The organism is Streptomyces sp. NPDC017943 (assembly GCF_044328425.1).
Classification (GTDB): Bacteria; Actinomycetota; Actinomycetes; order Streptomycetales; family Streptomycetaceae; genus Streptomyces; species Streptomyces djakartensis_A.
In genome coordinates this window covers 889,342-1,003,234 of record NZ_JBIRHH010000001.1, presented here as the reverse complement: position 1 = coordinate 1,003,234, position 113,893 = coordinate 889,342, and the positions used below count along the sequence as shown (strand labels likewise).

Genomic DNA, 113,893 nt, shown 5'->3' with positions numbered 1-113,893 from the left:
CGGCGACACCAAGGGCGACGACAAGGGCGGCACCGGCACGGACGGAGAGCAGACCGGGCCCGCTTCCTCGGCACCCGCCTCCGGCGACTCGTCCGGTGACACCTCCGACGACTCCTCCGGCAAGGGCTCCGGCAAGGGCTCCGGTTCGGGCGGCTCCGCGGACAAGGGCAGCACGGCGGTCTCCGAGCACCAGGGCAACCAGGGGTACTCCATCGGCCTGCCGAAGGGCTGGAAGTACACCACGACGGGTGCCGCCGGAGACCGGTTCACCGGCCCCGACGGGCAGAAGCTGCTCATCGCCTGGACGTCCACGCCCAAGGGCGACCCGGTCGCGGACTGGCGCAACCAGGAGCGCTACATGCGGCGCGCCCAGTACGACAAGATCCGCATAGAGGAGGTGGACTACCGCGGCTGGAAGACGGCCGACTGGGAGTTCACCTACGCGGAGGGCGGTACGAAGTACCGGACGATCGACCGGGGTTTCGTCGTCGACGACCGGCAGGGGTACGCACTGATGTACACGGCGAAGGCGGCCGACTGGGACGGCAAGCTGCGCAAGGACACCTGGCGGACGCTGACCACGAGCTTCGAACCCAAGTCCTGAGCATGGGCCGCCCGCGGTTCGGGGAGGCGCGGTTCGGGGAGGCAGATCTGGCATCCCCACGCTGCGGGTTGCCCGTGGCACGTATCGTGAATGTTTGCGGACCGTGCGCAGCCGGAACGGACCGTGAGGCGAACGGATGTGACCGACCGGGCTGCCGGGGGAGGCAACGTGGACGACTACGCGGGCCGGGTGCTCGCCGACCGCTACCGCCTGCCACTGCCGCCCTCCGACGAGTACGAACTCACCGAGACCCGGGCCTTCGACACCTACAGCGGGCAGGAAGTCCTGGTCCGTCAGGTGCCGTTGCCGGAGGTCGTCGAGGCGGAGGTCCTCGACGCGGAAGGGCTGCCCGACGGCTTCACCGCGCGTGACGGCGGGGTGCGGCGGTCCGGGGCGCGGTCGGGCACCCGCGGCGGCCGGCGGCCCGCGGACCCGGTGGTGCGGCGCGCGGTCGAGGCGGCCCAGGCGGCGGCGGCCATCCCCGACCACCCCCGGCTCGACCAGGTTTTCGACGTGTTCGCCGAGGGCGGTTCCCTGTGGGTCGTCAGCGAGCTGGTGGAGGCGCGCCCGCTGGCCGCGCTGCTCGCCGAGAAGCCGCTGACGCCGTACCGCGCGGCCGAGGTGGCCTCCGACGTCCTCACGGCGCTGCGCGTGCTGCACGCGCACGGCTGGGTGCACCGGAACATCACCGCACGCACGGTCCTGGTCTGCGAGGACGGCCGGGTCATGCTGACCGGGCTGGCCGTGGGGGCGGCGGAGGAGGCGCTGTGCGGCTACGACCCGGTGCCGGAACCGGCCCTCGGGGAGCCCGGGCAGCGCAGCGGCGGCACGGAAGGGTTCGACGGCGGCCCGGGAACCGGCGGTTCGGGACGCGGCGGTTCGGGCCCGGCCGGGCCCGGCGGCGCGGGCGACCCCGAGGCCGCACGGCGGGCGGCCATCGAGGCCCGAGAGTCCCGCGGACTGCCCCCGGCCGGGAGCGAGGGACCGGGCGGCGGTGGCCCGGCCGTGCCCGCGCGCCGGGCGGAGCAGGACAGCGCCGACCCGAGGGCGGCACGCGCCGGGGCGATCGCGGCCTACCGGGCAGGTGCCCGGGCCGCGGCACGCGTCCAGGAGGCGCAGCAGGGTGAGCGGGCGGCGCTCCCCGGAGCCCGGCCGGCCACCGACGACGAGACCTACGGCGGCGGACCGGCGCACGCGCCGTACATCCCCGGGCAGGGCACCGCCCCCGGGGCGCCGCCGCCCGGACGGATCGCCGACCCCTACGGCGTGGGCGGCAACCCCCGGGCCGGCACCGCCTGGCACGGCGCGACCCCCCGCGACGCGACCGCACCGCACGGACGCGAGCAGGCCGCGCTGCCGCCCGCTGCCGGTGGCGCCGCCCCGGGCGGGCCGACCCGCTGGGACGACCTGGTCGCCGACACCCCGGCCCCCCGGCGCGGTCCCGCCACGGCACTGGCCGCCGAGCGGGCGCGGCAGGCCCGGATGGCGGTGGTCGGGCCGGTGACGGAACGCTGGGCGCCGGAGCAGGCCGGGCCCGTGCACGAGAACTGGCAGCTGGCACCGCCGATCGGCCCGGCGACCGACCTGTGGGCGCTCGGCGCGCTGCTGTTCCGGGCCGTGCAGGGCCACGCGCCCTACCCGGAGGAATCGACGGCCGAGCTGGTGCAGCTGGTGTGCGCGGAACCGCCCGCGTACGCCGAGGAGTGCGGGCCGCTGCGGCCCGTGGTGGAGTCGCTGCTGCGTCAGGACCCCACCGACCGGCTTGATTTCGAGGAGCTGCGGGGCTGGTTGCGCTCCCTGGTGCGTTCGGCGCCCGAGCCGGAGGCCGGGGTGCACGTCGTCCCGGCGCCGCCCGTCGACGCCGGCCGGCTGCCCGTCGTACGCCGCCGGGGCGAGCTGGTGCGCAGACGGCGGGCCGGACTGCCCGCGCACCACGGGCGGCACAAGCGGGCCCGCACGCAGACCCGCTCGCCGCACCGCCTCGGCCGCACCCTGCTCCTGCTGGTCCTGCTCGCGATGGCCGCGGCGATCGCCTACGCCATGCTCTTCATGCCCAAGTCGGACACCGGCCAGGGGCAGGGCACGGACCGCACCGGGGCCGCCGGTGAGGCCGGCCGGGCTCCGGAGCCGGACGCGAGCAGCGAGCCCCGGCCCGACCAGACCTCGCCCGGGGAGAGCCCGTCGACGTCGACCGGCTCCAGCGAGACGCAGACCACCGGCCCCGGCGCCGGTGACGGCTTCACCCTGCGCAAGGACTCGGCCGGTTTCCAGGTAGCCGTCGCCAAGGGCTGGGACCGCACACCGCGCAACGGCGACGGCCAGGTCCTGTACACCAAGGGCGATTTCCGGCTGCTCGTCGTGCCGGGCCGGGACAGCGCCGCGGAGTACGGCAGCGATCCGATGGCCTACCAGCGCGAGCGCGAGCGCGAGTTGCAGCCCTACCGCGACTCCAGCTGGGCCACCTCCACCGGCCTGAAGCGGATCGACGTGGGCGGACGGACCATGGCCGAGGGGCAGTTCACCTGGACCGGCGGCGACGGCGAGGAGCTGTACGTGCGCAACCTCGCCATGCTGGTCGACGGGCGGTACCACGTGGTCCAGGTGCGCGGGCCCGAGTCGGAGCGGGACGAGGTGACCCGCTTGTACGAGCGGGCGGCGGCGACGTACCGGGCGACGAAGTGACCCGTCGGCGGGCCCGTGGCACGGGCGCCGTCCGCCTCACCGGCCTCTGAGGTCACGGGAGTCCACAACCGTCACAGTGCGGTCACCGTGGCACCCCGCTTGTTCCCCGGGGAGGGGCCGGTCCTTACGCTGACCCTGTCAAGACCATTGCGGGGCAACGTGAATCAGATGCAGGGCCGGCTCGTCGCGGGCCGTTACCGGCTGGCCGAATCCATCGGCAGTGGCGGCATGGGCCGGGTGTGGCGGGCGCATGACGAGGTGCTGCACCGGTCGGTGGCCGTCAAGGAACTGACGGCCGCCCTCTACGTCTCCGAGAGCGAGCAGGCGATCCTGCTGGCGCGTACCCGCGCCGAGGCCAGGGCGGCGGCCCGGATCAGCCACACCGCGGTCGTCACCGTGCACGACGTCCTGGAGCACGACGGGCGCCCCTGGATCGTGATGGAGCTGGTCGAGGGCCGCTCCCTGGCCGACGCGGTCAAGGAGGACGGCCGCGTCGAAGCCCGCGAGGCGGCACGCGTCGGCCTGTGGGTGCTGCGGGCCCTGCGCGCCGCGCACACCGCGGGCGTCCTGCACCGCGACGTCAAACCGGGCAACGTCCTCCTCGGCCGCGACGGACGCGTCCTGCTCACCGACTTCGGCATCGCCCAGATCGACGGCGACACGACGATCACCCGCACCGGCGAGGTCGTCGGCTCGGTCGACTACCTGGCGCCGGAGCGCGTGCGCGGACAGGACCCGGGGCCCGCCTCGGACCTGTGGGGACTCGGCGCGACGCTCTACACGGCGGTCGAGGGCCGCTCCCCGTTCCGCCGGACGACCCCTCTGACAACGATGCAGGCCGTGGTCGAGGAGGAGGCCGCCGAACTCCGCCACGCCGGCCCGCTCGCGCCGGCCATCACCGCCCTGCTGCGCAAGGACCCGGCCACCCGTCCCGGACTGCCCGAGGCCGAGCAGATGCTGGCCGAGGCCGCGGAGGGGCGGCGGCCCAACGGGGCGCAGGCGTACGTGCCGGCGCGGTACGGCGGCGGGACGGGGGCGCCGTACGGGGAGGCGCACAGCGGCACGGGCGGCACGGGCGGTACGGGCGGTACGGGCGGTACGGGCGGTACGGGCGGCGCGGGCGGCAGGGGTGGTACGGGCCCGGTGGGCGCGGGCCGGGGCCGCTCCGGTCCGGCCGGTGCCGGGTCCGCTGGCACCGGCTCCGCCCCGCAGCCCGGGGCCCCGCTCCCCCCGCAGACCGGCACCGCGGCCGGCGGGTCGCCGACGACCGGGGCGCACACGGCGGGCACGCACATGGCGGGCACGCACACGGACGGTGCACACATGGGCGGTGCACACGTGGGTGGCGGCCACACGGGCGGTGCGCACACGGGTGGCGGCCACACGGGCGGTGCGCACACGGGTGGCGGCCACGCTGGCGGTGCGCACACGGGTGGTAGCCACACGGGCGGTGCGCCCATGGGCAGCGGCCACACGGGCGGTGCGCACACGGGTGGCGGCCACACGGGTGGTGCGCACACGGGTGGCGGCCACACGGGCGGTGCGCACATGGCGGGCCGTCCCACCGTGGGCAGCCACCCGGCCGGCAGCCGCACGGTGGGGATCGCGGGCACGGGCACCGGGCCGACGGCCGTCGGACCGACCGCGCAGGCCCCGCAGCCACCCGGGCCGCACGTCTCCGGCCGGCCGGTGCCCGGCGGCCGGCGGCGGCGCCGGCTGCGCACGCTCGCCCTGGTCGTCGCGCTCGCGGCCATCGTCGGCGGCGGCACCGCGGTCGTGCTCCAGCAGTGGGACCGGGGCCGCGGGACGAGCGACGCCTCCGGCTCGCCGGACACCGGTGGCACCGCGAAGCCCGGGGGATCCGTCCCGGACGGCTGGACGCGGCACGACGACCCCGCCGGATTCAGTCTGTACCTGCCCGAGGGCTGGAAGCGCAGGCCGTTCGGGGCGCAGGGCGAGATCAAGCAGATCGACTACACGCCCGACGACGGACGGCACTTCGTCCGGATCGCCGTCGACCCGTCCCCGGACTTCGCCGATCCCCACGCGCACCAGCTCGACCTGGAGCAGCAGTTGCAGCGGCTGGTCGACTACCGGCGGGTCCGGCTGGAGCGCAACGTCTACCGCGACCGCGAAGGCGCCCTCTGGGAGTACACCTGGACCGCGCTGGCCAAGGACATCAAGTTCCCCGGCCCCCGCCGCGCCATCGAGGAGACGTACGTGGCCCGCGACGGCACGGAGTACGTCCTCTACATGTCCGCACCGGCGGCGGACTGGGCAACCGCGCGCAAGCAGTTCACCTCGGTCCTGCAAGGCTGGCAGGAGAAGACCGCCTGACGACACGCCGGCGCCGGCCCGTCGGCCGTCTGTTTCGGCCACCCGCGTCCCGGCGCCCCGGAGCCGTCCCGTCCGGTGGGGCATGATGGCCGTATGGGGACCGAGGGGCACAACAGGCGTGTCATCGCGGGCCGTTACCGGCTCGAGGAGAAGCTCGGGCGCGGGGGCATGGGCGTGGTCTGGCGGGCGACCGACCAGTTGCTCGGCCGGGGCGTGGCGGTCAAGGAACTCCCCTACGACGACACCCTGTCCGCGGCGGAGGCCCGCCGCCAGCGGGACCGTACGCTGCGCGAGGCCCGGGCCGTCGCCCAGTTGAGCCACCCGCACATCATCGTCGTCCACGATGTCGTCGAGGACGCCGAACGGCCGTACATCGTGATGGAGCTGGTCGAGGGCGGCACGCTGGCGGACCGGCTCGCCGGGCGGGGCCCGGTCGACCCGGCCGAGGCCGCGCGCATCGGTGTGGACCTGCTCGGCGCGCTGCGCGCCGCGCACGCGTCGGGGGTGCTGCACCGGGATCTCAAACCGGACAACGTCCTGCTGGAGTCCGGTACCGACCGGGTCGTCCTGACCGACTTCGGCATCGCGCAGGTGCAGGGCGCCCCGACGCTCACCGAGAACGGCTCGTTCGTCGGCTCGCCCGAGTACACCGCGCCCGAGCGGATGTCGGGGGTCAGGACGGGGCCGGAGTCGGACCTGTGGTCGCTGGGCGCGCTGCTGTGCACGGCGTTGAGCGGGGAGTCGCCGTTCCACCGGGACTCCCTCGGCGGTGTCCTGCACGCGGTGGTCGTCGGCGACATCCGCCCGCCCGCCGAGGCCGGACCGCTCCTGCCCGTCGTGCACGGCCTGCTGGAACGCGACCCCGACCGGCGGCTGGACGCGGACCGGGCGGAGCGGATGCTGCGGGCCTTCCTGACGACGGGACGCACCCCGCCCGCGCCCCCGCCCGGGTACGCCCCGGTGCTGCGGGTCGTCCCCGGCGGCCGGCCGCCGGACCCGGCCGGACCGCCGCCCGCGCCGACGGCGGCCGTGCCGGGCGGCGGGCCGCGGGAGGAGCCGTTCCTGCGCCAGCCCGGGCGGCGGGTGCTCGTCGCCGCGGTGCTGGTCGCCGCGATGGCCGGGGCCGGAATCTCCGCCGCGGCACTGCTGCGCGGCGACGGCGACGGGGACGGCGGCCCCGTGCCGACGAGTTCGGCGCCCCGCACCCCCGCGACCGGGTCCGCCTCCCCGAGCAGCCACGCGCCCACCGCCACCCCCTGACGGCGGCCCGGCCGGCCCCGGCGGGAGCCGGAGACGCGGACCGGGAGCCGCGCCCCGACGTCACGGGTCTGTGACCGGCTGCCGCCCATGGTGGATACGGGAGCGCCCGGCGCGATATGGATGGACCCATGAGCAACAACGGGGGAGCCCGCTCCGGGTCCGACGAGCCGACGAGTTTCGTTCTGCAACCGCCGAACCCGCAGGCGCCGGTACCGGGCGATCCGTACGCGTCACCCGCCGCGCAGCCCGCCCGGCCCGGGCCGCCCCGGCAGCCCGCCGGCCCGGCGGAGGAACCCGGCACGGGACGGCTCATCGCCGGGCGCTACCGGCTGCTCGGCAAGCTGGGCCACGGCGGAATGGGCACGGTGTGGCGGGCGCAGGACGAGACGGTGGAGCGGGAGGTCGCCGTCAAGGAACCGCGCCTCCCGGAGCACCTTCCCGAGCGCGAACGCGCCAACGCCTTCGAGCGGATGCGCCGCGAGGCCCGGGCGGCGGCCCGGCTCGACCACCCGGCCGTCGTCGACGTCCACGACGTCGCGGTGGTGGACGGCAGACCGTGGATCGTCATGGAGCTGGTAAGGGGCCGCTCGCTGGGCGACGCCCTTCAGGAGGGCACCCTGTCCGCGCGCGAGGCCGCCCGGATCGGCCTGGAGGTGCTCGGCGCCCTGGAGGCCGCGCACGCCGCGGGCATCCTGCACCGTGACGTGAAGCCGGACAACGTCCTGCTCGGCCGCCACGACCGGGTCGTGCTCACGGACTTCGGCATCGCCCAGATCGAGGGCGAGACCAGCCTGACGGACACCGGCGGGTTCGTGGGCTCGCCCGAGTACATCGCCCCGGAGCGGGTGCTGGGCCAGCGCCCGGGGCCGGCCAGCGACCTGTGGTCGCTCGGCGTGGTGCTCTACGCGGCCACCGAGGGGGTCTCGCCGTTCCGCCGCAGCAACACCCCCGCCACCCTCCAGTCCGTCCTCAACGCAACGCCCGCGCCGCCCGCCTCGGCCACCGGCCCGCTCGCCGAGGCCATCGGCGGACTGCTGCAGAAGGACCCGGCCCGCCGCCCGGACGCGGCACGGGTGCGGGCCCTGCTGTCGGCGGCCGCCGAGCCGCCCGCACCGCAGCCCACTCAGGCCCTCCGGGTCACCGGACCGGCCGACGGGCGCCGGGGCGCGCGCCTCGGCCGCAAGGGCTGGGCCGGCCTCGGCGCGGCGGTCGTCGCGGCGGCGGTGGCGGCGTACCTGGTGGTCGCCGACCCGTTCGCCGGGCCCCTGCCCGACGGCTGGGAGGTCCGCCAGGAGAAGGCGCTGGGGGCGGCGATGGCCGTCCCCGAGGGCTACCAGCGGACCGTGCCCGACCGGGAGTCCGACGACGAGCACTGGGTGACGTACACCGACTGGAGCGGCAGCGTCTCGATCCACCTCGCCCTCTACCGGAAGGCGGAGGACACCAGCGGCACCATCGGGGCCTCCGCGGCCGCCGAGATGTACGAGGACGACAGCAAGTTCAAGAAGAGCGGCGACTACGACCTGGACATGCCGGCGGACCCGGAGCGGACGAACCCCGTCACGACGACCTACCGGGGCAAGAAGGCGGCCGAGAACACCGTCGCCTACGTCACCGACGACACCCAGGACCCCCGCCCCCGCGAAGTGCGCATCTTCTACTACCGCACCACCGGCGGCGACCTGTACAAGCTCACCGTCGGCTACCCGGGCAAGGGCGACTTCACCGACCGCGGCACAGAGGTGGCGAGCGAGGCGATCGAGAACCTGGACATCAACGGCACCTGACGGGGCGCCTGTTGGCCATCCCGTCGACCACCCCGCGTCGACAAGTCCCGGGGCCGCACGGTACTGATGGGGCATGAGCAACGACGGGGGCGGTACGGACGACGCCCGGGGCCGGCTGGTCGGCGGACGGTACCGGCTGATCGAGCGCATCGGCTCCGGCGCGACCGGCACCGTCTGGCGGGGCCACGACGAGCTCCTCCAGCGCGAAGTCGCCGTACGGCAGCCCTTGTTGCCCGGTGCCCCCGAGGACGCCGGCCACCGGCGTGCCGCCCACCGGCTGCACCGCGAGGCGCGGGCCGCCGCCCGTGTGGACCACCCCTCCGCCGTCACCATCCACGACGTGGTGGTCGAGCCGGAGCGGCGGGACGAACCCCCGGGCCCCAAGGGCCCCGACGAGCTCGACGCCACCGAGATGCTCGACGGACTGCCGTGGATCGTCATGGAGTCGGTGCGGGGGGAGTCCCTGCACGAGCGGCTCCGCCGCGGCCCGGTCGAGCCGGAGGAGGCGGCCCGGATCGGCCTCGCCGTCCTCGGCGCGCTGCACGCCGCGCACAGCGTCGGCATCGTGCACCGGGACGTGAAACCGGCCAACGTCCTGCTCGGTGAGGACGACCGGGTCGTGCTCACCGACTTCGGCATCGCCCAGCCGCACGCCGGGGAACACGCCTCCGGGGCGGGAGAGTCCGGCGCCCCAGCGGAGTTCGTCGCCCCCGAGCGGATGTCCGGGCGCGGCGCCGGTCCCGCCTCCGACCTGTGGTCCCTGGGCGCCGTGCTGTACACCGCCGTCGAGGGCTCGTCCCCGTTCCGCCGGGGCACCCCCGAGGCGACCCGCACCGCGGTCCTGGAGTCCCGGCCGCCCGCACCCGAGCGGGCCGGTCCCCTCGGGCCGCTCATGTCCCGGCTGCTGAGCGCCGACCCCGACCAGCGGCCGGACGCGGAGGAGGCGGCCGCCGCGCTGGCGCTCGTGGCAGGGCCGTCGGCCGTCACCGCGCCGAGGGCACCTGCGGACGGGCCGGACAGGCCGGACAGGCCGGACAGGACTGCTGGAGCGCCCGCGGACGCCGCACCACCGAAGGCGCCGGCGGCCGCAGCGGCCACCGAAGCACCGGTCGCGGCTTCGGCATCGAGCCCGCAGGAGCCGCCGAGACGTCCAGGTCTCCTCCGCCCCGCCCCCCTCGCCCTCCTGGGCGCGCTGCTGGCCGGCGGCATCGGGACGGCCACCCAGCTCACCGGCACCAGCAGTGCGGACACCGGCGCCAGCAGTGCGGACACCGGCAGCGCGGGCGCCGAGGTCGGCGCGAGCAGTGCGCAGGCCGCCGGGCGCGCCTCCCGTACCGCCCCCACCGCCGACTGGACCGCGCACCACGAGCCGGACCTGGCGGCGGTGCTCCACCTGCCGGGCCACTACCGCGCGCTGGCCCGCACCGGCAGCACGGCCGACCAGCCCCGCACGGCCCTGTACGGCGACGAGCGGGGCGGCACCGTCCGCGTCCGGCTCCTCCGCTGGGACCGGGCACCCGGCTCCCTCGAGGACGAGGCCCGCACGACCGAGGTCGGCGGGGACCGCCGGGCGCACACCGAGTACACCCCGACCACCGTCCAGGGCCACGACGCCGTGTTGGCCGACACCGCCTACACCCGGGACGGAACGCCCCGGCGCGTCCTGCGGCTCCTGGTGCGCGCCGCCGCCGACCGCCTGTACGAGCTGCGCGTCGACATGGCCCGGGGGACGGCGGAGGAGCCGGAGGGCACCGCGGTGTTCGAGGGGGCCCGGGACGGTCTCGGGTTCGTAAAGGACTGAGGAAGTTCCGCCGGTCACCGCCCATGCCCTGATCAGGGCGTTTGTTGCCAGCAGTCACTGGCAGCGTGTGTGCAGCCGGTGAAGCCGTATTACCGACGGGTACCCAAAGGCCCCGCAGCGGCATACCCTGCGCCTCATGACGGACGCGCAGGCCGCCGAGAAGACGGCAGAGACCGGCACGGCTCAGGCCGGTACGAACCCCCTCGCCCCCGCTCCGGAGGGCGCCCGCACCGCCGCCGACGTGGTCACCCCCGAGCTGGTCGCCCAGCTGACCAAGGGCGTGGCCGGTTCGGGCCGGACGGCCAACCACACGCCGTTCACCGGCGAGAAGCTGGCCGACCTGCCCGAGTCGACGCCCGAGGACGTGGAGCAGGCCTTCGCGGCGGCCCGCACCGCGCAGGCCGTGTGGGCGCGGACCCCGGTGCGGCAGCGCGCCGCCGTCCTGCTCCGCTTCCACGACCTGGTGCTGGAGCGCCAGGCCGAGGTGCTCGACCTGATCCAGCTGGAGACGGGCAAGGCGCGGCTGCACGCCCACGAGGAGGTCCAGGCCGTGGCGGTCGCCGCCCGGCACTACGGCCGCAAGGCCCCCGCCTACCTCGGGCCCAAGCGGCACACGGGTGCCGTGCCGACCCTGACCAAGGTCACCGAACTGCGCCACCCGCGCGGGGTGGTGGGCCAGATCGCCCCCTGGAACTACCCCTTGGAGCTGTCGGTCGGCGACGCGCTCCCGGCGTTCGCCGCGGGCAACGCGGTGGTCATGAAGCCGGACACCGAGACCTGCCTGACCGCCCTGTGGGCCCGTGACCTGCTGATCGAGGCCGGACTGCCCGCCGACGTGTTCCAGGTCGTCCTCGGCGACGGCCCGGTCGTCGGCCCCGAGGTCGTCCGGCACGCCGACTACGTCTCCTTCACCGGCTCCACCCGCACCGGCCGCGAGGTCGCCCAGGGCGCCGCCGCCCGGCTGGTCGGCGTCTCCCTCGAACTCGGCGGCAAGAACGCCATGCTGGTCCTGGCGGACGCCGACATCGACAAGGCCGCGGCCGGAGCCGTGCGCGCCTGCTTCTCCTCGGCCGGACAGCTCTGCATCTCCATCGAGCGGCTCTTCGTCCACGAGTCGGTCGCGGACGCCTTCCTGGAGCGCTTCGCCGCCCGCACCAGGGCCATGCGCCTGGGCACGTCGCTGGCGTACGGGGCCGACATGGGGTCCCTGGTGGGCGAACGCCAGCTCCAGACCGTCACTCGGCACGTGGAGGAGGCCGTCGCCAAGGGCGCGAAGGTCCTCGCCGGCGGGGTGGCCCGCCCGGACATCGGCCCCTACTTCTTCGAGCCGACGATCCTCGACGGCGTCGCCACGGACATGTCCGTCTGCGCCGAGGAGACCTTCGGGCCGGTCGTCTCGGTCTACCGCTTCACGGACGAGGACGAGGCGATCGAGCGGGCCAACTCCACCGCCTACGGCCTGAACTCCTCGGTCTGGACGAAGAACGGCCGCCGCGGCCGGGAGGTCGCCGCCCGCCTGCGCACCGGCACGGTCAACATCAACGAGGGCTACGCGCCCGCCTACGGCAGCGTCCAGTCGCCCATGGGCGGCATGAAGGACTCGGGGCTGGGCCGCCGCCACGGCTCCGAGGGCATCCTCAAGTACACCGAGGCCCAGACGGTCGCCCACCAGCGGGTGCTGCCCATGGCCCCCTCGCTGGGCATGGACGACGAGGCGTACGCCCGGTTCATGAGCAGGAGCCTGCGCCTGATGAAGGCGTTCCGGTTCCGGTAGACGACGTTCGCTTCAGCCACTCGAAGGGGAGACGGCACGTGTCTCAGGACGCTTACGACTACGACGTCATCGTCGTGGGTTCCGGCTTCGGCGGCTCGGTGACCGCCCTGCGCCTCACCGAGAAGGGATACAGGGTCGGCGTCCTGGAGGCCGGCCGCCGCTTCACCCGCGAGACCCTGCCGAAGAACTCCTGGGACCTCAAGAACTACCTGTGGGCCCCCAGGCTCGGCATGTACGGCATCCAGCGCATCCATCTGCTGGGCAACGTCATGGTGCTGGCGGGAGCGGGCGTCGGCGGCGGCTCCCTCAACTACGCCAACACGCTCTACGTCCCGCCGGCGCCGTTCTTCGAGGACCCCCAGTGGCGTGACATCACCGACTGGCAGGACGAGCTGGCGCCGTACTACGACCAGGCCCGCCGGATGCTGGGGGTCCGCCTCAACCCGACCATGACGCCGTCCGACGTGCACCTGAAGGCGGCCGCGGAGAAGATGGGCTGCGGCGACACCTTCCACCTCGCGCCGGTCGGCGTCTTCTTCGGCGACGGCGAGGACGCCGACGGCACGGTGAAGGCCGAGCCGGGCGAGGAGGTGCCCGACCCGTACTTCGGCGGGGCCGGGCCGGCCCGCAAGGCGTGCGCGGAGTGCGGCGAGTGCATGACCGGTTGCCGGCACGGCGCCAAGAACACCCTCAACGAGAACTACCTGCACCTCGCCGAGAAGGCCGGCGCGGTCGTCCACCCCCTGACGACGGTCGTGTCCGTGACCGACGACTCGCGGGGCGGCTACGCCGTCGCCACCCTGCCCACCGACGGCGGCCGCAAGGCGAAGGGCCGCACCTACACGGCCCGCAAGGTCGTCCTCGCCGCCGGCACCTACGGCACCCAGACCCTGCTGCACCGCATGAAGGCGGGCGGCCAGTTGCCCCGGCTCTCGGTCCGGCTCGGCGAGCTCACCCGCACCAACTCCGAGGCCCTGGTCGGCGCCCAGACCGACGACCGGCGCTACCGCAAGGCCCACGGCGCGCCCCGGGCCGACTTCACCCGCGGCGTCGCGATCACGTCCTCGATCCACCCGGACGCCAACACCCACATCGAACCGGTCCGGTACGGCAAGGGCTCCAACTCGATGGGCAGCCTGTCCATCCTCCAAGTGCCCTACGCCGGAAGGAACTCGGGCACCGCACGGGTGCTCGGCTTCGTCGCCCACGCGGCCCGGCACCCGCTGCTGACCCTGCGCTCGCTGTCCAACCGCCGCTGGTCGGAGCGGACCATCATCGGCCTGGTGATGCAGTCGCTGGACAACTCCCTGACGACGTACGTGAAGCCGTCGGGGATCGGCCGCGGGCTGCTCACCGCCCGCCAGGGCCACGGCTCGCCCAACCCCAAGCAGATCAAGGCCGCGACCGAGGGCGCCTCGGCCCTGGCCGCCGAGATCAACGGCTTCGCGGGCTCGAACGTCGGCGAACTGATGGGCACCCCGCTCACGGCCCACTTCCTGGGCGGCTGCCCCATCGGCGACTCCCCGGAGACGGGCGTGATCGACCCCTACCACCGCCTGTACGGGCACCCCGGCATCTCGGTCGTCGACGGCGCCGCCGTCTCCGCCAACCTGGGCGTGAACCCCTCCCTCACCATCACCGCGCAGGCGGAACGGGCGATGTCCTTCTGGCCCAACAAGGGCGACGCCGACCCGCGCCCCGAGCAGGGCACGGCGTACGCGCGGCTGCGGCCGGTCGAGCCCAAGTCGCCGGCGGTCCCGGCGGAGGCGTTCGGCGCGCTGCGGCTGCCGTTCCTCGGCATGCCGGCGGTGCCGCCCAGGAAGTAGCCGCCACCGGCGGGCCGAACGGCAACGGAAGAGGGACCTGCACCCCCCTCCGAGCGCAGGTCCCTCTTCCGTTCGCTGCGGCCTGACGGCCGCTGTGGCTTACGCCTCCGCGCCGGCCTTGCGGCGACGGACCACGAAGATCGCACCGGCACCGGCGACGACCGCGGCACCGCCGACCAGGCTGATCATCGGCAGGGCGGAGCTGGAGCCGGTCTCGGCGAGGCTGCCGGTGACCTCCGGCGTGTTCCCGCTCGGCTTCTCGTCGGTGACGGGCGCCTTGCCGCCTTCCTGCGGCTTGGTGCCACCGGTGTCCGTACCGGCCGAGACGATCTGGAAGCGGTACGACACGTCGCCGAAGCCGGTGCACTCGGCGTCGTCGTCACCGTAGATCGTCGCGCCGAGCGAGAAGCCGGCGCCGACCGGGGCGGACTTGCTGACGTTGAGGCGCAGCGGGATGTCGACCTCGTAGCCGGGCTTCAGCTCGTCGGTGTAGCCGACGTAGCCGACCGCGAAGCCGCCCTCGTTCAGGTCGGTCCAGACCTTGCTGTCCGGGTCCCAGGCCTGGAGCTGGACCTGCTTGCTGGTGAACAGCTCCTCGCCGTTCTTGTCGGGGGAGGCCCCGGCGAAGAAGTCGAGGTCGTTCAGGGTGGAGTCGGAGTCGTTCAGCACGCTGAGCGAGAACTTGTGCCAGCCGCTGCCCGCGGCGATCTTGCCGGGCAGGCCGGAGATGGCGACGTCGACCTTGGTGTCCTCGCACACGGAGGGCTCGGGGTCGGGGGACTCCGACTCCTCGGGCGCGGAGGTGCTCGGCGCCGGGGAGGAGGCGCTCGCGGACGTGCTCGGCGAGCTGGACGTCTGCGGAGCGGAGGCGCTCGTGGACGTGCTCGGAGCCGGGGCCGTCTCGGCGGGCTTGGACTCGGTGGCCGACGGCGAGGCGGACGTCTCGGGAGCGGACTCGCTCACCGACGCGCTCGGCGTGGGCGTGGTTTCGTCGGACGCGTACGCGGCCGGTGCCGCGAGCAGTGCCACCGGGGCTATGACCGCCGTTGCGGCCGCTGCTGCCATGGCGCGGCGAAGCTTCATGAAGACCTCGGAGAGTCCGGCGTACCGCGGGCTGCGGTACGAGCGTTGGGGGAGGCCTCCGCGTGTGGGGCGCGGGAGTGGCCCTTGGTTCGCCAGGTTTGATCCGTGGAACCTGTGAAAGGTTGTGCGGGTCCTCACGCAATTTTTATGTGGGCTGTGTCACAGGCAGGGTCTTCTTGTGGTGGCGTCCGCCACCCGATTAGATCTTGGGTTCGTGTCTGAGAAGCCGTCCGACGACCGGTCGTCGGACTCGGAGATCCCCGACGACGTCTGGGAGCAGTTCGCCCGCGACACCGAGCGGGACATCCGGTCCTCCGCCCCGAAGGAGCCGTCCGCACGGGCGCGCCACGTGACCGAGAGGCTGCGCCGGCAGGACGCCCGGGGCGAAGTGCCTCCCGGATGGCGCACCGACGCGGCCCGGCCGGCCGGGAACGGGCGGGCCGGCCGGCGCCGCACGCTGTGGGCGATCGTGGGTGTGCCCGTCGCCGCGGCCGTGGTGCTGGTGGCCCTCAAGCCGTCGCTGCTGCCCGGCGACCCCTTCGGCACCGGGGACCCGCCGGCCGCCGAGGCCGCGCCGCTGCCCGCGGAGACCGCGGCGCCGACCGCCGCCCCCGGCGCGGCCGGCACGGAACGGCCCACCCTGGACGAGCCGTTCGCCGGTTCCCCGGCACTGCGCTGGGCGGACGGCGAGGCGGGCATCGTGCTGCCCGAGGCGAAGGCCGTGGGCGCGGTCCCGAAGACTCGCGTGGAACAGGCGCTGAAGCTGACCAAGAAGCTGCTGGTCGGCACCAACCTCGACCCGAGGACGATCGGCGGGGCGCGCCCCGAGGCCGCGTTCGCCGTCCTCGACCCCAAGCAGCCGAAGCTGTTCGACGACCTGAACACCGCCCTGCGCTCCCCGAGCGCCGAGGACGACCCGGTGACGCTGTTCAGCCGCTTCGACCCGGACGAGGTGCGGCCGGTGGGCGATGTGATCAAGACGCGCGGCCGCATGACGACCGGCAAGGGCACGCACGGGGGAGTGGCCGTGCACGCCGACTACACCTTCGTCTACCCGCTCGTCCGGGCGGACGGGCGTACCGAGGTCGCCCGCACCATCGTGCGCCGCGTCCTCGACGTCGAACTCGCCGACCCGGCCCGCTACCGGGTCACCCCGGGCCGGCTGCTGCTCGTGAAGTACGACCAGGAGATAGGCAACTCCTCCTGTGACGTCCACGACGGCTTCCTGCACCCGGGCTTCCCGTCGGCCACCTCCGCCGACCCGGCCCCGAGCGGTCCCGAGGTCGACCCGTACGACCGGAGCCGGCCGCTGGACGACGGCAGCGCCTGCGGGACGGTGACCCGCACCTGAGTCCGCCCCGCCCCGGTGGCCGGGCCGGGCCGGGACAGGGCGAAGGGCCCCGCGGTGTGGAGCCGCGGGGCCCTTCCTCTCGTCAGCACCGGCGCAGGGCGGCGCCGGTGCCCGGAAGCGGCGCCGGGGGGTAGCGCCGCTGGTCTCGACCCGGGTGGTGGTGCAAGGTCCGTCGGCCGGCCCCGGGCGTCCCCGGAGCCGGCCGTTCTCTTGGGTGACCGGGCTGCTGTCCCCTGCCGTCCGGTCACTTCCCTGGGGCGAGGTCCCACGACGCACGGCACGATCCGTGCGTCTCATCGCCCCAGTGAGCCACGCGTGGTTCTTTCGGGCCCGCGGCTGGCTGGCGCGGACACCGGGACCAACGACGCCCGGTGGAACGCGGTCACGCGCCGTACGGGTGAGAGCGATGCGTACGTCTGTCCCCGGAACGTGGATTCAGATCCTGCCGCGGCACAGTTCCAGCAGCGTCATCGCGAGGGCCGTGCCCGGCTTGCCCAGTGCCTCGCGGTAGTGGCCGAGGACCTCCATCTCGCGCGAGAGGTTCACCCGGCGGCCGCCGGAGGAGATCCGCGCCTCCTGGATGACGGCGGAGACGGCCACCCGTTCCTGGATCAGGCCGATGATCCGGTCGTCGAGCGCGTCGATGCGCTCACGGGCTCCGGTGATCACGTCGGCGGCCTCGGTGGTGCGGGCGCCGGTCACGTCGGTGACGGTCATGGAAGGGCTCCTCGTCGTCGGGGGCCGCCCCGGGGCGACAGGGCCCGGACGACGACAGGCGCCCCGGGCCTTGTCGGCCCGGGGCGCCTGGGAAGTCGCTTGTCAGTTGCTCAAGCAGCACGACCATGGCAGCCGGTGGGCCGGATGCCATAGGTAAAGCGGAAGGTCGGGTGCGTGAGCATGCGGCCAGTATGCCCGCGGGCCCGGCGGTGGCCAAACGGGTTCGCATGGTGAGACGGCGGGCCGCGGACCGGGACGGGCCCGCGGGCGGGACACCGCGGGCGAGCACCTCGGTAGACTCGGGGGCACAAGACCCCCGCCCCACCGCCGGAAGGCACCTCGTGTCATCAGCGTCTCCCGCTGCCAGCGCCGCCGACACCGTCCTGGTCGTCGACTTCGGCGCGCAGTACGCCCAGCTCATCGCCCGTCGCGTCCGCGAGGCGCGGGTCTACAGCGAGATCGTGCCGAGCACCATGCCGGTCCAGGAGATCCTCGCCAAGAACCCTGCGGCGATCATCCTCTCGGGCGGTCCCTCGTCGGTCTACGAGGAGGGCGCTCCGCGACTCGACAGCGCGCTCTTCGAGGCCGGCGTCCCCGTCTTCGGCATGTGCTACGGCTTCCAGCTGATGGCGCAGACCCTCGGCGGCACCGTCGACAACACCGGCGCCCGCGAGTACGGCCGCACCGACCTGCACGTGGCCAAGGCGTCCTCCACCCTCTTCGAGGGCACCCCCGGCGAGCAGGCCGTGTGGATGTCGCACGGCGACGCCTGCTCCGCCGCCCCCGAGGGCTTCTCCGTCACGGCCTCCACGGACGTCGTGCCCGTGGCCGCCTTCGAGAACGACGAGAAGAAGCTCTACGGCGTCCAGTACCACCCCGAGGTGATGCACTCCACGCACGGGCAGCAGGTGCTGGAGCACTTCCTCTACCGGGGCGCCGGCCTGACCCCGTCCTGGACCACGGGCAACGTGATCGAGGAGCAGGTCGAAGCGATCCGCGAGCAGGTCGGCGACAAGCGCGCCATCTGCGGCCTGTCCGGCGGCGTGGACTCCGCGGTGGCCGCGGCCCTCGTGCAGAAGGCCATCGGCTCGCAGCTGACCTGCGTGTACGTCGACCACGGCCTGATGCGCAAGGGCGAGACCGAGCAGGTCGAGAAGGACTTCGTCGCCGCGACCGGCGTGCAGCTGAAGGTCGTGGACGCCGAGGAGCGGTTCCTCAAGGCGCTCGCCGGGGTGTCCGACCCCGAGGAGAAGCGGAAGATCATCGGCCGCGAGTTCATCCGGGTCTTCGAGCAGGCCCAGGCGGAGATCATCGCCGACGAGGGCCCGGCCGTGGAGTTCCTGGTCCAGGGCACCCTCTACCCGGACGTCGTCGAGTCCGGCGGCGGCAGCGGCACCGCGAACATCAAGTCCCACCACAACGTGGGCGGCCTGCCCGAGGACCTCGAGTTCAAGCTGATCGAGCCGCTGCGCAAGCTGTTCAAGGACGAGGTCCGCATGGTCGGCCAGGAGCTCGGCCTGCCGGAGGAGATCGTCCAGCGCCAGCCGTTCCCCGGCCCCGGTCTGGGCATCCGCATCGTCGGCGAGGTCACCAAGGAGCGCCTCGACCTGCTGCGCGAGGCCGACGCCATCGCCCGCGAGGAGCTCACGGCGGCCGGCCTCGACCGGGACATCTGGCAGTGCCCGGTGGTCCTGCTCGCGGACGTCCGCAGCGTCGGCGTCCAGGGCGACGGCCGCACCTACGGTCACCCGATCGTGCTGCGTCCCGTCTCCTCCGAGGACGCCATGACGGCCGACTGGTCGCGCCTGCCCTACGAGGTCCTCGCGAAGATCTCCACCCGCATCACCAACGAGGTGCGCGACGTCAACCGCGTCGTGCTCGACGTGACGTCGAAGCCGCCGGGCACCATCGAGTGGGAGTAGGCCCCGGGGGCGCCTGACCGGCGCTAGGTGCGCTTGATCAGGCGCAGGGGCTCGCCGGGCTTCCACGTCTGGACGACCAGGTGGTCGTCCTCGACGCGGGTGCGCACGACCTCGGTCAGCTCGGTGCGGAAGAGGTGGAACGGCTGCGGCGGTTCCACCTCTTCGACGTATCCGGCCTTCGCCTCCCCCTCGCCGACCTCGACCGCCCGGCCGCTGATCCGCACGTCGCCGCCGCCCATGCCCGTGCCCTCGCCCGGGTTGGCCTGGAGCGCGAAGCGCGGGTCGCGGCGCAGGTCGAGGGCCTTCAGCGAGCCCGGCATCATGCCGAGCCACAGCTCGCCGTGCAGGAAGCGGACCTCCAGCCCGCTGGTGCGCGGGGATCCGTCCTTGCGCAGGGTCGCGAGGACGTGGTGGGTGTGGGCGGTGAAGCGCTCCTCGACCGTGCGGGCGAGGCCCGGCTCGGCGCCGGCGAAGGCGGCCCAGTTCGTCGGGGGCGTGCGGATCGGCTGCGGGGCAGGGCTCATGAACCCGAGTGTGCCGCCGAAACCCGACATCTTCTGTCCGGTTACGCCGCGTGCGGCGCCGGGCGCACGAACCCTTCCCGCCCGGCCTCGTCCCGCACGGGTGTGCAGCCGGCCGCCGTCAGCCGCCCGGCCAGCTTCGCGCGCCGGGCCGTGTTGATCCGCAGTGCGCCGAGCAGGAACGCCGGGGTCAGCACGGCGAGCGGGAGGAGGACGGCGTACTTGCCGGTCAGCACGGCCAGCAGCCCGAACAGCGCCGGCCCCGCCCACGCCATGGCCAGCAGCTGCCTGCGGTTGGCGGCGGCGCCGGCCGCGTCGTACCGGATCAGCGTGGTGACCAGGTCGACGTCCGCCTGCGCCTCGGGGACCGGGGTGAGCGTGCCGAGGTACATGCCCGGCGCCGGGCGTCCGGGACCCGGGTCGGGGAAGGCCGCCCGGCAGACCGCCGCGCGCTGCTGCGCCTCGGGGCCGGTGTCCCGGACCAGCTCGATGTGCGCCATCTTCTGCTTGCCGGCCAGGCGCACGCCGGCGTACCGGAATCCGTAGCACTCCGCGATGTACGTGAGCGCGCCGAACGTCGGCCACTCGGCGAACGGGTGGACGAGTTCGAACCGGTCCTGGGTGGCGATCTGCCGCATGAGGGCCGCGATGTGGCGGTCGGCGAGGCTCAAGGTCACTCCTGGCTGAAAAGCATTGCTGCACTGCTGATTCCGCACACCAGACCCCTCAGGGGCCCCGAGGGTTGCCTTCGGTCTTTACGGAACAGAGCTGTCGCGCCGGACCGGCCGAGGGTAACTTCGCGCCCCGTGAACCAACGCAGTGCTGGAGGACACATGCACGGGACGCCCGGGTCCACCCCGCCCCGGCCGGTGCCCACGGACCGGCTCCGGTTCTCGATGCCGCCGATGCACGAATCGGTCGAGGACGAACGCCGGCACCGCAAGGAACGCCTCGCGGGCGCCCTGCGGCTCTTCGGGCGGCTGGGCTTCGAGGACGGTGTCTCCGGGCACATCACCGCACGCGACCCGGAGTACAGCGACTGCTTCTGGGTCAACCCGTTCGGCATGCCCTTCCGGCACGTCACCGTCGGCGACCTGGTGCTGGCCAACGCGGACGGCCAGGTCGTCCAGGGCCGCTACCACGTCAACCAGGCGGCGTTCACCGTGCACGCCCAGGTGCACGCGGCCCGCCCCGACGTGGTCGCCGTCGCCCACTGCCACTCCGTGCACGGCCGGGCGCTCGCGGCCCTCGGCGCACTGCTGGAGCCGATCACCCAGGAGAGCTGCGCCTTCTACGAGGACCACACCCTGTACGACTCCTACACGGGCGTCGCCGTCGACGCCGAGGAGGGCCGCCGGATCGCGGCCGCGCTCGGCTCCCGCAAGGCGCTCGTGCTGCGCAACCACGGGCTGCTGACCGTCGGCGACTCGGTGGACGCGGCGGCCTGGTGGTTCGTGTCGATGGAGCGCTCGTGCCAGGTGCAGCTGACGGCACAGGCGGCCGGGCGGGTGGTGCGCATCGACCACCGGATGGCGGTGGCCACCCGGGAGCAGCTCGGCGGCGACCTGGTCGCGTGGATCAACTACCAGCCGATGTGGCGCGAGATCAGCCGCAGCGAACCGGACCTGCTGGACGAGGGCGCACCGTGACAGCCGCACCGAGGCGATGCGGCCCCCGCGTCAACACGGCGCGCCGAAGTTCACCCGTGTGACCGGACGGAACCGCGCCGAGCGGGTGGTGTAGGGCACAATTCGCTCTCGTCGCAGGGCAGTTGCACAGCGGTGTTTCCGGGGTCCGGAAGGCCGGCGGTGGCGGGATCGCGGGAAGGCGGGCGTCGGGCGTGGCGGTGCAAGGGGCGAGGCAGGGCGGCCCGGACACGGGCGGGTACGCGGCTGCGTACGCCGGATCTCACGGAGCCGGGTCTCACGGAGCGGGTTCCCACGGGGCCGGGGCTCCCGACGGGGCCGGGACCGGCCACGCGGGCGGGTGCGCCTGCGGGGACTGCCCGCATGGCGCGCGCGAGGGGCACCGGCGGGCCGTCGCCGCGTTCCTCGCCGCACGGGACGAGTTCGCGGCCGGGCGCGGGCTGCCCGCCGCGGTCGCCCACTCGGCGTCGGCCACGCGGCAGTGGGTCTCCGAGGAACTCGCGCAGTCGGCCGAACTCGTGGCCGAGCGAGGCCGGGCCGAGGGACGGGCGTGGCTGACGGGCCTGTGGCGCCGGACGGCCGCCGTGGTGGGGGCCGCCGTCGTGGCGCTGCTGCTCGCGCAGACCCTCACGGCGCTCGGCGCGGGCTGGACGCCGGCCCGCACGGCCGGGCTCGCCGCCGCGCTGCTCGTGGCCGCGGCGCTGACGGCCGCGTCGTGGCTCCACCGCGCCAGGGGCGGTGTCCTCGCCCCCGTCATCGGCGAGGACAACCGGCTCTCCACGTCCCGTACCGTCGCCGCCGCCTGGGTGCTCTTCGTGGCCTATGCGGTGCTCGTGCTCGCCGGGCGCCTGGCCGCGGCCTCCCGGCACGCGGAGCGGGACGCGCTGATCGCCGGGCTGGATCTGGCCCGGGGCGCCGGGGTCGTGACCGTCCTCGCCGTGGTCTGCGGGGTCGCCGTGCTGGTGCGGCGCGTGGTCGGGCTGCGGGTCCTGGGGCAGCGGCTCCAGAAGGTGCGCGCCGACCGGCCGCGGGCCGCCGATCTGCTGACCGACGACGCCGGCCGGGGCGCCTTCACCGACCTCCAGTACGTGGTGATCAGCGCGGTCGCCCTCGCCTTCGCGGCGGTGCGGCTGGCCAGGCGGCCCGACCAGCTGCCCGACCTGCCGTGGGGCCTGGCGGTGGTGGTGCTGGTGTCGGCGGCGACGTATCTCGCCGGGAAGTACGCGGAGGGCGGCAGGCCGGTCGTCCTCTCCGTGGTCCGGGCCCGGGAGGCGGGCGACCTGGACGGCCCGATCCGCACGGGCGACGACATCGAGATCCGGGGCGCCGGATTCGTGCCGCCCGGGGCGCAGGGCGCCGACCGGCTGGCGCGGATGGTCGTGCGGGTGGGCGCCGTGCACGTCCACGTGCCCCTGGTGCCGGTGCCCGGCGGCTTCCGCAACCCGACCGACACCCGGCTGACCGTGCCGGTCCCGGCGGAGGTGGAACCGGGCCGGGTGGAGGTGCAGGTCGTCACGGCGGCGGGCGTGGAGACGAACCGGTACGCCATCGACGTGACGGAGTGACGGCCCCGGGGCGACGGCGTCACGGACCACGGGCCTGCGGGCCTGCCGGGCTGCGGAAAAGACCGCGCGGGGTTGAACCCGGGCGGGTCGACGTACGTATGGTCTGTCGAAGGGACTCGGCACCGGGCGGGGTGAGAGGCGGCCAGCAGCCATGACGCACGGCATGAGAACCGACACGCACCACGGCCCGCACTTCGGCGACGGAGGAGGCCGGCGGGACACCGCCGCCCGCTACGCCCTGCTGCCCCTGCGCGTCTTCCTCGGCGTCACCTTCGTCTACGCCGGCCTGGACAAACTCACGGACAGCGCCTTCCTGAAGGACTCGGGCCCCGGGTCGATCGGCGACATGATGCGTGCCGTGCGCGACTCCTCCGCCATCCCCGCCCTGGTCGACCTCTCCCTCAAGAGCCCGGCCGGCTTCGGCTACGCGATCGCCCTCGGGGAGCTGGCCGTCGGCATCGGCACCCTGCTGGGCCTGTTCGCCCGGCTCGCCGCACTCGGGGGCGCGCTGATCTCCCTCAGCCTGTGGCTCACCGTCAGCTGGTCCTCCGACCCGTACTACTACGGCAACGACCTGGTGTACCTCATGGCCTGGATCCCCCTGGTGCTGGCGGGTGCGCCGCTGCTGTCCCTGGACGCCGCCCTGCGGGCGAGGCGACGGCAGCGCGGCGGGGGATACCGCTAGGGGGCGCCCGCCCGTCCCGCCCCCTCCCGGACACCACCGTCCCGGCCTCCCCGGACACCACCGTCCCGGCCGGTCAGGCCTCCGCTCCCGCACCGCCCGCTTGGCGGCGTCGCCGCGCCCGGCCTGCCACGAACGCCACCGCGCCCGCGAGGAACAGTCCGCCCGCGACGAGGGGCAGGGCCAGGAACCAGGGGATCTCCCAGGCACCGCCCGCGTCACCGGCGTACAGGACGCCCGTCGCCGTGAGGACGGTGCCCGCGCACAGCCTGCCGGGCCGGATCTCATGCCGCAGCACGGGCCACCTCCGCCTGTCCCATGCCGACCCGGAGATCCAGGTCGACGGTGCCCGACCGCCGCACGCCCGCCGCGGGCGAGAGGGTGGCCTCCTGGTGCCGCCCCGGCTGGACGTCCACGTCCTTCGGATCGTCGCCCGGCAGCTGGAGGTCCCCGATCCCCACCTCGGCGTTCAGCCGCACCGTCACGTCGCGCGGCACGATCACCTTCACCCGGCCCACCCCGACCTCCGCCCGCACGGTCACGGTCTGCCTCCCGGTCAGGTCCAGCCGCGTGAGGTCCAGGGTGCCGACGCCGGTGCCCAGTTCGTAGTGCGGCCGTACGTCCGCCGCCGTGGCGGGCTGCCAGGTGGTGCGCGACCAGTGCGTGCCGATGTCCTCGGGCAGGGCCGCCGAGGCGGCGAGCAGGCCGGCCGTGACGACCGCGAGCAGGATCGAGCCCGCCCCGGTCCGGCCGAGGAAGGCGCTGACGGCGATGCCCAGTCCCAGGACCACCAGCGCGCACGACAGGCCCGTCTGGAGACTGGTGCCGAGCGGGTGGCCGTCCCACGTCAGGCTGGTGCCCAGGGCGCCGGCGAGCAGGGCCAGCAGGAAGGCCCAGCCGCCGATCGAGCGCGGACCGCGGGGCCGGGGCTGCCGGGGGCGGGGGGCAGGGGCCGTCTCACGGGTCCCGGGCCGCAGGGTGCCCGGGGCCACGTCCACCGCCGCGGCGATGTCCAGGTCGTGCGTGTCGCGCGGGCCCCACAGGTAGCCCGTGCCGCCGATGTGGGTGCCGTCCTTGACGATCGGGTCGCGCCACCACGAGGGCGAGGAGGCGAACGCCGGCGGGGCCTGGGGCTCCGGAGGGGCGTCCGCGACGGCCTGCGCGGCCAGCGGGTCGGGGTCGGGCGCACCGCGCTGGCGCGACCAGTAGCCGGCGCCCGCCAGCAGCAGGGCGAGGACGACGGCGAAGGTCAGCACCCCGCCGTTGTTCAGCATGGTCAGGAAGACGCCGCAGCCGACCAGCGCGAACAGCACCGCCGCCAGCGCCTGCCCGTCGACCCGGCCGGTGAGCAGCTTGCGCACCTCGTTCTCGTCCTCGTCGTAGGGGACGAAGAGCCAGGCGAAGCCGTAGAAGATCAGGCCGAGGCCGCCGGTGGCGGAGAGCACGGCGAGGGTGATCCGGAAGATCACCGGGTCCATGTCGTAGTGCCGTCCGAGCCCGGCGCAGACCCCGGCCAGGGTCTTGTGGCGGCGGTCCCGCCGGAACCGGTCGGCCGGGCCGCCCGGCGCGGCCCGGCCGGCGGGGCCGGGCGGCCCGGCGTCCGCGGCGGGCGCGGCACCCTGCGGCCCGTCGCCCGGGGCGGGGCGCGGGCCGGGGCCGGGTCCCGGACCCGTCGCGGCGTGCTCGTGATCGGTCATGGGTCCATGGTGACGGGCGCGGCGCCGCGGCGGCAGCCGGATCGACCCTGGTCCGACCCTGATATCGGCCCTGAGACGGGCACGGGCACGGGCACGGGCGGGTGCGAGGCGGAGGCGCCGGAGATCAGGGGAGTTTCCGGGGCCGACCCTGATGCTCCGGCCTGGCGCCCGTGTGACCATCAGTGGCATGTCGGAAGCCGCAGCAGCGCCCCTCGCCGAGCCGCGGCCGCCGCGCAAGCTCTACCGCAGCAGCGACGGACGCTGGCTCGGTGGTGTCGCGCGGGGGCTCGCCGGGCACCTCGGGCTGCCCGTGATCTGGGTCCGGCTCGTCTTCGTCGGGCTGTTCATGGCCGACGGGCTCGGCGCGCTGCTGTACGCCGCGTTCTGGTTCTTCGTCCCGCTCGGCGTCGGCGGTGTCGAGACGCAGAAGCCGCCGTCGTTCGCCACCGCGGAGACCTCGCCCGACGGGCGGCGCAGACTCGTCGCCCGGCGGCCCGACAAGGGCCAGATCGTGGCGCTGCTCCTGATGGTCGTGGTGGCCCTGGTCTTCGTGGGCAACGTGAACCTCGGCGGCGGGGCCCGGGTCTACCTGTGGCCGACGGTGCTCGTCGGCGCCGGTGTCGCCCTGGTGTGGCGGCAGGCGGACAACGCCCGCCGGGCCCGCTGGGCGGAGGTCGGCCGCCGCAGACGCACCGTCGCCCTGCTGCGCTCGGTGGGGGGCGTGCTGCTGGTGACGGCCGGTGTCTCCGGCATCGTCGTGCTCCAGGGCTCCGCCGCCCACCTCGGTTCCGTGCTCCAGGCGGCCCTCGCGGTCCTCGTCGGGATCACGCTGCTGGCCGGGCCCTACCTGGTGCGGATGACGCAGGACCTGTCCGAGGAGCGGCTGATGCGCATCCGTGCCCAGGAGCGCGCGGAGGTCGCCGCCCATGTGCACGACTCGGTGCTGCACACCCTCACGCTGATCCAGCGCAACGCGGAGAACCCGGGGGAGGTGCGACGGCTGGCCCGTGCCCAGGAGCGCGACCTGCGGACCTGGTTGTACAAGCCCGAGGGCACCGGCAAGGACGAGGCCGACGAGCCCACCACCCTCGCCGACGCCGTGCGGCGCAACGCGGCCGAGGTGGAGGACAAGCACGGCGTGCCCCTGGAGGTCGTGGTGGTCGGCGACTGCCCCCTCGACGAGCGGATCGCCGCACAGATGCAGGCCGCGCGCGAAGCGATGGTGAACGCCGCCAAGTACGGTGGCGAGGGCGGGGCCGTGCAGGTCTACGCCGAGGTCGAGGGGAAGACGGTCTTCGTGTCCGTCCGGGACCGCGGTCCCGGCTTCGACCTCGACTCGATACCCGCCGACCGGATGGGTGTCAGAGAATCGATCATCGGCCGCATGGAGCGCAACGGCGGGACGGCGCGGCTGCGCGCGGTGCCGGACGGCGGCACGGAGGTCGAGCTGGAGATGGAGAGGGCGGAGAAGACGTCATGAGCGACCCGACCGAGGCGGCGAACGGTACGGCCGGACCGGACCAGGCGGCCGGGGCCGCGGAGCCGGGCGGCGGCCCGGGGCGTCATGTGCGCGTGGTCCTCGTCGACGACCACCGCATGTTCCGCACCGGCGTCCAGGCGGAGATCGGGCAGACCGCGCAGACCGGCGTCGAGGTCGTCGGCGAGGCCGCGGACGTCGACCAGGCCGTCACGGTCATCACCGCCACCCGGCCGGAGGTCGTGCTCCTGGACGTGCACCTCCCGGGCGGCGGCGGGGTGGAAGTGCTGCGCCGCTGCGCGCCGTTGATGGCGGCCACCGAGCAGCCCGTGCGCTTCCTGGCGCTGTCCGTGTCGGACGCCGCCGAGGACGTGATCGGCGTGATCCGCGGCGGCGCCCGGGGCTACGTCACCAAGACCATCACGGGCACGGACCTGGTGGACTCGATCTTCCGCGTCCAGGAGGGCGATGCCGTGTTCTCCCCGCGGCTGGCCGGTTTCGTCCTGGACGCCTTCGCCTCCACCGACGCCCCGCCCGTCGACGAGGACCTGGACCGCCTCACCCAGCGCGAGCGGGAGGTGCTGCGGCTGATCGCGCGGGGCTACGCGTACAAGGAGATCGCCAAGCAGCTGTACATCTCGGTGAAGACGGTCGAGTCCCACGTCTCGGCGGTGCTGCGCAAGCTCCAGCTGTCCAACCGGCACGAGCTCACCCGCTGGGCGACGGCCCGCCGGCTGGTGTGAGCCCGCCGGCTGGTGTGAGCCCGCCGGTCGGTGCGAACCCGCCGATCGGTGTGAGCCCGCGGGCAGGTGCCGGCCCGCCCGCTCACGCCACCCGTGTCGCCCCCGCGAAGGGCATCTCGTCGAGCGGGGCGACGCGGACCGGGGCGGACGGGTTCGGGGCGTGGATCATCCGCCCGTTGCCGACGTAGATGCCGACGTGGCTGATCCCGGCGTAGAAGAAGACCAGGTCGCCGGGGAGGAGTTCGGTGCGGGAGACGCGGCGCCCGGCGGCGATCTGGGAGTACGTGGTGCGCGGCAGGGAGACGCCCGCCGAGCGGTAGGCGGCCTGGACGAGCCCGGAGCAGTCGAAGGCGTTCGGTCCGGTCGCGCCCCAGACGTAGGGGCTGCCGAGTTTGGCGTAGGCGTAGGAGACGGCGGCGGCCGCCCGCGGGCCCGGCGCCCGGGCCGTGGCGGAGCCGGGAGGGGCGAGGGTGTCCCGCGTGCCGGCCGAGCGGGTCGCGCGGTCGGATGATCCGCCCACCTGGGAACGTTCCTGCGGAGTCAGCCGGGACAGCAGCTGCCGTGCGGAGTCCAGCTTGCCGGTGACGGCCGTCCGGTGGCGCTTCAGCTCCGCCTGCCGTGCCTTGAGGGAGGCCAGCTCGACGCGGGCGGCCCCGCGCAGCTGCTCGATCTCGCGGAGCCGGCTGCGCACCCGCCGGACGGCGGCACTCTGCCGGTCGCCCGCCCGCTCGACGAACGCCGCGTTCTCCAGATAGCGGTCGGGGTCGTCGGACAGAGCCAGTTGCATCGCCGGGTCCAGGCCACCGGAGCGGTACTGCGCGGCGGCGACCGAGCCGAGCGCCTGCCGGGCCGCGTCGAGCCGTTCCTGCGAGCGGGCCGCCCGGTCCTGCAGCCCCCTCAGTCGCTGCCGGGCCCCGTCCGCCTGCTCCTTCGCGCCGTTGTACTTCTCGGTGGCGGCCTCCGCCTGCCGGTACAGCCTGGCCACTTCCGCCCTGACCTGGCCGGGGGTGCGCTGCGGCTCGGCGTGCCCGGTTCCGTCGAAGCCCGTCGCCGTCGCCGCGGAGGCGAGTGCGATCGTGGCGGCCGTACGGGCCGGGCCGCCGGCCATGGGGCGTTGTCGGGGCTTGCGGTGCGCTGCCACCTGGGAGCCACGTCCTTTCCTCGACCGCCGGTGGGGGTGTGCGGTCGCCGGGAGCGGACGGGCGGCCTGCGCGTCCGGCGGCGGCCCGCACAGGGGAGACGGGCCGCCGCCGGACTTTTCTCGGCGGTGGTGTCCGACTGCCGCCCCTGGCCCGGGCGGCGGTGGGGAGCCGGTCACCTGGTGAAGGACGGTAGAGGTGCGCGTGCGGCCCTCGTGGCGGGTGTGCGGAACTGTCCCCGGAGGACCGGTGGTGACCGTATGCGACCAAGATCCCGCCTCGGCCTCCCTCGCTTCACTCAGCGTGATGACCGATGCCCGGGATCATGGGCGAACGACCGTGATCGGGTGCTATAGGGCGCATATATGCACCACGGGCCGGTGTCTGGTGGCCGGGCCGGGCCGATGCCGGGCGGCCGGGCCGGAGCCGGATCGCCGGGCTCGGGAGGCCGGGCCGGTGTCGGGCGGCCGGATGGGCCCTGGCTAGGCTCCGGCCTCATGGACGTCCTCATCCACCTCTTCGTCGGCCTGCACATCATCGGCATCGCCTCGCTCCTGGGCGGCTTCCTCACCCAGATGAAGGCGATGGGCGAGGGTACGGCCCGCTTCACGCCCGCGATGCTGCACGGCGCACTGACCATGCTGATCACCGGCGTCGCCCTGGTCGGCCTCAATCAGGCCGACGACCAGTCCGTGAACAACATCAAGATCGGCGTGAAGCTGGCGCTCCTGGTCGTGATCCTCGGCCTGGTCTACGTGAAGCGCGACGAGGAGCGGGTGGACAAGGGCCTGTTCGGTCTGGTCGGACTGCTCACCACGGCCAACGTCTTCATCGCCGTGCTCTGGACCTGACCCGGGAGGCCCGGGCGCCGGCCCGGGCCGAGGCGGCCGCCCAGACGGTGCAGGCGAGCCACGCGGCCACGGCCGCCCACAGCAGCGCCTGGCCGGCGACGTCCAGCCAGGCGACGTCGAGCGCCGTGGCGACCTCCAGGGTGGCCGTCGCCGTCACGGCCCAGCAGAACACGGTCGCCCAGCGCCGCGCGTCGTAGTGGTGCCGCGGCCAGAACAGCTCGGCGACCAGCAGGGCGACGCAGGCGACCGCGGCGAGCACGAGCAGGGTGACGGCGGTGTTGCGCAGGGCGTCGCCGTCGTCCTCGTTCCACAGGTACAGGCGGGAGCTGTCGGCGGACAGCAGTTGCGCCCCGGCCAGCGCCGAGACCGCCAGCGCGCCTTCCGCGAACCAGTGGTCGCCGCGCCCCTCCTCCACCTGCCGTGGCTGGAAGCGGAACAGGGCGAAGCCGTACAGCGCGAGCCCCAGCCACAGCAGCACCAGGGCCGCGTGGGCCGGCCAGGCCAGCGACTCGGCCGCCGCCAGGGCCGCCGCCAGCACGGCGAGGCACTGAGTGGCCACACACCGCAGGAACACCGTTCCCCGCCGGCCCCCGACCTCCACGGCCAGCAGCACCGCCCAGACCAGCGCGGACAGGGCCAGCAGCGCCCAGCCCACGGACCGCAGACCCGCGGCGGTGAAGCCGGTGCCGAGGAGGGCGGCGGCCGCCGCGGTGGTGAACACCGCCGGCACCTCCGCCCGCCACGCGCCGCGCGCCCGCTGCAGCAGGCTCACGGCCGACACCAGCCACGCCCCGCAGGCCAGGGCCAGCACGACGCGGGAGAGGGCGGCGTGACCCGCGGAGTCGAGACCGACCGACACGGTGCCGGTCGCCAGCGCATACGTCGCCCACCAGGTGGCAAACGGGGAGGGACCGGACATAGCGCCGATGCTAGAGAGCAACGCGCGCCGGAGGTGAGGGGCACGCGCGCGTGCCCCTCAAAAACGTCCGTGTCCGCTCAGGCGGGCCGCACCACGCTGTGGATCGCCGACTCGCCGTCGTAGTAGACCGACTCCTCGCGCACGTACGTGCCCGGCTTCGGCGCGTGGATCATCATGCCGTTGCCGATGTACAGCCCGACGTGCGTGACGTCGTCGTAGAAGAAGACCAGGTCGCCCGGCCGGGCCTGGGACACCGGGACGGTGGTGCCGGCGTCGACCTGGTCGTAGGTCGTGCGCGGGAGGGTGACGCCGGCGGCCTTCCAGGCGGCCTGGGTGAGGCCGGAGCAGTCGTAGGAACCGGGACCGACGGCACCCCAGACGTACGGCTTGCCGATCTGGGCGCGCGCGAACGCCAGGGCCTTGTCCGCCTTGGTGGCGTACGAGGAGTCCACCAGGGCCGGCGTGGAGGGCGAGCCGGAGTCCTGCGACGGCGAGCCGCTCTCCTGCCGGGGGGCCTCCTCGCGCTGGGCCTGCTCCTGCGCGGCCTGCTGCCGGGCCAGCTCGGCGGCCCGGCGGGCGGCTTCCCGCTGCTTCTCCTGCTCGATGGCCGCGAGCCGCGCCTTCTCCTCGGCGGTCAGCCGCGACATCAGCGCGCGGGCGTCGGCCAGCTTGCGCTGCACGGTCGCCTTGGCCGCCTTCAGGTCGCCCTGGGCGTCGGTGAGCTTCTCCAGGCTCTCGGTGGCCTCCCGGCGCTTCGTCATCGTCTCGGACTGCTGGGTGACGAAGTCGTCGACCGCTTCCTTCTGGCGGCCGGTCATCCGGTCCATCAGCTGGGTCTGGTCGAAGTAGTCCTGCGGGGTGTCCGCGAGCAGGAACGTCGCCGTCTCCGGGGCGGCCGCCCCCGTGCGGTACTGGGCGGAGGCGTAGGAGCCGAGCTTCTCGCGCGCCTCGTTGAGCTTCCCGGCGCGCTGCGCCACGTCGTCGAGGAGGGTGTCGACGCGCTTGCGCTGCTTGGCGGTCTTCTCCTTGGCCCCGTTGTACTTCTCGGTCGCCGACTCGGCCTGGCGGTACAGGTCGTCGACCTTCTTCTCGACTTCTTCGAGGCTGGGCTTGTCGTCGGCCTCGGGGGCGGCGTTGGCCGACTGGGACAGCAGGGCCACGGAGGTGAGGGCCGCCGTTGCCAGGGCGGGGGTCCGTATGCCTGCCACGCGCGAACCGGTGGGACGCGACTTGCGGTGCGACGCCAAGGGAGGCGACTCCTTCCATCGTCCGCCTACCGGGTTAGCTGTCGGGTTCGGGCGGGTGGTTCGGAAGGGTTGCCCTACGGCCTTCTCCGGATCAGGAGGCGGGCCGATTCACCCCGGGGTTCTCGGTTGGGTCCCCGGCTCCGGCTGCCGCTGCGGCACACCGGACTCGGCGGAGGCCGCGCGGCCCGGCGACGTTCGCCGGAAACGGTCGTGCGGCCTGGTCGCACGGTAGCCAACTCGTGTGGTCCCTGTGAAGGTTGATGGGTGATATGCCCGATACATTTTCGTGACCTTTCCCGGGAGCGTTGCTCGGAGTGAACGATCCGGGTGGCTCGGTCCTGGTTTGCCCGGGATCGTTGCGGACATAGCGGAACGTGATCATGCGGCACTGGAGGGTGACATCGCGCCACGGATCCGGCCGCCCCGCCGGTGCCCGGGGCGATGTCTCCGGGGTGGCGGCGGACTGTCAGTGGGGCGCCCTAGACTCGGAGAGCGATGAGCAGCCTCTTTGACGACAACTTCCTGGCGAGCCTCCAGGCCCAGCGGGGCCCCGCGGACGAGCCCCCGCCGCCCCCCGAGGACGATCACGCTCCGGAGCCGCTTCCGGACGATCTGTTCGGCGGGAAGTTCGACGTGCCGCCGGACCGCGACACCCATTACCGGGACGGCGCCCCCCGCCCGGTGATCGACGCCGCCGCGCTGCTGGAAGGGCTCAACGACAACCAGCGGGCCGCCGTCGTCCACTCCGGCTCCCCGCTGCTCATCGTCGCCGGCGCCGGCTCCGGCAAGACCCGCGTGCTCACCCACCGCATCGCCCACCTGCTGGCCGAGCGGCACGTGCACCCGGGGCAGATCCTCGCGATCACCTTCACCAACAAGGCCGCCGGCGAGATGAAGGAGCGCGTCGAGCAGCTCGTCGGCCCGCGCGCCAACGCCATGTGGGTCATGACCTTCCACAGCGCGTGCGTGCGCATCCTGCGCCGGGAGAGCAAGAAGCTCGGCTTCACCTCCTCCTTCTCGATCTACGACGCCGCCGACTCCAAGCGCCTGATGGCCCTGGTCTGCCGCGACCTGGACCTCGACCCCAAGCGCTTCCCGCCCAAGTCCTTCAGCGCCAAGATCAGCAACCTGAAGAACGAGCTGATCGACGAGGAGGACTTCGCCGCCCAGGCCACCGACGGCTTCGAGAAGACCCTCGCCCAGGCCTACGCCATGTACCAGTCGCGGCTGCGCGAGGCGAACGCCCTCGACTTCGACGACCTGATCATGACGACGGTCAACCTGCTGCGCGCCTTCCCGGACGTCGCCGAGCACTACCGCCGCCGCTTCCGCCACGTCCTGGTCGACGAGTACCAGGACACCAACCACGCCCAGTACGCCCTCGTGCGCGAGCTGGTCGGCACCTCCGAGCACCCGGTCGACGTACCACCCGAGGCCGAGGTGCCGCCCGCCGAGCTGTGCGTGGTGGGCGACGCCGACCAGTCGATCTACGCCTTCCGCGGCGCGACGATCCGCAACATCCTCCAGTTCGAGGAGGACTACCCGGACGCGACGACGATCCTGCTCGAGCAGAACTACCGCTCCACGCAGACCATCCTGTCCGCGGCCAACGCCGTCATCGAGCGCAACGAGTCCCGCCGCCCCAAGAACCTGTGGACCAACGCGGGCACCGGTGCGCGGATCACCGGCTACGTCGCCGACACCGAGCACGACGAGGCGCAGTTCGTCGCCGACGAGATAGACCGCCTCACCGACGCCGGCGAGGCCAAGGCGGGCGACGTCGCGGTCTTCTACCGCACCAACGCCCAGTCCCGTGTCTTCGAAGAGGTCTTCATCCGCGTCGGCCTGCCCTACAAGGTCGTCGGCGGCGTGCGCTTCTACGAGCGCAAGGAGGTCCGGGACGTCCTGGCCTACCTGCGCGTGCTGTCCAACCCCGAGGACTCGGTGCCGCTGCGCCGGATCCTCAACGTCCCCAAGCGGGGCATCGGCGACCGCGCCGAGGCGATGATCGACGCCCTGTCCCAGCGCGAGAAGATCAGCTTCCCGCAGGCGCTCAAGCGCGTCGACGAGGCGTACGGCATGGCCGCGCGCTCCACCAACGCCGTCAAGCGGTTCAACACGCTGATGGAGGACCTCCGCACGATCGTCGAGTCCGGCGCCGGGCCGGCCACCGTCCTGGAGGCCGTGCTGGAGCGCACCGGCTACCTGGCCGAACTCCAGGCGTCCACCGACCCGCAGGACGAGACCCGGATCGAGAACCTCCAGGAACTCGCCGCCGTCGCCATGGAGTTCGAGCAGGAGCGCGGCGAGGACGCGGAGACCGGCGGCACGCTGTCCGACTTCCTCGAACAGGTCGCCCTGGTCGCCGACTCCGACCAGATCCCCGACGAGGAGGACGGCGACGGCGTCATCACGCTGATGACCCTGCACACCGCCAAGGGCCTGGAGTTCCCGGTCGTCTTCCTCACCGGCATGGAGGACGGCGTCTTCCCCCACATGCGCGCCCTGGGGGAGAACAAGGAACTGGAGGAGGAGCGCCGCCTGGCCTACGTCGGCATCACGCGCGCCCGGGAGCGGCTGTATCTGACACGGTCCACCCTGCGCAGCGCCTGGGGCCAGCCCTCGTACAACCCGCCCTCCCGGTTCCTGGAGGAGATCCCGCCGGCCCACGTCGAGTGGAAGCGCACGGGAGCGACCGTGCCCGCGTCCTCCGGGCCGGTCTCCGCGGTCGCGGCCTCCCTGTCCTCGTCCCGCTCGCGCTCCTCGGCGTCCGGCGCCTCCGGCTTCGCCACGCGCCGCACCGCCGAGAAGCCGGTGATGGCGCTGACCGTGGGGGACCGGGTCACCCACGACCAGTTCGGCCTCGGCACGGTCGTCGCGGTCAAGGGCACGGGAGCGAACGCCGAGGCGTCGATCGACTTCGGCGACACCAAGCCCAAGCGGCTGCTGCTGCGCTACGCGCCGGTGGAGAAGCTCTGACCCGCTGAGCGGAGGCTCCCGTTCGCGCGCCGCGGGCGGGAGCCGGGCGTCGGGAACCGCCGGGGCGCCCCCGGCCGCCGGACGGTCAGGCCGGGTTGATGCCGTGGCTGCGCAGCCACGGGAGCGGGTCGATCGCCGAGCCGCCGCCAGGACGCACCTCGAAGTGCAGGTGCGGACCGGTGGAGTTGCCCGAGTTGCCGGAGCGGGCGATCGGGTCGCCGGCCTTCACGGCCGTACCGGAGGGGACGGTGTAGGTGGAGAGGTGGCAGTACCACGTCTCCGTGCCGTCCTTCGCGGTCACGATCATCATGTTGCCGTAGGCGCTGTTCCACTGCGTGCGCACGGTGCCGTCGGTCGCGGCCATCACGGTCGTGCCGTACGCGACGGGGAAGTCGATGCCCGTGTGCAGGGACATCCAGTTGATGCCCGACTGGCCGTAGTAGGCGCTCAGCCCGTGCTGCGAGACCGGCAGGGCGAACTTGGGGCGCAGCCGCTCCTTGCGGGCCGCCTCCTCCGCCGCCCGCTTCTTCTCGGCGACCTGCTGGGCCTTCAGGTCGATGCGCTCCTGCGTCCGGCTGGCTCGGTCGGCGAAGTCGTCGGCGCCGGCGGCGAGGCTCTGCAACTGCGTGTCGAGCTTGTTGTTGGCGGCGGCCGGCTTCACCGGCTGCACGTCCGCGGCCGTCGTGTGCGCCTCGGCCGCGCTGTCGTCGGTGAAGCTGCCCACCGACGCGGCCGCGATCCCCGCGACACCCATCACGCACGCCGACGGCACCGCGACGGTCAGCAGCGCCGAACGCTTCGGCGGCGTACGGCGGCGGGAGCGGGACGCGGCCCGCGCGGCGGCCCGGGAACCGGGGGGCGCGACCTCTTCCTGGCCGTCCAGGAGCGGGCCGACGGTGGGCAGTTCACCGGTGGAGGCCGTCTCGCCGCCGTCGGCGGCGGGCCCGTGGCCGGCGGGGTCGTCGTAGCCGACGTGCTCGAACGTCGCGGTCTCGAGCTGGTCGAACGGCACCGGCTCGGACGGGTCGAACTGCGTCGGCTCGTGCGCCTCGAACGGCGTCGGCTCGTGCTGCTCGAAGGTTTCGGCAGGGTGCTCGTGGCCGTCGCCGGCCGGTGCCGAGCCGTCGGAGTTCCACTGCGTGGCGTCGTAGGCGCCGGTGTCGAAGGTCTGCGTGCCCCAGTCCCACTGCTGGGTGTGGCCGGCTGAGTTGCCCGACGGGTCCGGCTGGAGCCAGGCGCCGCTGTCCCACTGGCCGGTGGCGTCCGGGGCCGGGGACGGCGACGGGATGCCCGCCACCGGCTGCTGCCCGGTCGACCAGGAGGTCGTGTCGTAGACGCCGGTGTCATAGGCGGCGTGGTGCTGGGCCGCGTAGGCGTCATAGTTCGCGTGCTCGGGGGTACCCGTGGACCACTGACCGGAGTTGTAGGCACCCGTGTCGTGGCCGTTGCCCGGCATGTCGCCGAAGAGGGGGTCCGTGGCGAAGCTCGGAGCGGAGTGGGCGGAGGCGTCGAGCCCCGCGCCGTCGCCGGAGGGAAAACCGGTGGCGGGGTAGTCGCCGTACGTGGTGAAGTCGCCGTACGGGGCTTCCTGGGTGCCGTACGACGCGTAGTGCGCCGAGTCGGCGTCGGAAGCCGGAGCCGGGGGCATGGTCCCCGACGGGTGACGGTCGTTCACCAACTTCTCTTTCGCCTCGACAACAGGGGCTGCCAGAGCAGTGCGGCGACTGTACCCGGCGGTACGCGGGCACGACAATCTTCGGCAGGTTTCACGCGCGCAGGAAACGGGCATTCGGCCGTGTTTTGGCGGATGCGGGCCCGGGCTTGGCCTTGTGTTCGAGGTTTGTTCGAAGCTGATCGGGGCTGCGCGGTCCTGTGGCGGCTGTATGACGAGTTTCAGGCCACCGTCAGACCACCGGCGGCATCCCCCGCCGGGCCGTCGGCCCCGTCCGCGGAGGGTTCCCCCGGGTGCGCCGTGTCGGCCGTGTCGGCCGTGTCGGCCGTGTCGAGAGCCTCCCGGATCCCGGCGGCGACCGCGGGATGCACGGGCAGGGCGAGATGGCCGATGCCGGTGACCCGTACGGTGCGCACCGACAGATCGGGATGGTCGATGCGGGCCGCCTCCGGCGGGACCATCACATGATCCAGGTCGCTCCAGAAGGCGACGAAGTGCGTACGGCAGTCAGGGGCGGGCAGGGCGAGCTCCGCGAGCACCGGTGAGCCGGGGCGCATCTGGCGCACGATGGGGTGCGCGTCGGCCAGGCGCGCCGCACGGGTGCCCGCATGCGGTGTGCCGAGCGTGACGAGGGTCCGCACCCGCGTGTCACCACCGAGCCGTTGCACGTAGTACCGCGCGATCAAGCCCCCGAGGCTGTGCCCGACGATGTCGACCCGCTCGGCTCCGGTGCGCTCGCAGACCTCCTCGATGTGCCGGCCGAGGCGCTCCGCCGCGACCCGTATGTCGCACGTCAGCGGCGAGTAGTTGAGGGACTCGACCTGGTGCCTGCCGCGCCGGGCGAGGGTGCGGCGCAGCAGGACGAAGACCGAGCGGTTGTCGATGAGCCCATGCAGCAGGACCACGGGCGGCTTCGCCCGCGCGGGCAGCCGGGCGGCGCCGTCGCCGGCGGGTGCCGGGACCGGGGCGCGCCGTTCCCGAGTGATGCCGGAGGGGTAGAGGAGGAGGTGCCCGGCCAGGATCGCCAGCTCCAGGGCGGTCGCCTTGAGCAGGGCCGCGGACCATCCGCCCGGCAGGGCCGTCGCCGCGGGCGGCAGACTCCGGCCGGCCGGGAGGAACGGCAGGGAAGCACCGCTCATCCGGCCGACGGCTGCGATCACGCTGATCCCGGTGACCTTCACGGCCGACCTCCTGTCGGCACGTATGGGGCGGCTCCGCCCCCCGTGTGCCCTCGTGGAAAGCAGCCGTGAAGACGGCCGGCGACGATCGCCCGAGTGGTGTGAGCCCCGTGGGCTGCGGGAACAGTGCGCGGCCTGTGGCGTGGGTGACGCCGGTGGTGCGACGAGGTCCCCGATCGGTGGGGTGACGAGGCTTCTCGCCGATGCGCCGTGCGTGCTCTCGCGTGTCGTGCCGGCCCTGTGTGCCTTCGCCGAAGTGCCGTACCGCCGCCGGGTGGGGTGGGTGCGGCGGCGAACGGGGGACCTCCCGGCGGCTCCCCTTGCGCTTGTCCCACCATGTGATTTCCCCCTCGGTCTGCACCCCGAAACTGCCGGGTGCGGGATCCTGGAGATAACGTTCGTTCACTTGCCCGGACGGTTCGGGGCGGGGCGTCCGTGCCGTGGCGCCGCAGCAGCTGCGGTGGGCGGCGGCCCGAGCGGTGTGTTCGGCGTGTACTGCGCGGGGGATCTGTGCGGTACTTGTCGGTACGGATGGATGTAGTCGCTTCATGGAGGCAGTGATGGGTGTGGCAGCCGGTCCGATCCGCGTGGTGGTGGCCAAGCCGGGGCTCGACGGCCACGATCGCGGGGCCAAGGTGATCGCGCGTGCCCTGCGCGACGCCGGTATGGAGGTCATCTACACGGGCCTGCACCAGACCCCGGAGCAGATCGTCGACACGGCGATCCAGGAGGACGCCGACGCGATCGGGCTCTCCATCCTCTCCGGCGCGCACAACACGCTCTTCGCGGCGGTGATCGACCTGCTCAAGGAGCGGGACGCCGAGGACATCCTGGTCTTCGGCGGCGGGATCATCCCCGAGGCGGACATCGCCCCGCTGAAGGAGAAGGGCGTCGCGGAGATCTTCACTCCCGGCGCGACCACCCAGGCGATCGTCGACTGGGTCCGCGCGAACGTCCGCCAGCCGGCCGGGGCGTAGGCCTCCGGCGGTTGGGGGCGTTCGGGCCGTTCGGGCGGGTTGAGCGGATCCGGTGGTTCGAGCGGGTCGGGCGGGTCGGACAGGTCGGGCGAGTTGAGCGGATCCGGCGGTCCGAGCGGGTCGGGCGGGTCGGACAGGTCGGGCGAGTTGAGCGGATCCGGCGGTCCGAGCGGGTTGGCCGGATGGGGCAGTTCGAGCGGGTCGGGTGGTCCGAGCGGATCGGGCAGTTCGAGCGAGTCGGGTGATCCGAGCGGGTCGGGCGGATGGGGCAGTTCGGGCGCGGCTGGTGCGGTGAGTGCCGGTGCGGTCGGTGTCGCTGACGCGGCGGGTGCCGACCCGGTCGGGGCCGGGCGGACGGGCGGTGGTGCCCGCGGCCGGGCCCCCGGTTGTCACGGCGTCCGCAGTTCCTCCGTCATGGCCGCACGCAGGCGCAGGGTCGTGACCAGTCGCTGGAAGGCCTCCGCCCAGTAGCCGCCGGCCCCGGGCGAGGAGTTCTCCGCCTCGTCCGGCACGGCCAGCAGGGCGTCGAGACGTACCGCCTCCGACGGATCCAGGCAGCGCTCGGCCAGTCCCATCACTCCGCTGAAACTCCATGGGTAACTCCCCGCGTCCCGAGCGATGTTGAGCGCGTCCACCACCGCCCGGCCGAGCGGCGGAGCCCACGGCACCGCGCACACGCCGAGCAACTGGAACGCCTCGGACAGGCCGTGCGTGGCGATGAAGCCGGCCACCCACTCGGCCCGTTCGGCGCCGCCCAGCGTGCCGAGCAGCTTGGCGCGTTCGGCCAGCGACACCGCACCGGGGCCGCCCGCCTCCGGGGCCGTGGGCTCGCCGAGCAGTGCCCGTGACCACGCGGCGTCCCCCTGACGGGCCGCCGCCCGGCACCACGCCGCGTGCAGTTCGCCCTGCCAGCCGTCCGCCACGGGCAGGGCCACGATCTCCGCGGGTGTCCGGCCGCCCAGGCGACCCGACCAGATGCCCAGCGGCGCCGCCTCCACCACCTGCCCGAACCACCATGATCGTTCACCCCGTCCCGCGGGTGCCTTGGCCACCACACCGTCGCGCTCCATACCGGAGTCGCACTCGTGCGGCGCTTCGACGACGATCGCCGGTCCTGGCTCCCGGGACTCACGGGCCCCCGCGTCCGCATCTTGTCCGTCGGCGGAGGAGGACGCCGTCCGCGTGTGGTCGATGGCCACGCAGGCTGCCGCCCGGACCGCCATCCGGGCGGCCAGCGCCGAACCGGGCAGCGACGACAGCAGTTCCGCCGCGGTCGCCCGGACGTTGCGGCTGCGGTCGGCGAGGGCCTGCTCCAGGAACGGCTCGTCCTCCGGGCCCAGGCCCGCGCGCAGGGAGTCGAGGAACATCAGCCGGTCCTCGGCCCGTTCGGTCGTCCAGGTCGCCGCGAGCAGCTCGCGGGCGGCGGCCGGGTCGCCGGAGCGCAACGCGGACAGCAGCGCGACCCGTTCCGCGAACAGGCCCTCCTGCCACAGCTGCTCGATCCCCTCGGTGTCGTCGAGGCGCGGCAGGGCCGCCCCACCGCCGGGCGTCGACCGCAGGGCGAACCGCCAGTCCGGGTTCAGCCGGGCCAGCCACAGGGCACGCGGCCCGGCGAACTCCAGTGCCGCCGGGCGCAGATCCGTACGGCCCCGGGCCGCGTCCAGCAGCGCCGGGAGCACGTGCGCAGGCGGTGCGAAGCCACGGGCGTTGGCCGTCGCGAGCCACTGCGGCAGCAGTTCCATCAGGTCGGGGGCCGCACCCCGGCGGCCACCGCCCGACGGGCCCGGGCGGTCGGCCAGGAGCAGGGCGAGCCTGCGGGCCGCAGCGGCCGGCAGCGGCGGGCGCGTGTCCGGCGGGGCAGGGTGCGGACGCTCGGCAGCCCGTGCCGGACGCAGACCGGCCCGGCGGCGCACGGTCTCCACGGCCGCCGCGTCCAGCAGGGCCGCCGGCGCGTCCGGACCCGGAGCGATACCCGGCGGGGTGCGCCGGTCGGTGCCGAGCAGCGCGGTCGTGACGAGCCCTTCCCAGGCGCCCTCGGCGGGCGCGTCCACGGGTGTGGAGGTCCTGGTCATGAACTTCCCTTCTGCCGGACATCCGGGGGCGGTCGAGGACCGTCCTCTCCGGTTGTCCTGTGGTGCCGGACGATGCGTGGATCCGTGGGATGGGTGGCGGGTCGACGGGTGGATGCCCGACGGGCCGGTGGGGCGACGGGTTGGCGGGTCGATGGGGCGACGGGTGAGTGAGGTGAGTGCGGCGGTCGGCCCGTGGTGTGGGGGAATCCGAGCGGCGCGGCGGAGGCGTCGCTGAACGCCTCGCCCCGCCGTCAGCAGAGGCTGACCGGGTCGCCCGCGCCCTCGGGCCAGGCCGTCAGCGGGGTGAAGCCCCGGTGGCCGCACTCGCCGAAGACCTTGACCGGCGCGCCGCCCGACAGGGCGACCAGCCGCCACAGGCCCGGACGGGACCGCGCCGCGGGGGTGAGCGGCAGGGCCGCGTCCTCGTCGGCGTCCGCCAACTGCCAGGAGCCGCCGTGCGGGACGGGGACGACCCGGTCCAGCGTGACGGGAACGGACTCCAGCCACGGGTCCTCGCGCAGGGCGTCGCCGTAGCGCGCGGCCGCCCGGGTCGTCGTCAGGCCCGGCGGCCGGACCGCGGTCGGCGCGGGCGGGGCGAACTGCTCGCCCAGGGCGACCCGCAGCTGCCCGGCGCCGGGATACGCCGACACCTCGGCCTCCAGGGCCAGGCCCACCGGCAGCGACAACTCCGGGGCCCGGCCCGCGGCGCCGTAGGACAGGAGCAGGACCGTGCGCTGCGAGTCGGCGCCGTGCAGCCATGTCCGGCGGGTCGTCAGACGCGGGTCCGTCGTGTCGTACTGGGCGAGGACCAGCCAGCTGTCCTTGTGCGGCGGGCCGTCGGCGGAGGCCGGCAGGCCGATACGGGAGCGGACCGTGGCCGCGAGGCCGTCCGGAAGCCGCTCACGGCGCAGCCAGCCCTGGCCGAGAAGATGCAGCAGCGCACACTCCTCCAGCAGCCGCACCGGCCAGCCGGGACCGGTGGACGGGATGGCACCCAGCTCCCGGACCCGCGCGGCGAGACCCTGGGCCTGGGCGTCGACCATGCGGGCCGCCGTCTCCTCCCACAGTCCGTAACCCGCGTGCTCCGCCGAGGCCAGGCCCCCGCGGAGCAGGTCCGTCAGGCGCTGCTCCAGCTCGGTCGCGCCCGCCGTGACCCGCTCGGCCCGGCGCTCCGCCCGGCGGCGGGCGGCCTCCAGACCGGCGGAACCGGACGGCCCGGCGGTGCCGTCCCCGTCCTTCCCGTCCTCAGCCTTCTCCTCGGCACGGCGGCGCCGGCCGGAGATCCACTGCTCGGCCCAGCCCGGCGGCTCCCCGGCCGGCACGGCCCCGTCCTCGCCCGCCCAGAGCAGCAGCAGCCCCAACGCGTGCTTGCACGGGAACTTACGGCTCGGGCAACTGCACTTGTACGCGGGCCCGGACGCGTCCGCGAGGTCCACGACCGTCTGATACGGCTTGCTCCCGCTGCCCTTGCACAGCCCCCACACCGTCCCCTCGCCGGTACTCCCCGCCTCGGACCACGGCCCTGCCGCGCCGAGTTTGCTTCCCGCTTTGCGTGATGCCGCGTCAGGCGCAAGTGCCAGCACCTGGTCCGCGGTCCAGCGCACCCCCTGCTGAGTCATGGGACCGAAGGTAGATCCCGCCACTGACAATCGGCTCCGCAAGCATCGGCGGCCAGGCGTCCGCGACCGCGTTCACGCAGGTCGGAGCGCATTGTCAGTGGCGTGGTGTTACGTGGACCGCAGATCCGAACCGGGCGAGCTGGAGGGGGACTTTGCCATGACCGTGTCCGTGGAGCCGACGTCCGTCGAAGCGGGCGAGGCCCGACCGGCCGAGGCGTTGCGACCGCATGCCGAGGACGCCTTCGCGCAGGAACTGGCCGCGCTGGCCGCTCAGGACGACCGTCCGCGCCCGGTCCGCTGGAAGATGTCGCCGTGGGCCGTGGCCACGTACCTGCTCGGCGGCACCCTGCCCGACGGCACGGTGATCACGCCGAAGTACGTGGGACCGCGCCGCATCGTCGAGGTCGCCGTCACCACGCTCGCCACCGACCGCGCCCTGCTCCTGCTGGGCGTGCCCGGCACGGCGAAGACCTGGGTGTCCGAGCACCTGGCCGCGGCCGTCAGCGGCGACTCCACCCTGCTGGTGCAGGGCACCGCGGGCACCCCGGAGGAGGCCATCCGCTACGGGTGGAACTACGCACAACTGCTCGCCCACGGGCCGAGCCGTGACGCCCTCGTGCCCAGCCCGGTCATGCGGGCGATGGCGGAGGGCATGACGGCCCGGGTCGAGGAGCTCACCCGCATCCCGGCGGATGTCCAGGACACGCTCATCACGATCCTGTCGGAGAAGACGCTGCCGATACCGGAGCTCGGCCAGGAGGTGCAGGCGGTCCGCGGGTTCAACCTGATCGCCACGGCCAACGACCGCGACCGCGGGGTCAACGACCTGTCCAGCGCCCTGCGCCGCCGGTTCAACACGGTGGTGCTGCCGCTGCCGGAGAGCCCGGAAGCCGAGGTCGACATCGTCTCGCGCCGCGTCGACCAGATCGGCCGCTCCCTCGACCTGCCGGCCGCGCCCGACGGCCTCGACGAGATCCGCCGGGTCGTCACCGTCTTCCGGGAGCTGCGGGACGGCGTCACGACCGACGGCCGCACGAAGCTCAAGTCGCCCAGCGGCACCCTGTCCACGGCCGAGGCGATCTCCGTCGTCACCAACGGACTCGCGCTGGCGGCCCACTTCGGCGACGGCGTGCTGCGGCCCGGCGACGTGGCCGCGGGCATCCTCGGCGCGGTGGTCCGCGACCCCGCGGCGGACCGCGTCATTTGGCAGGAGTACCTGGAGACGGTCGTGCGCGAGCGCGACGGCTGGAAGGACTTCTACCGGGCCTGCCGCGAGGTCAGCGGGTGAGCCACGCGGTGCGGGGGCCGGCCGCGGACACGGGACGGGAGGGGAGAACGGGAGGGGAGAAGGTGACGGAGGTGGAAGGGGCCGCGGTCCGGCGGTCCGGGGCGGAGCCGCTGCTGCTCGGCGTGCGCCACCACGGACCGGGATCGGCGCGGGCCGTGCGGGCCGCGCTGGACCAGGCCCGGCCGGGTGCCGTGCTGGTCGAGGGACCGCCCGAGGCGGACGCGCTGATCCCGCTCGCGGCCGACGAGGAGATGCGGCCGCCGGTCGCGCTGCTCGCCCACGCGGTGGACGAGCCCGGCCGCTCGGCGTTCTGGCCGCTGGCCGAGTTCTCCCCCGAGTGGGTGGCCCTGCGCTGGGCGCTGGAGCACGGTGTCCCGGCCCGCTTCATCGACCTGCCGGCCACGCACACGCTGGCGTGGGACGACCAGGGGGACGCCGGAGGGGAGCGTCCTCCGGGTGAGCCCGGCGGCGACGGCGACCCGTCGGGCCCGGGCCCCGCCGAGGTGCGGATCGACCCGCTCGGCGTGCTCGCCGAGACCGCCGGGTACGACGACCCGGAGCGCTGGTGGGAGGACGTCGTCGAGCACCGGGGCACGGGCGGGGGCGACGCGCTCGCACCGTTCACGGCGCTCGAGGAGGCCATGGCGGCCCTGCGGGAGGCGTACGGCAGCGGCGGGCGCGACCGAGACCTGGTGCGCGAGGCGTACATGCGCCTCCACGTGCGCGCGGCGCAGAAGGAGTTCGCGGAAGGGGTCGCCGTCGTCTGCGGTGCCTGGCATGTTCCGGCCCTGCGGCGGAAGGCCACCGTCACCGCCGACAAGGCGCTGCTGAAGGGCCTGCCCAAGGTCAGGACGGACATGACGTGGGTGCCGTGGACCCACCGCAGGCTGTCCCGGTTCAGCGGGTACGGCGCGGGCATCGACTCCCCGGGCTGGTACGGGCACCTGTTCGGCGCCCCCGACCGGCCGGTCGAGCGGTGGATGACCAAGGTGGCCGGGCTGCTGCGCGAGGAGGACCGGATCGTCTCCTCCGCCCATGTCATCGAGGCGGTACGGCTGGCGGAGACACTCGCCGCGATGCGCGGCCGTCCGCTGCCCGGCCTGAGCGAGACGACCGACGCCGTGCGGGCGGTCATGTGCGAGGGCTCGGACGTGCCGCTGGCGCTGGTGCGGGACCGGCTGGTCGTGGGGGACGTGCTGGGGGAGGTGCCGCCGACGGCACCGGCCGTCCCGCTGCAACGCGATCTGGACCGGCTCCAGCGCCGGCTGCGGCTGAAGCCCGAGGCACTGGAGCGCGAGCTGGAGCTCGACCTGCGCAGGGACACCGACGCCTCCCGCAGCAGACTCCTGCACCGGCTGCGGCTGCTCGGCATCGCCTGGGGCGAGCCGGCCGCGTCCAGGAGCAGCACGGGTACGTTCCGCGAGACATGGCGGCTGCGCTGGGAGCCGGAGCTGTCCGTGCGGATCGCCGAGGCCGGCGTGTGGGGCACGACCGTCCTGTCGGCCGCGACCGCCAAGGCCGAGGCCGACGCCGTCGCCGCCCGGGGGCTCGCGGACGTCACAGCACTCGCCGAGCGCTGCCTGCTGGCCGAACTGCCCGGCGCCCTGCCCACGGTGATGCGGATCCTGGCCGACCGCGCCGCCCTCGACGCGGACGTCGGCCACCTCGCCCAGGCACTCCCGGCCCTGGTCCGTTCCCTGCGCTACGGAGACGTCCGCGGCACGGACACCGGGGCGCTGGGGGAGGTCGCCGCCGGTCTGGCCGAGCGCGTCTTCGTCGGCCTGCCGCCGGCCTGTGCCGCCCTGGACGCGGACGCCGCCGAGGAGATGCGGTCCCATGTGGACGCGGTGCACTCGGCCGTGGGTCTCCTCGGTGACGCACCCGCGGCGGGACACGGCCGGCTGAGGGACCGCTGGCAGGCCGTCCTCCGGGTGCTGTCCGCGCGGGACACCGTGCCCGGGGTGATCAGGGGCCGGGCCGTGCGGCTGCTGCTCGACGACGGCGCCCTGGAGCAGGACGAGGCGGCGCGCCTCATGGGGCTCGTCCTGTCCCCGGGCACCCCGCCCGCGGACGCGGCCGCCTGGATCGAGGGTTTCGTCGGAGGGGGTTCCGGCGGCGGCCTGCTCCTCGTGCACGACGAACGGCTGCTCGGGCTGGTCGACGCCTGGCTGACCGGCGTGCCGGCCGACGCGTTCACGGACGTGCTGCCCCTGCTGCGGCGCACGTTCTCGGCGTACGAATCCGGGGTGCGCCGCACCCTGGGCGAACTGGTCCGGCGCGGCCCGGGCACCACGGGGGGCGCGGCCGCCGCGGCGTCCGGCCCGCCCGGCTTCGCGCCCGAACTCGACCCGGCGCGTGCACAGGCCGTACTGCCGGTCGTCCGGCTGCTGCTCGGCCTGGACGAGGAACGCGGTGACGACGAACTGACGGGGGTGACGGGATGACGACCGACGCGACGGCCGCGACCAGGACGGTCGCCGACACGCACGGGACGGACGGCCGGCCGGGGACGACCGTGCCGGTGATGCCGCTGTGGGAACGACCGCGAGCGGGAGGGCAACGGTGACGGCCGAGGCGACGGACGCCGCGCGGGAGAGGCTGCGGCGGTGGCGGCTGGTGCTCGGGGGCGAGGCCGCCGACGGCACGGGATGCGTGCTGTCCGGGCAGGACGCGGCGATGGACGGAGCGCTCACCGCGCTCTACGGCAGGAAGGACGGCGGGAAGCAGGCCGGCCGGGACCGTTCCGCGGGCCTCGGCGCGTCGGCCCCCTCGGTGGCCCGCTGGCTCGGCGACATCCGCACCTACTTCCCGTCCTCCGTCGTGCAGGTCATGCAGCGCGACGCCATCGACCGGCTCGGCCTCGCCACGCTGCTGCTGGAGCCGGAGATGCTGGAGGCGGTCGAGGCCGACGTGCACCTGGTCGGCACGCTGCTGTCGCTCAACAAGGCCATGCCCGAGACGACGAAGGAGACGGCGCGGGCCGTGGTGCGCAAGGTCGTCGAGGACCTGGAGAAGCGCCTGGCCGGCCGCACCCGGGCCACCCTCACCGGCGCGCTCGACCGCAGCGCCCGCGTCAGCCGGCCCCGTCATCACGACATCGACTGGAACCGCACCATCGCGGCCAACCTCAAGCACTACCTGCCCGAGCACCGGACGATCGTGCCGGAGCGGCTCATCGGCTACGGGCGGGCGACCCGGTCCACGAAGAAGGAGGTCATCCTCTGTATCGACCAGTCGGGATCCATGGCGGCATCGGTCGTGTACGCATCGGTGTTCGGGGCGGTGCTCGCCTCGATGCGGACGATCTCCACGCGACTCGTCGTCTTCGACACGGCGGTGGCCGACCTGACCGATCAGCTCGACGACCCGGTGGACGTCCTGTTCGGCACGCAACTGGGCGGCGGCACGGACATCAACCGGGCGCTCGCCTACTGCCAGTCGCAGATCACCCGGCCCGCGGAGACCGTGGTCGTGCTGATCAGCGACCTCTACGAGGGCGGTATCCGCAACGAGATGCTCAAGCGGGTCGCGGCGATGAAGGCGTCGGGAGTGCAGTTCGTGACACTGCTGGCGCTCTCGGACGAGGGGGCCCCGGCCTACGACCGTGAGCACGCGGCGGCCCTGGCGGCCCTCGGGGCGCCGGCGTTCGCCTGTACGCCCGACCTGTTCCCGGAGGTGATGGCGGCGGCGATCGAGAAGCGGCCGCTGCCGATACCGGACGCGGCGTGAGGTGGGGCCGGGGGCCGGGCCCCCGGGGGTCGGGTCGGGGCGCCCCGCGGGCCTCACCGGGCCGGCCCCCGTCCGGTGAGGCGCCTCACTCCGGCGCGCACCCCGGCACGCGCCCGGCACCCGCCTCCGGCACGCCGTGCCAGGCAGCGCGGCATCATGTGACAGGTATCACCGCTCAGGTGTGACCCTCGATTTAGAGGCCCCCCGGAAGCAGCGATAACCTGCGAGACGGACATGCCGCGCGCTCGGACACCGTGTGCGCCTCCCTTGTGACAGACAGCGGACGTCACGTTGCCCTCGCGGCACGCCCACGCAGACAACGAACCGCGAGATCACTGATAGGGACGGAAGCGCGTGGACCTGTTCGAGTACCAGGCGAGGGACCTCTTCGCCAAGCACGATGTACCGGTGCTGGCCGGTGAAGTCATCGACACGCCTGAGGCGGCCCGCGCAGCCACCGAGCGCCTCGGTGGCAAGTCCGTCGTCAAGGCCCAGGTGAAGGTCGGCGGCCGCGGCAAGGCCGGTGGCGTGAAGCTCGCCGGCACCCCCGACGAGGCGGTCGAGCACGCGACCAACATCCTCGGCATGGACATCAAGGGCCACACGGTCCACAAGGTGATGATCGCCGAGACGGCCCCGGAGATCGTGGAGGAGTACTACGTCTCCTTCCTCCTGGACCGTGCCAACCGCACCTTCCTCTCCATCGCGTCCGTCGAGGGCGGCATGGAGATCGAGGAGGTGGCGGCCACCCGCCCCGAGGCCGTCGCCAAGACGCCGATCGACGCCAACGAGGGTGTCACCGAGGCCAAGGCCCGCGAGATCGTCGCGGCCGCCAAGTTCCCGGCCGAGGTCGCCGACAAGGTCGTGAACGTCCTGGTCAAGCTGTGGGACACCTTCATCAAGGAGGACGCCCTCCTGGTCGAGGTCAACCCGCTGGCCAAGGTCGCCTCCGGTGAGGTCATCGCCCTGGACGGCAAGGTCTCCCTGGACGAGAACGCCGAGTTCCGCCAGCCGGAGCACGAGGCCCTCCAGGACAAGGACGCGGCCAACCCGCTCGAGGCCGCCGCCAAGGAGAAGAACCTCAACTACGTCAAGCTCGACGGCGAGGTCGGCATCATCGGCAACGGCGCGGGTCTCGTCATGAGCACCCTGGACGTCGTCGCCTACGCCGGTGAGCAGCACGGCGGCGTCAAGCCCGCCAACTTCCTCGACATCGGTGGTGGCGCCTCCGCCGCCGTCATGGCGAACGGCCTGGAGATCATCCTCGGCGACCCGGACGTCAAGTCCGTGTTCGTCAACGTCTTCGGTGGCATCACCGCCTGCGACGAGGTCGCCAACGGCATCGTCCAGGCGCTGCAGCTGCTCAAGGACAAGGGCGAGGACGTCACCAAGCCCCTCGTCGTCCGCCTGGACGGCAACAACGCCGAGCTGGGTCGCAAGATCCTCTCCGACGCCAACCACCCGCTGGTCCAGCGCGTGGACACCATGGACGGCGCGGCCGACAAGGCCGCCGAGCTCGCGGCTGCTGCGAAGTAAGGGACGAGGGACTACACAGCCATGGCTATCTTCCTCAACAAGGACAGCAAGGTCATCGTCCAGGGCATGACCGGTGCCACGGGCATGAAGCACACCAAGCTCATGCTGGCCGACGGCACGAACATCGTCGGTGGCGTGAACCCGCGCAAGGCGGGCACGACCGTCGACGTCGACGGCACGGAGATCCCGGTCTTCGGCACGGTCGCCGAGGCGATCGAGAAGACGGGCGCGAACGTGTCCGTGCTCTTCGTCCCGCCGGCCTTCGCCAAGGCCGCCGTCGTCGAGGCCATCGACGCCGAGATCCCGCTCGCGGTCGTCATCACCGAGGGCATCGCCGTCCACGACTCGGCCGCGTTCTACGCCTACGCCGTGTCCAAGGGCAACAAGACCCGGATCATCGGCCCGAACTGCCCCGGTCTCATCACCCCGGGTCAGTCCAACGCCGGCATCATCCCGGGCGACATCACCAAGCCGGGCCGCATCGGCCTGGTCTCGAAGTCCGGCACGCTGACGTACCAGATGATGTACGAGCTGCGTGACATCGGCTTCTCCTCCGCCGTCGGCATCGGTGGCGACCCGGTCATCGGCACCACGCACATCGACGCGCTCGCCGCGTTCGAGGCCGACCCCGACACCGACCTGATCGTCATGATCGGCGAGATCGGCGGCGACGCCGAGGAGCGGGCCGCGGCGTACATCAAGGAGAACGTGAAGAAGCCGGTCGTCGGCTACGTCGCGGGCTTCACCGCGCCCGAGGGCAAGACCATGGGCCACGCCGGCGCCATCGTCTCCGGTTCCTCCGGCACGGCCGCCGCGAAGAAGGAGGCCCTCGAGGCCGCCGGCGTCAAGGTCGGCAAGACGCCGACCGAGACCGCCAAGCTCGCGCGCGAGATCCTCGCCGGCTGAGCCGAGCGCACGGCGTCCGCGTCAGCGCGGACGCACGCACGACGGTGGGCCCGCCCCTTCACCGGGGGCGGGCCCACCGTCGTCTGCGGAAGGCCCCCCGGGGAAGGCGGCGCGGACGCCGCGGACGCGTCACCGTGGTTGCGGCAGCAGCCGTTCCGGCCCCCTCTGCTGCTGCTCGCGCAGCTTCGAGCGCAGCTTCCGCTCCGACTCCGACAGCGGACCGGGCGCCACCGGGGGCGGCACGCCCTGGACCGTCTCCCCGGGCGGCACGGGCGGCTCGTAACGCGTCGGGGCGGTGTGGAGCGTGAGGGCCGTGGTGCCGATGAGGGCGACCGTGAAGGCGATGGCGGCCCGGGTCCAGAATCGGGCCCGGCGTTCCCCGCCGCGGCGCACGACGGGCGGTTTGGCCGCACGCAGCCGTTCGGCGGAGGCCAGTTCCACCAGCCGCCAGTGCAGCACCTCCGGGTCCGCCAGGTCCGGCAGCCGTTCCGCGACCGCCTCGCGTGCGTGCGCCAGGCGGTTCACCGTCGCGCGGGTGCTCGCCTCCGTCTCCGCCGCCGTCTCGGGCAGCTCCAGCCCGACCCCGTCGTACAGCACCAGGGCGCGGCGGTAGGGCGGCGGCAGCTCCAGCAGGGTGCTCATCAGCGCCCGGTCGAGGGCGTCGGAGGGCGGCGGCTCGGGATGGCGGTGGCGGGGCCGCAGCCGGTGCCAGGGGGAGAGGGCCCACTCGTACGCCGCCGCGCGCACCCAGCCCGCCGGGTCGGGGTCCCGGGCCACCTCGGGCCAGCGCTGCCAGGCGTTCTGGAACGCCCGCTCGACCGACTCCCGGGCGAGGTCGCGGCGGCCGGTCAGCAGGTAGGTCTGCCGGACCAGTGCGGGTGCGCAGAAGGCGTACAGCGCGTCGAAGGACTCGGCCGGGGTCAGCGCGTCGGCCGCGCCGTCCGGCCGGCGGGGTCCGGCGCTGCCGGTGTGGGCGGGCCCCCGTTCGAGAAGGGGCGGCCGGTCCCGGACGGCCACGGAGGCCGGGGACCGGTGCTGTCCGGGCCCGTGCCCGTGCCCGCGGCCGCGGCCGACGGGGTGCTTCCGGTCCGGCCCCGCATGACGCTCGCGGTCACGGTCCCGGGCGGGTACGGGTGCGGGAGCGTGGTCCGCGCCGGGCGGGTGGCCGGAGGGGTGTGTCCGGTCGTGCAGGGGGGCGTGCGGGCGTTCGGGAACCGGGCCGCGGGACCGGTCGGGGGCCGCCGGGCCCCGGCGCCGCCGGGTGAAGGGGAACCGGCCCCGGCCGCCCCCGGCCCGCTTCCGCTCCACGGTGGCCGTACGGGACCCCTCGGACGCGGCCGAAGCCGTGACCGCGCTCCCACCGGGCTGGGCGGCCGGCTCCGTGTCCGCGGCCGAACTCGTATCGGCCGTCTCGTCGGTGCGCGACGCCTCCGCCTCGCCGCCCGCCGTGCCTGACGCCGTGTCGGCCGTCTCGCCCTCCCGCGCACCGGCCGCGTCCTGCTCGTCCTGCACGTCCTGCATGTCCTGCACGTCCTGCTCGGCCTGAGAGGACGTCACCCCTGGTTCCACCACCGGCCCCACCGGTTCCACCACCGGTTCGACGTCCAGGGAGTTCAGCAGCCTCGCGTACGTCTCCGCCTTGCGGCCGCGCGGCGTGGAGCGGCCGGTCTCCCATCCGCGCACCGTGTCGCTGGTGACACCCACCTGTGAGGCCAGCTGAGCGCGCGTCAGCGAGGCGCTCTCCCGCAGGCGTCGGCGCTCCTTGGGCGGTGGAAGCGGGATGTCGGGGCGCCGGCTCACAGCACGCTCCTCCGGCCGAAAAAGTACATAAACGTATATTGAGCGACACAGCGGTGGTTCGCCTGTTACGACGGGAAAGCGCGTGTCGTTGGGAGCATGGCCGTCGTGATGGAGATGACCGCCCGCCGACGTCCCTCGCCGCCCCTGCTCACCCGGATGCGCGACCGCTCACCCGGACTGGGCGGCGGTCTCGTGGACGGCGCCGTCGCGGCCGGGCTGGGCCTCGCGTCGTTCGCCGTCCTGGTGATGCTGCTGTGGATCACCTCGCCCTACCCCGACAGCGGGCCGGGTGGGGCGCTGCACGTGGCGGCGGCCCTGTGGCTGCTGGCCCACGGTGCCGAGCTGGTGCGCACCGACACGCTCTCCGGTGTCGCGGCCCCCCTGGGCGTCACCCCGCTGCTGCTGCTCGTGCTGCCGGTGTGGCTGCTGCACCGCGCGGGGCGGGACGCGGCGTTCGGCGGAGCGGGCGACGGGCACGACGGCGGCGCCGGCCACACGGCCTACGCCCGCTACGCCGACGAGGACGAAGGGCCCCCGCTGGTGCCCGCCCGCACGGCGTGGACCGGTGCCGTCCTCGGCTACCTCGCCGTCGCCGCGCCCGCCGCCCTCTACGCCGCCGGCGGCCCCCTGCGTCCGTCCTGGACGGGGGCCGGGGCGTGCGTTCCGCTGATCGCCGTCCTCGCGTCCGGAGCGGGCGTCTGGTCGGCGTACGGCCGTCCCGGCGGGCCGCTGCGGCGGCTGCTGCGCGTGCTGCCGAGGTCCCTGCGGCCGCTGCTGCTCGGCCCGGACGGGCGCCCGGGCGCCGCCACCCGGGCCGCGGGCGCCGGACTGGCGGCGCTGCTCGGCGGCGGTGCCCTGCTGCTCGCGGTGTCGCTGGTCTGGCACGGGGCGAGCGCGCAGGGGGCGTTGCTGCGGCTGACCGAGGGCTGGTCGGGGCGGTGCGCGGTGCTGCTGCTGTGCGTGGCTCTGCTGCCCAACGCGGCGGTGTGGGGTGCGGCCTACGCGCTGGGCCCCGGTTTCGCGCTCGGCGCCGGTCACGCCGTCAGCCCTCTCGCCTCCGCGCCGGCTCCGCTCCTGCCTCCCTTCCCTCTGCTGGCGGCGGTGCCGGAGGCGGGGCCGGGGACGCTCGTGCACTGGCTGGCGGGGCTGGTGCCGGCCGTCGCCGGTGTGGTGGTCGGCTGGACGGCCGCCAAGGCCGCCACCCCCTCGGCCCGGCCCCAGCCCGGCACTGCCCCGCCACCGAAGGGCACGGCGGCCGGGTCCGTCCCGCAGCAGGACGGCACGGGACCGGGCGGCGAGGGCGCGCCCGCCGTCTGGCCCGCCGGACGCACGGCCCGGGCCGCAGCTCTCGGGGCGCTGCTCTGCGCGGCCCTGCTGACCGGGCTCGCCGGGCCGGCGGGCGGACCGCTCGGCGTGGACGTCCTGGCGGAGTTCGGGCCGGTCTGGTGGCAGGTGGGCGCCGCGGCCCTGGCGTGGCTGGTGCTGCCGGCCGTGCTCACGGCACTGGTGGTGCGCTCCTGGCGGAGCCGGAGCCGGACGCCCTCGGCGGAGCAGCCGGGCATCGGCAGGCAGCGGGAGGAGGCCGGGCCGGGGCGCCCGGAGAAGGGTCCGCTGCTCGGCCGCCGCTTCCCGCGCACCGGCGTCGCGGGGCCGGCCGGGGTCACCGGGAGTGCCGACCCGGCGAAGGCGGGGCCGTCGGCGTCGGCGTCGGCGCCCCCGGACACCGCAGCCGACGCGTTCCGGTCCTCCCTCGGGCACGACGCCCTGTACGGACTGGGCGACCAGGACGACGACCCCGGCTACGAGCCGTACGACTTCCTGCCGCAGGACCCGGCCTTCGGCTTCGACCCCCTGCCGGCGGACCGGACACCGCAGCCTTTCGACAAGGCCGCCGGCCGCACGGCACACCACACCGACACCGACATGGGCACCGAAGCCGACACCGACACCGACACCGACACCACCGACGGGTCACCGCCCCCGCCCGACCGGTTCGCTGGGCCCGGCCGGGGCTGACGCGGCGGCCGGGGCCGAAGGGGCGGCCGGGGCGTCAGCCGTCCGTGCCGAACAGCCCCCGCAGCTCCTCGGGCAGAAGCCGGGAGCACGACTGCTTCGCCTCGTTGGTCAGAGCGTCGTTCGTGCACGTGTAGTAGTCGCGGTAGACGAGCTGGGCCGCGAAGGACGCGGCGACCAGAGCGATCGCCAGCGACGCCGTGACCAGGCCGCTCACCGCCGCCGTCGTCTGCGGACGGCTCTGCTGCTCGGGGGCCACCGGGGCGTCCGGCTCGGCCGGGCGGGGCTTGGCGCGCAGCGCGCTGATGGCCCAGTACAGGGCGAGCGCGCCGAGCAGCAGGGCCAGGTACTGCCAGCCGAACAGCGCGAAGAAGAAGGCCCACATGCCCGACAGCAGGGAGTAGCGCGCCCGGCGCTGGGCGGGGTCGGTCGGGTCCCAGCGCATGGCCGGCCCGCCGCCCTGGGGGCCGCCGCCCTTGTCCTCGGGGCCGCGCGGGCGCTCGCCGAAGCCGTCGGGGGAGCGGCCGGGCTGCCGGTCGCTCCACCGGCTGCCCCACGGGGAACGGTTGCCCTCCTCGCCGTCCCGGGAGCCGTCACCGGACGGGCGCCGGGGCTGCCAGGGGCGGTCCGGGGTGCCCTCGGGCGGCGGGGCGAAGGGGTTGTCCTCTTCCCGGCCGCGGCCCCGGCCGTCCGGGCCCTCGCCACCGGACGGGGCGTCGGGCGGTGAGCTGGGGCGCTCCCGCAGCAGCACGGCGCCGCGCTCCCCTCCCTGTGCTGACAGCTGGGGGAACGTGGGGAGTCGCAGGCTGCGGTCCGGCATCAAGGTGAGCGTCTTCCCGTTGGTGAGGGGGCATCGGTGGACAGAACTGGGGGGTGGTGACGGAACCCGGCCCGTCACCTCCTGAACGCACCGCGTCCGGAAGGCGTTCCCGGACCGGCTCCGCCCAGACGCTACCTCCCGGCCGGGCCCCCGTCCCGTGGGGGCCGTCCGGAGTGCCGGTATCGTTGCTGACGGCTGGCCGGTTCGTAGGCTTCCCCGTATCCGGGGAGGCGCAGCATTCGTAGGATCGCACCAACGTGGCGCACGGACGCCGGAACGGCCGCCCGGACCGACGCTCCCCCGAGAAAGGCCCACCACCGTGGCCGCCAAGCCCGTGGCCCCGCGCGCCAAGCGCCTCGTCGTGCTGGTCTCCGGATCAGGCACCAACCTCCAGGCGCTGCTCGACGAGATCGCCGCCACCGGCGCGCAGGAGTACGGGGCCGAGATCGTCGCCGTCGGCGCCGACCGCGCGGGCATCGAGGGCCTGGCCCGCGCCGAGCGCGCCGGCCTGCCGACCTTCGTGTGCCGGGTGAAGGACCACGGCAGCCGCGAGGAGTGGGACGCAGCGCTCGCCGAGGCCGTCGCCGCCTTCGCACCCGACCTCGTCGTCTCCGCCGGGTTCATGAAGATCGTCGGCAAGGAGTTCCTCGCCCGGTTCGGCGGGCGGTTCGTCAACACCCACCCGGCCCTGCTGCCCAGTTTCCCGGGGGCCCACGGCGTACGGGACGCGCTCGCGTACGGCGCCAGGGTCACCGGCTGCACCGTCCACTTCGTCGACGACGGCGTCGACACCGGGCCGATCATCGCGCAGGGCGTGGTGGAGATCCGGGACGAGGACGACGAAGGCGCTCTGCACGAGCGCATCAAGGAAGTCGAGCGAAGGCTGCTCGTCGAGGTCGTGGGGCGGCTCGCCCGCAACGGCTATCGCATTGAGGGACGAAAGGTAGTTATCCAGTGACCGCCGAGAGCAACAAGCGGCCCCTTCGCCGGGCGCTCGTCAGCGTCTACGACAAGACCGGTCTCGAGGACCTCGCGCGCGGGCTCCACGAGGCCGGGGTCGAGCTCGTCTCCACGGGCTCCACGGCCGCGAAGATCGCCGCTGCCGGCGTCCCCGTCACCAAGGTCGAGGAGCTGACCGGCTTCCCCGAGTGCCTGGACGGCCGGGTGAAGACGCTGCACCCGCGCGTGCACGCCGGCATCCTCGCCGACCTGCGCCTGGACAGCCACCGCGAGCAGCTCGCCGAGCTGGGGGTGGAGCCGTTCGACCTCGTCGTGGTCAACCTCTACCCGTTCCGCGAGACCGTCGCCTCCGGCGCCTCCCCCGACGAGTGCGTCGAGCAGATCGACATCGGCGGCCCCTCGATGGTCCGCGCCGCCGCCAAGAACCACCCCTCGGTCGCGGTCGTGACCAGCCCCGCCCGCTACGCCGACGTCCTGTCCGCCGTGCAGAGCGGCGGCTTCGACCTCGCCACGCGCAAGCGGCTCGCCGCCGAGGCCTTCCAGCACACCGCCGCCTACGACGTGGCCGTGGCCTCCTGGTTCGCCTCGTCCTACGCGCCGGTCGACGAGTCGCAGTTCCCCGACTTCCTCGGCGCCACCTGGGAGCGCGAGCACACCCTGCGCTACGGCGAGAACCCGCACCAGCCGGCCGCGCTGTACGTCTCCGGCACGGGCGGCCTCGCCCAGGCCGAGCAGCTGCACGGCAAGGAGATGTCGTACAACAACTACACGGACACGGACGCCGCCCGCCGTGCCGCGTACGACCACGCCGAGCCCTGCGTCGCGATCATCAAGCACGCCAACCCCTGCGGCATCGCGATCGGCGCGGACGTCGCCGAGGCGCACCGCAAGGCCCACGCCTGCGACCCGCTGTCGGCGTTCGGCGGTGTGATCGCCGTCAACCGCCCGGTCAGCAAGGAGATGGCCGAGCAGGTCGCGGAGATCTTCACCGAGGTCATCGTCGCGCCGGACTACGAGGACGGCGCGCTGGAGGCCCTCACCAAGAAGAAGAACATCCGGGTGCTGCGCTGCCCCGAGGGCCCGGCCGCCCCGGTCGAGGTCAAGCCGATCGACGGCGGCGCGCTGCTGCAGGTCACCGACCGACTCCAGGCCGACGGCGACGACCCGGCCAACTGGACGCTGGCGACCGGCGAGGCGCTGGGCGAGGCCGAGCTGGCCGAGCTGGCCTTCGCCTGGAAGGCCTGCCGTGCGGTGAAGTCCAACGCCATCCTGCTCGCCCGGGACGGCGCCTCGGTGGGCGTCGGCATGGGTCAGGTCAACCGCGTCGACTCCGCGAAGCTGGCCGTCGAGCGGGCGGGCGCCGAGCGCGCGGCGGGTGCGTACGCCGCCTCCGACGCGTTCTTCCCCTTCCCGGACGGGCTGGAGATCCTCACCGAGGCGGGCGTGAAGGCCGTGGTGCAGCCCGGTGGCTCGGTCCGTGACGAGCTGGTCGTCGAGGCCGCGCGGAAGGCGGGCGTCACGATGTACTTCACGGGGACGCGGCACTTCTTCCACTGAGACCGGGGCGGTCCCACGGGAGCGAGGGCGGCGCTGCGCGGGAACGCGCGGCGCCGCCCGTTTTTCTGCGCCACCCGGACCCTTATCGGCGGGCCGGACCCCGAGTAACATACAGACTGATCTGTTTCAGGGGCTCCGTTCCGGTCCCCGCCTCGCACGCTCGGAGATCCGTCCCATGCCACGACAGGAACGCGCCCTGCGGACCCGGGCGCTGCTGCTCCGGTCCGCCGCCGAATGCATCAAGGAGCACGGCTACGACGGTGCCAGCACCACCGAAGTGCTCCGGCGGGCGGGTCTGACCCGGGGGGCCCTCTACTTCCACTTCGCCTCCAAGGAGGCGCTGGCCGACGCCATCGTCGAGTACCAGATCCCGTTGCTGCAGCCGGTGACCGCGGACTGCCCGCTGCAGGCGGCCATCGATCTGACGCTGTCCTACGCGCGGCGGCTGCAGACCGATGTGATCCTCCAGGCCGCGGTGCGGCTGGCGACCGAGGAGACCTCCTACGAGCCCGGCACCCGCCCCTACCTCTGGTCGCAGGAGACCGTGGGCGCTCTGCTGCAGCAGGCGAGCAGGCAGGGCGAACTCCTGCCGCACACCGACCCCGAGGAGCTCGCGATCCTGGTCGTCGGGGCGTTCACCGGCATCCAGCTGCTGTCCCAGCTGTCGACCGGCCGGGTGGACCTGCTGCACCGGATCTGCGTGCTGTGGCGGGCCATGCTGCCCGGTATCGCCGCACCGGGGCTGCTGCTGCGGCTGCGGGCCGACGAGAAGCGGGCCGAGGAGCTGGAGCAGTCCGCGGCCCACGCCAGCCGTGTGCTGCACGACGTCGGCTGAACCGGGCGCGTGGCGAGCGTCACGCCCCCGCGCGTGGCTGACGCGGATATGTCACAGCGCCGAAACGTACAAGCATGTATGTTTGTTATGAGGCCAGGCGGCACGGGGGAGCTGCTGGAGGCTGGACAACCCTCCCCCCTGCTCTGCCACAAACAGAAGGGGAACCGTAACCGTGGGAAACGCTGCTTCCGCCAGGCGCGTGGCATCTCCGCACCTCCTCGAACTCGGCCGGTTCCTGATGGCACGGCGGGCCGAGGTGTCACCGAACCAGGTCGGACTCCCGGACGCGGGCAAGCGCCGGACGCCGGGGCTGCGCCGGGAGGAGGTCGCCCTCCTCGCCGGGGTCGGGGTCTCCTGGTACACGTGGATCGAACAGGGCCGCGCCGAGAACGTCTCGGGGGAGGTGCTGGACTCCATCGCCCGGGTGCTGCGCCTGAGCGAGAACCAGCGGCTGTACCTGCGCCAGCTCGCGGGCGTACAGGCCGTGCCGCTGCTGCCGGCCAGCCCGCCGGAGGCGGAGGCCATGCGGCCGTTCGTCGAGAACTGGTGGCCCAACCCGGCCTACATCGCCGACCACGCGTGGAACGTCGTCGTCGCCAACGCCGCCGCGGAGTCCCTCCTCGGCATCCGCGGAGGGCGCACCGACGAGGCGCCGGTCGACCGCGGTGCGGCCACCGGTCACGGGCGCCGGCAGCGGCCCTACAACGTCCTGCGGGAGTTCTTCCTCAACGAGGACGTGCGCTCCGCCTACCCGCTGTGGGAGAAGATCGCGCCCGGCGTCGTGGCGCGCTTCCGCAGCCAGGCGGCGCTGCACATCGAGGACGCGGCGATCCCCGCGCTCGTGGAGGAACTGCGCGAGGCCAGCCCGCTGTTCGCGCGGCTGTGGGACCGGCACGAGGTGCTGGAGGACTCCTGCGGTCCCGAACTCCTCACCCACCCTGCCGTCGGGGACCTGCATTTCACTCGAGCCACACTCGACTTCACCCGCCGCATCGCCCTGCGGATGACGGTGTTCCTGCCCACCCCGGGCACCGGCACGGAGGCCGCGCTGCGCAGGATGTCGCACGTGTCGCTGGGGCAGCAGATGAACAGCCTGGGCTCCGGCGACCTGGTGCGGGAGGCCCGGTGACCACCGTCGTGAACAGCCATGTGACACATCCGGTCGCCGTATCGCTCGGCACCCACCGCCTGACCTACCTGCCGGACGGCTACGTGCAGCTGAACCCGAGGACGTGGTTCCCGGACTCGCCCGAGGCGTTCTGGCGGGACCACGCCCACCACCTCGACGAGGAGGGCTTCCTGCGGGCGTCGGTCGGCGGGCTGCTCGTCGAGTGGGAGGACCGGGCGATGCTCGTCGACACCGGCTTCGGCCCGGTCCGCGTCCCCGCCGAGCACACGATCGCGCCCCTCGGACGCCTCCAGGGCGGAGGGCTGCCGGACGCCCTCGCCGCCGTCGGGAGCACGTGGGAATCGGTGGACACCGTGGCGTTCACGCACGTCCACGACGACCACGTCGGCTGGGCCTCCGACGAGCGGCTTGGCGGCGCCCGGTTCCTGGCCTCGGCGGCCGAGTGGCGGGGGGCGCACCGCCGGCCGGCCGGGCAGCCGGTGGCCGTGCGGGACGGCCAGGAGGTGTTCCCCGGCGTGACGGCCGTCGCCACGCCCGGTCACACTCCGGGACACCTCTCCTACGTGATCCGCGGTGGGGCGGACGGCCCCACGGCCGTGGTCGTGGGCGACGTGCTGCACTCGGCCCTGCAACTGGCCGACCTCACCTGGCGGGCGGCCTCGGACCTCGACCCCGCCGAAGCGGTCCGCAGCCGCCGCAAGATCGTCGCCCACCTCTCCCGGCCCGGCGCCATCGGATTCGCCGGCCACTTCTCCGGCGCGGTGTTCGGACGGCTCGCGGACTCCGGCGGCGGGCCGCGCTGGGAGCCCCTCGGCTGACCTCTCGCCCCACCCCCTTCGGCGGCTGCTGTGTTCCGGCAGCCGCCGAACTGCGTTGTCCGGACCGGGACTTATTCCCGATCGCGGCAGAAGTGGCTGTTCCCTTCTGTTGGCGCGACCAATATGTTGCCTGCGCACTGGCAGGTCCCCGGGCACCGGCTGAGCCTTGAGGCATGTCCTCAACGGTTGTTACCCCGATGTCCTGCACGACACCGGTCGAGCCGCGGCGGCTGCGCTCCGTCGCCGGGCGGTTCACCACCGGAGTGGTGGCCGTGACGGCCCTGCGCGCCGCGGACGGTGCTCCGGCAGGGCTCGCCGTCAACTCGTTCACCTCGGTGTCCCTGGACCCTCCGCTCGTGCTGTTCTGCGTGGCGCGGACCAGCACCAGCTGGCCCGACGTCCGTTCGGCGAACCGCTTCTGCGTGAACATCCTCGGCGAGGGCCAGCGCGATCTCAGCACCCGGTTCGCCACCAGCGGGGCCGGCAAGTTCGACGGCGTCCCCTGGACGCCGTCGCCGGGCGGGGCTCCCGTGCTCGACGGCTCGATCGGCTGGATCGAGTGCTCCGTCGAGGAGGAGATACCCGCCGGCGACCACGACGTGGTGCTCGCGCGCGTCCACGACCTGGACACGCACCACGAGGACGAGCCCTTGCTGTTCTTCCGCGGGCTGTACGGGCGTTACGCCCGGATGTGACCCGCGTCCAGCCACGTACCGAAGGAAAGGACGACGCATTCGTGATGCACACAGCGGCCCCGATCGGAGTGGGGATCGTCGGACTCAGCGCCGACGGCGGCTGGGGGGCGCGCGGGCACCTGCCGGCGCTCAGAGCCGTCGGAGGGTACGAACTCCGCGCGCTGACGGCCTCCACACCCGACTCGGCGCGCAAGGCCGCCGCGGCCTTCGAACTGCCGGAATCGGCCGCCGGGACGGATGCCGCCGCACTCGCGGACCGGGACGACGTCGACCTCGTGGTGGTCACCGTCCGTGTGCCCCACCACCGGGAACTGATCCTGCCGGCCCTGCGGGCGGGCAAGACGGTGCTCAGCGAGTGGCCGCTGGGCAACGGCCTGGCCGAGGCCGAGGAACTGGCGGGGTTCGCCGCCGCGACGGGTGTGCGCACCGCCGTCGGTCTGCAGGCGCGGTCCGCTCCCGTGGTGCGCTACCTGCGCGACCTCGTGGCGGACGGATACGTCGGGGACGTGCTGTCCACCACGCTCGTGGGATCCGGCGGCGGCTGGGGACCGGAGGTGGCGGAGCGCACCGCGTACACCGCGGACCGGGCCAACGGCGCCACCCTGCTGACCGTCCCGTTCGGCCACACCCTGGACGCCCTGACCATGGTGCTGTCCGGATTCGCGACCCTGACCGCCACCACCGCGACGCGACGCCCCCGGGTACGGGTCTCCGAGACCGGCGCCCGGATCCCCATGACCGCCGAGGACCAGATCGCCGTCACCGGGCGGCTGGAGAGCGGTGCGATCGCCTCCCTGCACTACCGGGGCGGCTCGTCGCGCGGCACCAACCTGCTCTGGGAGATCAACGGCACGGAGGGCGATCTGGTGCTGACCGGGGACTCCGGCCATCTCCAGTTCGGCCAGGTGGAGCTCCGCGGCGCCCGGGGCGACCAGCGCGAGCTGCGCCCGCTGACGGTCCCCGACGACTATCTGCTGCCCGACGGGATCGACCGCCTGCCGTCCCTCCAGGGCCCCGCCCACGTGGTCGCCCACGCCTACCACCAGCTGCGCACGGACCTGCGCGACGGCACCTCCGTGGTGCCGGACTTCGCGCACGCCGCCGCGCACCACCGGCTGCTGGACCGCGTCGTCCACGCGGCCCGGAGCGGCGAACCGCAGTAACCCCCCGACCCGCCGCGCGCAGGCCGCACGCCGTGCCCGACGGGCACGCGGTCGCGCGCGCCGCCACCCCCTACCCCAGGAGAACCATGCACACCGGCTTCGGAGCCTTCCTCTCCCCCCTGCACGCCCCCGGACAGGACCCCCACCTGACCATCCGCCGCGACCTGAGCCTGGTGGAGCACCTCGACGAACTCAACTTCGACGAGTGCTGGTTCGGGGAGCACCACTCACTGTCCTGGCCGACGGTCGGCGCCCCGGAGACGATGATCGCGGCCCTGGCCGACCGGACCAGGCAGATCAAGCTCGCCAACGGCGTGGTGACGCTGCCCTTCCACCACCCCTTCCACGTCGCCACCCGGGCGATCATGCTCGACCACCTGACGCGCGGCCGCTACATCCTGGGCGTCGGCCCCGGCGCCACCCCGAACGACGCCCACATGCTCGGGCTCGACCTGGGCGAGCTCAAGCGCATGGCACGCGAAGCCGTCCCGACCGTCGTCGAACTGGTCAACGGCGAGGAGCGGATCTCCGAGAAGACGGACTGGTACACGCTGCAGGACGCCAAGATGCAGCTGCCGCGCTACAGCAAGCCCGGCATCGAGATCGCCGTCTCCAGCGTGGGCACCCCCAACAGCCCGCAGCTCGCCGGCAAGTACGGCCTCGGCCTGTTGTCGTTCGGCGCGCCGCCGCCCGGCTGGCCGGCCGTGGACCTGGCCCGGCAGTGGCAGTACGCGGAGGAGTCGGCGGAGGAGCACGGCCGGCAGGTGGACCGCCGCAACTGGCGCATCGCCGTGCCGCTGCACATCGCCGAGACCCGCCGGCAGGCCTTCGACGACGCCCGGGAGGGCTTCGGCAAGTGGCTGCACGGCTACTGGGGCGAGGCGGTCGGCGCGGACGTCCTGAGCGGTCTGGAGGGCGTACCGGAGTCCCAGCACCTGGAGGCGACCGTCGAGCAGGGACGGGCCGTCGTCGGATCGGTCGAGGACGCGGTGGAGGCCATCCGGCAGTTGCAGGAGACGACCGGCGGGTTCGGCACGTTCCTCACCTACGTCGTCAACTGGGCCTCCTTCGAGAAGGTGAAGCGCAGCTTCGAGCTGCTGGCGACCGAGGTGGCCCCGCGGTTCACCGGCACCGCCGACCGCGGGCTGGAGTCGGTGCGGTGGAGCACCGAGAACCGGGCCCTGTTCCCGCACACCGAACCGCTGCGCGCCCGTCTCGGCGCGACCGCCTCCTGATCCCCCCTTCCCCCTTGTCGCGCCCGGTCCACCTGTGGGCCGGGCGCGCGCCTGTTTTGCGGAATTGTGAATTCCATGACCACGTTCGCGTTCGATGCCGTAACGTGTATCCGGATTCTCCGTTCCGCATTCCCCGGGCATCCTGTTGTTCGTGGCAATAGCGTTGATGGCCACTGGTTCGAGTCGAACTCGACTGTGATGCTGGATCCGTGACGAAACGAATCGCCGTCGTAGGCGCCTACGGATCGGGAAAGACCACGCTTTCCACGGCGCTCTCGCATCTGACCGGCCTGCCCCGCACCCACGGTTCGCCCATGCGGGAGCCGATCGGAGGCGAGGGCCGCAGCGTCCACAACTGGACGGACGGCCAGCTCATCCAGCTCACCGTGAACCGTTACGCGGAACGCCTGCTCGGCGAGGCCGCACACCCCGAGGGGTTCGTGTCCGACGGTTCCGTGGTGCACGAGTGGGTGTACGCCAAGCTCCGCCTGGTGGCCGGTTCGTACCCGGGCACGCGCACCCCGCCGGCCGACCGGCACCGCAGCGCCACGGTGGCCGCACTGGAAGCCGCCGTGGACGACATCGGCCTGCTGATGAAGCACCACGCCCGCACGGCCTACCAGGCGTTCGTGCACGTGCCGGTGGAGTTCGAACTGGATCCGGACAACCGCCCGATCAACGAGAACTTCCGGCACCTGTCCGAGGAACTGCTGCTGCCGGCCCTCGAAGCCACGGGCCTGCCCGTGCACACCGTCCACGGCGACGTGGCCGAGCGCCTCACCCAGACCGTGAAGCACCTGGGGCTCGAGGACGCGACGGTCATGACGGTCGAGGAGGCCGTCGGGCTCGCCGCGTCCGCCCGCTGACCCACCCATCGAGCCCTCCGGCTCTCTTCCGCGAAGGTGACCCACTGTGTCCGCGCTCGAAGTACCCAGTTTCAAGGACAATCCGAAGCTCAAGCTCGCCATTTCCGGTACGTATTCCACCGGTAAATCGACGACGACCGAGGCCCTTTCCATAGCCACCGGAATTCCGCGTACCCACGCCAAGACGTCCCGAGAGCTGCTCGTGGACCTCGTCCCCGGCAAGACCGTCATGGAACTCAATGCCATGGAACTCGTGAAACTCGGACTGCGCCGCTTCGAGGAGCGCGTGCACAACGAGTCGAGCGGGGACGCGTTCATCTCGGACGGCGGCGTGTTCCACGAGTGGGTCTACTTCGAGGCGCGTATGCGCGTCGGCATCAACCCCGGCGCGGACTGGTGGTTCAAGGGCATCAAGAAGGTCATGGGCCTGCCGGTGAAGCACTTCTACCAGCGCTACACCGACACCCTCGGCGACATCACCCGCGCCCGTGCCAAGCGCATCTACGACGCCTACGTCCACCTGCCGGTGGAGTTCGACATGGAGCCCGACGGACACCGGCCGGTCTCCGAGAAGTTCCGCCGGCTCTCCGACGACCTGCTCGTGGAGGCGCTGGAGCGGATGGACATCCCCTACCGGGTCGTCGGCGGTCCGATCCCGGACCGGATCGAGAAGATCGTCAAGATCTTCGACCTGCCGGTGGTGGTCCCGATCGAGGAGGCCATCGAAGAGGCGCAGCGCCGCGTCAAGGCGGACATCGAGGACCTCAAGGCCGACGCCCGGTTCCACGAGGCCCAGCGCGAGAAGTCGCTGGGGCGCCGCATCGCGTACGCCATGCGCTACTGACCCGCGCCGCGTCACCTCCCCGACCCCTCCCGCTCCTCTCCCTTCCCCTCTCCCTTCCCTCCCTCTCCTCGTCCCCTGACGTCAACCACGAAAGGAAGTCGGCGTGTCCGGCATCAATTCGACACGGCCGCGTCATCTGGGAGCGGTGCTCGCACTGCTCGCCTTCGCCCAGATGATCATTGCGATCGACTACAACATCGTCTTCGTCTCCCTGCCGGAGATCGGCGAGAACCTCGGCTTCGGCACCCAGGACCTCCAGTGGGTGGTGTCCGCCTACGCCGTCGCCTTCGGCGGGTTCCTGCTGCTGGGCGGCCGGGCCACCGACCTCTTCGGCCGCAAGCGGATGTTCGTCCTCGGCCTCTTCCTCTACGCGGCGTCCTCCCTCGCGGGCGGTCTCGCGCAGGAGCCCTGGCTGCTCATCGCGGCCCGGGCCGTGCAGGGTCTGGGCGGGGCCTTCCTCGCGCCGGCGACCCTCTCCCTGGTCACCACGCTCTTCGCGGAGGGCGCCGAGCGCAACCGTGCCCTGTCCGTGTGGGGCGGCGCCGGTGGCTCGGGCATGGTGCTCGGTTCCATCCTCGGCGGCCTGCTGACCGACGCCTTCGGCTGGCCCTCGGTGTTCTACGTCAACGTCCTGCTGGCGGGCGCCGCGATGTTCGTCGCCATGTGGCTGCTGCCCGACGACAAGCCGCAGGCAGGCGGCGGCTTCGACCTGCCGGGCGCCCTCACCGGCACCGTCGCCTCCACCCTGTTCGTCTTCGCCCTGGTCCAGGGCCCGGAGGCGGGCTGGGGCTCCCGTCAGGTCCTGGCGGCGCTCGCCGTGGCCGTCGTGACCTTCGTGCTCTTCCTGGTCATCGAGAGCCGGAGCGCGGCCCCCATGGTGCCGCTGCGGCTGTTCGGCAACCGGAACCTGTCCACCGGCGCCGGCATCACCTTCCTGTTCATGGCCACGTTCGGTGCGCTGGCGTACTTCCTCACGCAGTACTGGCAGGTCGTGCAGGGCTACAGCGCCTGGACCACCGGCTTCGCCTTCGTCCTGCCGTCCGGCAGCGTCCTGATCGGCACGATCGTGGGCGGCAAGTGGGCCACCAAGTTCGGTGTCCGCAACACGCTGTTCATCGGTCTGACCATGGGACTCGTGGGCACCGTCGTGCTCGCGCTGACGCTCGGCCAGGACGCCTCGTACGGGCTGATCGCCCCGTCGCTGTTCGTGCTCTCGCTCGGCCAGGGCATCGTCTTCACCACCATGTTCGCCGCGGCCACCACCGGTGTGCAGGCAGCGGACCAGGGCATCGGCTCCGGCATCGCGACGACGGGTCAGCAGATCGGTGGTGCCGTCGGTCTGGCGGTGCTGATCGCCATCGCCGACGCCGCCGGCGGCGACGCCAAGGACACCGGGCAGCTGATGGACGGCGTCACCACCGCCACCTGGGCGATCGCCGTCGGCATCGCGCTGACGTTCCTGGTGGTGCTGAACTTCAAGAAGCCGGCGGGCGGCGACCACGTCGACCCCGCCGAGACCGAGCCGGTCGCCGGCACCGCCGAGCCCGTGCAGGCCGCCCGTACCCCCTGAGCGCAGTCCCCGGACGCCGGCGATACCCGGTCCACTGTTGCGGAGGGTCCCGGGCATCGCCGTCGCCGTTCAACGGCCTTCACCCCCAAAGGTGTCGGCCGCCTACGAAGGAAACTCTATGACTACGGCAGCACCTCTCGACACCCTGGGGACCGTGGACGACTTCCTCGGCGCCAGAGAAGGACGGTTCTTCGGCGAGGGCTTCAAGCGGGTCCACCACTCGCTCACCGACCTCACCATCGACGCCGGGGGCATCACCGCCACCGCCGGACTGGAGATCCCGGGAGCCTGGTCCCGCAAGGGCGACAGCACCCAGCGCCCCCACCTGTCGACCATCGACGTCATGATCTACGGCGCTCGGCTCGCCGGCCTCCACGCGGCCCACACGCGCGGCCTCGGCCCTGGGGCACCGTTCGCCGTCCGGTCACTGACCATCAAGGCCGGGAACAAGCCGCAGGAGGACGGACTCGACACCTTCCCCGTCTCGGGCCGGCTCCTGGACACGGCCGACGACGGCACCACCACCATGGAATGCCGCGTGGGACTGCTCACCGTACGGGTGGAGACCGCCGCGGGCACCGGCCGTGCGGAGGCGGCCGGTAGCACCCCCGGCACGGCTTCCCACCCCAGTGCCGACGCCCTGCCCGGGCCGTGGAACGACGCGCCGTTCGGCGTCCCGCACCGCGACCGGCGGCAACTGCTCACCTCGGTCGAGGTGCTCCCGGACTCCTCGCTCGCCCGGGCCGACCTCACCCTCGACCCGGACGGCCCGGCGACGATGATCGATCTGTTCGTCGCCGCCCTCCAGCTCGGCCAGGTCCTGCTCTACACGCTGGACGGTGTCGCCCGCGCCGACAGCAACACCCTGTGGATGCGCCGGACCACCATCGGCCCGGCCCCCCAAGGAGCCCCGGCGGACGGCCGGTTCGAGGTCGGGCTGCGCGAGCCGCAGCTGCTGAGGAGCGCCCAGGGCACCTGGCGCAGCGCCCAGGTGGTCGCCGACCACGCCGGTCTGCGGCTCAGCTGCTCCGTCGCCCACCTGCTCCCGGCCTGACCGTTCTTCGCGCGCACCACCACCCGGAGCCCACCGCTCCCATCCCCACCTTTGCGTCCTCGGCCGCAGCCGGGCCACTCCGGCCCCACCGGCCCACGGCCCTCCACGGGAGGCGAGAGACATGCCCCTGACCGCCGTACTCACCGGACTCGGCGCCTACCTTCCTCCGCGCCGCGTCAGCAACGAAGAACTCGCGGACCGCTTCGACACCACCGACGAATGGATCACGTCCCGCACCGGCATACGCAGCCGGCGCTGGGCCGACCCCGGCACCTCCACCGGCGACCTCGCCGTCGAGGCCGGGCACCGCGCGCTGAAGTCCGCGGGCGTCGATCCCGAACCGGGCGCGGTCGACCTCGTGGTCCTGGCGACCACCACGCCCGACCACCTGTGCCCCGCCACCGCACCCGACGTCGCGGCCCGGCTCGGTCTCGCCGGTGCGGCGGCCTTCGACATCAGCGCCGTGTGCTCCGGGTTCGTCTACGCGCTGGAGACCGCGGCCAACGCCATCAGCGCCGGACGGGCGGCCACGGCCCTGGTCATCGGCGCCGAGACCTACTCGACCATCCTCAACCCGGCGGACCGCACCACCTCCGTGATCTTCGGGGACGGGGCGGGCGCGGTCGTCCTCACCGCGGGCGACGCGGACCGGCCCGGCGCGCTGCACGGCTTCGAGCTCGGCTCCGACGGCACGCAGAAGGACGTGATCTGCATCCCGGCCGGCGGCTCCCGCCAGCGCGCCGCGCTGACCGAACCGGCCCCCGGAGACGAGTACTTCACCATGGAGGGGCGCAAGGTCTTCCTGTCCGCGGTGCAGCGGATGAGCGAGTCGTCCCGCTCCCTGCTCGACCGGATCGGCTGGCCGGTCGACAGCCTCGGCCACCTGGTCGGCCACCAGGCCAACGTCCGCATCCTGCGGGCGGTCGCCGAACAGCTCGGGATACCCCCCGAGCGGGCGGTGGTCAATCTCGACCAGGTCGGGAACACCTCGGCCGCGTCCATCCCGATCGCCCTCGCCGACGCCGCGGCCTCCGACTCCCTCGCCGTGGGGGAGCGGGTCCTGCTGACCGCCTTCGGCGGCGGTCTCACCTGGGGCTCCGCGGCCCTCACCTGGCCGGACGTGGTACCCGCCTGAGCGCGCCACGGCACTCCTCGCCACCCGGCCCACCCCATCGACGGAACAGACGAAGGAAGACCATGACCGCACAGACCACCGCCACCACCGCCCCGGCCGAACTGGTTCAGGCCGTCCTCGACGTCGTCCGCGGCAAGTTCGAGGCACCGCAGGACGCCACCGCCACCACCCCGTACGAGGACATGGACTTCGACTCCCTGGTGCTGCTGGAGCTCGCCGTCCACCTGTCGCAGGTGTACGAGGTGCAGATCACCGACGACGAGATACTCGACGCCTCCAATGTGGCCGAGACCGCCCGGCTCCTGGCCGCGAAGGGCGTGCGCCTTGCGCGTTGACGCCCCGGGAGCGGCGTTCTTCGACGTCGACGGCACCCTGACCACGGAGACCACGCTCTTCCGGTTCCTGGAGTACCGTTTCGCCGCCGAAGGACGCCCCGCCCAGGCCTACAGGGAGGAGCGGCAGCGCCTGCGCGCCATGACCGAGGCGGGCGTGTGCCGGTCGCGGACCAACCGCGCCTACTTCGCCAGCTACGCCCGCCTGAGCGCCGCCTACGTCGAGGAACTGGCCGGGGACTGGTTCCGCTCGGAGCTGGAGACGGGCGGGTTCCTCCACGGCAGCGCCGTCGCCGAGCTGCGCCGGCACCAGGCCGCCGGTGAGCCCGTCGTGTTCGTCTCGGGTTCCTTCCCGGCGCTCCTCGCCCCGCTCGCCCGGCTGCTCGGGGTGGACGCGGTCCTCGCGACGGAACCGGAGATCGTCCTCGGCCACTACACCGGTGACGCGGCCCTCACCATGATCGGCGGCAGCAAGGCCGACGCCCTGCGGTCCTGGTGCGCCGGACACGGCGTCGACCCCGCCGCCACCACCGCCTACGGCGACCACGTCTCGGACCTGCCCATGCTGCGGGCCGCCGGCCGGGGCGTGGTGGTCGGCGGCGACCGCGAACTGCGGGCGATCGCCGCGCGGGAGGGCTGGCGGCTGCTCCCGGCACCGCCGCAGGCCCCGCCGACGCCCCTGCCGCCGGCGTCCCTCCGGGCAGCCGGGACGCTGCCCGCCCCCGTCCACCACTGAATCCCACCCGCCGGCCTCATCGGCCCCTGAAGAAGGTGCTCCACCATGCGTGCAGTCGGAATCCTGGAACACGGCGCGCCCGACGTGCTCGAGGTCATCGACCGGGCCATCCCCGACCCGGGCCCCGGAGAGCTGCGTCTGCGAGTGGCCGCCGCAGCCGTCAACCCCACCGACCTCATGCTCCGCTCGGGTGAGCTGGCGGCCTACGTGGCCCCCTTCGAGCCCCCGTACGTCCCCGGCATGGACGTCTCCGGCACCGTCGACGCCGCGGGGGCCGGCACGCTGTTCGCCCTGGGCGACCATGTCATGGCCTTCGTCGACCCGTTCCGCCCGCAGGGCGGCGCCCAGGCGGAGTACGTGGTCGTCTCCGCGGCGGACACGGTCCTGGTCCCGCCGGGTCTGGACCTCGTCCGGGCGGCCGGGCTGCCGATGAACGCGCTCACCGCCCATCAGGCGCTCGCCCTGCTGGGACTCCGGTCCGGCTCGACCCTGGCCGTCACCGGCGGGGCGGGCGCCCTGGGCGGCTTCGTGATCCAGCTGGCCGTGCACCGCGGGCTGCGGGTGGTGGCCGAGGCCGCCGAGAAGGACGAGCCGCTGCTCAAGGAGCTCGGTGCGGAGATCGTCGTGCCCCGCGACGCGGGACCGGCGGCCCCGCGGCCCCAGGCGCCGGTGAGCCCGGCCGCGCTCGCCGAGCGCTACCGCCGTGCCGTGCCCCAGGGCGTGGACGCACTCGTGGACGCGGCCGTCCTGGGCGAACCGGTCCTCGACGTAGTCCGGGACCGCGGTGCGGTGGTGACCTGCCGGCCGGGCGCACTGCACCTGCCCCGCGGGATCGTGCGTCACGAGCTCAACGTGATGGCCTACCCGGACAAGGCCGGGGCGCTCACCGAACTCGCCGCACTCGCCTGCGAGGGGGTGCTCTCGGTCCGCACCGACTCGCTGCTCGCCCCGTCGGCCGTGCCCGAGGCCCACCGGCGACTCGCCGCGGGCGGGGTACGAGGACGCCAGCTCGTCGTCTTCGACGGACGGCACGACGTCCCCGCCCGCTGAGCGGCTCTCCCCACCGGGGCGGCGGGACGGCCCCCGCCCCGGCCCGGCCCCGGCACCCGGTGTTACAGCGCCGGACGGCACTCCCCACGACACCGAACCCGCCCGAGGAGGCGACACCCATGGCAGACGGCGCCCTTTCCTTCGCACGGACCGTCGACCGCGCGCTCACCCACCGCGCCGCCGTCAGCGAATGCTTCCTGACCGACGCCGCGCGCACCGGCCGGCGCACGTTCCGGGTGGCGGCCCAACCGCCCCGTGCCCACCTGTACTACAGCGACCACGTCAGGGACGCGTCGCCGCACGCGTACTACGACCCGCTGCTCGTGCTGGAGATCTTCCGGCAGGCGTGCATCCTCGCCTCGCACGAGTACCTCGCGGCGCCGGCCGACAGCAGCTTCGTCTTCGACCGGGGCACCCTGGAGATCCTCGACCTGGACGCGCTGCGCATCGGCGACGCGCCCGCCTCCGTGACCGTGGACGGCGAGTTCACGGAGGTCCGGGAGCGGGCCGGGCGGCCGTGCGGCACCGTCGTGGAGGTGCGGGCGTCGGTCGACGGCACGGCCGCGGCGGCCATGCGGCTCGACTTCCGCTGGATACCGCGACCGGCCATGCGGCGGCTGCGCACCCGGACCCGCTCCGCCCTCGACCTGAGCCCGGCGCGCGCTCACCCGCTCGCCAACCGCCGGGCACCGGCGCAGGTCGGCCGCGAGCTGTCCGCCAACGTCGTCCTGGGCCGGGTCACCGTCGCGCCCGGCGCGGAGGTGGTGGCACAGGTGGTCGTCGACCGCGACCACCCCGCGCTGTTCGACCACCCCGTGGACCACATCCCGGGCGCGGTGATGTTCGAGGCGCTCCGGCAGACGGCGACCACGGCCGTCCACGAGCTGTGGGACGGCGACGACCTGCCCCGGCACCCCGTCCTGACCGCCTGCGACGTGACGTTCCTGCGGTTCGGCGAGTTCGAGCTGCCCACCCACTGCCGTGCCCGCGTGGCCGAGGGGCCCGGGGGCCGTCCGGTCGTCGACCTGGTCGTCGAGCAGGAGGGCGACGTCCTGGCGACGGCGCGGGTGACCCTCGACGCTGGGACCGCCGTCCGCCGGGAGGAGCGGCGCGACGCCGCGGTGGTGAGCAGTGTGGTGCCGCCGGAGCCCCGCCCGAGGCTCGTGCCCGCGGCCTGAGCCCCGCGGGTCACCGGCTGCGCGGCGGGGCGTACTCCTCCAGGTAGCGGGCGACGCGCGCCGCGTAGGCGCGCTGGTCCGGGGGGACGCCGCCCGCCTTGTTCAGCGTTCCGTACGACGTCCGGTAGGCAGCGGCGACCAGGACCCGGCGGTCGCCGGGCAGGTCGTCGCTGAGGCGCGGCGCGATCCAGCACAGGTAGCGGCCCATCGCCGGGATGGACTCGGCCGGGGGGAACGGCGGCCGCGGCACGGTCTCGTTGGGGGTGCCGTCCTCGTTCATCCACCAGCGCAGCACCCGCGGGGTCCAGCGGGCGATGCCGTACTCGTCGCGGTCCGGGTCGGCGAGGTCCGGGTCGAAGTCGCTCTCCACCTTCAGCATGGCGGCGAGCAGCACCGGGCTGACCTCCTCCTGGTCGCAGTCGTGTGCCGTCTCCACGATCAGCAGCCGGTAGGCGGGCGGGATGCCCCGGTCGGTGCGCAGTTCCGGGGCCCCGTACGTGGCGGCGGCGACGTGGGCGCCCGCGCCGGATCCGCTGCCGCCCGGTGTGCCGTCCGCCCAGAGGCCGATGCCGTAGGCCAGGGCCGCGAGGGCGCAGACGGCGGCGGCCGCGGCCGCCGTGATCCACGCGCGCGCCGGGCGCCGGGCGGGGCGGCGCGGCAGGAACGGGCGGAGTGCGGGGAACGGGTGGTGCCCGGCGCCGGCGGCCGCGCGGGCCGACCGCAGCAGCGCCGGGGTGGCGATGCGGTCGCGGTGGGTGCGGGTCAGGCAGGCGGTGATGATCCGCCGCCAGGCCTCGGGCAGTTCGGGCGACAGGCGCAGCGCCTCGGTGCCGCGGGCGTAGGCGGCCGCGGCGTCGCGGCGGGCGGCCGGGGTGGCGCCGGGCAGCGGGTAGGAGCCGGTGAGCACCAGGTGCGCCAGGACGCCGAAGGCCCACACGTCGGCGGAGGGGCGGATGCGGCGGCCGCGTTCGCCGATCTCCGTCCACAGCAGTTCCGGCGGGGTGTAGTCGGGAGTGGAGAAGGCCGGGGTGTACGCGTGCGTCCCCTCCAGCTCGGCGGCCATGTTGAAGTCGGCGAGCCGCACCGAACCGTCCGCCATCAGCAGCACGTTGGCCGGCTTCAGGTCGCCGTGCACCCATCCCGCCGCGTGCAGCTGGACCAGGCCCTCGCAGATCTGCGCGAGCAGCGCGGGTCCGGCGGAGGGCCGCGCGGCGCCGGCGAGCAGGGCGGACAGGGAGCCCTCGGCCCGTTCCAGGACGAGGACGGTGGCGCCGTCCAGGTGCGGGCGGCCCGGGTCGTCGACGGTCAGCGTCTGGTACATCCGCACCAGACGCGGCCGTCTCAACCGCCGGTACAGGGCGACCTCCCGCTCGGCCAGCTCCCTGAGGTGCGTCAGCCGGCGGGGCGTGGCCGTGCCGGTGGGCAGGAACTTCAGGGCGGCCGTGGCCGGCAGTTCGGCGCCGTCCCCGAGGCGGCGGGCGGCGTACACACTGCCGAAGGCGCCGGTCGCCAGCGGCTCGCGCACCTCCCAGACGCCGACCCGGTACCCCTTCGGGACGGACACGGCGTAGGGCTCGGTCACCGGGTCACCCGGGCCGGGCCGTACCGCCGGTGCCGGAGGGCCGGACGGAGGGGGTGGGCAACGTTGTCGGGCGCGCGGCCGCCGGGGGTCTTCGTGCGGGGCGCGCATGCGGTCCGGGTGCGGTCTCGCTCGTCCTCCGTGGTCGGCGGAGGTACCACGACGATGCTGAACAAGGTGTCTCCCCGTGCCTGAACGGCTGCACCGTCAGACTAGGGCGACGCACCAGGGCCGTGCCCCCCTCGTACGGGTGAGACACGGCCCTTGGATGTGATTGGCGTGAAGTGGTCCGCCCGACCGGATCCGCTCAGTAACGGGGGCGGTTGAACCAGGCCTTGCCGGCCGCGTTGCCGACGAACACGGCGACGAGGACGGCCAGGATCGTGTGGACCAGGCCGACGATGACGAACGGGTAGATGCCGAGGACCGCCGTGATGATGGCGAACACCAGGATGGTGACGCGGGCGCCGTTGCCGCCGTTCTTGAACTTCGTGGCCAGTACGGCCGCGAACACCAGCCAGGCCAGGCCGAACACCACATAGCCCCAGATCAGGCCGGTCGAGTCACCGACCAGGTCCTGGAAGGCGGTGTTGTCCTTGAGGGACTCGTCGTCCTTCGCGGCGTTGAGAGCCGCGGCGCCGAAGGCGAAGAGGGCCACACCGATGACCTGCAGACCGACGATGACCCACAGCATCACGCGGGCCGCGCCGACCGAGCCCGGCATCGTCGTGGGGGCTGCGGGGCCGCCGTAGGGGGAGACCGGAGGGGCCTGCGGGTAGCCGTAGCCGGGCGCCTGTCCCTGCTGCTGCGGGTAGCCGTAACCGGGCTGCTGCGGCTGCTGGCCCTGGGGGGCGCCGTAGGGGTTGTTCGGGTCGCCGTAGCTCATGGCGGGCTTTCCTCCGTTGGTTTCCGAGTGCGGGGACGGCGCGCGACATCCCGCACGGAGGAAAGTTCTGCAGTTGCGACCGTCCCCCCGTTGAGCTGCCCGCAGCACTTGTCAGCTCATCGTTCTGCACCGCGCACGGGCTTGTCCAGCCGCGTTCCCGATGTGTTGTGCAAGTGCAACATCGCCGATCATGTGCGGATACGGCGGGACGGGCGGCCCGGTGCCCGGATCGCGGGCGGATTGGAACCGCGGGCGGGTCATCCGCGAGGATGGGGGCATGACCGCCCAGATTCTCGATGGCAAGGCCACCGCAGCCGCGATCAAGTCCGATCTGACCGCCCGCGTGGCGGCGCTGAAGGAGAAGGGCGTCACGCCCGGCCTCGGCACGATCCTCGTCGGGGACGACCCCGGCAGCCAGAAGTACGTCGCCGGCAAGCACCGCGACTGCGCCCAGGTCGGCATCGCCTCCATCCAGCGCGAGCTGCCCGCCACCGCCACGCAGGAGGAGATCGAGGCGGTCGTCCGCGAACTGAACGAGGACCCGGCCTGCACCGGGTACATCGTGCAACTGCCGCTGCCCCGCGGCATCGACGAGAACCGCATCCTCGAACTCATGGACCCGGACAAGGACGCGGACGGCCTGCACCCGATGAACCTCGGGCGGCTCGTCCTCAACGAGCCCGCGCCGCTGCCCTGCACGCCGAACGGCGTGCTGACCCTGCTGCGCCGGTACGGGGTGGAGATCAAGGGCGCCGAGGTCGTGGTCGTCGGGCGCGGCGTCACCATCGGCCGCCCCATGCCGCTGCTGCTGACCCGCCGCAGCGAGAACGCCACCGTGACCCAGTGCCACACCGGCACGCGCGACCTGTCGGCCCACCTGCGGCGCGCGGACATCATCGTCGCCGCCGCCGGTTCCGCCCACCTGATCCGCGCCGAGGACGTCAAGCCGGGCGCGGCCGTCCTCGACGTCGGCGTCTCGCGCAGCGCCGAGGGCAAGATCGTGGGCGACGTCCACCCCGACGTGGCCGAGGTCGCCGGCTTCATCTCGCCGAACCCCGGCGGGGTCGGCCCGATGACCCGCGCGCAGCTGCTCGTCAACGTGGTCGAGGCGGCGGAGCGCAGTGTCGGCTGAGCACCCCGCCCCCGGCGAGCAGGACTCCGCGGAGGAGATCACCGTCCGCGACCCCGTCAGCGCGCCCGACGCCGAGGGCCGGCCGCGACGGGTCACCCGGCGGTTCCCGCTGTTCACCCGGGACACCGCGCGGCCCGAGGGCGGTGGCCGGGCGGCGCCCGGGGACGCGCCGGCGCCGGCCCGGCAGTGGCCGCTGCTCGCCGTCCTGGGGCTGGCCGGGGCCGGCCTGCTGGTGACCGCGTTCGACCAGTTCCGGCTCGGGACGCTCCTGATCGGTGTCGCGCTGCTGGGCGGCGGGGCGCTGCGCTGGCTGCTGCCCGGCGTGGGCATGCTCGCGGTCCGCTCCCGCTTCACGGACATCGCCACCTACGGCGTGCTGGGCGCGGTGATCGTCCTGCTGGCGCTGATGGTCCAGCCGAACCCGTGGCTGCAGATCCCCTTCCTCAAGGACACCCTGCACTTCACCGTCACCAGCGGGTGACCTGAGCGGCGGCCCGTCCTCTCCCCCGAGGAAGGACGGGCCGCCGCCGTACGAACAATCTCCTGCACGGCGAACGGCCTGTTCAACGGCTGTCAGAGCGCTGTGGCACGGAAGTGACGGTTCCGGTACGTCCGGCGTCCGATTCTGCACGAAGTGGTGTGACACCGGTTCGGGCGTGGACGATCGGGACGGCTCGGCGTCTTTCTGCGCGCGGTATCCGCGCTCCTGTGCGCCCCGGAGCCGGGAACTGAGATCCTGCGTGGGCGCATCCCAGTGGGTAGCCACACCGGGACTCGGCCAGGGCCGCCGCGCGCGGGGGGCGCGCGCAGGGCGCGGGGAAACATCAGCACGACCGGGGGGAAGAGGGGGGACGCAATGCCTCGTTGGAAGGCCTTGCCCGATGAGCTCGATCCGCAGATCAGGGAGTTCACCAGCCAGTTGCGCAGGCTCGTGGACCGCAGCGGGCTGAGCATCGCGTCGGTGGCGGACCGCACGGGCTACAGCAAGACGTCCTGGGAGCGTTATCTGAACGGCCGGCTGCTCGCGCCGAAGGGCGCCGTCGTGGCCTTGGCCGAGGTCACCGGCACCAATCCGCTGCACCTGACCACCATGTGGGAGCTCGCCGAACGCGCCTGGAGCCGCTCGGAGATGCGGCACGACATGACGATGGAGGCCATACGGATCTCCCAGGCGCGCGCGGCGCTGGGGGAGTTCGGCGGGCAGGACTTCGGCGACGCCGCGCGCGCGTCGGGTGGCGGTGCGGCGGCCTCCCCGGGCGGCCGGCCCGCCCGCCGCGGCGGCAGCGCCACGGTCACGCCGGGGATCGCGGGTCCCGCCGGGGTCGCGCCGAGCGTGCCGGTGCAGCCCACCGCGCCCGAGGTGCAGGACTCCACCGGCAGCGCTCCGCGCGAGGGCGGCCGGGGCGGGGCGGGCGACGTCAACTCCTGGGGGCTGGCCGGGTACAAGGGCCCGTCGCCGGTCGGCCGCCCGGCGGGCGCCGGTGACGGCACGGGCGGCCGGCCCGGCTCCGGCCCCGCGAGCCCCGCCACGCCCTCCGGCGACCGCTCCCGTCCGGCCGACGCCGGCGCGTCCGGTGAACCCCCGCAGGACGCCGTCCCCGCCGGGGCCGCACCGGCCGCCGGCAGGCGCCGGACCGCGACCTTCGTCGCGGCCGCCGTGGGTGTGCTCGTGGTGATCGCCGGCGCCTTCTACCTGACCGGGGGCGGAGGGGACGACGAGGCGCGCGAGGGCGGCGCGTCGCCGTCCCCGACCGCCACGGCCAAGGTGCAGCTGCCGCCCGGCGTGAAGTGCAGCGGCGACAGCTGCGTGGGCAAGGACGCGGAGAACATGGGGTGCAGCGGCGACCTGGTCACCACGGCCACGACCGCGACCGTCGGCACGACCGTCGTGGAGGTCCGCTACAGCGAGACCTGCAAGGCGGCCTGGGGCCGGATCACCGGGGCCGCGCAGGGCGACGAGGTCAAGATCAGCGCGGGCGGGAGGAAGCAGTCCGGGAGCATCACCGCGACCGGCGACACCATCGCGTACACCCCGATGGTGCCGGTGCGGAGCGCCGCCGACGCCAAGGCGTGCGCGACCCTGGCGGCGGGCGGCCGGGGCTGCACGAAGTAGACGCGGGGAGCGCGTTCGGGCCCGGGTCTCGGAGGTGAAGCGCGGGAAGTGCGTTCGGGTCCGGGTCCCGGTGGTGGAGCGCGGGGGAGTGCGTCCGGGCCCGGGTCCCGGAGGTGACGCGCGGGAAAGTGCGTCCGGGCCCCAGTCGTGGTGGTGGCGCGCGGGGGAGCGCGTCCGGGTCCCCATCCCGAAGCGGACGCGCGGGAGAGTGCGTTCGGGCCCGGGTCCCGGAGGTGAGGCGCGGGGGAGCGCGGCCGGGCCCCGGGCAGGGAAGTGGCCGGAAATGCGCCCGGGGCGGGCATGGACCGGGCGGATCGGGGCAGGCGGACCGTACCCCCACGGGAGTCCGGCTCGGTCGGTTCCCCCTCATGCGGCCGCCTTCGTCCTCCTCTCCCGGACGGGCGGCCGCTTCCCGTGCGGGCCGGGGGAGGGGTTGTGGGCCGGGCCACACCGACCCGGCGGCCCGGGATCCCGGGAGCGCGATAGCCTGACCGCTGGTCGGATCTCTTGACGCCAAGAGATCGATCACATGTCCGGGGCAGGGACCCCGCCCCTACCGCCAGCTGTCATACGGAGAACGCCATGACCCGCACTCCCGTGAACGTCACCGTCACCGGCGCGGCCGGCCAGATCGGTTACGCCCTGCTCTTCCGCATCGCCTCCGGTCAGCTGCTCGGCGCGGACGTGCCGGTGAAGCTGCGCCTCCTCGAGATCACGCCGGCGCTGAAGGCGGCCGAGGGCACGGCCATGGAGCTGGACGACTGCGCGTTCCCGCTCCTCCAGGGCATCGAGATCACCGACGACCCCAACGTCGCCTTCGACGGCACCAACGTCGGCCTGCTCGTCGGCGCCCGCCCCCGCACCAAGGGCATGGAGCGCGGCGACCTGCTGGAGGCCAACGGCGGCATCTTCAAGCCGCAGGGCAAGGCCATCAACGACCACGCCGCGGACGACGTGCGGATCCTGGTCGTCGGCAACCCGGCCAACACCAACGCCCTCATCGCCCAGGCCGCCGCGCCGGACGTCCCGGCCGAGCGGTTCACGGCCATGACCCGCCTGGACCACAACCGCGCCCTGACGCAGCTGTCGAAGAAGACCGGCACCCCGGTCTCCGAGATCAGGAAGCTGACGATCTGGGGCAACCACTCCGCCACGCAGTACCCGGACATCTTCCACGCGACGGTCGCCGGCAAGAACGCCGCCGAGGTCGTCAACGACGAGAAGTGGCTGGCCGAGGACTTCATCCCGACGGTCGCCAAGCGTGGTGCCGCCATCATCGAGGCCCGCGGCGCCTCCTCGGCCGCCTCCGCCGCCAACGCCGCCATCGACCACGTCTACTCGTGGGTCAACGGCACCGCCGAGGGCGACTGGGTCTCCATGGGCATCCCGTCGGACGGCTCCTACGGCGTCCCGGAGGGCCTGATCTCCTCCTTCCCCGTCACCTGCAAGGACGGCAAGTACGAGATCGTCCAGGGCCTGGACATCAACGAGTTCTCGCGCACCCGCATCGACGCCTCCGTCAAGGAGCTCGAGGAGGAGCGCGAGGCGGTCCGCGCCCTCGGCCTCATCTGACGCCCCGGCCCACCCGGGCCGACCGCTTCCTGCGCGCAGGCCCCGCACCGGTTCCCGGTGCGGGGCCTGCGCGCGTTCCCGTTCCTTTCCGGCCACACCCGGGTGCAGGCGATCGCCGGACGTTATGCCCTGGTTTGCCCACATCTCCCGTGACACAGCGCACTTTCGGTCGCGCAGGCGCATGCAATCGAGGGAGTCGGGCAGGCGAACTCGGTCCCTTAGTGACACGTATGTGACACAGGGGCGCTGATCAGGAACGGAAGGCGAAGAGCGATCATGGCGGAAAGTACCGAACTTCAGGCGCGCGAAACCATCCATGCGGGAGGAGAGTGGCGGGCCGCCCTCTCCGGGGCCACGCGCGCGATCATCGACCCCGCGGACGCCGTGCCCTTCGCCCTCGTCGCGGAGGGGGACGAGACGGACGCCGACCTGGCCGTCGCCGCGGCGAGGCAGGCGTTCGACGAGGGCACGTGGCCGCGCACCCCCGTCGCCGAGCGTGCCGCGCTGCTGCGCCGCGTCGCCGACCTCCTCGTGCGCGACCGCGACGAACTCGGGCGGCTGGAGGCCCAGGACGCGGGCAAGACCGTCGAGGAGGGCCGCGTCGACATCGACTGCGTCGCCGACGCCTTCCGCTACTTCGCCGACCTGGTGGCGGGCGAGGCCCCGGGCCGGGTCGTGGACGCCGGCTCGCCGGACGTCCACAGCGTCGTCGTGCACGAGCCGGTCGGCGTCTGCGCGATGATCACGCCCTGGAACTACCCGCTGCTCCAGGCCAGTTGGAAGATCGCCCCGGCCCTCGCCGCCGGCAACACCTTCGTCGTCAAGCCCAGCGAGATCACGCCGATGACCACCGTCGCGCTGATCGGCCTGCTCGTCGAGGCCGGACTGCCCGCCGGTGTCGCCAACCTTGTGACCGGGCCCGGCCATTCGGTCGGCGCGCGCCTGTCCGAGCACCCCGACGTCGACCTGATCTCCTTCACCGGCGGACTGGTCAGCGGCACCAAGGTCGCCCAGGCCGCCGCACCCACCGTGAAGAAGGTCGCCCTCGAACTCGGCGGCAAGAACCCCAACGTCGTCTTCGCCGACGCCTGCGCCACCGAGGAGGGCTTCGACACCGCCGTCGACCAGGCCCTCAACGCCGCCTTCATCCACAGCGGCCAGGTCTGCTCGGCCGGTGCCCGCCTCATCGTCGAGGAGTCCGTGCGCGAGCGGTTCGTCGCCGAACTGGCCCGCCGCGCCGGGAGGATCCGTCTCGGCCGCGGCACCGGCGACGGCGTGGAATGCGGCCCGCTCGTCTCCGAGCAGCAGCGCGCCAAGGTCGAGGCGTACGTCGCCTCCGCCCTCGAGGAGGGCGCGGTGCTGCGCTGCGGCGGCAAGCGCCCCGAACCGTCCCCCGAGCGCCCGGAGAACGGCTACTTCTACGAGCCGACCGTCCTCGACCACTGCCACCGCGAGATGCGCGTCGTGCGCGAGGAGGTCTTCGGGCCGGTCCTCACCGTCGAGACCTTCCGCACCGAGGACGAGGCCGTCGCGCTGGCCAACGACACCGAGTACGGGCTCGCGGGCGGCGTCTGGACCGCCGACCCGGGCCGGGCCCGCCGCGTCGCCGGCCGGCTGCGCCACGGCACCATCTGGATCAACGACTTCCACCCCTACCTGCCGCAGGCGGAGTGGGGCGGCTTCGGCAAGAGCGGCGTGGGCCGCGAACTGGGCCCGGCCGGGCTCGCCGAGTACCGAGAGACCAAGCACGTCTACCAGAACCTCGCGCCCAAGCCGGTGCGCTGGTTCGCCGGCTGAGCGGACCGGCGCACCCGCGCCCCGCCGGCCTGTCCCGACCCGACGTCCTTCCGCTCCGGTGCCCCCACGAGACCGGCGGCCCGGCGAACGGCGGCCCCCCGAGCGGCAGTCCCCCTCACGGACGGCCCCGCGAACGACGGCTCACACGGCTCCGCACCCTGTCCCCCGACGAGCACACTCGTCCCGGCTCTCCTGGAGTACCACCCTCATGTCCGACCACACCCATGAATTCGACTACGTCGTCATAGGCGGCGGAACAGCAGGTTCCGTGATCGCCTCCCGACTCACCGAGAACCCCGACGTCACCGTCGCCGTCATCGAGGGCGGACCCAGCGACGTCGGCCGCGACGACGTGCTGACCCTGCGCCGCTGGATGGGCCTGCTGGGCGGTGAACTCGACTACGACTACCCGACCACCGAACAGCCCCGCGGCAACTCGCACATCCGGCACAGCCGCGCCCGCGTCCTGGGCGGCTGCTCCTCCCACAACACCCTGATCGCCTTCAAGCCGCTGCCCGCCGACTGGGACGAGTGGGAGGCCGCCGGCGCCGAGGGCTGGGGCGCGGTGCAGATGGAGGCCTACTTCGCCCGGCTGCTCAACAACATCGTCCCGGTCGACGAGAAGGACCGGAACGCCATCGCCCGCGACTTCGTCGACGCGGCCCAGGAGGCACTCGGCGTCCCGAGGGTGGAGGGCTTCAACAAGAAGCCGTTCACCGAGGGCGTCGGCTTCTTCGACCTCGCCTACCACCCCGAGAACAACAAGCGGTCCTCCGCGTCGGTGGCCTACCTCCACCCGGTGATGGACGAGCGGCCCAACCTGACGCTCCTGCTGGAGACCTGGGCGTACAAGCTCCAGCTGGACGGCAACCGCGCCGAGGGCGTGCACGTGCGCACCAAGGACGGCGAGGAGATCCTCGTCAAGGCGCGCAACGAGGTGCTGCTGTGCGCCGGGGCCGTCGACTCGCCCCGGCTGCTGATGCACTCCGGCATCGGCCCCAAGGCCGACCTGGAGAAGCTCGGCATCCCCGTCACGCACGACCTGCCGGGCGTCGGCGAGAACCTGCTCGACCACCCCGAGTCGGTCATCGTCTGGGAGACGAACGGCCCCCTCCCGGAGAACTCCGCGATGGACTCCGACGCGGGCCTGTTCGTGCGGCGCGACCCCGAACTCCCGCACCCGGACCTGATGTTCCACTTCTACCAGATCCCCTTCACCGACAACCCGGAGCGACTGGGCTACCGGCGGCCCGAGTTCGGCGTCTCCATGACCCCGAACATCCCCAAGCCGAAGAGCCGCGGACGCCTCTACCTCACCAGCGCCGACCCCGACGTCAAGCCCGCCCTGGACTTCCGCTACTTCACCGACGAGGACGACTACGACGGCCGCACCCTCGTCGACGGCATCCGGATCGCCCGTGAGATAGCGAAGACCGAGCCGCTGGCCGGCTGGCTCAAGCGCGAGGTGGCCCCCGGCCCGGACGTCACCGGCGACGAGGAGCTCGGCGAGTACGCGCGCAAGGTCGCGCACACCGTCTACCACCCCGCCGGGACGTGCAGGATGGGCGCCGCAGACGACCAGCAGGCCGTCGTCGACCCCGAGCTGCGCGTGCGCGGCCTGGAGGGCATCCGCATCGCCGACGCCTCCGTCTTCCCCACCATGACCACCGTGAACCCCATGATCGGCGTGCTCATGGTCGGGGAGCGTGCCGCCGAGCTGATCGGTGGTGGTTCCCGATGACCGCGACCCTCGAACCCCCCACGGAGCAGACCATGGACACCACGCCCGTCTTCTCGGTGGAGGGACTGTGGAAGGTGTTCGGCCCGAAGGCCGAGCGCATCCCCGCCGACCCGGAACTCACCGCCCTCGACCCGGCCGAGCTGCGCTCGCGCACCGGCTGCACGGCCGCCGTCCGGGACGTCACCTTCGACGTGCGCAAGGGCGAGGTCTTCGTCGTCATGGGCCTGTCCGGCTCCGGCAAGTCCACCCTGGTGCGCTGCCTGACCCGGCTCATCGAGCCCACGGCCGGCACCATCGCCATCGACGGCGAGGACGTGCGCGCCATGGACCGCTCCCGGCTGCGCGAACTGCGGCGCCACCGCGCCGCCATGGTCTTCCAGCACTTCGGCCTGCTGCCGCACCGCACGGTCCTCGACAACGTCGCCTACGGCCTGGAGATCCAGGGCATGGGCAAGGCCGAGCGGCGCGAGCGGGCCGCCGAGGTCGTCGCCAAGGTCGGCCTGGAGGGCATGGAGCACCGCCGCCCCGGCCAGCTCTCCGGCGGCCAGCGGCAGCGCGTCGGCCTGGCCCGCGCCCTCGCCGTCGACCCCGAGGTCCTGCTGTTCGACGAGCCGTTCAGCGCGCTCGACCCGCTGATCCGGCGCGAGATGCAGGAGGAGGTGGTCCGGCTGCACCACGAGGAGGGCCGCACGATGGTCTTCATCACCCACGACCTCCAGGAGGCCCTCAAGCTCGGCGACCGCATCGCGCTCATGCGCGACGGCCGGGTCGTGCAGCTCGGCACCCCCGAGGAGATCGTCGGCGCGCCCGCCGACGACTACGTCCGCGAGTTCGTCCGCGACGTCCCGCGCGAGCAGGTCATGACCGTCCGCACCGCCATGCGCCGCCCCACGGCCGGCCAGGACGGCAGCGGTCCCGCGCTGCGGCCCGAGGCGACGGTCTCCGAGGCGATCGAGGCGGTCGCCCGCGCCGGTGCACCGGCGCGCGTCGTGGACCAGGGCCGCTGCGTCGGCGTGGTCGACTCCGACACGCTCCTCGGTGTGGTCGCCGGCACGGAGCAGCCCGCTCCACCGGGGACGGAGCAGCCCAAGGAGGCGGTGTGATGGCCACGCTCACCGCGAACCCGCCGCGCGCGGGCCTGCCCGGACTGCTGAAGAACCCGACCGTGCGCAAGCTCCTGCTGCTCGCGGTCGCCGCGGCCGTCCTCGTCCCGCTCGCGAACGCCCGCTGGGCGAGCGGCACCTGGCCGGGCGCCCTGACCGTCGACCTGTCCGAGCCGCTCGCCAGGACCAGCGACTGGATCATCGACAACCGCGACAGCCACCCGCTGTTCCTCTACTTCTTCGGCCACGTCAGCAACGTCGTCGTCCTCGCCGTCCGCGCCGTCTACCTCACCCTCCTCGCCGTCGGCTGGGCCGGGGTCACCGCCCTGGGCGCCCTCGTCGCCTGGCGGGTCGCCGGCGTGAGGCTGGCGCTCGGCACGGCCGTCGCCTTCCTCGCCTGCGGACTGCTCGGCATGTGGGTGCCGACCATGCAGACGCTCGCCCTGATGGTGGTCGCCGTCCTCGCCTCGATCGTCGTGGGCGTGCTGCTCGGGCTCGCCGCCGGGCTGTCCGACCGGATGGACCGCGTCCTGCGCCCGGTGCTGGACACCATGCAGGTGCTGCCCGCCTTCGCCTACCTGCTGCCCGTCGTCCTCGTCTTCGGCATCGGCGTCCCGGCGGCTGTCCTGGCCACCGTCGTCTACGCCGCCCCGCCCATGGCCCGGCTGACCTCGCTCGGACTGCGCGGCGCCGACAAGGAGGTGCTGGAGGCCGTCGAGTCGCTCGGCGCCACCGCCCGCCAGCGGCTGCTGACCGCGCGCATCCCGCTGGCCCGCAAGGAACTCCTCCTCGGCGTCAACCAGACGATCATGATGGCGCTGTCCATGGCCGTCATCGCGGCCGTCATCGGCGCGGGCGGTCTCGGTGACCGCGTCTACCAGGCCCTGGCCTCCGTCGACGTCGGTGCCGCGCTCGCCGCCGGCATCCCGATCGTGCTGCTGGCCGTCGTCCTGGACCGGGTCACCGGCGCGGCGGGGGAGAGGCTCGGCGCCGACCCCGAGCCGCACAGCGGACGCGGCTGGCTCTACGCCCTCGCCGGCGTCGTCGTCGTGGCGGTCGCCGGACGGCTCGCCGGCCGCCTCGACTGGCCCGACGCCTGGGTCGTCGGCATCGCCGAGCCCGTCAACCGCGCCGTCGACTGGATGACCGCCCACCTGTACTCCGGCGTCCCCGTCATCGGCGGCACCGCCGACTGGGCCGGCCACTTCACCACGTGGGTCCTGGACCCGATGCGCGACGGCCTGCAGTGGCTGCCCTGGTGGGCGGTCCTCCTCGCCGTCGCCGCCCTGGCCTGGGTCATCGGCACCTGGCGCACCGCCCTGACGGCCGTCCTCGCCATGGCCGCCATCGGCGTCCTCGGCGTGTGGAAGCCCTCCCTCGACACCCTCTCGCAGGTCCTCGCGGCCGTCGCCGTCACCCTCGTCGTCGGCTTCGCCGTCGGTATCGCCGCGGCGCGCAGCGACCGGCTGGAGCGCGCCCTGCGGCCCGTGCTGGACGTGTTCCAGACGATGCCGCAGTTCGTGTACCTCATCCCGGTCGTCGCCCTGTTCGGCGTCGGCCGCGCCCCGGCCGTCGCCGCCGCGATCGTCTACGCCCTGCCGGCCGTCGTCCGCATCACCACCCAGGGCCTGCGCCAGGTCGACCCCGCCGCCCTGGAGTCCTCCCGTTCGCTCGGCGCGACCAGCTGGCAGCAGCTGCGGCAGGTGCAGCTCCCGCTGGCCCGCCCGGCGCTGCTGCTCGCCGTCAACCAGGGCCTCGTCCTGGTCCTCGCCGTCGTCGTCATCGGCGGACTGGTCGGCGGCGGTGCCCTCGGCTACGACGTGGTCTTCGGCCTCGCCCAGGGCGACCTGGCGACCGGTCTGGTGGCCGGCGGCGCGATCGTCTGCCTCGGCCTGATGCTCGACCGGGTGACCCAGCCCACCGAACGCCGCGCGAGGAAGGGAGCCTGACATGCGCGTCCGTACCACTGCCGCGATCGCCGCGGTGAGTTCCCTGGCGCTGCTCACCGGCTGCGGTGCCGCCGACATGACCAAGCAGGCCTCGCCCTTCGCGGGCGCGCAGGGTGCCAGGACCGTGACCCTGTCCGTGCAGTCCTGGGTGGGCGCCCAGTCCAACGTGGCCGTCGCCCAGTACCTCCTGGAGCACGAGCTGGGCTACCGCGTCGACACCGTCCAGGTCGACGAGGTGCCCGCCTGGGACGCCCTCAGCCAGGGCCGCGTCGACGCGCTGCTGGAGGACTGGGGCCACCCCGAGCAGGAACAGCGCTACGTCAAGGACAAGAGGACGATCGCGCCCGGCGGCGAACTCGGCGTCACCGGCCACATCGGCTGGTTCGTCCCGACGTACCTCGCCGAGCAGCACCCGGACATCACGAACTGGAAGAACCTCGACAAGTACGCCGACCTCTTCCGCACCCCGGAGAGCGGCAGCAAGGGCCAGCTGATGGACGGCTCGCCGTCCTACGTCACCAACGACAAGGCGCTGGTGAAGAACCTGAAGCTGGACTACCAGGTGGTGTTCGCCGGCTCCGAGGCGGCGCAGATCACGCAGATGAAGCAGTTCGCCAAGGAGAAGAAGCCCTTCCTGACCTACTGGTACTCCCCGCAGTGGCTCTTCGAGAAGGTCCCGATGACCGAGGTGAAGTTGCCGCCGTACAAGGAGGGCTGCGACGCCGACCCGGAGAAGGTCGCCTGCGCCTATCCGCACACCCCGCTCCAGAAGTACCTCAACGCGGACTTCGCGAAGAAGGGCGGCAAGGCGGCGGCCTTCCTGAAGAAGTTCAGGTGGACGACCGAGGACCAGAACGAGGTCTCCCTGATGATCGCCGACAAGAAGATGTCCCCCGAGGACGCGGCGAAGAAGTGGGTGGACAGCCACGAGTCCACCTGGAGGAAGTGGCTGTCCTGAGCCCGTCTACGCCAGGAGCCCGTCGGCGATCTCCCGCAGGGCGCGGGCGGCACGCCGCTGGAGTCCCGGCCCGAAGGTGATCCGGGTGGCCCCTCGTGCGCCGAGTTCGGCGGGCGAGGGGCCGCCGTCGGCAGGCGCCACGGCATTGATCGGCCCCTGGATCCCGGCGCGCAGCAGCGGCAGCACCTCGGGCGGCGCGCCGATCGGGTACACGCAGTCGGCCCCGGCGGCGACGTACAGCGCGGCCCGCTCGATGGCCCGGTCCGGGTCGCCCACCCCGCGCAGGAAGGTGTCCACGCGCGCGTTGAGGAACAGCCGGTCCCCGGCCGCCTCCCGCACCCCGGCCAGCCAGTCCGCGTGCGCGCGCGGGTCCTTCAGCACCCCGGCCTCGGAGTCCTCCAGGTTGCAGCCGACCGCGCCCGTCTCCAGCAGCCGCTCCACCAGCTCCTTCGGCGCCAGCCCGTACCCGCCCTCGACGTCCGCCGACACGGGCACCTCGACGGCCCGGACGATCCGGGCGACCGCGGCGAACATCTCAGCCGCGGGGACCTGCCCGTCCTCGTACCCGAGACCGGCGGCCACCCCGGCACTCGGGGTCGCCAGTGCCGGGAAGCCGGCCTCCTCGAAGACCCGGGCGCTGGCCGCGTCCCAGGGCCCGGGCAGCACCAGGGGATCACCGGGCGCCCGGTGGTGGTGCAGGGCGCGGAACGCCTCGGCAGCGGTCACTTGTACTGCCCGGGCCGGTAGTGCCCCGGAGCCATCCGGCAGGTCACGCCGAAGCGGTTCCAGGCGTTGATCACGGTGATCGCGGCGATGACCTGCGCCAGCTCGGCCTCGCCGAAGTGCTTCGCCGCCCGCTCGTAGACCTCGTCCGGCACGAAACCGTCGGTCAGCACGGTCACGGCCTCCGTCAGCTCCAGCGCCGCGATCTCCTTCGCGGTGTAGAAGTGCCGCGACTCCTCCCACGCGCTGAGCTGCACGATCCGCTCGACGCTCTCGCCCGCGGCGAGGGCGTCCTTGGTGTGCATGTCGAGGCAGAAGGCGCAGTGGTTGATCTGGGAGGCGCGGATCTTCACCAGCTCGTACAGCGTGGGGTCCAGGCCCTTGCGGGCGGCGGTGTCCAGCCGGACCATCGCCTGGTAGACCTCGGGCGCGTGCTTGGCCCATTCCAGCCGGGCGGGCTGCTCGGGGGTGTACTCCACGGGGGCCGTGTCGTCGGTGTGCGTCGTCATGCCGTCGACCCTAGGCAGCAGGCAGCCCAGGAGTATGGTCCATTTCCATGGCGGAACCCTGGGCCACTTTGGGCATCGACCTGCATCTGGAACCGACCGGGCCGGGCCTGCGGCGCGGGCTGACCGGCGCCCTGCGCGAGGCGGTGCGCTCCGGACGGCTGGCCCCCGGCACCCGGCTGCCCTCCTCCCGCGCGCTCGCCGCCGACCTCGGCATCGCGCGCAACACGGTCGCCGACGCCTACGCCGACCTGGTCGCCGAGGGCTGGCTCACCGCCCGGCAGGGCTCGGGGACCCGGGTCGCCACGGGAGCCCCGGCCGCGCCCGCCCGGCCGCCGGGGCGGACACCGCCCGCCCCGCCGTCCGGCACGGCGGCGCACGCCCAGCCCCGTGCGCGCAGCCGCCCCTCCTACGACCTGCGCCCGGGCAGCCCGGACCTCGCGTCCTTCCCCCGGGCGGAGTGGCTCAGGGCGGCCCGCCGGGCCCTCGCCGCGGCCCCCTACCACGCCCTCGACTACGGGGACCCGCGTGGACGTCCCGAGCTGCGGGCCGCACTCGCCGGGTACCTGTCCCGGGCCCGGGGCGTGCGCGCCGACCCCGAACGGATCGTGGTGTGCGCCGGGTTCGCGCAGGCGCTGCGGCTGCTCGGCACGGTGCTGCGCGCCCGCGGGGCCCGGACGGTGGCGGTGGAGTCGTACGGCCTGGACGCGCACCGGGACCTGCTGACCGGCGCCGGGCTGGCCACCACGCCGCTGCCGTTCGACGCGCGGGGCACCGACCCGGCCGCGGTCCCCGGTGCCGACGCGGTCCTCCTCACGCCGGCCCACCAGTTCCCCATGGGTGTACCGCTGCACCGCGACCGCCGGGCGGCCGTCGTCGAGCTGGCGCGGCGCACCGGCGCGCTGGTCCTGGAGGACGACTACGACGGCGAGTTCCGCTACGACCGGCAGCCCGTGGGCGCGCTCCAGGGCCTCGACCCCGACCGGGTGGCCTACCTCGGCACGGCGAGCAAGTCCCTGGCGCCCGGGCTGCGGCTGGCCTGGGCCGTGCTGCCACCGGACCTCGCCGGGGAGGTCGCCGCGGCCAAGGGCGACGTCGACACCTGCGGCGCGCTCGACCAGCTGACCCTGGCCGAGTTCCTCACCTGCGGCGCCTACGACCGTCACGTGCGGGCCGCCCGCCTGCGCTACCGGCGCCGCCGGGACGCCCTGGTCGCCGCCGTCGCGGCCCGGGCCCCGCAGGCCCGGGTCACCGGCATCGCGGCCGGTCTGCACGTGCTGCTGCGGCTGCCGCCCGGTGCGGAGCGGTCGGTGGTCCAGGCGGCCAACTGGCGTGGCCTGGCCCTGCACGGCCTGGCCCGCTACCGCGACCCCGCGGCCCGCGTGGAGCCGCTCGACGCCCTGGTCGTCGGCTACGGCACCCCGCCCGACCACGCCTGGTCGGGCGCCCTGGACGCCCTGTGCGCAACCCTGCCGGGCTGACGTGCCGCAGTCGGGAGACACCGTGCTGCTGCGGCTGCCGCCCGGTGCGGAGCGGTCGGTGGTCCAGGCGGCCAACTGGCGTGGCCTGGCCCTGCACGGCCTGGCCCGCTACCGCGACCCCGCGGCCCGCGTGGAGCCGCTCGACGCCCTGGTCGTCGGCTACGGCACCCCGCCCGACCACGCCTGGTCGGGCGCCCTGGACGCCCTGTGCGCAACCCTGCCGGGCTGACGCCGCGCGGGCGTCGGCGCGAGCCCGGTGTCCCTCAGGGCCGTCGTCCCCCCGCGTCCCCACCACCGGCCGCCCCCTGCTCGGCCGGCCCCCGTGCCGCCCCCTGCTCGGGCTCCACCGGCGCCTCCCCGAAGCGTGACAGGGCCAGCGCGCCCGCCACCGCCACCGCGAAGCCGAGGATCGCCAGCCAGCCCAGGCCCGGGCGGGTGCGGTCGCCGAGCCAGATCACGCCGATCAGCGCGGGCGCCACCGTCTCGCCCAGCACCAGCCCCGCGGTCGCCGTCGTCACCGAGCCCCGCTGGAGTGCCGAGGTCAGCAGCAGGAACGCGGCGCCGCCGCCCAGCAGCAGCGCATAGAACGCGGGGTTCGTGAACAGCGCTGCGGGCGTCAGGCCGTCGATGAGGCGTACCGCCACCTCCACCACCCCGAAGCCCAGCCCGGCCCCGAGACCGAGCGCCAGGGCGCGTCCGCGCTCGGGGAGCCGCCCGCCCGCCGCGCCCAGCAGCAGCACCCCGGCCGCCGCCCCGAGCAGCGCCCACTTCAGCCAGCCCGGCCCGGTCTCGTCGCCCTCCGCCCCGGACGCCAGTCCCAGCAGGGCCAGCCCGGCGCACACCACGCCGACCGCCGTCCACTCCAGCCGGCTCAGCCGCACCTTCAGCAGCCGCGCGGCGACCACGGCCGTCACCGCCAGGCTCGCCGCCAGCGCCGCCCCGACGGCGTAGATCGGCACCGAGCGAAGCGCCAGGATCTGCAGCACGAACCCGAGCCCGTCCAGCGCCAGCCCGGCCAGGTACCGCCACTGCCGCAGCGCCCGCCACAGCAGCGCCACGTCCCCGCCGGGGCCGCTCGCCGCGGCGGCCCGGGCGGCGATCGCCTGCAGCACCGTCGCCGTACCGAAGCACACCGCCGCACCAAGGGCGCAAACCATTCCAAAGATCACGTATCGACAGTAGGACAGCGGCCGGAAGGAGGGGGGCATGCGCGCCCGCCCGCGAAGTTCTCTAGGCTGACCGCTCGTCAGTGCACAACGGGGAGAATCACAGGGGGATCGCACATGGCCGAGACACGACGACGGCTGCGCTCCAGTACGGTGGTCCTGGGCGGCATGGGGGTCCTCGCGGCCGCCCTGTCCGCATGCGGCTCCGACCCCGACCGCCGCTGCGTGGACCGCGACAGCTACGACTACCTCAACGGCTACAAGGTCGTCGCCGACAAGAACTGCACGTCCGGCGGCTCCTCGTCCGGCAAGGGCCGCACGACGATCGGCAAGGCAAGGAACGCCGACTGGTACTACGACGCCGACGTGAGCAACGGCCGGGCCGACGACGGCACCTTCAGCCGCAGCGAGGCCGTCGACCGGGGCGGCTTCGGCTGCTCGGGCGGCAGCAGCGGCGGCTGACGGGCACCGGGAGGATGGAACGCCGCACGATCACCCCGCGCCCCGACTGGCAGCGCACCGTCGAGGACCAGGGCCTGATCTACCCGCTGACGCGCTACCCCGACGGTTCCCTGCGCCCCTACTGGGACGAGAGCGCCTACTACGTCTTCGGCCTGCCGGAGGTCGAGGCGCTGGAGGAGGTCGTCGAGGAGCTGCACCGCATGTGCCTGGCCGCCGCCGAACACATCGTCGCCGAGGACCGCTTCGCGGATCTGGGCATCACCGATCCCCGGGTGGCCCGCGCGGTCGCCGAGGCCTGGCACCGCCGAGCCGAACTGCCGTCCGTGTACGGCCGGTTCGACCTGCGCTACGACGGCACCGGCCCGGCCAAGCTGCTGGAGTACAACGCCGACACCCCCACCTCGCTGGTCGAGGCCGCGTCCCCGCAGTGGTTCTGGATGGAGGAGCGCTTCCCCGGCGCCGACCAGTGGAACTCCCTGCACGAACGCCTCGTCGGGGCGTGGAAGAAGCAGGCGGCCCTCCTCCCGCCGGGCAGCCCCCTGTACTTCGCCCACTCCTCCGCCGACGAACTCGGCGAGGACCTGATGACGGTCGCCTACCTGAAGGAGACCGCCGAGCAGGCCGGCCTGGAGACCGACTGGATCTCCGTGGAGGAGATCGGCTGGGACCGCCTCTCCCGCCGCTTCGTCGACCTGCGCCTGCGCTTCATCCGCAGCGTCTTCAAGCTCTACCCCTGGGAGTGGCTCACCACCGACCGCTTCGCCGACCACGTCTTGGACACCCTGGACAACGGCGGCGGCACCGGCTCCACGCTGTGGATCGAGCCCGCCTGGAAGATGCTCCTCAGCAACAAGGCCCTCCTGGCGATCCTGTGGGAGCTCTACCCGGACCACCCGAACCTGCTCCCCGCCCACCTGGACGGGCCCCGGGACCTGACCGCCACCGGCTGGGTCGCCAAGCCGCTGCTGGGCCGCGAGGGCGCGGGCGTCACCATCCACGAGCCCGGATCCACCCCCGGTCTCCGGGACGAGCCCTGCTGCTACCAGCAGCTCGCCCCCCTCCCGGACTTCGACGGCAACCGCGTGGTCCTGGGCGCCTGGGTGGTGGAGGACGAGTCGGCGGGCCTGGGCATCCGCGAGTCCTCGGGCCTGGTCACGGACGAGTACGCGCGGTTCCTGCCCCACGTGATCCTCTGAGCGGGGGTGGGCCGACGCCTTAGGCGCGGGGCCACCCGGTAGGCTGACCGAGGGCCGTGACTGGCGCGCTGGGATGGACGAACCATCGGGGAGCGGCCCGAGCAGGACAGAGCCGTGCGCCTGGGCCGTACCGTGAACGCCGAACGCAACGTCCCGGAGGTCCACACATGCCCGCCGAGCCCCTCTCCACCGCTTCCACCGCCTACCGCGCCGCCCTCGACGTGATCCGCGCGGTCGAGCCCCGCGTGGCGGACGCCATCGGCCAGGAGGTCGCCGACCAGCGCGAGATGCTCAAGCTGATCGCCTCCGAGAACTACGCCTCCCCGGCCACCCTCCTGGCCATGGGCAACTGGTTCAGCGACAAGTACGCCGAGGGCACGATCGGCCGCCGCTTCTACGCCGGCTGCCGCAACGTCGACACCGTCGAGTCCCTGGCCGCCGAACACGCCAAGGAGCTCTTCGGCGCCCGCCACGCCTACGTCCAGCCGCACTCCGGGATCGACGCCAACCTCGTCGCCTTCTGGGCCGTGCTCGGCGCCCGCGTCGAGGTGCCCTTCCTGGAGAAGACCGGCGTCCGGCAGATCAACGACCTGACCGACGCCGACTGGGCCGAACTGCGCCAGGCCTTCGGCAACCAGCGGATGCTCGGCATGTCCCTCGACGCCGGCGGCCACCTCACCCACGGCTTCCGCCCGAACATCTCCGGCAAGATGTTCGACCAGCGCTCCTACGGCACCGACCCGGCCACCGGCCTGATCGACTACGAGGCGCTGCGCGCGCAGGCCCGCGCGTTCAAGCCGCTGATCATCGTCGCGGGTTACTCGGCCTACCCCCGTCTCGTGAACTTCCGGATCATGCGCGAGATCGCCGACGAGGTCGGCGCGACCCTCATGGTCGACATGGCGCACTTCGCCGGCCTGGTCGCGGGCAAGGTCCTCACCGGCGACTTCGACCCGGTCCCGCACGCCCAGATCGTCACCACGACCACCCACAAGTCGCTGCGCGGCCCGCGCGGCGGCATGGTGCTGTGCGACGACTCGCTGAAGGACCAGGTCGACCGCGGCTGCCCGATGGTCCTCGGCGGCCCGCTGCCGCACGTGATGGCCGCCAAGGCGGTCGCCCTCGCGGAGGCCCGCCAGGAATCCTTCCGCGACTACGCCCAGCGCATCGTCGACAACTCCCGCGCCCTCGCCGAGGGCCTGATGCGCCGCGGCGCGACCCTGGTCACCGGCGGCACCGACAACCACCTGAACCTGATCGACGTGGCCTCCTCCTACGGCCTCACCGGCCGCCAGGCCGAGGCCGCGCTGCTGGAGTCGGGCATCGTCACCAACCGCAACGCGATCCCCGCCGACCCGAACGGCGCCTGGTACACCTCGGGCATCCGCATCGGCACGCCCGCGCTCACCACCCGCGGCCTGGGCACGGCGGAGATGGACGAGGTGGCCGGCCTGATCGACCGCGTGCTCACCGCCACCGAGGCGGGCACCACCAAGTCGGGCGCCCCCTCCAAGGCGGCCCACGTCCTCGACGCGAAGGTGGCGGACGAGATCTCCCAGCGCGCCACGGACCTGGTCGCCGGCTTCCCGCTGTACCCGGAGATCGACCTGGGCTGACGCCCCGCCCCGCGGCCGCGGGCTCACTCGTCCAGGTCGTACAGCACCCGGCGCGGCTCCTCCCGCGGCGGTCCGGCTTCGCGCCGGGCCGCCGCGCGGCGTACGAGCACCGTGCCGCCGACGCCGGCGGCGAGTCCGGCCACCAGTCCCGCGACCGCCCAGCGGACGTCGTCGCGGACCGCGCCGCCGCCGGCACCGGCCGCCGCGCCGGCGCTCCCGTCCGAGCCGTCCGCCGCGCCGCCGAGCAGCGGCGCAAGGCCGATCCGCCGCAGGGCCGACCGGGGCGCCCGGTGCCAGCGGATGTCGTCGTCCTCCACGGCCGGCGCGGGGTCGGACCGCACCCAGGGTGTGCCGTCCGGTGCGACGACCAGCTGGTCCTGGCGCTCGACGGCCACGTCGCCGCCGGGCGGCCGGCTCGTGGCGGGCCACCCGCCGACCCCCGACAGGCCCCACACGACCGTGAACCGCACGGGCGGGAACCGTCCCTGCGCCCAGTCCTCCGGCACCCGCTCGGTCCGGGTGTGCAGCGGCTGCAGCACCTGCCACAGCCGCGCGAAGACCGGGTCGCCCGACCGCACCGCCACCGTCCGTCCCGTACTACCGGCGATCACCACGGCCACGTCGGGCACGCCCGGCTCCCGCGCGGGAAGCGCCCGCGCACCGGCAGCGGCCGGTCCCACCGCCAGCACGGTGGCCACGACCGCACCCGCGCCCCACCGGACTCCGCCCCGTGCCCCCATCGGTCCGCCCCCCCCGTCCACCGCACCCGGCCGAGCCGCCGGTGCCCCACCCTTGTTACACCGCGCCGGGAAACGGGGCCCCGGCTGTTTCCGGCCGGTTCCGGATCGGGGCCCGGGACCTGAGAGAATGGTGGGCATGGCCACTGACCGACCCCGCGTGCTCTCCGGTATCCAGCCCACCGCCGGCTCGTTCCACCTCGGCAACTACCTCGGCGCCGTCCGCCAGTGGGTGGCCCTCCAGGAGACCCACGACGCGTTCTACATGGTCGTGGACCTGCACGCCATCACCATCCCGCAGGATCCGAAGGACCTGCGCGCGAACACGCGCCTGGCCGCCGCCCAGCTCCTGGCGGCCGGTCTCGACCCGGACCGCTGCACCCTCTTCGTGCAGAGCCACGTCCCCGAGCACGCCCAGCTCGCCTGGGTCATGAACTGCCTCACCGGCTTCGGCGAGGCGGGCCGGATGACCCAGTTCAAGGACAAGGCCGCCAAGCAGGGCGCCGAGCGCGCGTCGGTCGGCCTGTTCACGTACCCGATCCTCCAGGTCGCGGACATCCTGCTCTACCAGGCGCACGAGGTCCCGGTCGGTGAGGACCAGCGCCAGCACATCGAGCTCACCCGGGACCTCGCCACGCGCTTCAACGGCCGCTTCGGCGAGACCTTCACGCTCCCGAAGCCGTACATCCTCAAGGAGACGGCGAAGATCTACGACCTCCAGGACCCGTCGATCAAGATGAGCAAGTCGGCGTCCACGCCGAAGGGCCTCATCAACCTCCTCGACGAGCCGAAGGCCACCGCCAAGAAGGTCAAGAGCGCCGTCACCGACACGGACACCGTGATCCGCTACGACGCCGAGAACAAGCCGGGCGTCAGCAACCTGCTCACGATCTACTCGACCCTGACCGGCGAGACCATCGGCGAGCTGGAGGAGAAGTACGCCGGCAAGATGTACGGCGCGCTCAAGACCGACCTCGCCGAGATCATGGTCGACTTCGTCACCCCGTTCCGGGAGCGCACCCAGCAGTACCTGGACGACCCGGAGACGCTGGACTCGGTCCTGGCCAAGGGCGCCGAGAAGGCCCGCGCGGTCGCCGCGGAGACCCTCGCCCGGGCGTACGACGCGGTCGGCTTCCTGCCCGCCAAGCACTGAAGCCGCCCCGGCGTACGGCCGCAGCACCGAACAGCGCTGTACATCACTCCCGTTGCGCCTGCCCGTAACCCCCTCGTGGCCGTACAGTCGATAACCGGGTGGTCGTATCAGCGGCCACACTGACATGACAGGAGACGACGTGGGGACCGTAACGATCGGTGTGTCGATCGCGGTCCCGGAGCCTCACGGCAGCCGGCTTCAGCAGCTGCGCACGGGCTTCGGCGACGCCGCTGCTCACGGCATCCCCACGCACGTCACCCTGCTGCCGCCGACCGAGATCGACGAGAGCGCCCTGCCGGCCGTCGAGGCGCACCTCACCGAGGTGGCCGCGGCCGGCCGGCCGTTCCCGATGCGGCTGTCCGGCACGGGCACCTTCCGGCCGCTGTCGCCGGTCGTGTTCGTCCGGGTCGTCGCCGGGGCGGACGCCTGCACGGCGCTCCAGGAGCAGGTCCGCGACCCCGCCGGGCCGGTCGCACGGGAACTGGCGTTCCCGTACCACCCGCACGTCACCGTCGCCCACGGCATCGACGAGGCGGCGATGGACCGGGCCTTCGAGGAACTCGCCGGCTACGAGGCCGAGTGGCCCTGCACCGGCTTCGCCCTCTACGAGCAGGGCCCCGACGGCGTCTGGCGCAAGCTGCGCGAGTTCCCCTTCGGCAGCTCCGTCGTCCCGCCGCAGACCGGCCGCGCGGAGCGCGGCTCGGTCCCCACGCGCTGACGGCCCCGCGCCGCGGGACTCAGAGCGGCAGCCGGCGGAACACCGCGCGCGGCAGGTGCCGGACGGCCGCCATCACCACGCGCAGCGGGCCGGGCACCCACACCGTCTCCGAGCGGCGCCGCAGCCCCAGCTCCACGGCCGTCGCGACCGCCTCGGGCGTGGTCGCCAGCGGCGCCTCGGGCAGTCCGGCGGTCATCCGCGTCCGCACGAAGCCGGGGCGGACGACCATGACGTGCACGCCCGTGCCGTGCAGTGCGTCCCCGAGCCCCTGCGCGAAGGCGTCCAGGCCGGCCTTGCTGGAGCCGTAGATGAAGTTGGCGCGGCGGGCCCGCTCGCCCGCCACGGACGACATCACCACCAGCGAGCCGTGCCCCTGGGACTGCAGGGACCGGGCGCACACCAGGCCCGCCGAGACCGCGCCGGTGTAGTTGGTCTGGGCGACCCGTACCGCCGCCTCGGGGTCGCGCTCGTCGCGCGCCTGGTCGCCCAGGAGCCCGAAGGCGAGCAGCACCATGTCGATGTCGCCCTCCGCGAACACCTTCTCCAGCACGGCCTCGTGCGCGGACGGGTCGAGGGCGTCGAAGGCGACGGTGCGCACGTCCGACCCGAGCTCGCGCAGGCGCCCGGCGGCCTCCTCCAGCGCGGGCGAGGGCCGGCCCGCCAGCCAGACCGTGCGGGTGCGGCGGGCGATCAGCCGGCGGGCGGTGGCCAGCGCGATCTCGGAGGTACCGCCGAGGACGAGCAGGGACTGGGGGAGGCCGAAGGCGTCCTTCATGACAGCTCCTAGTGGTTGCCTGGAGACCTGGTGGTTGCCTAGAGATGGAGGCGGCGGGCCAGGTCGGACACGAACACGCCGTGCGGGTCCAGTTCGGCGCGCAGCGTGCGGAACTCCCCGAGGCGCGGGTACATGGCCGCGAGCAGCTCCGGGCGCAGGCGGGCGTCCTTGGCGAGGTAGACGCGCCCGCCCGCCCCGGCGACCTCCTCGTCGAGCTCGTCGAGGAAGGCGCCGAGGCCGGGCAGCCCCGCCGGGACGTCCAGCGCCAGCGTCCAGCCGGGCACGGGGAACGACAGCCAGCCCGGGTCGGACTCGCCGAAGCGCTTGAGGACGGCCAGGAAGGACGGGCAGCGGCGGGCCGAGATGCGGTGCACGATGCGGCGCAGGGCGTCCTCCTGGCCGTAGCCGACGGCGAACTGGTACTGGACGAAGCCGCCGCGGCCGTAGACGCGGTTCCAGTGCGGCACGCCGTCCAGCGGGTGGAAGAACGCGGAGATCCGCTGGAGCTGCCCGGTGCGGGCCCGGGGGGCCTTGCGGTACCAGAGCTCGTTGAACAGGCCCACGGTCGTGCGGCTGAGCAGGCCCTCGGGCAGGACGGCGGGTGCGGGAGGCAGGCGGGAGGTACGGAAGGCCAGGGGGTCGCGGCGCAGCCGGGCGGGGAGCGCGTCCAGGGGCGCGTGGTCGCCGCGGGTGAGCACCGCGCGCCCGGTCGAGGCGCCCCGGGCCAGCAGGTCGATCCAGGCCACCGAGTAGCGGTAGCGGTGGTCGGTGGCGGCCAGCCGGGCCATCAGGTCGTCCAGGTCCGCCGCCCGCTCGGTGTCGACCGACACCAGGGTCGTCTCGACCGGCTGGAGCCGGACGGTCGCGGTGAGGATCACCCCGGTCAGTCCCATGCCGCCGGCGGTGGCGTCGAAGAGCGGGGTGCCGGGGATCACCGTGCGGATCTCGCCGTCGGCGGTGAGCAGTTCGAGGGCGAGGACGTGCCGGGCGAAGGAGCCCGAGACGTGGTGGTTCTTGCCGTGGATGTCGGCGCCGATCGCCCCGCCGACGGTGACGTAGCGGGTGCCGGGGGTGACCGGCACGAACCAGCCGAGCGGCAGCAGCACCTGCATCAGCCGGTGCAGCGAGACGCCCGCGTCGCACAGGACGGTGCCGCCGTCGGCGTCGATGGCGTGGATGCGGTCCAGGGCCGTCATGTCGAGCACGGATCCGCCCGCGTTCTGCGCGGCGTCCCCGTACGCCCGGCCCAGCCCCCGCGGGATCCCGCCGCGGGCCCCGCACTCCCGGACGGCTGCCGCGGCCTCCTCGTACGTCCGGGGCCGGATCAGCCGGGCGGCGGTGGGGGCGGTGCGACCCCAGCCGGTGACAGTGGTGTGGTCCAAGCCCATGTCGTCGGAGACGTAATCGGTGTCGGCAGACATGTCCGTGACCGTATCGCCCCACTGTGGGCTATCAGTTCGGGAACATGGCACCCCTCCCCGAAATGGGTGATTAATGGGATGTCGCTCAATATTGCCGTAGTTCATGGCGGGTTGGCGTGAACAGTGAGTCCACATGGACGACCTCGACGACCTGCACGACATGGACCACCGGATCGTTTCGGCGCTCAGGGACTGCGGCAGCGACCCGCGGGTGGCGGACGCCGCCCGTGCCCTGTCCTGGGCGGGGGAGCACGCGGCGCTCTGGCTCGCGGCCGGGCTCGCCGGAGCCGCCGTGGACCGCAGGAGACGCGGCGCCTGGCTGCGCGGCACGGCCCTGACCGCCGGGGCGCACCTCGCCAGCATGGGGGTGAAGAGGATCGTGCGCCGTCCGCGCCCCGCGCACGTCGAGCCCTTGGTGCGCACCGCCGGCCGGCACTCCTTCCCCAGCTCCCACGCCACGTCCGCGGCGGCCGCCGCCGTCGCCTTCGGCGCCCTCGGGGCGCGTGCCGTTCCGCCGCTCGCCGCCGCCGTGTGTGTCTCGCGCCTGGTGGCCGGTGTCCACTACCCCTCGGACGTCGCCGCCGGCGCGGCCCTCGGCGCGCTCACGGCCCGGCTCGGCGCCCGCTGGATGACGGCGGGAGCCCCCCGTGACTGAGACGGCCGTCCTGCGGCAGCGCACCCGCGAGGAGCGGCCCGCACCGCCCCGCAAGGGCGGCCTCCTGGCCGGCCTGGTCCGAACCGCCCGGCCCCGGCAGTGGGTCAAGAACGTCCTCGTGATCGCCGCCCCGGCGGCGGCGGGCGAACTGTTCTCCGCCCACGCCATGGCGCAACTCATCCTGGTCTTTCTGCTGTTCACCGCCTGCGCCGCCGCCGTCTACCTCGTCAACGACGCCCGCGACGCCGACGCCGACCGCGCCCATCCGGTCAAGCGGCACCGCCCCGTGGCGGCCGGGCAGGTCCCGGTACCCGTCGCCTACGCCGTCGGCGGCGCCCTCGGCGTCCTTGCGCCCGTCGCGGCCGCCCGGCTGTGCGGCCCGGCCGTCGCCGCCCTGCTGACCGCCTACCTCGCCCTGCAACTGGCGTACTGCATCAGCCTGAAGCACGTCCTCGTGGTCGATCTCGCGGTCGTCACCACCGGGTTCCTGATGCGGGCCATGGTCGGCGGGCTCGCCCTCGGCATCCCCCTCTCGCGCTGGTTCCTGATCACCACCGGGTTCGGCGCGCTGTTCATGGTCGCGGCCAAGCGCTACTCCGAGGCCGTGCAGATGGCCGGGAAGGCGGGCGCCACCCGCGCGCTGCTCACCGAGTACACCACCGGCTACCTGCGCTTCGTCTGGCAGCTCGCGGCCGGTGTCGCCGTCCTCGGCTACTGCCTGTGGGCGATGGAGGAGGGCGGCGTCCCGCACACCAGCGTGCTGCCCTGGCGCCAGCTGTCCATGGTCGCCTTCATCCTGGCCGTCCTCCGCTACGCCGTGTTCGCCGACCGGGGCACGGCGGGGGAGCCCGAGGACGTCGTCCTGCGCGACCGGGCCCTCGCCCTCATCGGCGTGGCCTGGGCGGCCATGTACGCCCTGGCGGTGGCCAATTGGTGACCGCGCGCGCGGCGTGGGGCCCGGGATCGCCGCTGCGGCGGGAGGTCCTGGGCTTCGCCGGCGTCGGCCTGCTGGCCTACACCGTGGACCTCGCCCTGTTCACCGGCCTGCGCGGCCCGGCCGGGTGCGGCCCGCTCACCGCCAAGGCGCTGTCCTTCCTGGCCGCCTGCTCCGTCGCCTACGCGGGCAACGCCCTCGGCCCCTACCGCGACCGCCGGCCGAGGGGCCTGCTGCCCTGCGCGGTGTTCGCGGCGGTGAACCTGGCCGGCGCCGCCGTGCAGCTGCTGTGCCTCGCCGTGAGCCACTACGGCCTCGGCCTCACCTCCCAGCGCGCCGACACCGTCTCCGGCGCGGTGGTCGGCATGGCCCTGGCCACGATCCTCCGGTTCTGGGGTACCCGTACATGGGTGTTCCGGGCGGAGGGCAGAGTCGGATCATGGACTGGCTGAAAAGACTCCCGGTGGTCGGGCCGTGGGCGGAGCGGCTGATGATCACCCACGCGTGGCGGTCGTACGAGCGGCTCGACCGGGTGAAGTGGACGCGGCTGGCCGCCGCGATGACCTTCACGAGCTTCGTCGCGCTCTTCCCGCTGCTCACGGTGTCGGCCACCATCGCCGCCGCCACGCTCAGCACCGAGCAGCAGGACCAGCTCCAGGACAAGATCGCCGAGCAGGTGCCCGGCATCTCCGACCAGCTGGACATCGCCGGCCTGGTCGACAACGCGGGCACGGTCGGGCTGATCGCGGGCGCCGTGCTGTTCTTCACCGGCGTCAGCTGGGCCGGCTCCATGCGCGAGTGCCTGCGGGCGGTGTGGGAGCTGCCCGACGAGGAGGAGAACCCCCTCGTGCGCTACGGCAAGGACGCCGGGGTCCTGATCGGCCTCGGCGGCGCGCTGCTGCTGACCATCGCCGCCTCCGCCGTCGCCTCCGCGATGGTCGGCTGGATCACCCGGCAGCTCGGCATCGACGAGGGCGGATTCAGCGGCGTGCTGCTGCACATCGCCGCGTTCCTGGTCGCCGTCCTCGCCGACTTCCTGCTGCTGCTCTACGTCCTGACCCTGCTGCCCGGCGTGGAGCCCACGCGCCACCGCCTGTTCGTGGCGGCGCTGACCGGAGCGGTCGGCTTCGAACTGCTCAAGCTGCTGCTCAGCGGCTATCTGCAGGGCGTGGCCGCGAAGAGCATGTACGGCGCGTTCGGCGTGCCCGTCGCCCTGCTGCTGTGGATCAACTTCACCTCGAAACTGGTGCTGTTCTGCGCTTCCTGGACGGCGACGCAGAGCAAGCGGGACGAGGTCCCCGCGTTCACGGGCGGGTCCGGCGGCGCACCAGATCCGGCAGCGGCCAGCGGCGGTTGACCAGGAACGCGCCGCCCACGAGCAGCACCAGCACCCCGCCGGTGATGCCCAGCGCGGTGCCCATCCCGCTGGAGCCGCCCGCCGTCGGGGCGCCGGCCACCGGCCGGCCGCCGGTCCCGGTGCCGCTCCCGGCGCCCCCGGCCTCCCCGGAGGGGTTCGCGCCGGGCTGGGCGCTGGGCCGGGCGGCGCTCCGCGGCGGCACCAGCTCACCCACCGGCTGCACCTTCCCGGCCGCCTTGAAGCCCCAGTCGAAGAGCCGGGCGGTCTCCTTGTAGACCTCGTTGTGCTCCGGCTTCTCCGGATTCATGACGGTCACCAGCAGCACCTTGCCGTTCCGCTCGGCGACCCCCGTGAAGGTGGCGCCCGCGTTGGTGGTGTTGCCGTTCTTCACCCCCGCGATGCCCTGGTAGACGGGCACGTCCGAGTCGCCGGACAGCAGCCGGTTGGTGTTCTGGATCTCGAAGGACTCGCGCACCGACTTGCCCTTCTTGCCCTTCTTCGTCTCGCCGGGGAACTTCGCGGAGACCGTGGCGGCGTACTCGCGGAAGTCCTTCTTCTGCATCCCGGACCGGGCGATCAGCGTCAGGTCGTAGGCCGAGGAGACCTGGCCCTCGGCGTCGTAGCCGTCCGGGCTGACCACGTGCGTGTCGAGCGCCTGCAACTCCTCGGCGTGCTCGTTCATCTCCCGGACGGTGTTGTCGACGCCCTGGTTCATGGCGGACAGCACGTGCACCGCGTCGTTGCCCGAGCGCAGGAAGACCCCGAGCCACAGGTCGTGGACGGTGTAGGTCTCCTCCTCCTTTATCCCGACCATGCTGGAACCGGCGCCGATGCCGGCCAGGTCGGAGGGGGCCACCTTGTGCTTGCCGGTCCTGGGGAACTTGGGCAGCAGCGTGTCGGCGAACAGCATCTTCAGCGTGCTCGCCGGGGCGAGGCGCCAGTGGGCGTTGTGCGCGGCCAGCACGTCACCGGTCTCGGCGTCGGCGACGATCCAGGAGCGGGCGCTGACGCCCTTGGGCAGCACCGGCACACCGCTCGCCAGGTTCACCTGCGTCCCCGGCCTGCCGAGCCGGGCACCGCCCACGGTCGACATCGACGCCGGGGGCGTGGCCGACGGGCTCGCCGAGGGGCTGTCCGAGGGCTTGGGGGCCGCGACGGCGGCCGGCGCGGTCAGGACGAGGGACGACAGAACGGCGGAGGCGACCAGCAGGGATCGCCCGGCGGTCTTCTTCGGTGCGGGCACGATCGGAAACGTACATGCCGTGCGGGGGGAAGTCCCGCCCCCGGCCCCACCCCGCGAACGGAACCGGACAGGCCCTGGCGATACTGGGTGCATGAAGCTCAGCCGCCCCGTCTCCTGGTTCCTGCTCGCCTTCGGGGTGTGGAGCTGGGTCATCTGGATCACTTTCGTCAAGAACCTGGCCGCGGACGGCAGCGGGCTCGCCTTCGACGACGGCCGTCCCACGGCCTACTTCTGGGTGCACCTGCTGCTCGCCGTCGTGTCCTTCGTATTGGGGACGATCGTCGGGGCCATCGGGTTGCGTGGTCTGCGCGCACTGCGCCGGACGTCATAACGGCAATCGGGAGACACGACACCGTGGCCATCGTCTTCGTGCTCGTCGCCCTGCTGGTCCTGGCCGTCATCGTGACGGCCAACTGGTACGTGTGGCGCCGCCTGTTCCGCGACACCACCCGGGGCCCTGGCCCCCTGCGCCGCGCGGGCGCGGTCCTGATCGCCGGCGGCTGGGTCCTGGCGGTCGCGGCCCTGGTCGCCGAACGCTCGGGCGCCCCCTTCTGGCTCCAGCGGACCCTCGCCTGGCCGGGTTTCCTGTGGCTCGCACTGTCGATGTACCTCCTGCTGGCGGTGCTGGCCGGGGAGCTCGTCCGGCCGCTGCTGGGCCGGTTCCTGCGACGGCGGGCCGGGTCCCGGGGCGAGGCGCCGGAGCCGGCGTCCCCGTCGCGGACCGAGCGCGTCGCCGTGCCCGGCGGGCCGGCCGGCACCGCGGCGGCCGACCCGCAGGCGGGCCCCGCGCCCGCGTCCGGCGGCCCCGCCGAGCCGCCCACGGCCACGGGCCCGGCCCCCGCCGCGGCCTCGGGCCCCTCCCGCCGCCTCTTCGTCTCCCGGGTCGTCGCCGGGACCGCCGCTGCCGCCGCCGTCGGAACCGTCGGGTACGGCACGTACGGCGTCCTGCGCGGGCCGAAGGTCAAGCGGGTCACCGTGCCGCTGGCCAAGCTGCCGCGCGCCGCGCACGGCTACCGGATCGCCGTCGTCAGCGACGTGCACCTCGGGCCCGTCCTGGGCCGCGGCTTCGCCCAGAAGGTCGTCGACACCGTCAACGCGACCCAGCCCGACCTGATCGCGGTCGTCGGCGACCTGGTCGACGGCAGTGTGAAGGACCTCGGTCCCGCCGCCGCCCCGCTCGCGCAGCTGACGGCGCGTCACGGGTCCTACTTCGTCACCGGCAACCACGAGTACTTCTCCGGCGCCGAGCAGTGGGTCGAGGAGGTGCGGCGGCTCGGGCTGATCCCCCTGGAGAACGCCCGCCGGGAGATGCCCCACTTCGACCTGGCCGGGGTCAACGACGTGGCCGGCGAGGACGAGGGCCGGGGCCCCGACTTCGCCAGGGCGCTGGGCGACCGGGACACCGCCCGGGCCTGCGTGCTGCTCGCCCACCAGCCCGTGCAGATCCACGACGCCGTCGAGCACGGCGTCGACCTGCAGCTGTCCGGCCACACCCACGGCGGCCAGCTCTGGCCCGGCAACCTCGTCGCCTCCGGCGCCAACCCCACCCTCGCGGGCCTGGAGCGCTACGGCGACACCCAGCTGTACGTCTCGCGCGGCGCCGGGGCCTGGGGCCCGCCCACGCGCGTGGGGGCGCCCTCGGACGTCACGGTGATCGAACTGGCCTCGAAGCAGGCGTGAGCGCCCCCGGGGCAGGCCCTAGGAGCCGTCCCGGCGTGCCGTGTCCTCGCGGCGTGCCGCCGGGTCCGGGATCGCCCGGGTCATCCCCGGCAGGAAGTCCGTGAACAGCTCGTGCACCTCGCGCACGAGCGGGCGCAGCACCCGGAAGCGGGCCAGGGAGACACCGCGTGCGGTGAGCCGGGCGCCCCGCTCCGCGAGCCGGTAGCTGCGCTCGCGGCCCTCGGTCCGGTCGAAGATCCAGTACAGGCACAGGCCCATCTGGGACAGCCACATCAACTCGGGCAGGATGTCCCGCAGTTCCTCGGGCACCTTGGTCTTCGTCGCCCCGGCCAGCACGTGCCGGTGCACGCTGATGGCCTCCTGGCGCGCGTGCTCGGACTCGGGGGAGAAGGGGCTGAGCGGGCTGTCCGGGTCGGCGGCGTTCTTGAAGAACTGCACCGCGAACTCGTGGTAGGGCGCCGCGATGTCCAGCCAGGCGCGCAGCACCCCGGCGAGCCGGGCCTCCAGGTCGGTCTCCCGGGCCAGGATCTCCCGGACGGCCACCTGGTGCTCGGCGGCGATCCGGTCGTAGAAGCCCTGGATCAGGTGCTCCTTGCCCGCGAAGTAGTAGTACGCGTTGCCGACGGAGACCCCGGCCTCCGTGGCGATGGCCCGCATGGTCGTCTTGTCGTAACCGCGCTCCTGGAACAGCCGCATGGCCGTCTCCAGGATCAGTGCGCGGGTCTGCTCGGACTTGGTCGGGTTGGCGCCGTCGTCGGGGCCGTCGTTCTTCGCGGGCACGGAAAGAGAGCCTAACGTCAGCGCCCCGGTGCCTGCCGGGGGGCGCAGCTCCCGTCGGCGCAGCCCGGGCTGCCGTAGGTCCAGCCGGTGTCCGGGGCGTAGGACCAGCCGTCCGCCCGCCGGTACACCCGGCCGCCCCACGGCCCGGCGCCGCCCTGCCCCCGGTTCCCCTGCGCTCCGCGCCACTTGGCGGCGGCGAGGACCGCGCCCCTGGCCAGCAGGGCTCCGGCGGGGGTGCTGAGCCGGTGGGCGAGACGCCGGTGCCCGCGCAGCGCCCAGAGGGTGACGACCCAGGCGGCCGGGCCCCGGTAGACCTGCCCGGCGTCCCCGACGACGGTGATCTCGTCGAGGGTCGCCGCGTGGTCCAGCCCGGGGAAGCGCCGCCGGGCCTCCTCGGAGCCGGCCGGGACCGGCTCCAGCGGCACCAGGTGGGGCTGCCGCAGGAGCCAGTCGCGCAGGAACGCGCACAGGGAGCACTCGGCGTCGTACAGGACGGTGAGCCGGCGGACCGGGGCGGCGGCGGGCCGCCCGGCCGGTGTGGTGGCGTTCACGGGGTGGTCTCCGCTCAGACCTGGGCCTGCGGGGCGACCCAGCCCTGCGGCGGGACGGGCGGCACCTGCTCCCGCTCCATCGCGCCCCGGCGCCGGATGCGGTTGAGCACGTAGACGTTGGCCAGGTGCATGAAGCCGAGCACGAGGAGCACCACACCGAGCTTGGTCGACAGGGCCTCGAAGACGCCGCGCGTGTCGGTGATGGTCTCGTCGTCGCTCAGGTACAGCGCGACGAACCCGAGGTTGACGAGGTAGAAGCCGACCACCAGGAGGTGGTTGACGGCGTCGGCGAGCTTCTCGTTGCCGTGCAGCACGTCGGCGAGGAAGATCCTGCCGTTCCGGCTGAGCGTGCGGGCCACCCAGATGGTCAGACCGATGCTGACCAGCAGGTAGATGACGTAGGCGACGACCGTGCGGTCCATTGCCCCCACCCTTCTTGAACACGTTCAAAACGCTGTCGGAGATGACTGTAGACCTCTTTTTGAACATGTTCAACACAACGGGAGGGCCGGGAACGGGAGAAGGCCCCGTCACCAGCGGTGACGGGGCCTTCCGGTCGAGCGGTCGAGCGGTGGGGCTCAGTAGCGGCGCGTGATGAGCGCCCTCTTCACCTCGGCGATCGCCTTCGTGACCTCGATACCGCGCGGGCAGGCGTCCGTGCAGTTGAAGGTCGTGCGGCAGCGCCACACGCCCTCGCGGTCGTTGAGGATCTCCAGGCGCTGCTCGCCGGCCTCGTCGCGCGAGTCGAAGATGAAGCGGTGCGCGTTGACGATGGCGGCCGGGCCGAAGTACTGCCCGTCGTTCCAGAAGACCGGGCACGACGTGGTGCAGGCCGCGCACAGGATGCACTTCGTGGTGTCGTCGAAGCGCTCGCGGTCCTCGGCGGACTGCAGCCGCTCACGCGTGGGCTCGTTCGTGTCCTTCGTGATGAGGAAGGGCATGACGTCCCGGTACGCCTGGAAGAACGGCTCCATGTCGACCACGAGGTCCTTCAGGACCGTCAGGCCCTTGATGGGCTCGACCGTGATCGGCTTCTCGGGGTTGATGTCCTTGATGAGGGTCTTGCAGGCAAGACGGTTCTTGCCGTTGATCCGCATCGCGTCCGACCCGCAGATGCCGTGCGCGCACGAGCGGCGGAACGTCAGCGTGCCGTCGACCTCCCACTTGATCTTGTGGAGGGCGTCGAGCACACGCTCCTTCGGGTCGATCTCGACCTGGAAGTCCTCCCAGGTGGCCTCGGCCGCGACCTCGGGGTTGAAGCGGCGGACCCGGAAGGTGACCGTGATGTAGGGGGAGTCGGCGAAACCGGGCTCGGGCTTGCCGGCCGCGTCTTCCTTGTCCAGAACGGGGGTAGCCATCAGTACTTACGCTCCATCGGCTGGTAGCGGGTCTGGACGACCGGCTTGTAGTCGAGACGGACGGTTTCGGAGCCGTCGGCGCCGACCTCGCGGTACGCCATGGTGTGCCGCATGAAGTTGACGTCGTCGCGGTTCGGGTAGTCCTCGCGGTAGTGACCGCCGCGGGACTCCTTGCGGGCGAGCGCGGAGACGGCCATGACCTCGGCGAGGTCGAGCAGGTTGCCCAGCTCGATGGCCTCCAGCAGGTCCGTGTTGAACCGCTTGCCCTTGTCCTGGATCGCCACGTTCTTGTAGCGCTCGCGCAGCTCCGCGATCTTCTCGACCGCCGTCTTGATGGTCTGCTCGGTGCGGAACACCATGACGTTGGCGTCCATGGTCTCCTGCAGCTCGCGCCGCAGCTCCGCCACGCGCTCGGCACCGGTGGAGTTGCGCAGCCGCTCCACCTGCTCCACCACGAGTTCCGCCGGGTTCTCCGGCAGCTCGACGAAGTCCGCCTTCTGCGAGTACTCCGCCGCCGCGATGCCGGCCCGCTTGCCGAAGACGTTGATGTCCAGCAGCGAGTTGGTGCCCAGGCGGTTGGCGCCGTGCACGGACACGCAGGCGACCTCGCCGGCCGCGTACAGGCCCGGGACGACCGTGGTGTTGTCCGCCAGGACCTCACCCTCGACGTTGGTCGGGATGCCGCCCATCGCGTAGTGCGCGGTGGGCTGGATCGGGATCGGGTCCGTGTAGGGCTCGATGCCGAGGTACGTACGGGCGAACTCGGTGATGTCCGGGAGCTTGGCGTCGAGCTGCTCCGGCGGGAGGTGCGTGAGGTCGAGGTAGACGTGGTCGCCCTCGGGACCGCAGCCGCGGCCCTCGCGGATCTCCGTGTAGATGGAGCGGGACACGACGTCACGGGACGCGAGGTCCTTCATGACCGGCGCGTACTTCTCCATGAAGCGCTCGCCGTCCTTGTTGCGCAGGATGCCGCCCTCACCGCGGGCGCCCTCCGTCAGCAGGATGCCCATGCGCCAGATGCCGGTCGGGTGGAACTGGAAGAACTCCATGTCCTCCAGCGGCAGGCCCCGGCGGTAGACGGCGGCCTGGCCGTCACCGGTCAGGGTGTGCGCGTTGGACGTCACCTTGAAGAACTTGCCGCAGCCGCCGGAGGCGTAGATCACGGCCTTCGCGTGGAAGACGTGGATCTCGCCGGTGGCCAGCTCGTACGCCACCACACCGGCCGACCTCTTGACGCCGTCGACCTCGGTGATCAGCTGGTCGAGGACGTAGAACTCGTTGTAGAACTCCACACCCTCCTTGACGCAGTTCTGGTACAGCGTCTGGAGGATCATGTGGCCGGTGCGGTCGGCCGCGTAGCAGGAGCGGCGGACCGGGGCCTCGCCGTGGTTGCGGCTGTGACCGCCGAAGCGGCGCTGGTCGATGGTGCCGTTCGGCGTGCGGTTGAACGGCAGGCCCATCTTCTCCAGGTCGAGGACGGAGTCGATGGCCTCCTTCGCCAGGATCTCGGCGGCGTCCTGGTCGACCAGGTAGTCACCGCCCTTGACCGTGTCGAAGGTGTGCCACTCCCAGTTGTCCTCCTCCACGTTGGCCAGCGCGGCGGCCATGCCGCCCTGCGCGGCGCCCGTGTGGGAGCGGGTGGGGTAGAGCTTGGTGAGCACGGCGGTGCGGCTGCGCTTCGTCGACTCGATGGCGGCGCGCATACCGGCGCCACCGGCGCCGACGATGACGGTGTCGTACTTGTGGATCTTCATGATTCTCGCAGCCCCGTGCCTAGCGGATGTTCGGGTCGAAGGTGAAGATCACCAGCGTGCCCAGCAGGATGGTGAACACCGTGGCGGTGTAGAGCAGAGCCTTCAGCCACAGCCGGGTCTGCGCGCGCTCGGCGTAGTCGTTGATGACCACGCGCAGGCCGTTGGCGCCGTGCAGCATCGCCAGCCACAGCATCAGCAGGTCCCAGACCTGCCAGAACGGGGACGCCCAGCGGCCGGCCACGAAGGCGAAGCCGATCTTGGAGACGCCGCCGTCCAGCACGAGCTGGATCAGCAGGTGGCCGAGGACCAGCACGACCAGCACGACGCCCGACAGGCGCATGAAGAGCCATGCGGCGAGCTCGAAGTTGCCCCGGGTGGACCTGGGGGACTTCTTGGTGCGCTTGCGCGGGGCCTCGATGAGGGGCGCCGGGTTGTCGACGGTGTAGACGGCCCCGCCCTCGACGGGGCCCACGCCGGCTGCGGTCTTGTCAGTCGTGGACATTGGCGTCAGCTCCCGAACAGTTCACGAGCGGCGTGGCCGAGCACGGGGTAGATCGCCCCGAGCATCAGCACGACCCACAGGGCGACGACGGTCCAGAGCATCTGCTTCTGGTAGCGGGCGCCCTTGATCCAGAAGTCGACGGCGATGACACGCAGGCCGTTGAGCGCGTGGAAGAGGATGGCGGCGACGAGGCCGTACTCCAGCAGCGCGACGATCGGCGTCTTGTACGTGGCCACGACCTTGTCGTAGGCCTCGGGGGACACACGGACGAGCGCGGTGTCCAGCACGTGAACGAACAGGAAGAAGAAAATGAGGACGCCGGTGACTCGGTGAGCCACCCAGGACCACATTCCTTCCCGGCCGCGGTACAGCGTTCCAGCCGGCACGGAAGTTTCCTCCGGGAGCGGTGATTGGGGCCGCGCCGGCTTTCCTTGTCGGTCGGGCCCGGCCGGGTACGGTCCACCGGCCCCCAGCATCGTAGCGAGGCGCCGACGCGGCGCTGAGCGGGGGTCCGGCTGTGTGATCAAACTGGCATGCGTACGGCCTAGCCCCGCGGCTTGTGGAGCGGGATGTCCGGTTGCCGGCCGGGCGCGGCGCCGTCGTGGCCCGTCGCGCGGTTCCCGGCGCCTCTGAGGGCGTGGACCAGCCGTTCTCTCGCCAGGCGCCGCAGTTCGTCGGCCACCACCTCCCGCTCCTCCTCCGGATCGTTCGCCAATCGTGACCGGACGGTCTCCAGGATCCGGTCCAGCGCCTCGGAGGGGGGCACCCCGTCCAGGCAGATGACGAACACGTGCCCGAAGCGGGCCTCGTAGGCGGCGTGGGCCGCGCCCAGGGCCGTGTGGGCCGCCGCGTAGGTGTCCGGCGGGAGGGCGGGCAGGGACTCGGCGGCCAGGGCCTCGCTCAGATCGGCCCAGGTGAGGTCGTAGGCCGCCTCGTCCGCGGCGGCGAGCAGGGAGTCCACGTCCGGGTAGGGGCGGTGGTCGGCGACCCGCCGCGACCACCGGGCGCTGTGCAGGCAGCGGAGGAGGATGCGGCGCAGGTCCTCGGTGGAGGCCGCGTTGAACGGGTCCACCGGTATGTCGAGCCGGCCGGGGAGATCGGGGAGACGGTGCGCGGGCAGCGTGGGTCCTCGTGGGCGTCACGTGTGTCAGCAGGGCACTCTGTGAGAGTTGTGACGTCACGCTATCGAGTGCGACCGAGACGTGTCCGACGGATGCCCGAATTTCACTCGGGGGAGAGAGTTTCGGAACGCGTGGTGGACGCGCGCGGTACCGGATCGGGTTTTAGGTTGGCGGTGTGAATCAGCACAGGCGCCGGGCTCCGGCGAAGCAGGGAAAGCAGCGGCAGGTGCTGGTCGTGACCATGGCGGTAGCCCTGGTGGTGGTCGCGGCCGGGGTGAGTCTCGGGCTGTGGGCGGCCTCCGGCGGCGACGGCGGGTCCACCGGGCCGGAGGCGGGGTCCACCCGGGGCGCGGCCGCCGCGCCGAACACGACCGGGCCGGACGGGGGCGCGAGCCCCGGTCCCAGCCGCTCCTACCCCCTGTCCGAGGCACCCAGGACGATCCCCGCCGTGCGGGAGCACACGCCCGCGCGCGGGCCGGGCTGGCGCCCCGCGAAGGGCGACCGGGTCGTCGTGGACGACCCCGCCCTCGCCGACGAGGGCCGCCTGGTCGCCGGCGAGCTGGGACTGACGTACGCGGGCGAGAAGGACGACAAGCGCGACGGGGACCTGCGGCTCACGCTGAACGACGGCAAGGGCGCGAACCCCGAGTCGTACGTGATGACCGTGGGCGGCGGGCGCGTGGAGATCAGCGGACCCACCGAGGCCGGCGTCTTCCACGGCACCCGCACCCTCAAGCAGGAGACGCACGACGGCGGCACCGCGCCCGAGGGCGTGGTGAAGGACGAGCCGGCCAAGCCGGTGCGCGGCTTCATGCTCGACATCGCCCGCAAGAATTTCACCGCCGGCTGGATCGAGGACCGGATCCGCGAGCTGGGCGACCTGAAGTACAACCAGCTGGGGCTGCACTTCTCCGACGACCAGGGCTTCCGCATCGAGTCCGACACGCACCCGGAGATCGTCTCCGCCGAGCACCTGACCAAGGCGCAGGTGCGCAACATCATCGACCTGGCGGAGAGCCGGCACATCACGATCGTGCCCGAGATCGACTCGCCCGGGCACCTCGGCGCGGTCATCGACGCCCACCCCGACCTGCAACTGCGCACCGTGCAGGGATCGCCCGTGCAGGGCGCCATCGACATCTCCAAGGCCGAGAGCGCCGAGATCGTCGACGACCTGCTCAACGAGTACGCGGAGCTGTTCCCCGGCACGCCCTGGCACCTGGGGGCCGACGAGTACCAGGCACTGGTCCGCTCCGACCCCGAGGCGTCCTTCCCGCAGCTGGCCGCCGCGGCGCGCGAGAAGTACGGCTCCGGCGCCACGGTCGCCGACCTCACCACCGGCTGGCTGAACGACCGGGCCGCGACCGTCCGCGAGCACCAGCGCGTCCCGCGGGCCTGGAACGACGGCTTCTTCCGCGGCGGGTCCGTGCAGGCCGGCAAGGACATCCAGGTGGCCTACTGGACGGGCAAGGAGATCGGCGCCCGGACACCCCTGGAGTACCTGGAGGCCGGCCGCAAGGTGATCAACTACAACGACGAGTTCCTGTACTACGTGCTCGGCGAGCCGCAGACCTTCGTCTACCCGACCGGCCAGCGGATCTACGAGCAGTGGACGCCACGGGTGCTGCGCGGCACCACCCCCGTGCCCGCGCGGTACGACGGGCAGATCCTCGGCGGGTCGTTCGCCGTCTGGTGCGACCAGGCGAACGCCCAGACCGAGGCGCAGGTGGCCGCCGGGATCCGGATGCCGCTGCGGGCGATGGTGCAGAAGCTGTGGGACCCGGACAAGCCCGAAGCGTCCTGGGCGCAGTTCCGGGCACTGGCGGACAGCCTCGGCTGACCGGCGCAGGAATTGCCCCGTCCGGCTGCGCACGCCCGTGCGGCTGTGGTGGTCTGGCGTCGCGAGCCGAGTCGGACAGGCCGGGGGGACCGGACATGGGCTACTGGGGTTACTTCGTCGTGGGCCGGGGGAACCGGCCGCTGGCGGGAACGGCCGCGCTGTCGGGGGCGCGGGACGCCCTGACCCGGCGCGCGTCGGCGCCGGGCGGGTGGCAGGTGTGGGAGTACGCGAGCCGCGAGGGCGACGTGGGGAGCATGAACGCCCTCGCCGGCGAGACCGGCGCGCCCGCGCTGTTCGGGTACGTGATGGACAGCGCCTGCGTGGTGCTGGAGGCCGCGGCCCCGCAGAGCGGGGGCTGGACGACCTGCCTAGCCCGGTCCGCGACGGCCGTGTACCTGGGCGGCGGCGGGGAGGGCCTCACCCTGGAGGACTACTTCCTGGAGCCGCGTGACGCGGCCGAACGGGCCGTCCGCTGGGCTGCCGAGGCCGGGCACGAGGTGGACGCCGAGGCCGTGGCCGACGTCCTGACCGCGGACCCCGACCCCTTGGCCGAAAACCTGTTCTTCCGCTTCCTCGACCGGCTGGGCGTGGTGCCCCTGTGACACTCCCGGTCCGTTGCACGCAGTAAGGGGAAGTGCGGGATCCGTGAGGGGTGTGGCCGGGAAGGGCCTGGCAGGGCCCTGGTGAAGGCCCGCGGAGGGAGGCGTGGATGAGTCTGGTGGAGTTGATCGCGCAGGCCGACGAGCGCGGGCTGGCCGCGAGCGGACTGGCTTGTTTGGATCGGTGCGTGCCCCTGCTGGGCGGTGACGACGAGGTGCTGCGGCCGGTGTGGGCCAGTCTCACCGAGGCCGCCGGGACCGGCGAGTGGGGCGAGCGGCTGGAGCAGACCCGGGCGAAGCTGGACGCCCCGGGCGCGGACGACGAGGCCGCCGTGCTCGCCCACCGGATGCTCCGGGACGCCCCCGCCGAGCTCTCGGGCGGTCCGGTCCGGGCGTGGGCCGACGCCTGCTCCGTGGCCTCCCTGCAGATCCACCGCCTCCTCGACACGGCCGAGGACGAGGCCGGCTCGGTCGACGCGCGCCGTGAGGGGCGCACGGACGGCATGTCGCCGCTCGTCGCCGCCGAACTGCGCCGCCAGGTCACCGTGCTGGAGGTCCTCGCCGGGCACGGACCGGCCGGGCTGCGCCGGGCCCTGGAGATCTCCGTCGAGGGCCGCCGGGTGCTGCGCGCGGTGGTGTCGCGCCGCAACCGGCAGCAGGGCTAGGGCCTGCCGGGCCAGGGCCTGCCGCGCAACGCCCTCCCGTGCCGCCGCCCGGCCCAAACCCCGCTCCTGCAAGGGTCCTGTGAGTGTCCCCCGGACGGCATGGGGTGGTCCTGCGCCGCTTCGGGAAAGCCGCCGGATCGGGGTGACGAAACGGTTCTCCCGAGCGCTTTCCCGAGTGTGACGACTCAAGCGGAGACCAGGCCTTCCGCCGCGGCCAAGCCGGTGCGCTGGGCGGCGGACACAGTGGCGACCATGCGCGAGGGAGCACGACTGCGCCTCGACTACTCGGCGCAGAGCCTGTGGAGGATCGACCGGATGATCGAGGAGATACGGCGCGAGGGCGCGCCCTACGCGGCGGTGCAGGAGGTGCTGCGCGGCTTCGGCGCCTACGCCGGGGAGGTGATGGCGCGTCAGAGCGGCGCCGAGTGGTGGGCGAGCGGCGGCGAGCACTGGATCCGCACGCCCGACGGGCGCCTGTGGGACCCGATCGACGAGGCCCGCCGCTGCTGGTCCGGGCACGGCTCGCTGCGGCTGCTGTGCCGGGACGCGGCGGGTGCCGCGCCCCGGCGGTAGGCAGGCGGCAGCAGGCGGTTCTAGCGGACGGGCGGGCCCTCGCCGCCGAGGGCGGCCGGGGCCGGTTCCGCCGGTTCCGCCGGCTTGGCGGCGTTGGCGGCCAGGGTGCGGATCTCGGGC

The 113,893-nt window shown here is 73.5% G+C and carries 98 protein-coding genes, 2 pseudogenes and 2 riboswitches (2 of these 102 running past the window's edge); of the genes and pseudogenes, 67 read left to right on the top strand and 33 right to left on the bottom strand.

Annotated elements, in window-relative coordinates; translation table 11 throughout:
- The 8 genes and pseudogenes from ACH4C6_RS04400 to ACH4C6_RS04365 all read left to right on the top strand — a co-directional run.
- Nucleotides 1-604, top strand: the final stretch of a protein-coding gene (locus ACH4C6_RS04400; RefSeq protein ID WP_398107001.1) for a protein kinase. Its footprint begins 1,448 nt before the window's first position; only the last 604 of its 2,052 coding nucleotides appear in the window; its start codon lies off the left edge, out of view; its stop codon occupies nt 602-604.
- 168 nt (nt 605-772) lie between these two features.
- Nucleotides 773-3,286, top strand: a complete 2,514-nt coding sequence (locus ACH4C6_RS04395) for a protein kinase (RefSeq protein ID WP_398107000.1) — start codon at nt 773-775, stop codon at nt 3,284-3,286.
- Nucleotides 3,287-3,454: 168 nt separating this feature from the next.
- Nucleotides 3,455-5,623, top strand: a pseudogene (locus ACH4C6_RS04390) (serine/threonine-protein kinase).
- A gap of 93 nt (nt 5,624-5,716) precedes the next feature.
- On the top strand, nt 5,717-6,883 hold the full coding sequence (locus tag ACH4C6_RS04385) for a serine/threonine-protein kinase (protein WP_398106999.1): 1,167 nt from the start codon (nt 5,717-5,719) through the stop codon (nt 6,881-6,883).
- Nucleotides 6,884-7,011: 128 nt separating this feature from the next.
- On the top strand, nt 7,012-8,670 hold the full coding sequence (locus ACH4C6_RS04380; RefSeq protein WP_398106998.1) for a serine/threonine-protein kinase: 1,659 nt from the start codon (nt 7,012-7,014) through the stop codon (nt 8,668-8,670).
- Nucleotides 8,671-8,743: 73 nt separating this feature from the next.
- The gene (locus ACH4C6_RS04375) at nt 8,744-10,471 is read left to right on the top strand and encodes a serine/threonine-protein kinase (protein WP_398106997.1); all 1,728 of its coding nucleotides are present in this window, start codon (nt 8,744-8,746) and stop codon (nt 10,469-10,471) included.
- 136 nt (nt 10,472-10,607) lie between these two features.
- On the top strand, nt 10,608-12,245 hold the full coding sequence (locus ACH4C6_RS04370; RefSeq protein WP_398106996.1) for a succinic semialdehyde dehydrogenase: 1,638 nt from the start codon (nt 10,608-10,610) through the stop codon (nt 12,243-12,245).
- A 38-nt stretch (nt 12,246-12,283) separates the two neighbouring features.
- Complete coding sequence (locus ACH4C6_RS04365; protein WP_398106995.1) at nt 12,284-14,071, top strand: GMC family oxidoreductase N-terminal domain-containing protein; 1,788 nt, start codon at nt 12,284-12,286, stop codon at nt 14,069-14,071.
- 99 nt (nt 14,072-14,170) lie between these two features.
- On the opposite strand, the gene ACH4C6_RS04360 is transcribed toward ACH4C6_RS04365, so the two are convergent.
- Entirely contained in the window at nt 14,171-15,154 is a 984-nt protein-coding gene (locus ACH4C6_RS04360) for an LAETG motif-containing sortase-dependent surface protein (RefSeq protein ID WP_398106994.1), read from the bottom strand.
- Nucleotides 15,155-15,368: 214 nt separating this feature from the next.
- Here ACH4C6_RS04360 and ACH4C6_RS04355 point away from each other — a divergent pair, with 214 nt between their 5' ends.
- On the top strand, nt 15,369-16,505 hold the full coding sequence (locus tag ACH4C6_RS04355) for a hypothetical protein (RefSeq protein WP_398106993.1): 1,137 nt from the start codon (nt 15,369-15,371) through the stop codon (nt 16,503-16,505).
- Nucleotides 16,506-16,940: 435 nt separating this feature from the next.
- On the opposite strand, the pseudogene ACH4C6_RS04350 reads toward ACH4C6_RS04355, so the two are convergent.
- Nucleotides 16,941-17,231, bottom strand: a pseudogene (locus ACH4C6_RS04350) (chorismate mutase); the annotation flags it as partial.
- A 332-nt stretch (nt 17,232-17,563) separates the two neighbouring features.
- Here ACH4C6_RS04350 and guaA point away from each other — a divergent pair.
- On the top strand, nt 17,564-19,144 hold the full coding sequence (guaA, locus tag ACH4C6_RS04345; protein ID WP_398106992.1) for a glutamine-hydrolyzing GMP synthase: 1,581 nt from the start codon (nt 17,564-17,566) through the stop codon (nt 19,142-19,144).
- Between the two features lie 23 nt (nt 19,145-19,167).
- On the opposite strand, the gene ACH4C6_RS04340 is transcribed toward guaA, so the two are convergent.
- Nucleotides 19,168-19,668, bottom strand: coding sequence for a pyridoxamine 5'-phosphate oxidase family protein (locus ACH4C6_RS04340; protein ID WP_398106991.1), 501 nt, complete (start codon nt 19,666-19,668; stop codon nt 19,168-19,170).
- A 41-nt stretch (nt 19,669-19,709) separates the two neighbouring features.
- Complete coding sequence (locus ACH4C6_RS04335; RefSeq protein ID WP_398106990.1) at nt 19,710-20,342, bottom strand: hypothetical protein; 633 nt, start codon at nt 20,340-20,342, stop codon at nt 19,710-19,712.
- A 156-nt stretch (nt 20,343-20,498) separates the two neighbouring features.
- Between ACH4C6_RS04335 and ACH4C6_RS04330 the strand changes: the two genes are divergently transcribed.
- The 3 genes from ACH4C6_RS04330 (at nt 20,499) to ACH4C6_RS04320 (ending at nt 23,561) form a co-directional block, all read left to right on the top strand.
- Nucleotides 20,499-21,314 carry a class II aldolase/adducin family protein gene (locus tag ACH4C6_RS04330; RefSeq protein WP_398106989.1) on the top strand — a complete coding sequence of 272 codons (816 nt, stop codon included), beginning with the start codon at nt 20,499-20,501 and terminating at the stop codon, nt 21,312-21,314.
- 191 nt (nt 21,315-21,505) lie between these two features.
- Entirely contained in the window at nt 21,506-22,876 is a 1,371-nt protein-coding gene (locus ACH4C6_RS04325; protein WP_398106988.1) for a hypothetical protein, read from the top strand.
- A 151-nt stretch (nt 22,877-23,027) separates the two neighbouring features.
- Entirely contained in the window at nt 23,028-23,561 is a 534-nt protein-coding gene (locus ACH4C6_RS04320; protein ID WP_398106987.1) for a DoxX family protein, read from the top strand.
- Between the two features lie 73 nt (nt 23,562-23,634).
- Here ACH4C6_RS04320 and ACH4C6_RS04315 read toward each other — a convergent pair whose 3' ends face one another.
- Together ACH4C6_RS04315 and ACH4C6_RS04310 are read right to left on the bottom strand one after the other, a co-directional pair.
- The gene (locus tag ACH4C6_RS04315) at nt 23,635-23,856 is read right to left on the bottom strand and encodes a hypothetical protein (RefSeq protein ID WP_398106986.1); all 222 of its coding nucleotides are present in this window, start codon (nt 23,854-23,856) and stop codon (nt 23,635-23,637) included.
- Nucleotides 23,843-25,255 carry a PspC domain-containing protein gene (locus ACH4C6_RS04310; protein WP_398106985.1) on the bottom strand — a complete coding sequence of 471 codons (1,413 nt, stop codon included), beginning with the start codon at nt 25,253-25,255 and terminating at the stop codon, nt 23,843-23,845. The genes ACH4C6_RS04315 and ACH4C6_RS04310 overlap by 14 nt, the downstream gene beginning before the upstream one ends.
- A gap of 187 nt (nt 25,256-25,442) precedes the next feature.
- Between ACH4C6_RS04310 and ACH4C6_RS04305 the strand changes: the two genes are divergently transcribed.
- Nucleotides 25,443-26,735 (top strand): PspC domain-containing protein, encoded by a 1,293-nt coding sequence (locus ACH4C6_RS04305; RefSeq protein WP_398106984.1) that lies wholly within the window; start codon nt 25,443-25,445, stop codon nt 26,733-26,735.
- Complete coding sequence (locus ACH4C6_RS04300; RefSeq protein WP_398106983.1) at nt 26,732-27,475, top strand: LuxR C-terminal-related transcriptional regulator; 744 nt, start codon at nt 26,732-26,734, stop codon at nt 27,473-27,475. Before ACH4C6_RS04305 ends, ACH4C6_RS04300 begins: the two co-directional genes overlap by 4 nt.
- A gap of 82 nt (nt 27,476-27,557) precedes the next feature.
- Here ACH4C6_RS04300 and ACH4C6_RS04295 read toward each other — a convergent pair whose 3' ends face one another.
- A complete protein-coding gene (locus tag ACH4C6_RS04295) occupies nt 27,558-28,616 on the bottom strand; it encodes an NlpC/P60 family protein (RefSeq protein ID WP_398106982.1) in 1,059 nt (352 codons plus the stop codon).
- Nucleotides 28,617-29,111: 495 nt separating this feature from the next.
- On the opposite strand from ACH4C6_RS04295, the gene ACH4C6_RS04290 reads away from it, so the two are divergent.
- Complete coding sequence (locus ACH4C6_RS04290) at nt 29,112-29,465, top strand: hypothetical protein (protein ID WP_398106981.1); 354 nt, start codon at nt 29,112-29,114, stop codon at nt 29,463-29,465.
- Here the strand turns inward: ACH4C6_RS04290 and ACH4C6_RS04285 are convergent.
- Nucleotides 29,443-30,384: a hypothetical protein gene (locus ACH4C6_RS04285; protein WP_398106980.1), complete on the bottom strand. Its 942-nt coding sequence runs from the start codon at nt 30,382-30,384 to the stop codon at nt 29,443-29,445. The genes ACH4C6_RS04290 and ACH4C6_RS04285 overlap by 23 nt on opposite strands.
- Before the next feature lie 77 nt (nt 30,385-30,461).
- Nucleotides 30,462-31,631 carry an NlpC/P60 family protein gene (locus tag ACH4C6_RS04280; protein ID WP_398106979.1) on the bottom strand — a complete coding sequence of 390 codons (1,170 nt, stop codon included), beginning with the start codon at nt 31,629-31,631 and terminating at the stop codon, nt 30,462-30,464.
- Nucleotides 31,632-31,638: 7 nt separating this feature from the next.
- Nucleotides 31,639-31,813: riboswitch (cyclic di-AMP (ydaO/yuaA leader) on the bottom strand.
- 313 nt (nt 31,814-32,126) lie between these two features.
- Between ACH4C6_RS04280 and pcrA the strand changes: the two genes are divergently transcribed.
- Nucleotides 32,127-34,610, top strand: a complete 2,484-nt coding sequence (pcrA, locus tag ACH4C6_RS04275; RefSeq protein WP_398106978.1) for a DNA helicase PcrA — start codon at nt 32,127-32,129, stop codon at nt 34,608-34,610.
- 85 nt (nt 34,611-34,695) lie between these two features.
- Here pcrA and ACH4C6_RS04270 read toward each other — a convergent pair whose 3' ends face one another.
- Complete coding sequence (locus ACH4C6_RS04270; RefSeq protein ID WP_398106977.1) at nt 34,696-36,285, bottom strand: M23 family metallopeptidase; 1,590 nt, start codon at nt 36,283-36,285, stop codon at nt 34,696-34,698.
- A 218-nt stretch (nt 36,286-36,503) separates the two neighbouring features.
- Nucleotides 36,504-37,421 (bottom strand): esterase/lipase family protein, encoded by a 918-nt coding sequence (locus ACH4C6_RS04265; RefSeq protein ID WP_398107130.1) that lies wholly within the window; start codon nt 37,419-37,421, stop codon nt 36,504-36,506.
- 599 nt (nt 37,422-38,020) lie between these two features.
- Here ACH4C6_RS04265 and ACH4C6_RS04260 point away from each other — a divergent pair.
- Nucleotides 38,021-38,437 carry a cobalamin B12-binding domain-containing protein gene (locus tag ACH4C6_RS04260; RefSeq protein ID WP_398106976.1) on the top strand — a complete coding sequence of 139 codons (417 nt, stop codon included), beginning with the start codon at nt 38,021-38,023 and terminating at the stop codon, nt 38,435-38,437.
- 389 nt (nt 38,438-38,826) lie between these two features.
- Here the strand turns inward: ACH4C6_RS04260 and ACH4C6_RS04255 are convergent, their stop codons facing one another.
- Nucleotides 38,827-40,509: a DUF5691 domain-containing protein gene (locus tag ACH4C6_RS04255; protein ID WP_398106975.1), complete on the bottom strand. Its 1,683-nt coding sequence runs from the start codon at nt 40,507-40,509 to the stop codon at nt 38,827-38,829.
- Between the two features lie 251 nt (nt 40,510-40,760).
- A complete protein-coding gene (locus ACH4C6_RS04250) occupies nt 40,761-42,128 on the bottom strand; it encodes an SWIM zinc finger family protein (protein WP_398106974.1) in 1,368 nt (455 codons plus the stop codon).
- Between the two features lie 157 nt (nt 42,129-42,285).
- Here ACH4C6_RS04250 and ACH4C6_RS04245 point away from each other — a divergent pair, with 157 nt between their 5' ends.
- The 5 genes from ACH4C6_RS04245 to sucD all read left to right on the top strand — a co-directional run bounded on the left by ACH4C6_RS04245 (nt 42,286) and on the right by sucD (nt 49,587).
- A complete protein-coding gene (locus tag ACH4C6_RS04245) occupies nt 42,286-43,416 on the top strand; it encodes an AAA family ATPase (RefSeq protein ID WP_398106973.1) in 1,131 nt (376 codons plus the stop codon).
- Nucleotides 43,417-43,478: 62 nt separating this feature from the next.
- Nucleotides 43,479-45,860: a DUF5682 family protein gene (locus ACH4C6_RS04240; RefSeq protein WP_398106972.1), complete on the top strand. Its 2,382-nt coding sequence runs from the start codon at nt 43,479-43,481 to the stop codon at nt 45,858-45,860.
- A 118-nt stretch (nt 45,861-45,978) separates the two neighbouring features.
- Complete coding sequence (locus ACH4C6_RS04235; RefSeq protein ID WP_398106971.1) at nt 45,979-47,145, top strand: VWA domain-containing protein; 1,167 nt, start codon at nt 45,979-45,981, stop codon at nt 47,143-47,145.
- Between the two features lie 354 nt (nt 47,146-47,499).
- Nucleotides 47,500-48,681, top strand: coding sequence for an ADP-forming succinate--CoA ligase subunit beta (gene sucC / locus ACH4C6_RS04230; protein WP_398106970.1), 1,182 nt, complete (start codon nt 47,500-47,502; stop codon nt 48,679-48,681).
- 21 nt (nt 48,682-48,702) lie between these two features.
- A complete protein-coding gene (gene sucD / locus ACH4C6_RS04225; RefSeq protein WP_398106969.1) occupies nt 48,703-49,587 on the top strand; it encodes a succinate--CoA ligase subunit alpha in 885 nt (294 codons plus the stop codon).
- 129 nt (nt 49,588-49,716) lie between these two features.
- Here sucD and ACH4C6_RS04220 read toward each other — a convergent pair whose 3' ends face one another.
- Entirely contained in the window at nt 49,717-51,387 is a 1,671-nt protein-coding gene (locus ACH4C6_RS04220; RefSeq protein ID WP_398106968.1) for a helix-turn-helix domain-containing protein, read from the bottom strand.
- A gap of 96 nt (nt 51,388-51,483) precedes the next feature.
- On the opposite strand from ACH4C6_RS04220, the gene ACH4C6_RS04215 reads away from it, so the two are divergent.
- Nucleotides 51,484-53,403, top strand: a complete 1,920-nt coding sequence (locus ACH4C6_RS04215; RefSeq protein WP_398106967.1) for a DUF6350 family protein — start codon at nt 51,484-51,486, stop codon at nt 53,401-53,403.
- A 34-nt stretch (nt 53,404-53,437) separates the two neighbouring features.
- Here ACH4C6_RS04215 and ACH4C6_RS04210 read toward each other — a convergent pair whose 3' ends face one another.
- Nucleotides 53,438-54,220, bottom strand: a complete 783-nt coding sequence (locus ACH4C6_RS04210) for a hypothetical protein (protein ID WP_398106966.1) — start codon at nt 54,218-54,220, stop codon at nt 53,438-53,440.
- Between the two features lie 319 nt (nt 54,221-54,539).
- Between ACH4C6_RS04210 and purN the strand changes: the two genes are divergently transcribed.
- From purN to ACH4C6_RS04125, 17 genes are all read left to right on the top strand, one after another.
- The gene (purN, locus tag ACH4C6_RS04205; protein ID WP_398106965.1) at nt 54,540-55,178 is read left to right on the top strand and encodes a phosphoribosylglycinamide formyltransferase; all 639 of its coding nucleotides are present in this window, start codon (nt 54,540-54,542) and stop codon (nt 55,176-55,178) included.
- Complete coding sequence (gene purH, locus ACH4C6_RS04200) at nt 55,175-56,737, top strand: bifunctional phosphoribosylaminoimidazolecarboxamide formyltransferase/IMP cyclohydrolase (RefSeq protein ID WP_398106964.1); 1,563 nt, start codon at nt 55,175-55,177, stop codon at nt 56,735-56,737. The genes purN and purH overlap by 4 nt, the downstream gene beginning before the upstream one ends.
- A 175-nt stretch (nt 56,738-56,912) precedes the next feature.
- On the top strand, nt 56,913-57,572 hold the full coding sequence (locus ACH4C6_RS04195) for a ScbR family autoregulator-binding transcription factor (RefSeq protein WP_398106963.1): 660 nt from the start codon (nt 56,913-56,915) through the stop codon (nt 57,570-57,572).
- 199 nt (nt 57,573-57,771) lie between these two features.
- Entirely contained in the window at nt 57,772-58,701 is a 930-nt protein-coding gene (locus ACH4C6_RS04190) for a helix-turn-helix transcriptional regulator (RefSeq protein ID WP_398106962.1), read from the top strand.
- Nucleotides 58,698-59,519 (top strand): MBL fold metallo-hydrolase, encoded by an 822-nt coding sequence (locus ACH4C6_RS04185; RefSeq protein ID WP_398106961.1) that lies wholly within the window; start codon nt 58,698-58,700, stop codon nt 59,517-59,519. Before ACH4C6_RS04190 ends, ACH4C6_RS04185 begins: the two co-directional genes overlap by 4 nt.
- A gap of 173 nt (nt 59,520-59,692) precedes the next feature.
- On the top strand, nt 59,693-60,214 hold the full coding sequence (locus tag ACH4C6_RS04180) for a flavin reductase family protein (protein ID WP_398106960.1): 522 nt from the start codon (nt 59,693-59,695) through the stop codon (nt 60,212-60,214).
- Between the two features lie 44 nt (nt 60,215-60,258).
- Nucleotides 60,259-61,377 carry a Gfo/Idh/MocA family protein gene (locus tag ACH4C6_RS04175; protein WP_398107129.1) on the top strand — a complete coding sequence of 373 codons (1,119 nt, stop codon included), beginning with the start codon at nt 60,259-60,261 and terminating at the stop codon, nt 61,375-61,377.
- 86 nt (nt 61,378-61,463) lie between these two features.
- Nucleotides 61,464-62,612 carry an LLM class flavin-dependent oxidoreductase gene (locus ACH4C6_RS04170; RefSeq protein ID WP_398106959.1) on the top strand — a complete coding sequence of 383 codons (1,149 nt, stop codon included), beginning with the start codon at nt 61,464-61,466 and terminating at the stop codon, nt 62,610-62,612.
- 209 nt (nt 62,613-62,821) lie between these two features.
- Nucleotides 62,822-63,478, top strand: a complete 657-nt coding sequence (locus tag ACH4C6_RS04165) for an AAA family ATPase (RefSeq protein WP_398106958.1) — start codon at nt 62,822-62,824, stop codon at nt 63,476-63,478.
- A gap of 46 nt (nt 63,479-63,524) precedes the next feature.
- Entirely contained in the window at nt 63,525-64,322 is a 798-nt protein-coding gene (locus ACH4C6_RS04160; protein ID WP_398106957.1) for an ATP-binding protein, read from the top strand.
- A gap of 103 nt (nt 64,323-64,425) precedes the next feature.
- The gene (locus ACH4C6_RS04155) at nt 64,426-65,892 is read left to right on the top strand and encodes an MFS transporter (RefSeq protein ID WP_398106956.1); all 1,467 of its coding nucleotides are present in this window, start codon (nt 64,426-64,428) and stop codon (nt 65,890-65,892) included.
- Nucleotides 65,893-66,010: 118 nt separating this feature from the next.
- Complete coding sequence (locus ACH4C6_RS04150; protein ID WP_398106955.1) at nt 66,011-66,946, top strand: AvrD family protein; 936 nt, start codon at nt 66,011-66,013, stop codon at nt 66,944-66,946.
- A gap of 121 nt (nt 66,947-67,067) precedes the next feature.
- Nucleotides 67,068-68,081 (top strand): beta-ketoacyl-ACP synthase III, encoded by a 1,014-nt coding sequence (locus tag ACH4C6_RS04145; protein ID WP_398106954.1) that lies wholly within the window; start codon nt 67,068-67,070, stop codon nt 68,079-68,081.
- A 62-nt stretch (nt 68,082-68,143) separates the two neighbouring features.
- Nucleotides 68,144-68,416, top strand: a complete 273-nt coding sequence (locus ACH4C6_RS04140) for an acyl carrier protein (RefSeq protein ID WP_398106953.1) — start codon at nt 68,144-68,146, stop codon at nt 68,414-68,416.
- Nucleotides 68,406-69,149: an HAD family hydrolase gene (locus tag ACH4C6_RS04135; protein ID WP_398106952.1), complete on the top strand. Its 744-nt coding sequence runs from the start codon at nt 68,406-68,408 to the stop codon at nt 69,147-69,149. The genes ACH4C6_RS04140 and ACH4C6_RS04135 overlap by 11 nt, the downstream gene beginning before the upstream one ends.
- A 45-nt stretch (nt 69,150-69,194) precedes the next feature.
- The gene (locus ACH4C6_RS04130) at nt 69,195-70,199 is read left to right on the top strand and encodes an NADP-dependent oxidoreductase (RefSeq protein ID WP_398106951.1); all 1,005 of its coding nucleotides are present in this window, start codon (nt 69,195-69,197) and stop codon (nt 70,197-70,199) included.
- Between the two features lie 119 nt (nt 70,200-70,318).
- Nucleotides 70,319-71,377, top strand: coding sequence for a ScbA/BarX family gamma-butyrolactone biosynthesis protein (locus ACH4C6_RS04125; protein ID WP_398106950.1), 1,059 nt, complete (start codon nt 70,319-70,321; stop codon nt 71,375-71,377).
- Nucleotides 71,378-71,387: 10 nt separating this feature from the next.
- Here ACH4C6_RS04125 and ACH4C6_RS04120 read toward each other — a convergent pair whose 3' ends face one another.
- Both ACH4C6_RS04120 and ACH4C6_RS04115 read right to left on the bottom strand, forming a co-directional pair.
- The gene (locus ACH4C6_RS04120) at nt 71,388-72,959 is read right to left on the bottom strand and encodes a serine/threonine protein kinase (protein WP_398106949.1); all 1,572 of its coding nucleotides are present in this window, start codon (nt 72,957-72,959) and stop codon (nt 71,388-71,390) included.
- A gap of 304 nt (nt 72,960-73,263) precedes the next feature.
- Complete coding sequence (locus ACH4C6_RS04115) at nt 73,264-73,842, bottom strand: hypothetical protein (protein WP_398106948.1); 579 nt, start codon at nt 73,840-73,842, stop codon at nt 73,264-73,266.
- Nucleotides 73,843-74,119: 277 nt separating this feature from the next.
- Here ACH4C6_RS04115 and ACH4C6_RS04110 point away from each other — a divergent pair, with 277 nt between their 5' ends.
- The 9 genes from ACH4C6_RS04110 (at nt 74,120) to ACH4C6_RS04070 (ending at nt 86,207) form a co-directional block, all read left to right on the top strand.
- Nucleotides 74,120-74,974 (top strand): bifunctional methylenetetrahydrofolate dehydrogenase/methenyltetrahydrofolate cyclohydrolase, encoded by an 855-nt coding sequence (locus ACH4C6_RS04110; protein ID WP_369196058.1) that lies wholly within the window; start codon nt 74,120-74,122, stop codon nt 74,972-74,974.
- Nucleotides 74,964-75,455, top strand: coding sequence for a DUF3017 domain-containing protein (locus ACH4C6_RS04105; RefSeq protein WP_398106947.1), 492 nt, complete (start codon nt 74,964-74,966; stop codon nt 75,453-75,455). Before ACH4C6_RS04110 ends, ACH4C6_RS04105 begins: the two co-directional genes overlap by 11 nt.
- Before the next feature lie 393 nt (nt 75,456-75,848).
- Entirely contained in the window at nt 75,849-77,087 is a 1,239-nt protein-coding gene (locus tag ACH4C6_RS04100) for a DUF2690 domain-containing protein (protein ID WP_398106946.1), read from the top strand.
- Between the two features lie 582 nt (nt 77,088-77,669).
- Nucleotides 77,670-78,659: a malate dehydrogenase gene (locus ACH4C6_RS04095; RefSeq protein WP_398106945.1), complete on the top strand. Its 990-nt coding sequence runs from the start codon at nt 77,670-77,672 to the stop codon at nt 78,657-78,659.
- A 276-nt stretch (nt 78,660-78,935) separates the two neighbouring features.
- Nucleotides 78,936-80,456: an aldehyde dehydrogenase family protein gene (locus ACH4C6_RS04090; protein WP_398106944.1), complete on the top strand. Its 1,521-nt coding sequence runs from the start codon at nt 78,936-78,938 to the stop codon at nt 80,454-80,456.
- A 208-nt stretch (nt 80,457-80,664) separates the two neighbouring features.
- Entirely contained in the window at nt 80,665-82,197 is a 1,533-nt protein-coding gene (locus tag ACH4C6_RS04085; protein WP_398106943.1) for a GMC family oxidoreductase, read from the top strand.
- On the top strand, nt 82,194-83,300 hold the full coding sequence (locus tag ACH4C6_RS04080) for a glycine betaine/L-proline ABC transporter ATP-binding protein (protein WP_398106942.1): 1,107 nt from the start codon (nt 82,194-82,196) through the stop codon (nt 83,298-83,300). The genes ACH4C6_RS04085 and ACH4C6_RS04080 overlap by 4 nt, the downstream gene beginning before the upstream one ends.
- Entirely contained in the window at nt 83,300-85,249 is a 1,950-nt protein-coding gene (locus tag ACH4C6_RS04075; protein WP_398106941.1) for an ABC transporter permease, read from the top strand. Before ACH4C6_RS04080 ends, ACH4C6_RS04075 begins: the two co-directional genes overlap by 1 nt.
- Before the next feature lies 1 nt (nt 85,250).
- The gene (locus ACH4C6_RS04070) at nt 85,251-86,207 is read left to right on the top strand and encodes an ABC transporter substrate-binding protein (protein ID WP_398106940.1); all 957 of its coding nucleotides are present in this window, start codon (nt 85,251-85,253) and stop codon (nt 86,205-86,207) included.
- Between the two features lie 6 nt (nt 86,208-86,213).
- On the opposite strand, the gene ACH4C6_RS04065 is transcribed toward ACH4C6_RS04070, so the two are convergent.
- Together ACH4C6_RS04065 and ACH4C6_RS04060 are read right to left on the bottom strand one after the other, a co-directional pair.
- Nucleotides 86,214-86,933: an isocitrate lyase/phosphoenolpyruvate mutase family protein gene (locus ACH4C6_RS04065; protein ID WP_398106939.1), complete on the bottom strand. Its 720-nt coding sequence runs from the start codon at nt 86,931-86,933 to the stop codon at nt 86,214-86,216.
- Nucleotides 86,930-87,439 (bottom strand): carboxymuconolactone decarboxylase family protein, encoded by a 510-nt coding sequence (locus tag ACH4C6_RS04060; RefSeq protein WP_398106938.1) that lies wholly within the window; start codon nt 87,437-87,439, stop codon nt 86,930-86,932. Before ACH4C6_RS04060 ends, ACH4C6_RS04065 begins: the two co-directional genes overlap by 4 nt.
- Before the next feature lie 47 nt (nt 87,440-87,486).
- Here ACH4C6_RS04060 and ACH4C6_RS04055 point away from each other — a divergent pair, with 47 nt between their 5' ends.
- Together ACH4C6_RS04055 and ACH4C6_RS04050 are read left to right on the top strand one after the other, a co-directional pair.
- Nucleotides 87,487-88,917, top strand: a complete 1,431-nt coding sequence (locus ACH4C6_RS04055) for a PLP-dependent aminotransferase family protein (protein WP_398106937.1) — start codon at nt 87,487-87,489, stop codon at nt 88,915-88,917.
- Between the two features lies 1 nt (nt 88,918).
- Nucleotides 88,919-89,146 (top strand): hypothetical protein, encoded by a 228-nt coding sequence (locus ACH4C6_RS04050; RefSeq protein ID WP_398107136.1) that lies wholly within the window; start codon nt 88,919-88,921, stop codon nt 89,144-89,146.
- 34 nt (nt 89,147-89,180) lie between these two features.
- Here ACH4C6_RS04050 and ACH4C6_RS04045 read toward each other — a convergent pair whose 3' ends face one another.
- Nucleotides 89,181-90,074 (bottom strand): hypothetical protein, encoded by an 894-nt coding sequence (locus ACH4C6_RS04045; protein WP_398107128.1) that lies wholly within the window; start codon nt 90,072-90,074, stop codon nt 89,181-89,183.
- Nucleotides 90,075-90,200: 126 nt separating this feature from the next.
- On the opposite strand from ACH4C6_RS04045, the gene ACH4C6_RS04040 reads away from it, so the two are divergent.
- The 3 genes from ACH4C6_RS04040 (at nt 90,201) to ACH4C6_RS04030 (ending at nt 93,357) form a co-directional block, all read left to right on the top strand.
- Nucleotides 90,201-90,545, top strand: a complete 345-nt coding sequence (locus tag ACH4C6_RS04040; RefSeq protein WP_398106936.1) for a hypothetical protein — start codon at nt 90,201-90,203, stop codon at nt 90,543-90,545.
- Between the two features lie 14 nt (nt 90,546-90,559).
- Nucleotides 90,560-91,741 carry a glutathionylspermidine synthase family protein gene (locus ACH4C6_RS04035; protein ID WP_398106935.1) on the top strand — a complete coding sequence of 394 codons (1,182 nt, stop codon included), beginning with the start codon at nt 90,560-90,562 and terminating at the stop codon, nt 91,739-91,741.
- A 46-nt stretch (nt 91,742-91,787) separates the two neighbouring features.
- Nucleotides 91,788-91,874, top strand: a riboswitch (ZMP/ZTP riboswitch).
- A 34-nt stretch (nt 91,875-91,908) separates the two neighbouring features.
- Entirely contained in the window at nt 91,909-93,357 is a 1,449-nt protein-coding gene (locus ACH4C6_RS04030) for a glycine hydroxymethyltransferase (protein WP_398106934.1), read from the top strand.
- Nucleotides 93,358-93,380: 23 nt separating this feature from the next.
- Here the strand turns inward: ACH4C6_RS04030 and ACH4C6_RS04025 are convergent, their stop codons facing one another.
- Nucleotides 93,381-94,055: a hypothetical protein gene (locus tag ACH4C6_RS04025; RefSeq protein WP_398106933.1), complete on the bottom strand. Its 675-nt coding sequence runs from the start codon at nt 94,053-94,055 to the stop codon at nt 93,381-93,383.
- Nucleotides 94,056-94,233: 178 nt separating this feature from the next.
- On the opposite strand from ACH4C6_RS04025, the gene trpS reads away from it, so the two are divergent.
- Both trpS and ACH4C6_RS04015 read left to right on the top strand, forming a co-directional pair.
- Nucleotides 94,234-95,247, top strand: coding sequence for a tryptophan--tRNA ligase (gene trpS / locus ACH4C6_RS04020; RefSeq protein WP_398106932.1), 1,014 nt, complete (start codon nt 94,234-94,236; stop codon nt 95,245-95,247).
- 139 nt (nt 95,248-95,386) lie between these two features.
- Nucleotides 95,387-95,965 carry a 2'-5' RNA ligase family protein gene (locus ACH4C6_RS04015; RefSeq protein ID WP_398106931.1) on the top strand — a complete coding sequence of 193 codons (579 nt, stop codon included), beginning with the start codon at nt 95,387-95,389 and terminating at the stop codon, nt 95,963-95,965.
- Nucleotides 95,966-95,984: 19 nt separating this feature from the next.
- On the opposite strand, the gene ACH4C6_RS04010 is transcribed toward ACH4C6_RS04015, so the two are convergent.
- Both ACH4C6_RS04010 and ACH4C6_RS04005 read right to left on the bottom strand, forming a co-directional pair.
- On the bottom strand, nt 95,985-96,740 hold the full coding sequence (locus tag ACH4C6_RS04010; RefSeq protein ID WP_398106930.1) for a decaprenylphospho-beta-D-erythro-pentofuranosid-2-ulose 2-reductase: 756 nt from the start codon (nt 96,738-96,740) through the stop codon (nt 95,985-95,987).
- Nucleotides 96,741-96,778: 38 nt separating this feature from the next.
- Nucleotides 96,779-98,161, bottom strand: coding sequence for an FAD-binding protein (locus ACH4C6_RS04005; RefSeq protein WP_398106929.1), 1,383 nt, complete (start codon nt 98,159-98,161; stop codon nt 96,779-96,781).
- 133 nt (nt 98,162-98,294) lie between these two features.
- On the opposite strand from ACH4C6_RS04005, the gene ACH4C6_RS04000 reads away from it, so the two are divergent.
- From ACH4C6_RS04000 to ACH4C6_RS03985, 4 genes are read left to right on the top strand one after another with little or no spacing between them, the layout of a single operon-like run.
- The gene (locus tag ACH4C6_RS04000; RefSeq protein ID WP_398106928.1) at nt 98,295-98,816 is read left to right on the top strand and encodes a phosphatase PAP2 family protein; all 522 of its coding nucleotides are present in this window, start codon (nt 98,295-98,297) and stop codon (nt 98,814-98,816) included.
- Nucleotides 98,809-99,753 (top strand): decaprenyl-phosphate phosphoribosyltransferase, encoded by a 945-nt coding sequence (locus tag ACH4C6_RS03995; RefSeq protein WP_398106927.1) that lies wholly within the window; start codon nt 98,809-98,811, stop codon nt 99,751-99,753. The genes ACH4C6_RS04000 and ACH4C6_RS03995 overlap by 8 nt, the downstream gene beginning before the upstream one ends.
- The gene (locus ACH4C6_RS03990; RefSeq protein ID WP_398106926.1) at nt 99,750-100,202 is read left to right on the top strand and encodes a GtrA family protein; all 453 of its coding nucleotides are present in this window, start codon (nt 99,750-99,752) and stop codon (nt 100,200-100,202) included. Before ACH4C6_RS03995 ends, ACH4C6_RS03990 begins: the two co-directional genes overlap by 4 nt.
- Nucleotides 100,190-101,107: a YihY/virulence factor BrkB family protein gene (locus ACH4C6_RS03985; RefSeq protein ID WP_398106925.1), complete on the top strand. Its 918-nt coding sequence runs from the start codon at nt 100,190-100,192 to the stop codon at nt 101,105-101,107. Before ACH4C6_RS03990 ends, ACH4C6_RS03985 begins: the two co-directional genes overlap by 13 nt.
- On the opposite strand, the gene ACH4C6_RS03980 is transcribed toward ACH4C6_RS03985, so the two are convergent.
- Entirely contained in the window at nt 101,055-102,350 is a 1,296-nt protein-coding gene (locus ACH4C6_RS03980) for a D-alanyl-D-alanine carboxypeptidase family protein (protein ID WP_398106924.1), read from the bottom strand. The two genes, ACH4C6_RS03985 and ACH4C6_RS03980, sit on opposite strands and share 53 nt — an antisense overlap.
- 91 nt (nt 102,351-102,441) lie before the next feature.
- Here ACH4C6_RS03980 and ACH4C6_RS03975 point away from each other — a divergent pair, with 91 nt between their 5' ends.
- Nucleotides 102,442-102,681, top strand: coding sequence for an SCO4848 family membrane protein (locus ACH4C6_RS03975; RefSeq protein WP_398106923.1), 240 nt, complete (start codon nt 102,442-102,444; stop codon nt 102,679-102,681).
- Nucleotides 102,682-102,704: 23 nt separating this feature from the next.
- Nucleotides 102,705-104,030 (top strand): metallophosphoesterase, encoded by a 1,326-nt coding sequence (locus ACH4C6_RS03970; RefSeq protein ID WP_398106922.1) that lies wholly within the window; start codon nt 102,705-102,707, stop codon nt 104,028-104,030.
- Nucleotides 104,031-104,048: 18 nt separating this feature from the next.
- On the opposite strand, the gene ACH4C6_RS03965 is transcribed toward ACH4C6_RS03970, so the two are convergent.
- The 8 genes from ACH4C6_RS03965 to ACH4C6_RS03930 form a co-directional block, all read right to left on the bottom strand.
- A complete protein-coding gene (locus ACH4C6_RS03965; RefSeq protein WP_398106921.1) occupies nt 104,049-104,810 on the bottom strand; it encodes a TetR/AcrR family transcriptional regulator in 762 nt (253 codons plus the stop codon).
- 17 nt (nt 104,811-104,827) lie between these two features.
- Nucleotides 104,828-105,361, bottom strand: coding sequence for a thiol-disulfide oxidoreductase DCC family protein (locus ACH4C6_RS03960; RefSeq protein ID WP_398106920.1), 534 nt, complete (start codon nt 105,359-105,361; stop codon nt 104,828-104,830).
- Nucleotides 105,362-105,375: 14 nt separating this feature from the next.
- Nucleotides 105,376-105,783 carry a hypothetical protein gene (locus ACH4C6_RS03955; protein WP_398106919.1) on the bottom strand — a complete coding sequence of 136 codons (408 nt, stop codon included), beginning with the start codon at nt 105,781-105,783 and terminating at the stop codon, nt 105,376-105,378.
- A 156-nt stretch (nt 105,784-105,939) separates the two neighbouring features.
- On the bottom strand, nt 105,940-106,719 hold the full coding sequence (locus ACH4C6_RS03950; protein WP_369198797.1) for a succinate dehydrogenase iron-sulfur subunit: 780 nt from the start codon (nt 106,717-106,719) through the stop codon (nt 105,940-105,942).
- Nucleotides 106,719-108,473, bottom strand: coding sequence for a succinate dehydrogenase flavoprotein subunit (gene sdhA, locus ACH4C6_RS03945; protein ID WP_398106918.1), 1,755 nt, complete (start codon nt 108,471-108,473; stop codon nt 106,719-106,721). Before sdhA ends, ACH4C6_RS03950 begins: the two co-directional genes overlap by 1 nt.
- Nucleotides 108,474-108,492: 19 nt before the next feature.
- Nucleotides 108,493-108,975, bottom strand: coding sequence for a succinate dehydrogenase hydrophobic membrane anchor subunit (locus ACH4C6_RS03940; RefSeq protein WP_398106917.1), 483 nt, complete (start codon nt 108,973-108,975; stop codon nt 108,493-108,495).
- A 5-nt stretch (nt 108,976-108,980) separates the two neighbouring features.
- A complete protein-coding gene (gene sdhC / locus ACH4C6_RS03935; RefSeq protein WP_037670267.1) occupies nt 108,981-109,361 on the bottom strand; it encodes a succinate dehydrogenase, cytochrome b556 subunit in 381 nt (126 codons plus the stop codon).
- A gap of 158 nt (nt 109,362-109,519) precedes the next feature.
- Nucleotides 109,520-110,047, bottom strand: a complete 528-nt coding sequence (locus tag ACH4C6_RS03930) for a 2-oxo-4-hydroxy-4-carboxy-5-ureidoimidazoline decarboxylase (protein WP_398106916.1) — start codon at nt 110,045-110,047, stop codon at nt 109,520-109,522.
- 290 nt (nt 110,048-110,337) lie between these two features.
- Between ACH4C6_RS03930 and ACH4C6_RS03925 the strand changes: the two genes are divergently transcribed.
- From ACH4C6_RS03925 to ACH4C6_RS03910, 4 genes are all read left to right on the top strand, one after another.
- Nucleotides 110,338-111,936 carry a glycoside hydrolase family 20 protein gene (locus tag ACH4C6_RS03925; protein WP_398107127.1) on the top strand — a complete coding sequence of 533 codons (1,599 nt, stop codon included), beginning with the start codon at nt 110,338-110,340 and terminating at the stop codon, nt 111,934-111,936.
- A 95-nt stretch (nt 111,937-112,031) separates the two neighbouring features.
- Nucleotides 112,032-112,538: a hypothetical protein gene (locus ACH4C6_RS03920; RefSeq protein WP_398106915.1), complete on the top strand. Its 507-nt coding sequence runs from the start codon at nt 112,032-112,034 to the stop codon at nt 112,536-112,538.
- 107 nt (nt 112,539-112,645) lie between these two features.
- On the top strand, nt 112,646-113,200 hold the full coding sequence (locus tag ACH4C6_RS03915) for a hypothetical protein (protein ID WP_398106914.1): 555 nt from the start codon (nt 112,646-112,648) through the stop codon (nt 113,198-113,200).
- Between the two features lie 177 nt (nt 113,201-113,377).
- Nucleotides 113,378-113,773 carry a hypothetical protein gene (locus ACH4C6_RS03910; RefSeq protein WP_398106913.1) on the top strand — a complete coding sequence of 132 codons (396 nt, stop codon included), beginning with the start codon at nt 113,378-113,380 and terminating at the stop codon, nt 113,771-113,773.
- Nucleotides 113,774-113,793: 20 nt separating this feature from the next.
- Here ACH4C6_RS03910 and ACH4C6_RS03905 read toward each other — a convergent pair whose 3' ends face one another.
- Nucleotides 113,794-113,893, bottom strand: partial view of an N-acetylmuramoyl-L-alanine amidase gene (locus ACH4C6_RS03905; RefSeq protein WP_398106912.1) — the final stretch only. Its footprint extends 1,070 nt past the window's final position; 100 of the gene's 1,170 nt are visible here — the last part of the coding sequence; the start codon falls outside the window, past its right edge — the gene reads right to left on this strand; the stop codon is at nt 113,794-113,796.

What these genes read in the sequence shown, in the direction of transcription:
- ACH4C6_RS04380 (WP_398106998.1), top strand. Translation starts at nt 7,012, where the DNA reads ATGAGCAACAACGGGGGAGCCCGCTCCGGGTCCGACGAGCCGACGAGT.
- ACH4C6_RS04215 (WP_398106967.1), top strand. Translation starts at nt 51,484, where the DNA reads ATGGCCGTCGTGATGGAGATGACCGCCCGCCGACGTCCCTCGCCGCCC.
- ACH4C6_RS04330 (WP_398106989.1), top strand. Translation starts at nt 20,499, where the DNA reads ATGCACGGGACGCCCGGGTCCACCCCGCCCCGGCCGGTGCCCACGGAC.
- ACH4C6_RS04195 (WP_398106963.1), top strand. Translation starts at nt 56,913, where the DNA reads ATGCCACGACAGGAACGCGCCCTGCGGACCCGGGCGCTGCTGCTCCGG.
- ACH4C6_RS03955 (WP_398106919.1), bottom strand. Translation starts at nt 105,783, where the DNA reads ATGGACCGCACGGTCGTCGCCTACGTCATCTACCTGCTGGTCAGCATC.
- ACH4C6_RS04095 (WP_398106945.1), top strand. Translation starts at nt 77,670, where the DNA reads ATGACCCGCACTCCCGTGAACGTCACCGTCACCGGCGCGGCCGGCCAG.
- ACH4C6_RS04285 (WP_398106980.1), bottom strand. Translation starts at nt 30,384, where the DNA reads ATGTCCGGTCCCTCCCCGTTTGCCACCTGGTGGGCGACGTATGCGCTG.
- ACH4C6_RS04130 (WP_398106951.1), top strand. Translation starts at nt 69,195, where the DNA reads ATGCGTGCAGTCGGAATCCTGGAACACGGCGCGCCCGACGTGCTCGAG.
- ACH4C6_RS03915 (WP_398106914.1), top strand. Translation starts at nt 112,646, where the DNA reads ATGAGTCTGGTGGAGTTGATCGCGCAGGCCGACGAGCGCGGGCTGGCC.
- ACH4C6_RS04175 (WP_398107129.1), top strand. Translation starts at nt 60,259, where the DNA reads ATGCACACAGCGGCCCCGATCGGAGTGGGGATCGTCGGACTCAGCGCC.
- ACH4C6_RS04125 (WP_398106950.1), top strand. Translation starts at nt 70,319, where the DNA reads ATGGCAGACGGCGCCCTTTCCTTCGCACGGACCGTCGACCGCGCGCTC.
- ACH4C6_RS04180 (WP_398106960.1), top strand. Translation starts at nt 59,693, where the DNA reads ATGTCCTCAACGGTTGTTACCCCGATGTCCTGCACGACACCGGTCGAG.
- pcrA (WP_398106978.1), top strand. Translation starts at nt 32,127, where the DNA reads ATGAGCAGCCTCTTTGACGACAACTTCCTGGCGAGCCTCCAGGCCCAG.
- ACH4C6_RS04290 (WP_398106981.1), top strand. Translation starts at nt 29,112, where the DNA reads ATGGACGTCCTCATCCACCTCTTCGTCGGCCTGCACATCATCGGCATC.
- trpS (WP_398106932.1), top strand. Translation starts at nt 94,234, where the DNA reads ATGGCCACTGACCGACCCCGCGTGCTCTCCGGTATCCAGCCCACCGCC.
- ACH4C6_RS04000 (WP_398106928.1), top strand. Translation starts at nt 98,295, where the DNA reads ATGGACGACCTCGACGACCTGCACGACATGGACCACCGGATCGTTTCG.
- ACH4C6_RS04265 (WP_398107130.1), bottom strand. Translation starts at nt 37,421, where the DNA reads ATGAGCGGTGCTTCCCTGCCGTTCCTCCCGGCCGGCCGGAGTCTGCCG.
- ACH4C6_RS04115 (WP_398106948.1), bottom strand. Translation starts at nt 73,842, where the DNA reads ATGAGCTACGGCGACCCGAACAACCCCTACGGCGCCCCCCAGGGCCAG.
- ACH4C6_RS03975 (WP_398106923.1), top strand. Translation starts at nt 102,442, where the DNA reads ATGAAGCTCAGCCGCCCCGTCTCCTGGTTCCTGCTCGCCTTCGGGGTG.
- ACH4C6_RS04150 (WP_398106955.1), top strand. Translation starts at nt 66,011, where the DNA reads ATGACTACGGCAGCACCTCTCGACACCCTGGGGACCGTGGACGACTTC.
- ACH4C6_RS04035 (WP_398106935.1), top strand. Translation starts at nt 90,560, where the DNA reads ATGGAACGCCGCACGATCACCCCGCGCCCCGACTGGCAGCGCACCGTC.
- ACH4C6_RS04030 (WP_398106934.1), top strand. Translation starts at nt 91,909, where the DNA reads ATGCCCGCCGAGCCCCTCTCCACCGCTTCCACCGCCTACCGCGCCGCC.
- ACH4C6_RS04170 (WP_398106959.1), top strand. Translation starts at nt 61,464, where the DNA reads ATGCACACCGGCTTCGGAGCCTTCCTCTCCCCCCTGCACGCCCCCGGA.
- ACH4C6_RS04370 (WP_398106996.1), top strand. Translation starts at nt 10,608, where the DNA reads ATGACGGACGCGCAGGCCGCCGAGAAGACGGCAGAGACCGGCACGGCT.
- ACH4C6_RS04320 (WP_398106987.1), top strand. Translation starts at nt 23,028, where the DNA reads ATGACGCACGGCATGAGAACCGACACGCACCACGGCCCGCACTTCGGC.
- ACH4C6_RS04075 (WP_398106941.1), top strand. Translation starts at nt 83,300, where the DNA reads ATGGCCACGCTCACCGCGAACCCGCCGCGCGCGGGCCTGCCCGGACTG.
- ACH4C6_RS04385 (WP_398106999.1), top strand. Translation starts at nt 5,717, where the DNA reads ATGGGGACCGAGGGGCACAACAGGCGTGTCATCGCGGGCCGTTACCGG.
- ACH4C6_RS04260 (WP_398106976.1), top strand. Translation starts at nt 38,021, where the DNA reads ATGGGTGTGGCAGCCGGTCCGATCCGCGTGGTGGTGGCCAAGCCGGGG.
- ACH4C6_RS04250 (WP_398106974.1), bottom strand. Translation starts at nt 42,128, where the DNA reads ATGACTCAGCAGGGGGTGCGCTGGACCGCGGACCAGGTGCTGGCACTT.
- ACH4C6_RS04210 (WP_398106966.1), bottom strand. Translation starts at nt 54,220, where the DNA reads ATGCCGGACCGCAGCCTGCGACTCCCCACGTTCCCCCAGCTGTCAGCA.
- ACH4C6_RS04085 (WP_398106943.1), top strand. Translation starts at nt 80,665, where the DNA reads ATGTCCGACCACACCCATGAATTCGACTACGTCGTCATAGGCGGCGGA.
- ACH4C6_RS04145 (WP_398106954.1), top strand. Translation starts at nt 67,068, where the DNA reads ATGCCCCTGACCGCCGTACTCACCGGACTCGGCGCCTACCTTCCTCCG.
- ACH4C6_RS04300 (WP_398106983.1), top strand. Translation starts at nt 26,732, where the DNA reads ATGAGCGACCCGACCGAGGCGGCGAACGGTACGGCCGGACCGGACCAG.
- ACH4C6_RS04070 (WP_398106940.1), top strand. Translation starts at nt 85,251, where the DNA reads ATGCGCGTCCGTACCACTGCCGCGATCGCCGCGGTGAGTTCCCTGGCG.
- ACH4C6_RS03925 (WP_398107127.1), top strand. Translation starts at nt 110,338, where the DNA reads ATGGCGGTAGCCCTGGTGGTGGTCGCGGCCGGGGTGAGTCTCGGGCTG.
- ACH4C6_RS04140 (WP_398106953.1), top strand. Translation starts at nt 68,144, where the DNA reads ATGACCGCACAGACCACCGCCACCACCGCCCCGGCCGAACTGGTTCAG.
- ACH4C6_RS04060 (WP_398106938.1), bottom strand. Translation starts at nt 87,439, where the DNA reads ATGACGACGCACACCGACGACACGGCCCCCGTGGAGTACACCCCCGAG.
- ACH4C6_RS03985 (WP_398106925.1), top strand. Translation starts at nt 100,190, where the DNA reads ATGGACTGGCTGAAAAGACTCCCGGTGGTCGGGCCGTGGGCGGAGCGG.
- ACH4C6_RS03950 (WP_369198797.1), bottom strand. Translation starts at nt 106,719, where the DNA reads ATGGCTACCCCCGTTCTGGACAAGGAAGACGCGGCCGGCAAGCCCGAG.
- ACH4C6_RS04005 (WP_398106929.1), bottom strand. Translation starts at nt 98,161, where the DNA reads ATGTCTGCCGACACCGATTACGTCTCCGACGACATGGGCTTGGACCAC.
- ACH4C6_RS04045 (WP_398107128.1), bottom strand. Translation starts at nt 90,074, where the DNA reads ATGGTTTGCGCCCTTGGTGCGGCGGTGTGCTTCGGTACGGCGACGGTG.
- ACH4C6_RS04040 (WP_398106936.1), top strand. Translation starts at nt 90,201, where the DNA reads ATGGCCGAGACACGACGACGGCTGCGCTCCAGTACGGTGGTCCTGGGC.
- ACH4C6_RS04255 (WP_398106975.1), bottom strand. Translation starts at nt 40,509, where the DNA reads ATGACCAGGACCTCCACACCCGTGGACGCGCCCGCCGAGGGCGCCTGG.
- ACH4C6_RS04080 (WP_398106942.1), top strand. Translation starts at nt 82,194, where the DNA reads ATGACCGCGACCCTCGAACCCCCCACGGAGCAGACCATGGACACCACG.
- ACH4C6_RS03920 (WP_398106915.1), top strand. Translation starts at nt 112,032, where the DNA reads ATGGGCTACTGGGGTTACTTCGTCGTGGGCCGGGGGAACCGGCCGCTG.
- ACH4C6_RS04360 (WP_398106994.1), bottom strand. Translation starts at nt 15,154, where the DNA reads ATGAAGCTTCGCCGCGCCATGGCAGCAGCGGCCGCAACGGCGGTCATA.
- ACH4C6_RS04055 (WP_398106937.1), top strand. Translation starts at nt 87,487, where the DNA reads ATGGCGGAACCCTGGGCCACTTTGGGCATCGACCTGCATCTGGAACCG.
- ACH4C6_RS04375 (WP_398106997.1), top strand. Translation starts at nt 8,744, where the DNA reads ATGAGCAACGACGGGGGCGGTACGGACGACGCCCGGGGCCGGCTGGTC.
- ACH4C6_RS04310 (WP_398106985.1), bottom strand. Translation starts at nt 25,255, where the DNA reads ATGACCGATCACGAGCACGCCGCGACGGGTCCGGGACCCGGCCCCGGC.
- sdhA (WP_398106918.1), bottom strand. Translation starts at nt 108,473, where the DNA reads ATGAAGATCCACAAGTACGACACCGTCATCGTCGGCGCCGGTGGCGCC.
- ACH4C6_RS04245 (WP_398106973.1), top strand. Translation starts at nt 42,286, where the DNA reads ATGACCGTGTCCGTGGAGCCGACGTCCGTCGAAGCGGGCGAGGCCCGA.
- ACH4C6_RS04110 (WP_369196058.1), top strand. Translation starts at nt 74,120, where the DNA reads ATGACCGCCCAGATTCTCGATGGCAAGGCCACCGCAGCCGCGATCAAG.
- ACH4C6_RS03940 (WP_398106917.1), bottom strand. Translation starts at nt 108,975, where the DNA reads ATGTCCACGACTGACAAGACCGCAGCCGGCGTGGGCCCCGTCGAGGGC.
- ACH4C6_RS04305 (WP_398106984.1), top strand. Translation starts at nt 25,443, where the DNA reads ATGTCGGAAGCCGCAGCAGCGCCCCTCGCCGAGCCGCGGCCGCCGCGC.
- ACH4C6_RS04340 (WP_398106991.1), bottom strand. Translation starts at nt 19,668, where the DNA reads ATGAGCCCTGCCCCGCAGCCGATCCGCACGCCCCCGACGAACTGGGCC.
- sucD (WP_398106969.1), top strand. Translation starts at nt 48,703, where the DNA reads ATGGCTATCTTCCTCAACAAGGACAGCAAGGTCATCGTCCAGGGCATG.
- ACH4C6_RS04010 (WP_398106930.1), bottom strand. Translation starts at nt 96,740, where the DNA reads ATGAAGGACGCCTTCGGCCTCCCCCAGTCCCTGCTCGTCCTCGGCGGT.
- ACH4C6_RS04090 (WP_398106944.1), top strand. Translation starts at nt 78,936, where the DNA reads ATGGCGGAAAGTACCGAACTTCAGGCGCGCGAAACCATCCATGCGGGA.